The sequence below is a fragment of the Ferrovibrio sp. GW821-FHT12D07 genome, assembly GCF_058807275.1.
Map to the genome: position 1 here is coordinate 331,669 of NZ_JBXAQN010000001.1, position 108,015 is coordinate 439,683.

Annotated in this window: 117 protein-coding genes and 2 tRNA genes (1 of these 119 only partly in view); 64 read left to right on the forward strand and 55 right to left on the reverse strand. The window is 64.4% G+C overall.

The genetic code is table 11. The features are described from left to right. Positions 1-180 precede the first annotated feature (180 nt). Entirely contained in the window at positions 181-849 is a 669-nt protein-coding gene (locus tag AC1RRE_RS01655) for a glutathione S-transferase family protein (RefSeq protein ID WP_492979311.1), read from the reverse strand. 37 nt (positions 850-886) lie between these two features. Then, positions 887-1,279 carry a DUF6197 family protein gene (locus AC1RRE_RS01660; protein WP_492979312.1) on the reverse strand — a complete coding sequence of 131 codons (393 nt, stop codon included), beginning with the start codon at positions 1,277-1,279 and terminating at the stop codon, positions 887-889. Positions 1,280-1,378: 99 nt separating this feature from the next. Here AC1RRE_RS01660 and AC1RRE_RS01665 point away from each other — a divergent pair, with 99 nt between their 5' ends. After that, the gene (locus AC1RRE_RS01665) at positions 1,379-1,591 is read left to right on the forward strand and encodes a helix-turn-helix domain-containing protein (protein ID WP_492979313.1); all 213 of its coding nucleotides are present in this window, start codon (positions 1,379-1,381) and stop codon (positions 1,589-1,591) included. Positions 1,592-1,599: 8 nt separating this feature from the next. Here the strand turns inward: AC1RRE_RS01665 and AC1RRE_RS01670 are convergent, their stop codons facing one another. After that, a complete protein-coding gene (locus AC1RRE_RS01670) occupies positions 1,600-1,926 on the reverse strand; it encodes a YnfA family protein (protein ID WP_492979314.1) in 327 nt (108 codons plus the stop codon). Then, positions 1,923-2,372, reverse strand: a complete 450-nt coding sequence (locus tag AC1RRE_RS01675) for a MerR family transcriptional regulator (RefSeq protein WP_492979315.1) — start codon at positions 2,370-2,372, stop codon at positions 1,923-1,925. The genes AC1RRE_RS01670 and AC1RRE_RS01675 overlap by 4 nt, the downstream gene beginning before the upstream one ends. A 105-nt stretch (positions 2,373-2,477) precedes the next feature. Between AC1RRE_RS01675 and AC1RRE_RS01680 the strand changes: the two genes are divergently transcribed. After that, positions 2,478-2,756, forward strand: a complete 279-nt coding sequence (locus AC1RRE_RS01680; protein ID WP_492979316.1) for a hypothetical protein — start codon at positions 2,478-2,480, stop codon at positions 2,754-2,756. A 54-nt stretch (positions 2,757-2,810) separates the two neighbouring features. On the opposite strand, the gene AC1RRE_RS01685 is transcribed toward AC1RRE_RS01680, so the two are convergent. Next, entirely contained in the window at positions 2,811-3,362 is a 552-nt protein-coding gene (locus AC1RRE_RS01685) for a GNAT family N-acetyltransferase (RefSeq protein WP_492979317.1), read from the reverse strand. Beyond that, positions 3,359-3,550, reverse strand: a complete 192-nt coding sequence (locus AC1RRE_RS01690; protein ID WP_492979318.1) for a hypothetical protein — start codon at positions 3,548-3,550, stop codon at positions 3,359-3,361. Before AC1RRE_RS01690 ends, AC1RRE_RS01685 begins: the two co-directional genes overlap by 4 nt. A gap of 74 nt (positions 3,551-3,624) precedes the next feature. Here AC1RRE_RS01690 and AC1RRE_RS01695 point away from each other — a divergent pair, with 74 nt between their 5' ends. From AC1RRE_RS01695 to AC1RRE_RS01720, 6 genes are all read left to right on the forward strand, one after another. Continuing rightward, positions 3,625-4,554, forward strand: coding sequence for a LysR family transcriptional regulator (locus AC1RRE_RS01695; RefSeq protein ID WP_492979319.1), 930 nt, complete (start codon positions 3,625-3,627; stop codon positions 4,552-4,554). After that, positions 4,551-4,910 carry a winged helix-turn-helix domain-containing protein gene (locus tag AC1RRE_RS01700; protein WP_492979320.1) on the forward strand — a complete coding sequence of 120 codons (360 nt, stop codon included), beginning with the start codon at positions 4,551-4,553 and terminating at the stop codon, positions 4,908-4,910. Before AC1RRE_RS01695 ends, AC1RRE_RS01700 begins: the two co-directional genes overlap by 4 nt. A 149-nt stretch (positions 4,911-5,059) precedes the next feature. After that, a complete protein-coding gene (gene modA, locus AC1RRE_RS01705; RefSeq protein ID WP_492979321.1) occupies positions 5,060-5,833 on the forward strand; it encodes a molybdate ABC transporter substrate-binding protein in 774 nt (257 codons plus the stop codon). 60 nt (positions 5,834-5,893) lie between these two features. Then, entirely contained in the window at positions 5,894-6,586 is a 693-nt protein-coding gene (gene modB / locus AC1RRE_RS01710) for a molybdate ABC transporter permease subunit (protein WP_492979322.1), read from the forward strand. Further along, entirely contained in the window at positions 6,583-7,704 is a 1,122-nt protein-coding gene (modC, locus tag AC1RRE_RS01715) for a molybdenum ABC transporter ATP-binding protein (protein WP_492979323.1), read from the forward strand. Before modB ends, modC begins: the two co-directional genes overlap by 4 nt. 82 nt (positions 7,705-7,786) lie before the next feature. Further along, positions 7,787-10,585, forward strand: a complete 2,799-nt coding sequence (locus AC1RRE_RS01720) for a helicase-related protein (protein WP_492979324.1) — start codon at positions 7,787-7,789, stop codon at positions 10,583-10,585. Between the two features lie 77 nt (positions 10,586-10,662). Here the strand turns inward: AC1RRE_RS01720 and AC1RRE_RS01725 are convergent, their stop codons facing one another. Further along, a complete protein-coding gene (locus tag AC1RRE_RS01725; protein ID WP_492979325.1) occupies positions 10,663-11,157 on the reverse strand; it encodes a hypothetical protein in 495 nt (164 codons plus the stop codon). 294 nt (positions 11,158-11,451) lie between these two features. Between AC1RRE_RS01725 and AC1RRE_RS01730 the strand changes: the two genes are divergently transcribed. Both AC1RRE_RS01730 and AC1RRE_RS01735 read left to right on the forward strand, forming a co-directional pair. Then, a tRNA-Arg gene (locus tag AC1RRE_RS01730) sits at positions 11,452-11,528 on the forward strand. A gap of 290 nt (positions 11,529-11,818) precedes the next feature. Beyond that, on the forward strand, positions 11,819-12,058 hold the full coding sequence (locus AC1RRE_RS01735; protein ID WP_492979327.1) for a hypothetical protein: 240 nt from the start codon (positions 11,819-11,821) through the stop codon (positions 12,056-12,058). Between the two features lie 61 nt (positions 12,059-12,119). Here AC1RRE_RS01735 and AC1RRE_RS01740 read toward each other — a convergent pair whose 3' ends face one another. Both AC1RRE_RS01740 and AC1RRE_RS01745 read right to left on the reverse strand, forming a co-directional pair. Then, the gene (locus tag AC1RRE_RS01740; RefSeq protein ID WP_492979328.1) at positions 12,120-14,009 is read right to left on the reverse strand and encodes a bifunctional sugar phosphate isomerase/epimerase/4-hydroxyphenylpyruvate dioxygenase family protein; all 1,890 of its coding nucleotides are present in this window, start codon (positions 14,007-14,009) and stop codon (positions 12,120-12,122) included. A 126-nt stretch (positions 14,010-14,135) separates the two neighbouring features. Continuing rightward, positions 14,136-14,846 (reverse strand): TetR family transcriptional regulator, encoded by a 711-nt coding sequence (locus AC1RRE_RS01745; protein WP_492979329.1) that lies wholly within the window; start codon positions 14,844-14,846, stop codon positions 14,136-14,138. Between the two features lie 206 nt (positions 14,847-15,052). Here AC1RRE_RS01745 and AC1RRE_RS01750 point away from each other — a divergent pair, with 206 nt between their 5' ends. The 6 genes from AC1RRE_RS01750 to AC1RRE_RS01775 all read left to right on the forward strand — a co-directional run bounded on the left by AC1RRE_RS01750 (position 15,053) and on the right by AC1RRE_RS01775 (position 20,072). Continuing rightward, positions 15,053-15,976 carry a shikimate dehydrogenase gene (locus tag AC1RRE_RS01750; protein ID WP_492979330.1) on the forward strand — a complete coding sequence of 308 codons (924 nt, stop codon included), beginning with the start codon at positions 15,053-15,055 and terminating at the stop codon, positions 15,974-15,976. A 64-nt stretch (positions 15,977-16,040) separates the two neighbouring features. Continuing rightward, positions 16,041-17,042: a TRAP transporter substrate-binding protein DctP gene (gene dctP / locus AC1RRE_RS01755; RefSeq protein WP_492979331.1), complete on the forward strand. Its 1,002-nt coding sequence runs from the start codon at positions 16,041-16,043 to the stop codon at positions 17,040-17,042. Positions 17,043-17,127: 85 nt separating this feature from the next. Continuing rightward, positions 17,128-17,646: a TRAP transporter small permease gene (locus AC1RRE_RS01760; protein ID WP_492979332.1), complete on the forward strand. Its 519-nt coding sequence runs from the start codon at positions 17,128-17,130 to the stop codon at positions 17,644-17,646. After that, positions 17,643-18,944: a TRAP transporter large permease gene (locus AC1RRE_RS01765; RefSeq protein ID WP_492979333.1), complete on the forward strand. Its 1,302-nt coding sequence runs from the start codon at positions 17,643-17,645 to the stop codon at positions 18,942-18,944. Before AC1RRE_RS01760 ends, AC1RRE_RS01765 begins: the two co-directional genes overlap by 4 nt. Positions 18,945-18,958: 14 nt before the next feature. Then, on the forward strand, positions 18,959-19,435 hold the full coding sequence (gene aroQ, locus AC1RRE_RS01770; protein WP_492979334.1) for a type II 3-dehydroquinate dehydratase: 477 nt from the start codon (positions 18,959-18,961) through the stop codon (positions 19,433-19,435). A gap of 10 nt (positions 19,436-19,445) precedes the next feature. Then, positions 19,446-20,072 carry a hypothetical protein gene (locus AC1RRE_RS01775; RefSeq protein ID WP_492979335.1) on the forward strand — a complete coding sequence of 209 codons (627 nt, stop codon included), beginning with the start codon at positions 19,446-19,448 and terminating at the stop codon, positions 20,070-20,072. 55 nt (positions 20,073-20,127) lie between these two features. On the opposite strand, the gene AC1RRE_RS01780 is transcribed toward AC1RRE_RS01775, so the two are convergent. From AC1RRE_RS01780 to AC1RRE_RS01790, 3 genes are all read right to left on the reverse strand, one after another. After that, entirely contained in the window at positions 20,128-21,486 is a 1,359-nt protein-coding gene (locus AC1RRE_RS01780) for a vanadium-dependent haloperoxidase (protein WP_492979336.1), read from the reverse strand. 171 nt (positions 21,487-21,657) lie between these two features. Then, the gene (locus tag AC1RRE_RS01785) at positions 21,658-22,068 is read right to left on the reverse strand and encodes a VOC family protein (protein WP_492979337.1); all 411 of its coding nucleotides are present in this window, start codon (positions 22,066-22,068) and stop codon (positions 21,658-21,660) included. Between the two features lie 22 nt (positions 22,069-22,090). Then, positions 22,091-22,603: a MarR family winged helix-turn-helix transcriptional regulator gene (locus AC1RRE_RS01790; protein WP_492979338.1), complete on the reverse strand. Its 513-nt coding sequence runs from the start codon at positions 22,601-22,603 to the stop codon at positions 22,091-22,093. 67 nt (positions 22,604-22,670) lie between these two features. On the opposite strand from AC1RRE_RS01790, the gene AC1RRE_RS01795 reads away from it, so the two are divergent. The 6 genes from AC1RRE_RS01795 (at position 22,671) to AC1RRE_RS01820 (ending at position 28,159) form a co-directional block, all read left to right on the forward strand. Then, positions 22,671-23,033, forward strand: coding sequence for a DUF1428 domain-containing protein (locus tag AC1RRE_RS01795; protein WP_492979339.1), 363 nt, complete (start codon positions 22,671-22,673; stop codon positions 23,031-23,033). Positions 23,034-23,096: 63 nt separating this feature from the next. Continuing rightward, positions 23,097-24,353 carry an FAD-dependent oxidoreductase gene (locus AC1RRE_RS01800; protein ID WP_492979340.1) on the forward strand — a complete coding sequence of 419 codons (1,257 nt, stop codon included), beginning with the start codon at positions 23,097-23,099 and terminating at the stop codon, positions 24,351-24,353. Beyond that, a complete protein-coding gene (locus AC1RRE_RS01805) occupies positions 24,353-26,224 on the forward strand; it encodes an AsmA family protein (RefSeq protein ID WP_492979341.1) in 1,872 nt (623 codons plus the stop codon). The genes AC1RRE_RS01800 and AC1RRE_RS01805 overlap by 1 nt, the downstream gene beginning before the upstream one ends. A gap of 73 nt (positions 26,225-26,297) precedes the next feature. Further along, positions 26,298-26,729 (forward strand): low affinity iron permease family protein, encoded by a 432-nt coding sequence (locus tag AC1RRE_RS01810; protein ID WP_492979342.1) that lies wholly within the window; start codon positions 26,298-26,300, stop codon positions 26,727-26,729. Between the two features lie 3 nt (positions 26,730-26,732). Further along, entirely contained in the window at positions 26,733-27,881 is a 1,149-nt protein-coding gene (locus AC1RRE_RS01815) for a DNA topoisomerase IB (protein ID WP_492979343.1), read from the forward strand. A 53-nt stretch (positions 27,882-27,934) separates the two neighbouring features. Beyond that, complete coding sequence (locus AC1RRE_RS01820; protein ID WP_492979344.1) at positions 27,935-28,159, forward strand: hypothetical protein; 225 nt, start codon at positions 27,935-27,937, stop codon at positions 28,157-28,159. 100 nt (positions 28,160-28,259) lie between these two features. Here AC1RRE_RS01820 and AC1RRE_RS01825 read toward each other — a convergent pair whose 3' ends face one another. Next, positions 28,260-29,285: an LLM class flavin-dependent oxidoreductase gene (locus AC1RRE_RS01825; RefSeq protein WP_492979345.1), complete on the reverse strand. Its 1,026-nt coding sequence runs from the start codon at positions 29,283-29,285 to the stop codon at positions 28,260-28,262. 50 nt (positions 29,286-29,335) lie between these two features. Then, entirely contained in the window at positions 29,336-29,491 is a 156-nt protein-coding gene (locus AC1RRE_RS01830; protein WP_492979346.1) for a hypothetical protein, read from the reverse strand. 125 nt (positions 29,492-29,616) lie between these two features. Here AC1RRE_RS01830 and AC1RRE_RS01835 point away from each other — a divergent pair, with 125 nt between their 5' ends. Then, positions 29,617-30,270, forward strand: coding sequence for a ferritin-like domain-containing protein (locus tag AC1RRE_RS01835; RefSeq protein WP_492979347.1), 654 nt, complete (start codon positions 29,617-29,619; stop codon positions 30,268-30,270). A 361-nt stretch (positions 30,271-30,631) separates the two neighbouring features. Here AC1RRE_RS01835 and AC1RRE_RS01840 read toward each other — a convergent pair whose 3' ends face one another. After that, on the reverse strand, positions 30,632-30,811 hold the full coding sequence (locus AC1RRE_RS01840; protein ID WP_492972325.1) for a DUF1328 family protein: 180 nt from the start codon (positions 30,809-30,811) through the stop codon (positions 30,632-30,634). Positions 30,812-31,007: 196 nt separating this feature from the next. After that, the gene (locus AC1RRE_RS01845; protein WP_492979348.1) at positions 31,008-31,979 is read right to left on the reverse strand and encodes a Gfo/Idh/MocA family protein; all 972 of its coding nucleotides are present in this window, start codon (positions 31,977-31,979) and stop codon (positions 31,008-31,010) included. A gap of 322 nt (positions 31,980-32,301) precedes the next feature. Between AC1RRE_RS01845 and AC1RRE_RS01850 the strand changes: the two genes are divergently transcribed. The 3 genes from AC1RRE_RS01850 to AC1RRE_RS01860 all read left to right on the forward strand — a co-directional run bounded on the left by AC1RRE_RS01850 (position 32,302) and on the right by AC1RRE_RS01860 (position 35,399). Then, the gene (locus AC1RRE_RS01850) at positions 32,302-34,395 is read left to right on the forward strand and encodes a methyl-accepting chemotaxis protein (protein ID WP_492979349.1); all 2,094 of its coding nucleotides are present in this window, start codon (positions 32,302-32,304) and stop codon (positions 34,393-34,395) included. 1 nt (position 34,396) lies between these two features. Then, positions 34,397-34,861 (forward strand): chemotaxis protein CheW, encoded by a 465-nt coding sequence (locus tag AC1RRE_RS01855; protein ID WP_492979350.1) that lies wholly within the window; start codon positions 34,397-34,399, stop codon positions 34,859-34,861. Between the two features lie 124 nt (positions 34,862-34,985). After that, on the forward strand, positions 34,986-35,399 hold the full coding sequence (locus AC1RRE_RS01860) for an MAPEG family protein (protein WP_492979351.1): 414 nt from the start codon (positions 34,986-34,988) through the stop codon (positions 35,397-35,399). A 32-nt stretch (positions 35,400-35,431) separates the two neighbouring features. Here AC1RRE_RS01860 and AC1RRE_RS01865 read toward each other — a convergent pair whose 3' ends face one another. The 3 genes from AC1RRE_RS01865 to AC1RRE_RS01875 form a co-directional block, all read right to left on the reverse strand. After that, positions 35,432-36,691, reverse strand: a complete 1,260-nt coding sequence (locus tag AC1RRE_RS01865) for a glycoside hydrolase family 2 TIM barrel-domain containing protein (protein ID WP_492979352.1) — start codon at positions 36,689-36,691, stop codon at positions 35,432-35,434. Positions 36,692-36,780: 89 nt separating this feature from the next. Further along, on the reverse strand, positions 36,781-38,382 hold the full coding sequence (locus AC1RRE_RS01870; protein ID WP_492979353.1) for an MDR family MFS transporter: 1,602 nt from the start codon (positions 38,380-38,382) through the stop codon (positions 36,781-36,783). A 109-nt stretch (positions 38,383-38,491) separates the two neighbouring features. Further along, positions 38,492-39,259 (reverse strand): class I SAM-dependent methyltransferase, encoded by a 768-nt coding sequence (locus tag AC1RRE_RS01875; protein WP_492979354.1) that lies wholly within the window; start codon positions 39,257-39,259, stop codon positions 38,492-38,494. Positions 39,260-39,480: 221 nt separating this feature from the next. On the opposite strand from AC1RRE_RS01875, the gene AC1RRE_RS01880 reads away from it, so the two are divergent. Together AC1RRE_RS01880 and AC1RRE_RS01885 are read left to right on the forward strand one after the other, a co-directional pair. After that, positions 39,481-40,095: a TIGR00645 family protein gene (locus AC1RRE_RS01880; RefSeq protein WP_492979355.1), complete on the forward strand. Its 615-nt coding sequence runs from the start codon at positions 39,481-39,483 to the stop codon at positions 40,093-40,095. Between the two features lie 25 nt (positions 40,096-40,120). Next, a complete protein-coding gene (locus AC1RRE_RS01885) occupies positions 40,121-41,188 on the forward strand; it encodes a hypothetical protein (protein WP_492979356.1) in 1,068 nt (355 codons plus the stop codon). Here the strand turns inward: AC1RRE_RS01885 and AC1RRE_RS01890 are convergent. Beyond that, entirely contained in the window at positions 41,178-41,492 is a 315-nt protein-coding gene (locus AC1RRE_RS01890; RefSeq protein ID WP_492979357.1) for a hypothetical protein, read from the reverse strand. The genes AC1RRE_RS01885 and AC1RRE_RS01890 overlap by 11 nt on opposite strands. 266 nt (positions 41,493-41,758) lie before the next feature. Here AC1RRE_RS01890 and AC1RRE_RS01895 point away from each other — a divergent pair, with 266 nt between their 5' ends. Then, the gene (locus AC1RRE_RS01895) at positions 41,759-42,406 is read left to right on the forward strand and encodes an outer membrane protein (protein ID WP_492979358.1); all 648 of its coding nucleotides are present in this window, start codon (positions 41,759-41,761) and stop codon (positions 42,404-42,406) included. Between the two features lie 2 nt (positions 42,407-42,408). Here the strand turns inward: AC1RRE_RS01895 and cueR are convergent, their stop codons facing one another. Together cueR and AC1RRE_RS01905 are read right to left on the reverse strand one after the other, a co-directional pair. Beyond that, positions 42,409-42,846: a Cu(I)-responsive transcriptional regulator gene (gene cueR / locus AC1RRE_RS01900; protein ID WP_492979359.1), complete on the reverse strand. Its 438-nt coding sequence runs from the start codon at positions 42,844-42,846 to the stop codon at positions 42,409-42,411. Continuing rightward, a complete protein-coding gene (locus AC1RRE_RS01905; protein ID WP_492979360.1) occupies positions 42,843-45,107 on the reverse strand; it encodes a heavy metal translocating P-type ATPase in 2,265 nt (754 codons plus the stop codon). Before AC1RRE_RS01905 ends, cueR begins: the two co-directional genes overlap by 4 nt. A gap of 195 nt (positions 45,108-45,302) precedes the next feature. On the opposite strand from AC1RRE_RS01905, the gene AC1RRE_RS01910 reads away from it, so the two are divergent. From AC1RRE_RS01910 to AC1RRE_RS01930, 5 genes are all read left to right on the forward strand, one after another. Beyond that, positions 45,303-45,881, forward strand: a complete 579-nt coding sequence (locus tag AC1RRE_RS01910; protein ID WP_492979361.1) for a PAS domain-containing protein — start codon at positions 45,303-45,305, stop codon at positions 45,879-45,881. Further along, positions 45,878-46,507, forward strand: a complete 630-nt coding sequence (locus AC1RRE_RS01915) for a PAS domain-containing protein (RefSeq protein WP_492979362.1) — start codon at positions 45,878-45,880, stop codon at positions 46,505-46,507. Before AC1RRE_RS01910 ends, AC1RRE_RS01915 begins: the two co-directional genes overlap by 4 nt. A 214-nt stretch (positions 46,508-46,721) precedes the next feature. Then, positions 46,722-47,405: a response regulator transcription factor gene (locus AC1RRE_RS01920; protein WP_492981322.1), complete on the forward strand. Its 684-nt coding sequence runs from the start codon at positions 46,722-46,724 to the stop codon at positions 47,403-47,405. 401 nt (positions 47,406-47,806) lie between these two features. After that, complete coding sequence (gtdA, locus tag AC1RRE_RS01925) at positions 47,807-48,877, forward strand: gentisate 1,2-dioxygenase (protein ID WP_492979363.1); 1,071 nt, start codon at positions 47,807-47,809, stop codon at positions 48,875-48,877. A gap of 10 nt (positions 48,878-48,887) precedes the next feature. After that, on the forward strand, positions 48,888-49,535 hold the full coding sequence (locus AC1RRE_RS01930; protein ID WP_492979364.1) for a hypothetical protein: 648 nt from the start codon (positions 48,888-48,890) through the stop codon (positions 49,533-49,535). A gap of 18 nt (positions 49,536-49,553) precedes the next feature. On the opposite strand, the gene AC1RRE_RS01935 is transcribed toward AC1RRE_RS01930, so the two are convergent. Then, a complete protein-coding gene (locus AC1RRE_RS01935; RefSeq protein ID WP_492979365.1) occupies positions 49,554-49,835 on the reverse strand; it encodes a hypothetical protein in 282 nt (93 codons plus the stop codon). Positions 49,836-50,000: 165 nt separating this feature from the next. On the opposite strand from AC1RRE_RS01935, the gene AC1RRE_RS01940 reads away from it, so the two are divergent. Then, complete coding sequence (locus tag AC1RRE_RS01940; RefSeq protein WP_492979366.1) at positions 50,001-50,378, forward strand: nuclear transport factor 2 family protein; 378 nt, start codon at positions 50,001-50,003, stop codon at positions 50,376-50,378. Between the two features lies 1 nt (position 50,379). Here AC1RRE_RS01940 and AC1RRE_RS01945 read toward each other — a convergent pair whose 3' ends face one another. Beyond that, on the reverse strand, positions 50,380-50,880 hold the full coding sequence (locus AC1RRE_RS01945) for a GFA family protein (RefSeq protein ID WP_492979368.1): 501 nt from the start codon (positions 50,878-50,880) through the stop codon (positions 50,380-50,382). A 169-nt stretch (positions 50,881-51,049) separates the two neighbouring features. On the opposite strand from AC1RRE_RS01945, the gene AC1RRE_RS01950 reads away from it, so the two are divergent. The 5 genes from AC1RRE_RS01950 to AC1RRE_RS01970 all read left to right on the forward strand — a co-directional run bounded on the left by AC1RRE_RS01950 (position 51,050) and on the right by AC1RRE_RS01970 (position 55,076). Next, the gene (locus tag AC1RRE_RS01950) at positions 51,050-52,276 is read left to right on the forward strand and encodes a multidrug effflux MFS transporter (RefSeq protein WP_492979369.1); all 1,227 of its coding nucleotides are present in this window, start codon (positions 51,050-51,052) and stop codon (positions 52,274-52,276) included. A gap of 32 nt (positions 52,277-52,308) precedes the next feature. Continuing rightward, positions 52,309-53,133: an exodeoxyribonuclease III gene (xth, locus tag AC1RRE_RS01955; protein ID WP_492979370.1), complete on the forward strand. Its 825-nt coding sequence runs from the start codon at positions 52,309-52,311 to the stop codon at positions 53,131-53,133. 191 nt (positions 53,134-53,324) lie between these two features. Continuing rightward, entirely contained in the window at positions 53,325-53,864 is a 540-nt protein-coding gene (locus AC1RRE_RS01960; RefSeq protein ID WP_492979371.1) for a sigma-70 family RNA polymerase sigma factor, read from the forward strand. A gap of 91 nt (positions 53,865-53,955) precedes the next feature. Beyond that, positions 53,956-54,552, forward strand: coding sequence for a PA14 domain-containing protein (locus AC1RRE_RS01965; RefSeq protein ID WP_492979372.1), 597 nt, complete (start codon positions 53,956-53,958; stop codon positions 54,550-54,552). A 155-nt stretch (positions 54,553-54,707) separates the two neighbouring features. After that, positions 54,708-55,076 (forward strand): con-10 family general stress protein, encoded by a 369-nt coding sequence (locus tag AC1RRE_RS01970; RefSeq protein ID WP_492979373.1) that lies wholly within the window; start codon positions 54,708-54,710, stop codon positions 55,074-55,076. Positions 55,077-55,119: 43 nt separating this feature from the next. Here the strand turns inward: AC1RRE_RS01970 and AC1RRE_RS01975 are convergent, their stop codons facing one another. From AC1RRE_RS01975 to msrB, 7 genes are all read right to left on the reverse strand, one after another. After that, positions 55,120-55,857, reverse strand: coding sequence for a proteasome-type protease (locus AC1RRE_RS01975; protein WP_492979374.1), 738 nt, complete (start codon positions 55,855-55,857; stop codon positions 55,120-55,122). Between the two features lie 89 nt (positions 55,858-55,946). Further along, on the reverse strand, positions 55,947-56,132 hold the full coding sequence (locus tag AC1RRE_RS01980; RefSeq protein WP_492979375.1) for a hypothetical protein: 186 nt from the start codon (positions 56,130-56,132) through the stop codon (positions 55,947-55,949). A 41-nt stretch (positions 56,133-56,173) separates the two neighbouring features. Next, positions 56,174-57,121, reverse strand: a complete 948-nt coding sequence (locus AC1RRE_RS01985; RefSeq protein WP_492979376.1) for an alpha-E domain-containing protein — start codon at positions 57,119-57,121, stop codon at positions 56,174-56,176. A gap of 1 nt (position 57,122) precedes the next feature. After that, a complete protein-coding gene (locus AC1RRE_RS01990) occupies positions 57,123-58,616 on the reverse strand; it encodes a circularly permuted type 2 ATP-grasp protein (RefSeq protein WP_492979377.1) in 1,494 nt (497 codons plus the stop codon). A gap of 361 nt (positions 58,617-58,977) precedes the next feature. Beyond that, complete coding sequence (locus tag AC1RRE_RS01995; protein ID WP_492979378.1) at positions 58,978-61,005, reverse strand: calcium-binding protein; 2,028 nt, start codon at positions 61,003-61,005, stop codon at positions 58,978-58,980. Between the two features lie 464 nt (positions 61,006-61,469). Continuing rightward, entirely contained in the window at positions 61,470-62,738 is a 1,269-nt protein-coding gene (locus AC1RRE_RS02000; RefSeq protein WP_492981323.1) for an ammonium transporter, read from the reverse strand. 652 nt (positions 62,739-63,390) lie between these two features. Then, on the reverse strand, positions 63,391-63,786 hold the full coding sequence (gene msrB, locus AC1RRE_RS02005) for a peptide-methionine (R)-S-oxide reductase MsrB (protein WP_492979379.1): 396 nt from the start codon (positions 63,784-63,786) through the stop codon (positions 63,391-63,393). A gap of 114 nt (positions 63,787-63,900) precedes the next feature. On the opposite strand from msrB, the gene AC1RRE_RS02010 reads away from it, so the two are divergent. Then, the gene (locus AC1RRE_RS02010; protein ID WP_492979380.1) at positions 63,901-64,854 is read left to right on the forward strand and encodes a hypothetical protein; all 954 of its coding nucleotides are present in this window, start codon (positions 63,901-63,903) and stop codon (positions 64,852-64,854) included. Between the two features lie 6 nt (positions 64,855-64,860). On the opposite strand, the gene AC1RRE_RS02015 is transcribed toward AC1RRE_RS02010, so the two are convergent. The 6 genes from AC1RRE_RS02015 to AC1RRE_RS02040 all read right to left on the reverse strand — a co-directional run bounded on the left by AC1RRE_RS02015 (position 64,861) and on the right by AC1RRE_RS02040 (position 70,344). Further along, positions 64,861-65,796, reverse strand: a complete 936-nt coding sequence (locus AC1RRE_RS02015; protein WP_492979381.1) for a ParB/RepB/Spo0J family partition protein — start codon at positions 65,794-65,796, stop codon at positions 64,861-64,863. A 39-nt stretch (positions 65,797-65,835) separates the two neighbouring features. Continuing rightward, positions 65,836-66,663 (reverse strand): ParA family protein, encoded by an 828-nt coding sequence (locus AC1RRE_RS02020; RefSeq protein WP_492979382.1) that lies wholly within the window; start codon positions 66,661-66,663, stop codon positions 65,836-65,838. Continuing rightward, positions 66,660-67,292: a 16S rRNA (guanine(527)-N(7))-methyltransferase RsmG gene (gene rsmG / locus AC1RRE_RS02025; RefSeq protein WP_492979383.1), complete on the reverse strand. Its 633-nt coding sequence runs from the start codon at positions 67,290-67,292 to the stop codon at positions 66,660-66,662. Before rsmG ends, AC1RRE_RS02020 begins: the two co-directional genes overlap by 4 nt. Before the next feature lie 51 nt (positions 67,293-67,343). Beyond that, a complete protein-coding gene (locus AC1RRE_RS02030) occupies positions 67,344-67,787 on the reverse strand; it encodes a VOC family protein (protein WP_492979384.1) in 444 nt (147 codons plus the stop codon). 112 nt (positions 67,788-67,899) lie between these two features. Then, positions 67,900-69,786: a tRNA uridine-5-carboxymethylaminomethyl(34) synthesis enzyme MnmG gene (gene mnmG, locus AC1RRE_RS02035; RefSeq protein WP_492979385.1), complete on the reverse strand. Its 1,887-nt coding sequence runs from the start codon at positions 69,784-69,786 to the stop codon at positions 67,900-67,902. Between the two features lie 141 nt (positions 69,787-69,927). Further along, a complete protein-coding gene (locus AC1RRE_RS02040; protein ID WP_492979386.1) occupies positions 69,928-70,344 on the reverse strand; it encodes a DUF4149 domain-containing protein in 417 nt (138 codons plus the stop codon). 118 nt (positions 70,345-70,462) lie between these two features. On the opposite strand from AC1RRE_RS02040, the gene AC1RRE_RS02045 reads away from it, so the two are divergent. The 3 genes from AC1RRE_RS02045 to AC1RRE_RS02055 all read left to right on the forward strand — a co-directional run bounded on the left by AC1RRE_RS02045 (position 70,463) and on the right by AC1RRE_RS02055 (position 72,209). Further along, positions 70,463-71,248, forward strand: a complete 786-nt coding sequence (locus AC1RRE_RS02045) for an MOSC domain-containing protein (RefSeq protein WP_492979387.1) — start codon at positions 70,463-70,465, stop codon at positions 71,246-71,248. Between the two features lie 129 nt (positions 71,249-71,377). Continuing rightward, positions 71,378-71,626: a hypothetical protein gene (locus AC1RRE_RS02050; protein WP_492979388.1), complete on the forward strand. Its 249-nt coding sequence runs from the start codon at positions 71,378-71,380 to the stop codon at positions 71,624-71,626. Between the two features lie 157 nt (positions 71,627-71,783). Continuing rightward, the gene (locus AC1RRE_RS02055; protein WP_492979389.1) at positions 71,784-72,209 is read left to right on the forward strand and encodes a PepSY domain-containing protein; all 426 of its coding nucleotides are present in this window, start codon (positions 71,784-71,786) and stop codon (positions 72,207-72,209) included. Between the two features lie 6 nt (positions 72,210-72,215). On the opposite strand, the gene AC1RRE_RS02060 is transcribed toward AC1RRE_RS02055, so the two are convergent. Then, positions 72,216-72,806: a GNAT family N-acetyltransferase gene (locus AC1RRE_RS02060; protein ID WP_492979390.1), complete on the reverse strand. Its 591-nt coding sequence runs from the start codon at positions 72,804-72,806 to the stop codon at positions 72,216-72,218. 63 nt (positions 72,807-72,869) lie between these two features. Here AC1RRE_RS02060 and AC1RRE_RS02065 point away from each other — a divergent pair, with 63 nt between their 5' ends. Continuing rightward, positions 72,870-73,724, forward strand: coding sequence for a hypothetical protein (locus tag AC1RRE_RS02065; protein ID WP_492979391.1), 855 nt, complete (start codon positions 72,870-72,872; stop codon positions 73,722-73,724). On the opposite strand, the gene mnmE is transcribed toward AC1RRE_RS02065, so the two are convergent. From mnmE to AC1RRE_RS02080, 3 genes are read right to left on the reverse strand one after another with little or no spacing between them, the layout of a single operon-like run. Then, entirely contained in the window at positions 73,725-75,068 is a 1,344-nt protein-coding gene (mnmE, locus tag AC1RRE_RS02070; RefSeq protein WP_492979392.1) for a tRNA uridine-5-carboxymethylaminomethyl(34) synthesis GTPase MnmE, read from the reverse strand. 19 nt (positions 75,069-75,087) lie between these two features. Beyond that, entirely contained in the window at positions 75,088-75,465 is a 378-nt protein-coding gene (locus AC1RRE_RS02075; protein ID WP_492979393.1) for a (2Fe-2S) ferredoxin domain-containing protein, read from the reverse strand. A 6-nt stretch (positions 75,466-75,471) separates the two neighbouring features. After that, on the reverse strand, positions 75,472-75,735 hold the full coding sequence (locus tag AC1RRE_RS02080; RefSeq protein ID WP_492979394.1) for a DUF6489 family protein: 264 nt from the start codon (positions 75,733-75,735) through the stop codon (positions 75,472-75,474). A gap of 60 nt (positions 75,736-75,795) precedes the next feature. Between AC1RRE_RS02080 and AC1RRE_RS02085 the strand changes: the two genes are divergently transcribed. After that, complete coding sequence (locus AC1RRE_RS02085; RefSeq protein ID WP_492979395.1) at positions 75,796-77,871, forward strand: thioredoxin domain-containing protein; 2,076 nt, start codon at positions 75,796-75,798, stop codon at positions 77,869-77,871. A 63-nt stretch (positions 77,872-77,934) separates the two neighbouring features. Here AC1RRE_RS02085 and AC1RRE_RS02090 read toward each other — a convergent pair whose 3' ends face one another. After that, positions 77,935-79,206, reverse strand: coding sequence for an MFS transporter (locus AC1RRE_RS02090; protein ID WP_492979396.1), 1,272 nt, complete (start codon positions 79,204-79,206; stop codon positions 77,935-77,937). 82 nt (positions 79,207-79,288) lie between these two features. On the opposite strand from AC1RRE_RS02090, the gene AC1RRE_RS02095 reads away from it, so the two are divergent. After that, on the forward strand, positions 79,289-79,942 hold the full coding sequence (locus tag AC1RRE_RS02095) for a TetR/AcrR family transcriptional regulator (RefSeq protein ID WP_492979397.1): 654 nt from the start codon (positions 79,289-79,291) through the stop codon (positions 79,940-79,942). Here AC1RRE_RS02095 and AC1RRE_RS02100 read toward each other — a convergent pair. Then, positions 79,939-80,364, reverse strand: a complete 426-nt coding sequence (locus tag AC1RRE_RS02100) for a cupin domain-containing protein (RefSeq protein WP_492979398.1) — start codon at positions 80,362-80,364, stop codon at positions 79,939-79,941. The two genes, AC1RRE_RS02095 and AC1RRE_RS02100, sit on opposite strands and share 4 nt — an antisense overlap. 298 nt (positions 80,365-80,662) lie before the next feature. On the opposite strand from AC1RRE_RS02100, the gene egtB reads away from it, so the two are divergent. From egtB to AC1RRE_RS02115, 3 genes are all read left to right on the forward strand, one after another. Next, positions 80,663-82,102 carry an ergothioneine biosynthesis protein EgtB gene (egtB, locus tag AC1RRE_RS02105; RefSeq protein ID WP_492979399.1) on the forward strand — a complete coding sequence of 480 codons (1,440 nt, stop codon included), beginning with the start codon at positions 80,663-80,665 and terminating at the stop codon, positions 82,100-82,102. Next, positions 82,099-83,139 (forward strand): L-histidine N(alpha)-methyltransferase, encoded by a 1,041-nt coding sequence (egtD, locus tag AC1RRE_RS02110; RefSeq protein ID WP_492979400.1) that lies wholly within the window; start codon positions 82,099-82,101, stop codon positions 83,137-83,139. The genes egtB and egtD overlap by 4 nt, the downstream gene beginning before the upstream one ends. A 79-nt stretch (positions 83,140-83,218) precedes the next feature. Next, a complete protein-coding gene (locus AC1RRE_RS02115) occupies positions 83,219-83,788 on the forward strand; it encodes a PAS domain-containing protein (RefSeq protein WP_492979401.1) in 570 nt (189 codons plus the stop codon). Between the two features lie 84 nt (positions 83,789-83,872). Here the strand turns inward: AC1RRE_RS02115 and AC1RRE_RS02120 are convergent, their stop codons facing one another. Both AC1RRE_RS02120 and AC1RRE_RS02125 read right to left on the reverse strand, forming a co-directional pair. Then, positions 83,873-84,184 (reverse strand): DUF3861 domain-containing protein, encoded by a 312-nt coding sequence (locus AC1RRE_RS02120; RefSeq protein ID WP_492979402.1) that lies wholly within the window; start codon positions 84,182-84,184, stop codon positions 83,873-83,875. 62 nt (positions 84,185-84,246) lie between these two features. Continuing rightward, complete coding sequence (locus AC1RRE_RS02125; protein ID WP_492979403.1) at positions 84,247-84,918, reverse strand: PadR family transcriptional regulator; 672 nt, start codon at positions 84,916-84,918, stop codon at positions 84,247-84,249. Between the two features lie 198 nt (positions 84,919-85,116). Between AC1RRE_RS02125 and AC1RRE_RS02130 the strand changes: the two genes are divergently transcribed. Continuing rightward, entirely contained in the window at positions 85,117-85,764 is a 648-nt protein-coding gene (locus AC1RRE_RS02130) for a hypothetical protein (RefSeq protein ID WP_492979404.1), read from the forward strand. Positions 85,765-85,787: 23 nt separating this feature from the next. Here the strand turns inward: AC1RRE_RS02130 and AC1RRE_RS02135 are convergent. Then, positions 85,788-85,874: transfer RNA gene (locus AC1RRE_RS02135), tRNA-Leu, on the reverse strand. 120 nt (positions 85,875-85,994) lie between these two features. On the opposite strand from AC1RRE_RS02135, the gene AC1RRE_RS02140 reads away from it, so the two are divergent. Beyond that, positions 85,995-87,056 (forward strand): DUF2332 domain-containing protein, encoded by a 1,062-nt coding sequence (locus tag AC1RRE_RS02140; RefSeq protein ID WP_492979405.1) that lies wholly within the window; start codon positions 85,995-85,997, stop codon positions 87,054-87,056. 95 nt (positions 87,057-87,151) lie between these two features. Then, positions 87,152-88,369 carry an adenylate/guanylate cyclase domain-containing protein gene (locus tag AC1RRE_RS02145; RefSeq protein ID WP_492979406.1) on the forward strand — a complete coding sequence of 406 codons (1,218 nt, stop codon included), beginning with the start codon at positions 87,152-87,154 and terminating at the stop codon, positions 88,367-88,369. Here the strand turns inward: AC1RRE_RS02145 and AC1RRE_RS02150 are convergent. The 6 genes from AC1RRE_RS02150 to hemE all read right to left on the reverse strand — a co-directional run bounded on the left by AC1RRE_RS02150 (position 88,366) and on the right by hemE (position 96,691). Then, the gene (locus AC1RRE_RS02150) at positions 88,366-89,166 is read right to left on the reverse strand and encodes a type 1 glutamine amidotransferase domain-containing protein (protein WP_492979407.1); all 801 of its coding nucleotides are present in this window, start codon (positions 89,164-89,166) and stop codon (positions 88,366-88,368) included. The genes AC1RRE_RS02145 and AC1RRE_RS02150 overlap by 4 nt on opposite strands. Positions 89,167-89,343: 177 nt before the next feature. Further along, positions 89,344-92,517 carry an efflux RND transporter permease subunit gene (locus tag AC1RRE_RS02155; RefSeq protein ID WP_492979408.1) on the reverse strand — a complete coding sequence of 1,058 codons (3,174 nt, stop codon included), beginning with the start codon at positions 92,515-92,517 and terminating at the stop codon, positions 89,344-89,346. Positions 92,518-92,560: 43 nt separating this feature from the next. Further along, positions 92,561-93,754 (reverse strand): efflux RND transporter periplasmic adaptor subunit, encoded by a 1,194-nt coding sequence (locus AC1RRE_RS02160; RefSeq protein WP_492979409.1) that lies wholly within the window; start codon positions 93,752-93,754, stop codon positions 92,561-92,563. Positions 93,755-94,066: 312 nt separating this feature from the next. Beyond that, positions 94,067-94,492, reverse strand: a complete 426-nt coding sequence (hemJ, locus tag AC1RRE_RS02165) for a protoporphyrinogen oxidase HemJ (RefSeq protein WP_492979410.1) — start codon at positions 94,490-94,492, stop codon at positions 94,067-94,069. A 13-nt stretch (positions 94,493-94,505) separates the two neighbouring features. After that, the gene (gene hemH, locus AC1RRE_RS02170) at positions 94,506-95,534 is read right to left on the reverse strand and encodes a ferrochelatase (protein WP_492979411.1); all 1,029 of its coding nucleotides are present in this window, start codon (positions 95,532-95,534) and stop codon (positions 94,506-94,508) included. 71 nt (positions 95,535-95,605) lie between these two features. Beyond that, on the reverse strand, positions 95,606-96,691 hold the full coding sequence (gene hemE / locus AC1RRE_RS02175) for a uroporphyrinogen decarboxylase (RefSeq protein ID WP_492979412.1): 1,086 nt from the start codon (positions 96,689-96,691) through the stop codon (positions 95,606-95,608). Between the two features lie 396 nt (positions 96,692-97,087). Here hemE and AC1RRE_RS02180 point away from each other — a divergent pair, with 396 nt between their 5' ends. The 8 genes from AC1RRE_RS02180 to AC1RRE_RS02215 all read left to right on the forward strand — a co-directional run bounded on the left by AC1RRE_RS02180 (position 97,088) and on the right by AC1RRE_RS02215 (position 103,606). Continuing rightward, entirely contained in the window at positions 97,088-97,954 is an 867-nt protein-coding gene (locus tag AC1RRE_RS02180) for a pyruvate, water dikinase regulatory protein (protein ID WP_492979413.1), read from the forward strand. Further along, the gene (locus AC1RRE_RS02185) at positions 97,951-98,544 is read left to right on the forward strand and encodes a Maf family protein (RefSeq protein WP_492979414.1); all 594 of its coding nucleotides are present in this window, start codon (positions 97,951-97,953) and stop codon (positions 98,542-98,544) included. The genes AC1RRE_RS02180 and AC1RRE_RS02185 overlap by 4 nt, the downstream gene beginning before the upstream one ends. A 10-nt stretch (positions 98,545-98,554) precedes the next feature. Continuing rightward, positions 98,555-99,400, forward strand: coding sequence for a shikimate dehydrogenase (locus AC1RRE_RS02190; RefSeq protein WP_492979415.1), 846 nt, complete (start codon positions 98,555-98,557; stop codon positions 99,398-99,400). A gap of 59 nt (positions 99,401-99,459) precedes the next feature. Beyond that, positions 99,460-99,693 (forward strand): type II toxin-antitoxin system Phd/YefM family antitoxin, encoded by a 234-nt coding sequence (locus tag AC1RRE_RS02195; protein ID WP_492979416.1) that lies wholly within the window; start codon positions 99,460-99,462, stop codon positions 99,691-99,693. Beyond that, positions 99,690-100,070 carry a type II toxin-antitoxin system VapC family toxin gene (locus tag AC1RRE_RS02200; protein ID WP_492979417.1) on the forward strand — a complete coding sequence of 127 codons (381 nt, stop codon included), beginning with the start codon at positions 99,690-99,692 and terminating at the stop codon, positions 100,068-100,070. The genes AC1RRE_RS02195 and AC1RRE_RS02200 overlap by 4 nt, the downstream gene beginning before the upstream one ends. Before the next feature lie 13 nt (positions 100,071-100,083). Beyond that, complete coding sequence (gene coaE / locus AC1RRE_RS02205) at positions 100,084-100,686, forward strand: dephospho-CoA kinase (RefSeq protein WP_492979418.1); 603 nt, start codon at positions 100,084-100,086, stop codon at positions 100,684-100,686. 14 nt (positions 100,687-100,700) lie between these two features. Beyond that, positions 100,701-101,393: a DNA polymerase III subunit epsilon gene (gene dnaQ / locus AC1RRE_RS02210; protein WP_492979419.1), complete on the forward strand. Its 693-nt coding sequence runs from the start codon at positions 100,701-100,703 to the stop codon at positions 101,391-101,393. A gap of 101 nt (positions 101,394-101,494) precedes the next feature. Then, complete coding sequence (locus tag AC1RRE_RS02215; protein WP_492979420.1) at positions 101,495-103,606, forward strand: hybrid sensor histidine kinase/response regulator; 2,112 nt, start codon at positions 101,495-101,497, stop codon at positions 103,604-103,606. 20 nt (positions 103,607-103,626) lie between these two features. Here the strand turns inward: AC1RRE_RS02215 and AC1RRE_RS02220 are convergent, their stop codons facing one another. Together AC1RRE_RS02220 and secB are read right to left on the reverse strand one after the other, a co-directional pair. Further along, positions 103,627-104,166, reverse strand: coding sequence for a PAS domain-containing protein (locus AC1RRE_RS02220; protein WP_492979421.1), 540 nt, complete (start codon positions 104,164-104,166; stop codon positions 103,627-103,629). 128 nt (positions 104,167-104,294) lie between these two features. After that, a complete protein-coding gene (secB, locus tag AC1RRE_RS02225) occupies positions 104,295-104,777 on the reverse strand; it encodes a protein-export chaperone SecB (RefSeq protein ID WP_492979422.1) in 483 nt (160 codons plus the stop codon). A 260-nt stretch (positions 104,778-105,037) separates the two neighbouring features. Between secB and AC1RRE_RS02230 the strand changes: the two genes are divergently transcribed. Then, positions 105,038-105,727, forward strand: coding sequence for a Tim44/TimA family putative adaptor protein (locus AC1RRE_RS02230; RefSeq protein ID WP_492979423.1), 690 nt, complete (start codon positions 105,038-105,040; stop codon positions 105,725-105,727). A gap of 4 nt (positions 105,728-105,731) precedes the next feature. Then, the gene (gene mltA / locus AC1RRE_RS02235; protein WP_492979424.1) at positions 105,732-106,937 is read left to right on the forward strand and encodes a murein transglycosylase A; all 1,206 of its coding nucleotides are present in this window, start codon (positions 105,732-105,734) and stop codon (positions 106,935-106,937) included. A gap of 6 nt (positions 106,938-106,943) precedes the next feature. Here the strand turns inward: mltA and AC1RRE_RS02240 are convergent, their stop codons facing one another. Next, positions 106,944-107,405: a PAS domain-containing protein gene (locus AC1RRE_RS02240; RefSeq protein ID WP_492979425.1), complete on the reverse strand. Its 462-nt coding sequence runs from the start codon at positions 107,403-107,405 to the stop codon at positions 106,944-106,946. 261 nt (positions 107,406-107,666) lie between these two features. Between AC1RRE_RS02240 and AC1RRE_RS02245 the strand changes: the two genes are divergently transcribed. Next, on the forward strand, positions 107,667-108,015 hold the 5' portion of the coding sequence (locus tag AC1RRE_RS02245; RefSeq protein WP_492979426.1) for a GNAT family N-acetyltransferase. The gene runs 200 nt beyond the window's last position; only the first 349 of its 549 coding nucleotides appear in the window; its start codon is at positions 107,667-107,669; the stop codon falls past the right edge of the window.

Below are 108,015 nucleotides of genomic sequence, written 5' to 3' on the forward strand. Positions count from 1 at the left end.
GTGCGAACATTCAGGAAACAAATATAACATGCCCGCTATATACAGGCAAGTAACGATATAAAAATACCAAATATAGAAAAAACGCGATAGAGAATAACACGAGAACAAATACTTACTGTTCTCCCTAGCAGTTTACCGGAGAAGATCCGTCTACTGTCAGTAGAGACCATCTTATCACTTTCACCCCAGCACCGGCTTCATCTCCGGATCGCCCTTCTGCATCGCGCGCTGATACGCCTCGCGCGCGCCAATGCGCCGCAGATAGGCCAGGATGTTCGGATAGGGCGACAGGTCGCAGGGCTGGAACAGCCGCATGGTGGTGAGCGCGAACACCGTCATGATATCGGCCGCCGTGAAATCCCGGCCCGCCAGATACGGCACGGATTTGAGCCGCGCATCGATGGTGGAGAGGATCAGCGCCATGCGCTGGGTGCCGACCACCACGGTCGGGTGATCCGGGGCGGCCTCGAGCCGCCGCATCACCATCATGCGCATATTGGCCGGCTGCAGCGTGCCGTTGGCGAAATGGAACCAGTACAGATAATCCGTGAAGCCCGGCGCATCCGGCGCGGGCTTCAGCGCGGTCCTGCCATCCGCGCCGGTGCCGTAGCGCGCGAGAATGTAGTCGATGATCGCGCCGGACTCGCCCAGCACCAGATCGCCGCCGGTCGGGCTGCTGTCGGTGATCACCGGCGCGGTGCCCATCGGATTCAGCGCCTTGTATTCGGCCGGCCCGAGATTGTTGGAAAGCCGCTGATAGCGCTTGAGCGCATAGGGAATGCCAAGCTCCTCGCAGAGCCAGACGATGCGCTCGGACTGCGAGCGGACGAGATGATGCACGGTGAGCATGATGGTTTCCGTTGCAGTGTGCGGAGGACGAGAGTCTTTATTTCTTGGTCAGCTTCTTCAGGACGGCGGCGATGAAGGCCACCTTCTCGGCCGCGCCCAGCTTGATGCCGCGATCCCGGATCGCGTCCTCGATGGCCTGCGCGACGGCATTCTGCGCATCGGCGCCAAACGCACTGTCGCCATAGGAGGCCGGGCTTTCGCTGAAGCCATCCTGCTTGGCGCCCTTGCCGCTGATCAGCCAGCGCAGGCTGTAGCCGGTCGCCTTGGCGATGGCGGCGAGCGCATCGGCCGAGGGCGACTTGGTGCTGCCGGTGATGATCTTGTTGAGGCCCTGCTGCGACAGCGCGCCCCGGGTGCGGCGGGCCAGTTCGGCCTGAGACCATCCGGTCTCATCGAGGATCAGCGCCAGTCTCTCTGTAACGGTTCGCATACGGCCGTTTAGAGCATGCCGATCTACTCCTATGGGAGTTGATGCAACTCCATCTGGAGTATAGGCTGACCGCCATGGCTCAACTCGTGAGGGCGAGGCATGGAAGCAAAGCGGCTGGTCGGCATCAACGTAAAGCGGCTGCGGCTGGAGGAGCAGCTGTCGCTCAGGGCGCTGGCGCACCGGGCCGGCGTATCGGCCGCATGGCTGCTGGCGCTGGAAGCGGGCGGCAAGAATCCCACGCTGCACCATCTGGATGGTCTGGCGCGCGCACTGGATGTGCCGCTCACCGCGCTGTTCAGGTCCTGTCAGTAAGCGGCGCGTTACACGCTTCTCGGTCCGAACAGAATAATCCCGGTGCCGACCAGGCATACCATCGCGCCGATCACATCCCAGCGATCAGGCGCATGGCCTTCGGCCAGCCAGAGCCAGAGCAGCGAGGCCGCGATGTAGATGCCGCCATAGGCCGCATAGGCGCGGCCGGCGGCCTCGACCTCCACCAGCGTGAGCAGATACGCGAACAGCGCGAGCGCCGCGATGCCGGGCAGTAGCCACCAGGCGGATTTATCCAGACGCAGCCAGGCCCAGAAAGCGAAGCAGCCGGCGATCTCGGCAAAAGCCGCCGCGCCATAGACGAGCCAGGTTTTCATGAACAGCAGGTACCAGAAGAAGACGCGCTGCTGAGATCGTCGATGATCGTGCAGTCGCCCGCCGGGCCGCCGACGCAGGCAGCATCGCAACGGCCGACCAGCGCGCGCAGACTCTTTTCCAGTTCACGCAGCTCGCGCAGCTTGTCGCGCACTGCATCGAGATTGGCCTGCGCTAGATCGCGCGCCGCCACGCAATCCTGCTCCAGCGCCGGCGCCTCGGTCAGCGCGACCAGGGCGCGCACCTGTTCGATCGGAAAACCGAAATCGCGGCAGCGGCGGATGAAGGTGAGGCGCTTGCGGTCGTCATCGCCATAGGTGCGATGGCCGCCCATGCGGCGCGCGGCGCGCGGCAGCAGGCCGATCTGCTCGTAATAACGGATGGTGGGGACGCTGCTATCGGTCAGAGCCGCCAGCCGGCCAATGGTAAGCTCTTGATCTGACAGCATTTCAATGCCTCATGATATTGCTTGAACCTCAAGTTACTTGAGGTCGTACAGTCCTGCAAGAGGGGCGGCACTCCTGCTGCCTGAACAGATCGCGAGGACATCATCATGAAGAAATCTCTCCTGGCCCTGCTGGGCGTCGGCGCGGCCTGCGCGGCCTGCTGCGCCATTCCCTTGGCCGTGCCCCTGCTCGCCGGCCTCGGACTGGCCGGCTTCGGCATCGCTGGCTTTAGCACCGATGTCTTCACCTGGGGCACCGGATTGCTGATGCCAAGTCTTCTGATCATTGGGCCGATGCTGACCATGGCCGGCATGTACTGGCTGCGCCGGCGCAACAGGATGGCGACATCTGTTTGCGCAACGGACAAGAGCTGCGGCTGCAGCTGATCCTGCGGTCTGGATGCAGCGCAGCTTATGTCTTTGGCGGCTCTGTCGCCCGGGTTATGTCTTTGGCGGCTCCGCCGCCCCGGGTCCCAGGCTGCGCTGCATCAGCACGGTGTCGCGCCAGCCGTCATGCTTGAAGCCGACATCCTGGAACACGCCGACCGTGCGAAAGCCGCAGGCAGCATGCAGGCCGATCGAACCGGCATTGGCGCTGTTGCCGATGATGGCGATCATCTGGCGAAAGCCCGCGGCCGCGCAGCGCGCGATCACCATATTCAGCAGCCGCTTGCCGATGCCGCGCCGCTGCGTGCCGTCGGCCATGTAGACCGAATCTTCTACCGTGAAGCGATAGGCGCGGCGCGGGCGATACTGCGTGGCATAGGCATAGCCAAGCACGCGCTGCTGCTCATCGACGGCGACGATATAGGGCAGGCCATGACCCCGCACGGTGTCGCGGCGCTTCAGCATCTCCTCTGTCGAGGGCGGTTCCTCCTCGAAGCTGGCCAGGCCATGCAGCACATGATGCGCATAGATGCGCTGCACCTGCGTCATGTCATCCGGGGTGGCGTCGCGCAGCGTGATGGTCGAATCCGGGGCAAGGGCGTTCATGGAATCCAGGGCGTGAGGGCATAGCCCGGCCCTGCATGCGGCCGGGTGAGGTTGAGGTCGCGCAGCTGCCAGTCGTCGAGCCGCTCCGGCAGGCTGCTCCTGCTGCCGGCGCACCGCGCCAGCAGCGGCCATATCCACGCAAGCGGCGGCAGCAGGACGGACGGATGAACCAGGGCAAGCAGCGTCATGGGGCAATGATGCGGCATGTCCGGCCATAAATTAAATTTTGCCTTTTTATGCGACCCATGAGAAAAACTAAGGGATGCGCGGCTTCAATCTCGACCACCTGCAGACCTTTGCCGATGTGGTGCGGCTCGGCAGCTTCTCGGCCGCCGCCGCCCGGCTCAATCTCACGCAGCCGGCCATCAGCCTGCAGGTGCGGCAGCTGGAGCAGAAACTCGGCGTGCGGCTGGTCGAGCGCGTCGGCCGCAAGGTGACCGCCACGGCGGCCGGGCGCGAGCTGCTCAGCCATGCCGGCCATATTGATGCCGCCGTGAACACCGCGCTGGAAAACGTGGCGCAGCTGGCCAAGAGCGTCAGCGGCCGGGTGCGCATCGGCATCGGTGCCACCGCCTGCATCCATATCCTGCCGCCGGTCTTAAGCGACCTGCGCCGGCGCTTCCCCGACCTGGAGCTGGTGGTGAATACCGGCAACGCGCCCGACATCCTGCGCGCCATCGAGGATAACAGCCTCGATCTCGGGCTGGTGACCCTGCCGCCGCGCAAATCGGATGGCGGCGCGCGTTCCTTAAGCCGCAGCCTGGAGGTGACGGCGCTGCTGGATGACGACTTCGTCGCCATTGGAACAAAGACGCATGACCTGCCGCTGACGGTGACACCGGCGAGTTTGAGCGCGCTGCCGCTGGTGATCCCCGAACCCGGCGGCCATACGCGCAGCCTGATCGAAAGCTGGTTTGCCGGCGGCGATGCGGTGCTCAAACCGGTGATGGAGCTCGACAGCGTCGAGGCGATCAAGCAGCTGGTGGCAGCCGGGCTCGGCTGTTCGGTGCTGCCCGGCATGGCGCTCAGTTCGCCGGACAGCCGGCGCGATCTGGTGGTGCGGCCACTGAAGCCGAAACTGACGCGGCAACTGGCGCTGGCGCTGCGCCGCGACAAGCCGCTCAGTCGCGGCTTGCGTGAGACGGTCGCCGCCCTGCAGCGCATGGCCAAGGACAGGAAGAAAAAAGCATGAGCAAGAAACCCGCTGTTGTTGCCGCCACCCGCCTGCGCGTGGTGCTGTCGCCCGGCGTCTTTCTCGGGCCCGGCAAGGGCGACCTGCTGGAAAGCATCGCCGAGACTGGCTCGATCAGTGCGGCCGGTCGGCGCATGGGCATGAGCTACAAGCGCGCCTGGCAGCTGGTCGAGACCTTGAACGGGTATTTCAAAACACCGCTGGTGACGGCGGCGACCGGCGGCAGGACCGGCGGCGGCGCGCAGCTCACCAAGCTGGGCCAGGAGGTGCTGACGCGCTACCGCCGCATGGAAGCCGCCACCGCGAAAGCCTGCGCTGCCGATATCAAGGCCTTGCAGAAGCAGCGGGCGAAGTAAGAAAATAACACGTGGATGCTCGGGCCAAGCCCGAGCATGACAATAAATTGTGCGTCATGGCCGCGCTTGAACCGGCCATCCACGTCTTCCTGCGATTGCGCCCGCACCGCGTTCCCCGTTATAGTCTTACGGACATAACGGAGACACCCATGCGCCATCTGTCCGCCTTTGCCCTCGCCGCCCTCCTTGCCATCGCGCCCGCCGCTGCGAAAGCGCAGGACCTGCTGGTCTTCGCCGCCGCCTCGCTGAAGACCGCGCTGGACGAGATCAACACCGGTTTCACCGCCGCCACCGCCAAGACCTCCTATGCCGCCTCCTCGGCACTGGCCAAACAGGTCGAGGCCGGCGCGCCGGCCGATATCTTCCTCTCGGCCGATCTCGACTGGATGGATTACCTCGAGCAGAAAAAGCTGGTGAAGCCCGGCACACGCAGCAGCCTCCTGGGCAACCGCATCGTGCTGGTCGCGCCTGCCGATTCCAAGGCGAGCCTGAAGATTGCGCCGAATTTCGATCTGGCCGCCCTGCTGGGCAAGGATGGCAAGCTGGCCATGGCCGATGTGAATGCCGTGCCGGCCGGCAAATACGGCAAGGCCGCCCTGGAGGCGCTGAATGTCTGGCCCGCTGTGCAGAGTCGCGTGGCGCAGGCCGATAATGTGCGCGCGGCGGTGGCGCTGGTGGCGCGCGGCGAAGCGCCGGCCGGCATCGTCTATGCCACCGACGCGGCGGCCGAAAAGGGCGTGCGCGTGCTGGATGCCTTCCCGGCCAGCAGCCATCCGCCGATCGTCTATCCGGCTGCGGCCCTGGCTGAATCGAAAAACCCGCAGGCCACCGCCTATCTGGCCTACCTGCGCAGCCCGGCCGCAAAAGCCGTGTTCGAGAAGAACGGCTTCACCGTGCTGGCGCCGGATGCGAAGGTGAATTGAGGCACCCCCAAATCGTCACCCTTGGGACAAGCCCAAGGGTGACGCTCTATAGTTGATCTGATGCTTTCTCTCACCCCTGAAGAACTCACCGCGATCGCGCTCAGCCTGAAGGTGGCCTTTGCGGCCACCCTGGGCAGCCTGCCGTTTGGTGTTTTCATTGCATGGGTATTGGCGCGCAAGAGCTTTCCCGGCAAGGCGCTGCTGGATGCCGTGGTGCATCTGCCGCTGATCCTGCCGCCTGTCGTCACCGGCTACCTGCTGCTGCTGCTGTTCGGGCGGCGCGGCGTGTTCGGCGCGTTTCTCTCCGATGTGTTCGGCATCGTGCTGGCCTTCCGCTGGACCGGTGCGGCGCTGGCCTGCGCGGTGATGGGCTTTCCGCTGCTGGTGCGCGCCATCCGCCTGTCGATGGAAGCCGTCGACCCGAAGCTTGAAGCGGCCGCCAGCACGCTCGGCGCGCCGGGCTGGCTGGTCTTTCTCACTGTCACGCTGCCGCTCAGCTTGCCTGGCATTCTTGCCGGCATCGTGCTGAGCTTCGCGCGTGCCTTTGGCGAATTCGGCGCGACGATTACATTCGTGTCCAACATCCCGGGCGAGACGCAGACGCTGCCGACCGCCATCTACACCTTCACACAGGTGCCCGGTGGCGATGCGCAGGCCCTGCGGCTGACCGTGATCTCGATCCTGATCGCGGCGGTGGCGCTGATCGCATCCGAACTGCTGGCGCGCCGCATGGCGAAGCGCGTGCTGCAATGAGTCTCAGCGTCGATATCCGTCATATCCAGGGCGACTTCGAGCTGCAGGCGCAGTTCGCCTGCGACCACGGCCTGACTGCGCTGTTCGGCCGCTCGGGCGCGGGCAAGACCACGCTGGTCAACCTGATCGCGGGACTGCAGAAACCCAGCGCCGGCGGGCGGATCAGCATCAACGGCCGCGTACTGGTCGATACCGCAAACGGCATCTTCCTCGCCCCGCACCAGCGCCGCATCGGCTATGTCTTCCAGGAGGGCCGGCTGTTTCCGCATCTGACGGTGCGGCAGAACCTGCTCTATGGCCGCTGGCTCGCCAATATCTTTAATGGCGGACGCGATGATTCCATCGACATGGACCACATTGTCGACCTGCTGGGCATCGCCGCCCTGCTGCCGCGGCGGCCGGGCACGCTGTCGGGCGGCGAGAAACAGCGCGTCGCCATCGGCCGCGCGCTGCTGAGCCGTCCCGATCTGCTGCTGATGGATGAACCGCTGGCCGCGCTCGATGCCGCGCGCAAGGACGAGATCATGCCCTATCTCGAACGCCTGCGGGACGAGCTGAAGCTGCCCATCGTCTACGTCAGCCATGCGATCCCGGAAGTGACGCGGCTGGCTGATACCGTGGTGCTGCTGTCGGATGGCCGCGTGCGCGCCGTGGGCAGCATGATGGACCTCAGCAGCCGGCTCGACCTCTTCCCGCTCACCGGGCGCTACGAGGCCGGCGCGGTGCTGGAGGTGCGCGTACTGCGCCATGACGAAGCCTATGGCCTGACCGTGCTGCAGGCCCGCGCCGGCACGCTGTATGTGCCGCGCAGCGATCGTATGCCGGGCGATGGCGTGCGGCTGCGCATCCGCGCCCGCGACGTGACGCTGGCCCTCACCCCGCCGGGCGATACCAGCGCACTCAACATCCTGGCCGGCACCGTCACCGAGGTGCAGCAGGGCCAGGGCCCGCAGGTGGAGGTGAAGCTGGACTGCAGCGGCGACATGCTGCTGGCGCGCGTCACCCGGCTGTCGGCCGAACGGCTGGGGCTGCGGCCCGGTCTGGCGGTGCATGCCATGATCAAGACCGTGGCCCTGGACGGACCCGGTCGTCGGGAAACGGCGCGCCGGGAACGCTGATCCGGGAGCGTTGAGGCGGGGGCCTTGCGGGTCTACAGTCGCGGGTCCGTTAAAACCGTCGCCCAGTAACCGAGCAAAAGCTGTGACCGAGATCAAAACCGCCGAAAAGGGCCGCATTCTCTGCGTGCTGGGTCCGACCAATACTGGCAAGACGCATCTGGCCGTCGAGCGCCTGCTCAGCCACCGCACCGGCATCATCGGTTTGCCGCTGCGGCTTCTGGCGCGTGAAATTTATGACCGGGCCGTCAAGATCAAGGGCGACCGTCATGTCGCCCTGGTGACGGGCGAGGAAAAGATCATTCCGCGCGGCGCTACCTGGTTCGTCTGCACCGTGGAAGCGATGCCGATGGACCGCACCTATGATTTCCTCGCGGTCGACGAAATCCAGCTTTGCCAGGATGCCGATCGCGGCCATGTCTTCACCGAACGCCTGCTGCATGCGCGTGGCACGGAAGAGACGATGTTCCTGGGGAGCGACACCATGCGCGGCCTGATCCGCCGCCTGGTGCCCAATGCGGAATTCGTGGCGCGGCCGCGCCTGTCGCAGCTCACCTATGCCGGCGCGAAGAAGCTGTCGCGCCTGCCCAAGCGCTCCGCCATCGTCGCCTTCTCGGCCGCCGACGTCTACGCCATCGCCGAACAGGTGAAGCGCCAGCGCGGCGGCGCCGCCGTCGTTCTGGGCGCGCTGAGCCCGCGGGCACGCAACGCCCAGGTCGAGCTGTTCCAGAATCGCGATGTCGACGTGATGGTGGCGACCGATGCCATCGGCATGGGGCTGAATCTTGATATCGAACACATGGCCTTTGCCGAACTGACCAAGTTCGACGGCGTCGGCATGCGCCCGCTGACGCCGGCCGAGATCGGTCAGATCGCCGGCCGCGCCGGCCGTCACCTGCGCAACGGCACCTTTGGCACCACTGCCAACTGCGCGCCGCTGGAGCCCGACCTGATCGAGCGCATCGAGAACCACCGGTTTGAAGCCGTGACGCAGGCGCGCTGGCGCAACCCGGAGCTGGATTTCCGCAGCATCGACGCGCTGGCCCGCAGCCTGGATGTGGCGCCGCCGCGCGAAGGCCTGACGCGCGGCCGCGATGCCGACGACCTGCTGAGCCTGCAGGCGCTGCGCGCCGACGCAACTGTTATCGAACGCGCCAATGCCAAGGAGCGCGTCGAGCTGCTGTGGCAGGTCTGCGCCATTCCCGATTTCACCAAGGACCTGTCGGACCGCCACGCCACGCTGCTGACGCAGCTTTACGTGCATCTGGTCGATGGCAAGGGCAAGCTGCCGGCCGACTGGGTGGCCGGGCAGTTGCGCAACATCGACCGCACCGAGGGCGATATCGATACGCTGTCTCAGAGGCTCGCTCATATCAGAACATGGACGACGGTGACGCATCGCGCCGGCTGGATGGATAATCCGCAGGACTGGCAGGCCAAAACACGCGCCATCGAGGATCGCCTTTCGGATGCGCTGCATGAGCGCCTGACCGAACGCTTCGTCGACCGCCGCACCAGCGTGCTGACGCGCGGCCTGGCTGAAGATATTTCCCTGCTGGACGTGAAGCTGGGCGAGGATGATGCGCTGACCGTGGATGGCGAGAATATCGGCCATCTGCGCGGCCTGCGCTTCCGTCCTGTCGGCCATGACAGCGTGGAGCAGCGGCGCATCCTGCGCTCGGCGGCCCTGCGCGTGCTCGGCCCCGCCCTGCAGGATCGCGCCCAGGCGATGCTCGGCCTGGAAGATGGCAGCTTCGCGCTGTCGCCCGAAGGCGGCGTCATGCTGGTTTCGGCCGAGAAGGAGAGCGTGACACTCGCCACGCTGACCAAGGGCGCCGAGATGCTGGAGCCGCGGCTCAACCTGCTGGCCGATGACCAGCTCTCGCCCGAGATGCGCAAGGCCGTAGAAGAAAAACTGCATGGCTGGCTGCAACGCCATCTGCGTCTGCATCTGGGCGATCTCTATCGTCTGCGCGACGCCGATCTCAAAGGCTCGGCGCGCGGCATCGCCTTCCAGCTGGCCATGGACCTTGGCGCACTGAAGCGCGACGATGTTTCGGACATGGTCCGCAACATGGGCCAGGCCGAGCGGCATCCGCTGCGCAAGATGGGCGTCAGCTTCGGCGAGACACATATCCTGGTGCCGAAGCTGCTGAAGCCCAAGCCAACGCAACTGAAGACGCTGCTCTGGGCCGTCTATAACGGCAAGGAACCGGAAGCACCGCCGACACCCGGCCTGACCTCGCTCCCCGTTCTGGAATGGCGCGATGACCGCTGGTGGCTGGCGGCCGGTTTCCTGCGTGCCGGCAAGCAGGCCTTCCGCCTGGATGTCGTGCAGCGCATCGGCGAAGGCGCACGCCAGGCCGAACAGGCCGCGCGCCAGCAGAGCAAGTCGGACAGGAAAGGCCCACCGAAGCCGGAGGCAGCGGAAACCGTCGAGATTTCAGAGGCGGTGGAAGCGGCGGATGTGCCGGCTGAACAGCTCGGCGAGCATATCGAGCAGCCGGTGGAGATCGTGGCCGAAGCACCCGCGCCCGTCCTGCAGGCCGATGCCGCCAAGGAAAATGTGAAACCGAAGAAGCCTCTGGGCCCGTTCGGCAGCTTCCAGGCCGATACCGCCTGGATGAACCTGGCCGGCTGTGGCGCCGACGAGCTGCAGCGCCTGCTCTGGGCACTGGGCTACAAGTCGATCAGTGCACGTGATCCGGAGACGAAGGCCGACGTGACGCTGTACCTGCGCTCGCACAAAGCGATTGTCGAGAAGCGCAAGCGCGAGACCGAAAAGCGCCGCGAGGACGAGGCGAAGATGGCCGACAGTCCGTTTGCAGCGCTGTTGCAGCTGAAGCAGCAGCAACAAAAGCAGGGCGGCGGCGGCCGTCGATAAAATGCCGGACGCCGCCGGCACCGCGGTCTCGGCTGCGGCCTGAACGACGGCTGGGATGACTCTGGCGGGTCACAGGCTCAGAGTTTGAGCTGGGCGCGCTTTTCGCACTGGCCCAGCGCGCGCAGCATCATACCGATGGCGGCATCGAGTTCGCTCATGGCGACCGCGTCGATCACCCAGTCGCGCTGCTGTTCGACCAGATCGGCCTGCACGGCCTGCAGTTCGAGAATGAGCAGTGCAGTGAATTCCAGACGTTCGGAAATCGGCATGCTCTCCAGCGGGCAGCGATGGCCCATGGAGAATGGCCCCAGCACGTCGCGCACATGGGCACCGATGCCGCGTGATTCACTGATGCGCTGGACGTCTGATGGCAGCATGGGCGCGATGCCATGCAGGTTGGCCTGGGCGGCGGTGAGGCAGAGCAGGCCGTGATAGGCGTTTTCGATCGCCGCGATCCAGTCTTCCAGAACGCCGGCGCCGGCGCCCATCGCGGGGGTCAGCGTGGCGGCACCGAGAAAGCTGACACCATCGCGCAGGTTCTTGCGGGAGAGTTCGGTGAAGGACGGCGACATGCGGCACACTCCTGTTTGCCGGCTGATCTGCACTGAGGCCCTTGCCTGGGGAGGCTTGCCTGGGAGGAAACCGGCGAGATCAATCTGCCACCGCTGCCGCCCCGATACGCAGTTACTTTTCAGATATGAATCCGATCCGTCCGGACTGTCACAGAACTGCATGGAATGCGGCCTTACATACCCTTACAGAACCGAAAATGAAGGAATTTCCGTGGGATGGATTCGGCTTCCGATGCGACGGCGGGCCGCGGCGGGTTGCAGCGGACGGAGCGCCGGACTATTTTCGCGCCACGCGTCTCCGTAGCTCAGCTGGATAGAGCGGCTGCGTCCTAAGCAGCGGGTCGGGAGTTCGAATCTCTCCGGGGACGCCAACTTTTCCTGCGGTCACATATGCCGTCACCGGTTCCGCGTATGATGCGCGGTGCAAAGCCGTTGGTGACGCGACAAGATTCGACTCTTGCCCGCCACATTCGCATCACCTATAATTTATTCAGCTTCGCATGATGCCTCATTCGTTGAGTCGTCAGTCCTGATCATTGGGACCCCGTCTCCTACATCGTAGGAGTTAACCGGCGCAGCCTCCAAGTAGAGGGGGCGCGTCATATGCGATGGCTCTCTCTCCTTGGTCACGTTGGTCGTACCAAACTCAAGGAGAATAACGATGCCTGAACTTACGTCTTACAACACTGCAGAAATTGCGCTCGCGAAGCGTATTTTCGCACGGGAACAGGCACGCGGAACGCTGAAACCGCCGCGTGGCCTGATCGCAGTCGCATTGAGTAATGGCTACTGCTACTCCGTCGCACAGGCTGTTACCTATCGTGATTACCTGCGCGAGGCCCGTCAGCGGCTCGCACGCCGGCGTGGCCTCAGTGCCCGTCGCACCCGGCGCCGCAAGTAAACAGAAGACCTGAATGATGGTGGGTGGCCGGGAATTTTCCGGCCACCCATTTCATGGCCGTCTAAATCTCCACCTGCGCCTTCGGCCTGATGTCGCGTTTCTGCGCGGCGATGCGGAAGGGTGCGTTGGGCGCGCCATAGCCGGCATAGCGGCGGCGCTGCACGATCTCGAAGAAAAAGCCCTCGCCGTAATTCGGGCTGTAGATCTGGAAATACTCGCCCTCGGCGTCGCGGTCGTAGAGGATGTTGTCCTCGCGCAGGCGATCCAGCAAATCAGGATCGAGGCCGAAGCGCGCCTCGATGTCGTCGTAATAGTTGGGCGAGATGGCGAGTGGCCGGAAGCCGTTCCGCTTCATCGCCGCGACGGTCCTGAAGATATCCGCGCTGGAAAAGGCGAGATGCTGCACGGCCGAGCCGAAGCTTTCGGCGATGAAATGGCCCGCCAGCGTGCGCCGGTTCTCGGCGCCGTTGAGCGTGATGCGTAGAGACCCGGTCTCGTTCTCGATCACCTGACTGCGCACCAGGCCGGCCGGATCGACAATATCCACCATCGGTGTTTTCCGGGCGGCGAAGATCGAGGTGTAGAAGAGAATCCAGGTCAGCATCTCTTCGTAATTCATGGTCTGCGCCACGTGATCGATCGCGACGAGACCGGCATCCTGCACGGTGTCGTCGTCCCCGACCGGCTCGAAATCGATCTCCCACAGCCGCGCCAGATCGCTTTTGGCGTCGATGAAATGCATGACGCCGCCGCCGACGCCGCGGATGGCGGGGATGCTGAGCTCGCCAGGCCCCACGGCCTGTTCGAACAATTCAGCGCCGAGCGCCCGGGCGCGCGTCACCGTCGCAGCGGCGTCCTCGACGCGCAGGCCGATGTCGCAGACCGTGGTGCCGTGCATCAGATAGGCCGCATGGGCAAAGCCCTCGCGTTCGGTGTTGATCAGCAGGTTTATCTGGCCTTGCCGCCAGAGCGTGACATCCTTTGTCTTGTGCCTTGCCGCCTTGCGAAAGCCGAACATGCGGAACAGGCCGGCCAGCTCGGCCGCCTCATGCTCGTCGGCGGCGAATTCCAGGAATTCGACGCCGTCGCTGGCGATGCGGTCCGGGATGTCGGGCACCATGATCTTCGTGCCCGGCTCCTCGCGACGCACGTGATCCATCAGGTTGACCAGCGAGCGCTTGCCATCGATGGCGATGGCCTTGGGTGAGCCGCCGCGGAACTGGTCGTTGAAGATTTCCAGCGACAGCACGTCGTCATAGCCTGTGGCCGCCACCGCGCGCATGAAATCCACCACGGGCAGATCGCCCTGGCCCGGCATGTTGCGGTAATGCCGGCTCCAGTGCAGCAGCTCCATCTCGATCAGCGGCGCATCGGCCAACTGCACGATGAAAATCTTGTCCCTGGGGATGGCGCGGATCGAGGCCACGTCGATCTTGCGCGCCAGCGTGTGGAAGCTGTCGAGGATGAGGCCGATATTGGGGTGATCGGCGCGGCGCACGATTTCCCAGGCATCGCGATGGTCGTTGATATGGCGGCCCCAGGCGAGCGCCTCGTAGCCGACGCGCAGGCCGCGCTTCGCCGCCCGCTCGCCCAGTTCGCGGAAGTCGTCGGCGGCGCGGTCGATGCCGCCCAGCGATACCGGCGAGACATTCGAGCAGACCAGCATCAGGTCGGTGCCCAGCTCCTGCATGATGTCGAACTTGCGCTCGGCGCGATCAAAGGTGCGGCTGCGCTGCGGCTCGGGCATGCCCTCGAAATCGCGAAACGGCTGGAACAGCGTGATCTGCAGGCCGGCATCCCGCACGATGCGGCCAACTTCGCGCGGGCTGCCGTCGAAGGCGAGGAAGTCATTCTCGAAAATCTCGACGCCGTCGAAGCCGGCGGCCGCGATGGCCTGCAGCTTTTCGACGAGCGTGCCGCTGATCGTCACCGTCGCGATCGAGGTCTTCATGCCATCGCCTCCCGGGCCGGTCTTTTATGTCCTAACCAGTTCGTACATTGTAGGGCGGCAGGCGAGACCGGTCAAATTGCCGGCTTTCAGGCCGGCAAAGCTGCGGTTTTACTCAGGCCGGACAGATCAGGCGGGAGATTTCAGGACGTTGCGCAGCACCATGTCGACCACGCGGGCGCGTAGCGCGGCGAGCGCCTTTTTCGATGCCAGGTCGACGCGGAAAATCTGCGAGAAGGTCGCCCGGTTCGAGACATTGAAGAAGCAGAGCGCACTGATCTGCCAGTGCAGTTCGATAGCGGTGAGCCCCTTGCGGAAGATGCCGTCCTGCAGGCCGCGCTGGTAGATGCGCTCAAGCTCGCCGATGGCGGAGACGTTCAGCTCCTGGATCGTCTTCGAGCGGCCGAGATAGTCGCCGTGATGGATGTTCTCGATCATCACCAGGCGGATGAAGGCCTCGTGCGAATTGTGGTGATCGAAGGTGAATTCGACCAGCTTGCGCAGCGCATCGGCCGGGCGCAGATGTTCCAGATCGAGCTGCGCTTCCGTGGTGCGGACGCGGCGATAGGCGTCTTCCAGCACCGCCAGATACAGGCCGTCCTTGTCGCCGAAATAGTAATAGATCATCCGCTTGCTGGAGCCGGTCTTGGCGGCGATCTCGTCCACGCGCGCACCCGACAGGCCATTCTGCGCGAATTCGCGGGTGGCGACCTCGATGATGTCCTGCTTGGTCGCGTCCGGGCTGCGCGCCTTCGATCCCGCTTTCCTGCGGGGGGACTTGGCGCTGGCGGATGTCGCGCGCCTGGATTTCGGCACGGCGGATTTGGTGGGTGCTGTCATCGCGTCGGGGCTTCTCGCAGGCGCTCCAGGTCATGACCGGGCTGGTGACCGTTGCAGCATACTGCCTCCGGATCGCCCCGTTGCAAATACCTAAGGTGGCAGAAACAAACAGATTTTTCCGCACCGCGGCCAGCCTGCCTGTCGGCCGCGTTTGACTATACTAACTGTTTCGTACATTGTGCAGTCTAGGGATTTCGGGAGGAACCGTGCAGATCAAGCACGACACATGCGAGGCGCTGCTGCGGGCAGTCGTCGCGGCGCATCCGGCGACGGACCATGCTGCCGGCGCGGCGAAGCCGGTGCTGGTCGGCCTGCTGGGCCGTGGCATCCAGCAATCCCGCACCCCCATGATGCATGAGCGCGAGGCCGCCCGTCTGGGCCTGCGCTGTTCCTATGTGCTGGTCGATTTCGACCGCTTGGGCCTGCCCGACAGCGCCCTGCCGGGCATGCTGGCCGCCGGCGCGGCGCTGGGGTTCCAGGGCTTCAATGTCACGCATCCCTTCAAGCAGCAGATCATGCCCTGCCTGACCGCGCTGTCGCCCGAGGCCGCCGCCATCGGCGCGGTGAATACCGTGGTTTACGGCAAGGGCGGCACCACCGGCGACAACACCGACTGCTGGGGCTTTGCCGAAAGCTTCCGCGCCGGACTGGCTGGTGTGCCGCTGCGCCAGGTGGTGCAGTTCGGCGCCGGCGGCGCCGGTGCGGCCGTCGCCTATGCCCTGATGGAGCTGGGGACGGAGAGTCTCGACATCGTGGACAGCAATCCCGCCCGGGCGCAGGCCCTGGCCCTGCGGATGCGCGTCGACTGGGGCGACCGCGTGCGGGCGACCGAGGCCGTCGCAGAGGCGCTCGGCCAAGCCGACGGACTGGTGAACGCCACGCCGGTCGGCATGACGAAATATCCCGGCATGCCCTTCGCGGCCGCGCAGCTGCGCGCCCAGCACTGGGTCGCCGAGATCATCTATTTCCCGGAAGAGACCGAGCTGCTGCGCGCGGCGCGGCGCTTGAGCTGCCGCACGCTGGCCGGCACCGGCATGGCGATCGGCCAGGCGGTACGCGCCTTTGAACTGTTCACCGGACAAAAGTCCGACATGGCATCCATGGCCACGCATTTCGAAGCGGCCGCATAAGGAGCGAAACCAGTAGCGTACCCATCGAGCGTCTTGCTGTAAAAACACCCATCGGGAGGAAACAATGACAGCATCTACCACACGTCGCCGGTTTCTCGCCGGCACCGGCCTTGCCGCTACGGCGCTGGGGCTTCCAGCCCTGACGACCTCCGCGATGGCGCAGGCCAAGCCGAAACTGCGTTTCTCGGCCGTCTTCTCGGAGCAGGATATCCGCGCCGAGATGATGAAGAAGTTCGCCGACGGCACCGCGAACGACTTCACGTTCGAAGGCTATTACGGCGGCAACCTGTTCAAGCAGGGCACCGAGCTGGTGGCGATCCAGCGCGGCAACCTGGAAATGGGCAATATCGCGCCGCAGGATATCTCGAAGCAGATTCCGGCCTGGTCGATCCTGACCGCCGCCTATCTGTTCCGCGACGCCGATCACCTGACCAAGTTCTTCGCCAGCCCGGCCGGCGCCGAGATGAAGAAGCTGGCCGATGACCAGCTCGGCGTGCATATCCTGGGCCCAACCTATTTCGGCGCGCGCCAGATCGGCCTGAAGCCGAACAAGAAGATCAACACCCCGGCCGACATGGCCGGCATCAAGCTGCGCATGCCGCCGGGCGAGACCTGGCAGTTCCTGGGCGAATCAATCGGCGCCAATCCGACCGCGATGGCTTATGCCGAAGTGTACACAGGCCTGCAGACGGGTGCGATCGACGGCCAGGACAACCCGCTGCCCAACGTCGAGAACATGAAGTTCTACGAAGTGATGTCGCAGATCGTGCTGACCTCGCATCTGGTCGGCTTCGACCTGCTCACCGTGTCGAGCAAGACCTGGAAGGGCATGTCGGCCGAGCAGCAGAAGCGCTTCCAGGCGGCTGCCGATTCCGCCATCGACTTCTCGACCAAGAAGCACCAGGCGCGCGAAAAGGAACTGCTCGAGCTGTTCAAGAGCAAGGGCCTGGCCATCTACGAGCCGGACCAGGCCGCCTTCCGCAAGCATGCGCAGGCCAAGTATCTGGCCAGCGACCTGGCCAAGGACTGGCCGAAGGGCATGGTCGAGAAGATCAACGCGCTTTAATGACCTGCGGCGGGAGCCTTTTCCGGCTCCCGCCGTACCTTTTCTTTCAGTGCAGACGTTTCTTTCAGTGCAGACAGGGGAATCCGTGCAGCAGGCACTCAACCACTGGGCCGGATGGCTCTACCGCCGCGGTGAAAATGTGCTGGCCGCTATGCTGGGCGCCATGTTCGCCGTCTTCATCCTGCAGATTATCTTCCGCTACCTGCTAAACCTGCCGATCGGCTGGACCAACGAGGTCAGCACCGTGCTCTGGGTCTGGCTGGTGCTGTGGGGCGCCGCCTTCGTGATCCGCGAGGAAGAGGAAATCCGTTTCGACCTGATCTATGGCGCAGTGGGGCCGAAGGTGCGGCGCTACATGATGCTGGTCGCCACCGTCTCGACCGTGATCCTCTATGGCGTCTCCTTCCCGGCCACCATCGACTACGTCACCTTCATGAAGGTGGAAAAGGCCGCCTACCTGAAGATCCGCATGGACTGGCTGTATTCCATCTACATCGTTTTCGTCGCGGCCGTCCTGGTCCGCTATCTCTGGCTGTCCTGGCAGGCCCTGCGCGGCAAAACTGCCGAAGATATCGATCCGACAAAGGCGGCGTCCGGCGTATGAACCTCGCAAGCCCGTTTTCCATCGCCATCGTCGCCATGACGGCGCTGGCTTTCCTCGGCCTGCCCATCGGCCATGCCATGATCATCGGTTCGGTGCTGTATCTGTGGATTGCCGGCCTCGACATGGGCACCGCCGCCGAGCAGCTGCTGAACGGCATGTACACCAACTACGTCATCCTCGCCGTACCGCTGTTCATCCTAGCGGCCGAGCTGATGAATATCGGCTCGATGACCGAACGCCTGCTGAATTTCTGCAATGCCATCGTCGGCCGCTTCCGCGGCGGTCTGGCGCAGGTGAACGTGGTGCAGAGCATCATCTTCGCCGGCATGTCCGGTTCGGCCATCGCCGATGCCGCCGGCACCGGCAAGATGATGCAGACCATGATGACGGCAGACGGCAAATACCGCGCCAGCTATGCCGCCGCGCTCACCGCCGTCACCGCGGTGATCGGGCCGATCATTCCGCCGTCGATCCCGATGATCCTGTTCGCGCTGGTCTCGGATGCCTCCATCGGCTACTTGTTCCTCGGCGGCGTGATCCCCGGCCTGCTGATGGCCGGTGCGCAGATGCTGATCGTCGCCTGGGGCGCGCGGCGCGAGAATTTCCCGGTCGAAAAACCGACGCCATTGCGCGACCTGCCGCGCATCACCTGGCAGGCCTTCCCCAGCCTGATGATGCCGGTGGTGCTGCTGGGCGGCATCTATAGCGGCATCACCACGCCGACAGAGGCCGCCGCCGTGGCCGCCGCCTATGCGCTGATCATTTCCGTGGTGCTGTATCGCAGCGTCAGCTTCCGCGACTTCTACAGATCCATTCTGGCCAGCGCCCGCACCTCGGCCTCGATCGGCATGCTGATCGCCGGCGCGCTGGTCTTCAACTATGTCGTGACGGTGGAGAATATCCCCGAGGGCATCAAGGTGCTGCTGGCGGGCTGGCAATTGTCGCCCATCGGCTTCCTGGTCCTGGTCAACATCCTGCTGCTGCTGCTGGGTTGCCTGCTGGAAGGCACCACGATCCTGCTGGTGATCGTGCCGGTGCTGATCCCGGCGGCCCAGGCGCTGGGCATCGACATGGTGCATTTCGGCGTCATGGTGGTGGTCAACATCATGCTCGGCCTGATCACGCCGCCCTATGGCCTGCTGCTGTTCGTGATGACGCGCATCGCCGAGGTGCCGATCCGCGACATCGTGAAGGATACGCTGCCCTTCCTCTGGGCGATGATCGTCTCGCTGGCGCTGATCACCTTCTTCCCGGAGCTGGTGCTGTGGCTGCCGAAGCAGCTAGGCTATCAGGGCTGACGAAAGGACATCGCATGGCAAAGGCCAGGCTCCTCATCCTCAACGGACCCAATCTCAACCTGCTGGGCATCCGCGAACCGCATATCTACGGTTCGACCACGCTGGACGAGGTCCGGCAGGGCTGCGAAGCCTTTGCCGCCGCCAACAAGGCGGCTGTGGACTTCCGCCAGTCCAACCATGAGGGCGTGCTGGTCGATGCCATCCAGGAGGCCCGCACAAAAGCCGATGCGATCATCATCAATCCGGCGGGCTATTCCTTCACCTCGGTCGCCATCTTCGATGCGCTGAAGACTTTCGAGGGACCGATCATCGAGGTGCATATCTCGAATATCCACGCGCGCGACGAACTGCACCGGCATTCAAAACTGTCAGCCGCCGTGAAGGGCGTGATCTGCGGCCTTGGCCCCTATGGCTATATCCTGGCCATGCAGGCCGCGCTGCAGAATCTGGGCAAGCTGCCGGGCGGCGTCCGCCGCGTCGGCAACGGCTAGGCGACACGCCATGCAGGGTGACGGTTTCCTGGCGATCTGGAGCGATGTCGCAGTTGCCCAGGAAACCGATTACCTGCACTGGCTCACGCGCGAGCATACGGCCGAACGGCTGGGTGTCGATGGCTTCATCGCCGTGCGCGTGTTCCGGGCGATTATCGAGGGCGTGAACCGCTTCCTGATCATCTACGAGCTGGACAGTCCGGACGCCCTGTCGGGTCAGTCCTATCTTGATCGCCTGAATGCGCCGACGCCGTGGTCGCAGCGCATCATGCCGATCCTGCAGAATTTCGTGCGTGGCGGCGGACGGCGCGTGAAGTCCATGGGCACCGGCTGCGGCGGCTATATGGCTGCGCTGCCATCCGATGACAAACGTCTGGATGCGGACACCCTGCTGTCCAGCCTGATGGCGCAGGATCGCATCGCCGCCGTCCATCTGCTGGAAACCGATCAGGCGAAAACCGCGATCAAGACCCATGAGAAAAGCCTGCGGCCGCAGGACCAGTCCTTCACCAGCCTTGTGCTGGTCGAAGGTCTGGATCAGGCGGCGATCCGTCAGGCGCTGGCCGCCCTGCCAGATCACACTGCCGGCACCCTGCCGCTCTATGCCCTGATGTTCACACTGGCGCGGCGCGGCTGATCCAAAAAGAAAAGCCACCGGCAGGTTTGCCGGTGGCTTTGTCACATGGACCGGCTTACTTGGCGAAAGCCCGCGTCAGAGCCCGTTCGCCCACCTTGCGGCCGATCTCCTGGCCGCCCTCGATATCGAAGCGGTAGTGGATGCCGGCCCAGATCCGAGCCTCGGCTGCTTCCGTGCCGATGGCGAGCAGACGCTCGGCATCCTGCGGAAAAGCCTTGGCCAGCACCACGGCCGCTGCCGTGGAGAAGCAGGCATGCGCCGAAGGGAAGGAAGGATGATTGGGCGCCGTCACCACTGTCTTCAGGTCGGTATCCATCTGCGAGGGACGCGGATACCAGTAGACATACTTCGCATCCCAGCAGCTGATGCCGGCATCGATCATGGCGACATTCATCGCCGTGAGGATGCGAGCGGTGACGGCGGATGACGTGCCGTATTCCATCGCCTTGGTGCGCGCGATCTCATTCCACAACGAATGCGCCCGGGCGCCGCCGAACACTTCCCAGTAGGTGGCGCGATGATTGCTCTTGGGCGTGCGCGCGAAGGTCTTCAGCTCGTTGAGGTCGGTCTTGAAGCGATCCGAGCCGATCGCCGGCGGCGCCGCCGGACGGAACTCGCTGGGATGCGCCATCACCCAGGTCTGCCAGCCGGCAGCCGCAGGCGCGACCGGCGGGCTGGCCGTCTTCCACAGGCCCGGGCCATCCGGAATCGTGCCGTCCCATTTCGCATCCGACTTGTCGCTCTTGCCACGGGCGATCGCCAGCGCGGCAACCTGCTTGCCGATGGCGCGACCGGCGGCCGCTTCATAGGGATAATCGACGCCCGCCGCGAGGCGCACATTGATCGCCGCCTCTGCGCGCGCCGCAAGCGCCGCAGCGCGGGCCGGGAAGAGATAGGCAAGCACATCGGCCGCAGCGGCGGCGACGGCGGCATGCTCGGACGGCACCAGCGAAGCCGGCGACTGCGCCTTGATGGCCGCATCGACCGTCTGGGAGCGGGACTGATAGCCGCTCTGGCGATGGCTCTGGCTGACAGCGATGGCGTCGTCCAGCGCCGCATGGAACAGGGCCAGATGCCGGACCGCCATCGGCAGGGTCACGAAGCCATCCTGGATTTCGTCGATGACGATTTCATTCCAGCGATAGACCGGGCCGCCGACCGACCACCAGCGATATTGCGCGACATCATTCTGCGAGCGCTTGGCGACGATGCCCTTCAGGGCATCGACCTCGCCCTGCAGGCTCTTCGGCGCGGCATCGACGGCGATATCCTTGTGTGATTTGACCAGCCAGCCTTCAGCGCGCGGCGCCGATACGCCGACCTGCGCCAGGGCGCCGACAGGCGGCAACGTCACGATGGCGGTAGCCATGGCGCAGGCCAGGGCAACGGGAATCATACGGAATGGTTTGATCATCGGGGCTTCCTTTGCTGTAACAGGAAGTCACCCTTCGACCGATCGTCACGTGAATTCCAGTTCATTTTGTGAACTGTTGACGATACAGGATTGACCACGGCGCGCCCGCGCGGGCTTTTGATCAATAATCCGAAGTTCTTGTCCTAAAAACCGCGCTCCGGAGACGCTCCGTCACATCTTCGGAACGGTATTGACCATCCAGGGAATGCCGAACTTGTCGGTCAGCATGCCGAAGCGCGGCGACCAGAAAGTCTCCTGCAGCGCCATGGTGACGCTGCCGCCGGCAACCAGCGCATTGAACAGGCGCTCAGCCTCATCCGGCGTATCGACGGCGATGGCGACCGACATGCCCTTGGTCGGTTCATACATGCCCGGCGGCGCATCGCTGGCCATCAGGATGATGTTGCCGACCTGCATGCTGATATGGATGATCTTGTCCTTGAACTCCGGCGCCATGCCTTCGCAGCCCGGCGACGCACCGAAGGTCATCTTCTCGCCGATCCTGGCGTTGAAGCAGGTCTCGTAAAAGCGGAACGCTTCTTCGCAGCGGCCGTCAAACATCAGGTAAGGGCTGAACTGCATGGGGCGGCTCCTTTCGGACAGGTTATGAAAGCGCGCGCAGATCGGCGCGCAGATCGTCAAGCCCAGTCGCCGTAACCAGGCGGTCGAGCGCCCGGTGCGTGCGCTTCCAGATCGGCAGCGCCACCATCAGCAGTCTGTGACCGGCCGTGGTCAGCGACAGCCGGCGGCTGCGCCGGTCGGCCGCATCCACATCCACCATCAGCAGGCCGCGCCGTTCCAGCGGCTTGATATTCGCCGTCAACGTCGTGCGGTCCATCGCCAGAAAAGATGAAACCTCTGCCATCGTCGCGGGTTCAGGCCGGTTAAGCGACATCAGCAACGAGAACTGCCCATGGGTGAGATCGAGCGGCCGCAGCGCCTCGTCGAACCGGCGTGCCAGGCGGCGCGCGGCGCGCTGCACATGCAGGCAGAGGCAGCTGTCGCGCACCATGGCGGTGGCCTCAAGCGGCAGACCGAATTTCGGCGGCAGCGCGCCGGTGTCATGAAACCGGCCGGTGTGACCGGATACACGTTTGGGGGCGGGGCCTTTTGACATGCCGGTATTATGTTGATATCAACCTATTCGTCAAGACGGATGGAAACAGCGAGAGGGAGCTGAGCGCATGACTTACGTGGATGGTTTCGTGCTGACGGTGCCGAAGAAGAAACTGCCGGCCTACAAGAAGATGGCCACGGCTGCCAGCAAGATCTGGCGCGAGCATGGCGCGGTCGAGTATCGCGAATGCGTGCAGGAAGATGCGAAGGTCATGATGGGCGTGCCGTTCCCCAAGCTGGCCAAGGCCAAGGCCGGCGAGGTCGTGATTTTTGCCTATATCACCTACAAGTCGCGCAAGCAGCGCGACGCGGTGAATGCCAAGGTGATGAAGGACCCGCGTACCCACGCGCTGTGCCCGGACCCGAAGAAGGCACCCTTCGACGTCAAGCGCATGGCCTATGGCGGCTTTGAGTCCATCGTGAGCGCATAAGACAGGCCTGAAAAGGCGGGCAACTGCCATATTTCCACCGCAGTTGCCCGCTTCACTGCCGGCATGCTGGCCGCCGATCCTGAGTCCGTCACCGCCACACCGTCCAGCCGCACCACCTGCGTGATCGCCGGCGGCGGGCCGGCCGGGATGATGCTGGGGCTGCTGCTGGCCCGTGCCGGCATCGCCGTCACCGTGCTGGAAAAGCACAAGGACTTCTTCCGCGATTTCCGCGGCGACACCATCCACACCTCGACGCTGGAAGTGCTGCGCGAGCTTGGTCTGCTCGAAGCCTTCCTGAGAGTGCCGCACCAGAAGGCCTACACCTTGAGCGGCCGCTTCGGGCAGGACAGCCTCACGCTGGCCGAGTTCAAGTATCTGCCCACGCCGTGCAAATACGTCGCCTTCATGCCGCAGTGGGATTTCCTCGACTTCCTGAAACGGCAGGCGAGCCGCTATCCCGCCTTCACCCTGCGCATGGAAGCCAAGGCCAATGCGCTGCTGCGCCAGCATGGCCGCGTCAGCGGCGTGCGCGTGAAGACAGTGCAAGGCTATGAAGAGATTCACGCCGACCTGGTCGTGGCCTGCGACGGCCGCGGGTCCGAATTGCGGCACCAGAGTGGCCTGCCGGTGATCGACCTGGGCTCGCCCATCGACGCCCTGTGGTTCCGGCTGGCGCGCGGGCCTGACGATCCGCATGAACTGGTCGGCCGCATCGACCGCGGCCAGCTGCTGGCCATGATCGACCGCGGCGACTACTGGCAATGCGCCTATGTGATTCCGAAGGATGGCCTTGCGGGCCTGAAGACGCGCGGGCTTGCGGCCTTGCGCGCCGATCTCGCGCATCTGGTCCCCTTTGCCGCCGCACGGCTGGAGGAAGCGCTGAAAAGCTGGGACGACCTGAAACTGCTGTCGGTGCAGGTCAACCGCCTGCATCGCTGGCATGCGCCGGGCCTGCTGTGCATCGGCGATGCCGCCCATGCGATGTCGCCGGTCGGCGGCGTCGGCATCAACCTCGCCATCCAGGATGCGGTGGCGGCCGCCAACCTGCTGCATGCGGCCCTGAAGGAGGGCGCTGTCTCCGATCGCCTTCTTGAACAGGTGCAGGCGCGACGGGAAAAGCCGACCAAGATGATCCAAGGCTTCCAGGTCCGCACACAGACCTTCCTGTTCGAACGCGTGCTGTCGCAGAGCGGCCCCTTGCGTGCGCCATGGTTCCTCAAGATGATCACCCGGCTGCCGCTGCTGCGCGGCCTGCTGCCCCGGCTGATCGCTCTTGGTCCCCGCCGGGAACATGTGGAAAGTCCCAACGTTCACCAGTGATGCGTTTTTGGCTGAAAATTGCCCTCGTCGGCTTTGCCCTCGCGGTGCTGCTGCTGTTTCTGGCCGCCGCCATCGTGGGCCTGTGGCCGCGCGCCGCCGCTGAGGCGCTGGCCAGCCGGCTGCTGCAGCGGCCGGTGACCGTCAACACGCTGGAGATCGGCTGGGGCGATCCACTGCGCGTGACGCTGCGCGACCTCACGCTTGGCAATGCGCCGGGCCTGGAGGCCAGCCATATGATCACCATCACCAGCCTGGATGCCGAGGTCGACCGCAAGGCGCTGTTCGAGGGCCGCGTGGTCTATCGCCGCCTGCGCGTCGAAAAGCCCGTGGTGATTCTGGAGCGCGATGCCAAGGGTCATGGCAACTGGAGTTTCGGCAGTGGCAGCAGCGGCAGCCATCCGAATGGCGGCCTTGCCCTGATCCCGAAGAACCGCACGCAATTCCCCAGCCTGCTCGACATGACCGTAACCCAGGGCATGGTGCGGTATCGCGCCTCGTCGGGCCAGTGGATCTCGATCCCGCTGGACGACCTGCGCATCCAGGCGCAGGACGAAAACGCGCCGGTGACGCTGACGCTGGATGGCGGCTACAACGACACCGATGCGCAGCTCAGTGCCACCACGGCCTCGTTCAACACGCTGCGCGACAAGGATACGCCCTTCGATACCGGCTTCAACATCGTCACGCCATCGGCGCGCATCGACTTCAAGGGCGTGATGACCGAGCCGCTGGATTTCGAAGGCGTGCAGGGCCGGCTGTCGCTGGATGCGCCGCAGATGGATGCCCTGCTCAGCATCTTCAAAAGCGCCATCGGACTGGACCGCGTGCCGCTGCGCATGGCCGGCGCCTTCACCCGCAACGGCGACCTGTGGCATCTCGATGGACTCAACGGCGATCTGGCCGGCAATCCCTTCGAGGGCAGCCTCGCCCTGCAGGAAGGCCCGCGCGGCCGCAGCGACCAGATTCGCGTGGTGCTGGATTTCGCAACCCTCGATCTGGCGCCGCTGTTTCCCGCCGGCGACAAGGCGGCGGCCACGAAGCAGCCCGGCTGGCGCGGCGTGAAGCTGCAGCCGCCGACGGCACGCGATACAGCGGAGGTCGACCTGCAGGTGACTGCACAGCGCTTCCGGTATGCGCCCTGGCAAGCGGAAGAACTGACCCTGGCGGCGCTGCTGGTGCCCGGCGATATCCGCATCGAGCGGCTGGCGGCGAAACTCGCCGATGGCGATCTCGAACTGCGCGGCACGATGACGGCAGCAAAAGACTCTGGCGAGAAAGACGCCGGCAAGCTGGCGATGACGGTGAAGATCGACCACGCCAATGCCGACCGCCTGCTGCCGATGCTGGGCCTGCCGGCCGGACAGCTGGCCGGCGCGCTCGACCTGCGCAGCACACTGACCATGCAGGGCGCGACGCTCGGCCAGGCGTTGCGCACGGCGCAGGGCCAGAGCGTGATCGCCATGCAAGAAGGCCGTATCGCGCGTGGTCTGGTCGAACTGGCCTCGGCCGACCTGCGCACGCTGTTCCGCCAGAAGGATGAAGCCAGCCGCCTGGTCTGCCTGCTGGCGGTGAGCGACGTGAAGGACGGCAAGGGCCGCCTGTCTCCTCTTGTTTTACGCAGTGCCGGCGGCACGGTGCGCGGCGCCGGCGGCTTCAACCTGATCGATCCCAGCATCGACCTGCTGATCCAGTCCGATCCGAAAACCACAGGGTCTTTCGCACTCGACATCCCGATCCGCCTGCACGGGCCGCTGAACGGCGACGACCTGAGCGCCACGCCCCTGCGCACCGCGCGCCTTCCGGAATTGCCGGTTCCTGCCTTGCAGGGCGAAGCCGCGAAGCTGGCGCAAAGCAATCCCTGCTGGAAATAAGGCGAAAATCGGCCATCCGGAACCGGGCCGCGACGGCAGCGTTTCCTGACCCTCTGGTGTCCGGAGGTTTGTCATGGCCGCAAAGCCGCAGAATACCTCGCCCGCGAAAGGCGGCGCCGGCCTGTGGTTCACCCGCTTCGCCAGCCGCGCCGCGCATGTCGCCGGCACGCCCTGGGTTTTCGCCATCGCGGTGCTGAGCATCGTGGTCTGGGCTGCGCTCGGGCCTGTCGCCGGCTTCTCCGAGGTCTGGCAGCTCACCGTCAACACCGGCACGACGATCATCACCTTCCTGATGGTCTTCCTGATCCAGAACACCCAGAACCGCGACTCCGTCGCCATGCAGGTCAAGCTGGACGAGCTGATCCGCGCCAACGCAAAAGCCCATAATTCCCTGCTCGATCTGGAAGAGCTGACCGAAGACGAGCTGGAGAAATTCCGCGCCACCTACGAAAAGCTGGCCGAGCGCGCGCGCAGGACCCGGCCGATCAGCGACAGGAAGGGCTGACCCATGCTGTCGCCGCTCACGCCCCAGGATGCCGCCGCCGAAGCAGGCTTGCGCTATGTCAGCGACGCGATGCCCGGTATCGCGCGTCGCCGCAGCGGCAAGGGCTTTGCCTATCGCACGGCGGACGGCGAAGCCCTGCGTTGCGCCCTGACCCTGCAGCGGATTCGCGCGCTGGTCATTCCGCCGGCCTGGACGCAGGTGTGGATCTGCCCGCGCGACACCGGGCATATCCAGGCCACGGGGCGCGATGCGCGCGGCCGCAAGCAGTATATCTACCATCCCGATTTCCGCAGTTTGCGCGAGACCGGCAAATACGAGGCCCTGCCGGCTTTCGCGAAACTGCTGCCCGGCATCCGGGCGCGGGTGGCGCAGGACATGGCGCTGCCCGGCCTGCCGCGCGACAAGGTGCTGGCCACCATCGTGCATCTGCTGGAAACCACGCTGATTCGCATCGGCAATGCCGATTATGCCGCCCAGAACGGCAGCCATGGACTGACCACACTGGGCCGCCGCCATGTGAAGATCGAACGCGGCGTGCTGCGCTTCCGCTTCATGGGCAAGAGCGGCAAGAGCTGGGACCTGCAGCTGCATGACCGACGCGTGCTGAAGATCATCCGTGCCTGTCAGGAGCTGCCGGGGCAGGAGCTGTTTCTCTATCGCGACGATGACGGCGGCGTGGCCAGCGTCAGCTCCGCCGATGTGAATGACTATCTGCGCCAGATCAGCCAGGGCAGCGAGATCACCGCCAAGGACTTTCGCACCTGGGCCGGCACCGTGCTGGCGGCGCTGACCCTGCAGGCTTTCCCCGCACCGTCGAGCCAGCGCGTCGCCAACCGCAACCTGCGCGCGGCGCTCACGCAGGTCAGTCACAAACTCGGCAACACGGTGGCGATCTGCCGCAAATGCTACATCCATCCCATCGTGATCGAACGCTACCTCAGCGGTCGTCATCGCATGGCGATTCCCGCCGTCACGCCAGCCGATACCGCCGGTCTGCGACCGGAAGAATGGGCAGTGCTGCGTCACATTTCCGGTAAACCGCGCAAAACCGCAAACCGCGTCAAAAATAATCGCAGCGGAACTCCACCGCGATCACAGCGTTTATCCAACGGACGAGTATATCCTTCAGCACCCCAGACTTCCGCGTCATAGACCGAAGACCTGAATTGTTACTCAGGCCGACGGACAAAAAGGAGTGCCTCCCCATGCAAACGCAGATTCAGGTTCTTGACTGGACCGTCGATGCCGCCGCCAAGATCGTCGAAAACGACGATTACATCGTGTCGATGTATGACAATGCCGAAGGCGACTACGACGTCGCCTATATCCGCGCCAAGCGCCTGCAGTCCGACACGGTCGAGCGCGCGACCCGCGCCACCGCCATGCGCGAAGCGCGCGTGGCCTTTACGCTGGCCATGCGCGGGCGCTGAACAGTTTCTCCATGGAAGACCACAACGGCCACCGAAAGGTGGCCGTTTCTTTTTCGCGAAAGCCTGGGGCCACCGAAAGGTGGCCGTTTCTTTTTTGGGCTCAGGCCGCAGCGGCCTTTTCAGCCAGGCCGAATTCCTGCGCCAGCAGTTCGTAAGAGCGACGCTTCACATCCTGGCTGTGGGTCCAGGTCAGGATCACCACTTCGTCGAGCTGCATCTGCGCCGCATACAGGCGCAGCTTCTGCGCCACCTGCTTGGCCGAACCGGCGAAGCTGCGCTGCCACAGCGCCTCGACTTCGGTTTCCTCGGCCGGTGTGAAGGCCGGCACGTCATCGGGCGCCAGCAAGGGGCCCAGTTTTCCCTGATTGCGATCGAGCCGCCAGCGCGCCCGGGTGCGGAACAGATGGCGCGCCTCGTCTTCGGTATCGGCGGCCAGCGCCCAGATGCAGAGATTGGCGCGCGGCGTATCACCGAAAGCCGAAGCTTTGAAATTGCGGCGATAGAGCTCCAGCGCCTGGTCGGCGCCGCGCCCGTCGGTGATGAAATGCGCAAACGAGTATGGCAGGCCGAAATGGGCCGCCAGCTGCGCGCCGTAATCGGACGAGCCCAGCATCCACATCGCCGGCGCCGAGCCTTGCGTCATCGGATGGGCCGCCACACTGCGGAAGCTGTGGCCCTCGGGCAGCTCCAGCCCGTGCATCCAGTGCAGCAGGTCCCGCACCTGCGCCGGGAAGCCGTCGCCGCCATCGCTGTGCGGATTGAGCGCATAGGCGGTGCGGCCGTCCGAGCCCGGCGCGCGGCCGACACCCAGATCGATGCGGTTTGGCGCCAACGCATCCAGGATGCGGAACTGCTCGGCCACATGCAGCGCGGAATAATGCGGTAGCATCACGCCGGCCGAGCCAAGGCGGATGCGCTCGGTGCGCATGGCCAAAGCCGCCAGCAGCACCTCGGGGGCAGTGCCGACGATGCTGGCGTGATTATGGTGTTCGGAGACCCAGAAGCGGCTGTAGCCCAGCACCTCGCAATGCTGCGCCAGCGCGATGGTATCGCGGATGGCGGCATCTTCGGTCTTGCCGACGGAAACGGTGGATTGGTCCAGAACGGACAGGCTGAGATCGGGCATGCACGGCATCTAGCGCAGCCATGCGCGGCCGGCAACCGCCAAAAACCAGGCTAAAGGCTGAACAGCGCCACCAGAATGCCGCCGATGACGAAGGCCATGCCGACATAGACCCAGATGCCGGCGGTCTGGCGCTGCTCATGCGCGGTCTCGGGCGGCAGCACGTCGCCCTCGATCACCTGCTTGTCCCGTGCCTCGGTGAGGTTCATGTCACTGTCCTCCCTGCAGTTGCAGGGAATCAAACCCTGCCCGGCGCTTGCGGTTCCGGGGAACAGTCCGTCTGCGCCGGGGTTTACCTTGATCTACCCACCAATGGAACGGAAAGGAGGCCTTGATGGCAGAGGTACGGTCCATTGAATCCCGCCATGAGGCGCGCGGCGGCACGATTGGCCCGCTGACGCCGGCCGACAAACGGGTGGTCGAGCTGATCGCCCTGCTGAGCCAGCGCTGTCATGATTCCCATGAAGGCTACCGCAAGGCGGCCGAACAGACCCATGACGACGATCTGGCCTATGAGTTCGAGCAGATGGCCGAGGAACGGCGCGCCATGGCGACCGATATCGACAATGCGCTGCGTGGCCTGGGCAGGGAGCCCCCGGAAGGCAGTTCCTCGCTGGGCGCGCTGCACCGGCTGTTCGTCGGTGCGAAGTCCATTCTGTCGCGCAACGACCGCAAGGCGATCCTGGAGGAAGTGGCGCGCGGCGAGAGCGCATTCGAGGAAACCTATGACGAGGTGCTGGTTATGGACTTGCCCTATGATCTGCGTCGCATGCTGCAGGGCCAGCATCGCTCGGCCAAACGCGCCCGCGACTATTATGCCAGCCTCGCCAGCAGCACGCCGGACGAGTTGCGGCACGGCATCGCCACCACGGTGAACGGCGTCATTGCCGCGGCGAAGCAGCGCCCGATGCTGGTGACCGGCGTGGCGGTTGTGGCCGGCGCGCTGTTTGCGGCCGCCATCGCCGGCAGACGCTACAAGCGCTGGTAAAGATGCGCATGCAGCAGGTTCCGGTCGATCCGCCGATGGAGCCCGGCATCCCGCCGCCCTTGAAGGAACCGCCGCCCAGTCCAGATTTACCTGGGCAGGAACCGGAAGAGCCATCGGAGAAATTTCCGCCGCTCAATCCACCCATCCCTGAAAAGCTCTAGAGAAGCGCCCGCCGTAAAACGCGGGCGCTTTTTTGCCCGTCTCTGGCGCAGGCAAAAAAATAGCGGATACCGAAGCATCCGCCGAGTTGGGGGGAAGGACCTACAGAGGAAGAAAGAACGCGTACTGTAGAAAGTCTGCCGGCCCCGGATGAGGGGGGATTCACCCGAGACCGGCGATGTGGCTTAAGCGGGGGGACGCACTAAGCCAGCGGGGGACGGCGCCCAGTGATGAGATGCGCGATCAGGCTGACCACGAAGACCACCAGGAAGATGAAGAACAGAATCTGCGCGATGCTGGCCGAAGCGGCGGCAATGCCGCCGAAGCCGAACAGGCCGGCGACCAGCGCGAGAATGAAGAAAATCAGGGCCCAATAGAGCATGGTCTTACTCCTCTTTTGCGCCCTCCGCAGATCGTCCTGAAGCAGGGCAGACCTCGTGGCGGGCAGTCGCAAAAGAAACGGAGGCTCCAGGCTTTGGTTTCACCCGGACACGGGAGAAAACCGGGAGAAAGCTGTGACCAGCCAGTCACAGCGCCGGCAAGGGATCCCAGCTATATTCGGCGATTTACCGGCGTTTTCAGCCCAGCAACAGGGTTTCCACCACGCGCTGCACCTCGGCCGCCTCATTCAAGGAGGCCAGATCCTGCGGCTCGCCACGGGTCAGCGCCGCCACCTTGTCGAGCTGCCGCTTCAGCACCAGCGGCCGCATCTTTTCATTGGGCAGGGCATCCGGCGCCTCGCGCCAGCTGCCGTCACTGTCGAGCTTTTCCGCCACCGACCAGTCGCGCAGACGAATGCGGCCCTTTGGCCCGATGATGGTGAAGAGATTGTGGTCGGGCTTGTCTGTCTTGCCGACGCTGCCATCCAGCGTCACCGGCACCGTGCCGGCCAGCATGGCGCCGGCGATGGCGCGTTCCGACTTGCCGGCGTCCGGATAGGCGACGCTGTGCGACTTCAACTGCAGCGGCCCGAACAGGCGGCGTGCCAGGAACAGGAAATGCGACCCGACCTCGCGCGCGAAACCGCCCTGGGCGCGTGCATCCAGCCAGTTCACCGCATCGACCTGCCAGGGCCGCGGCCAGGCGGCGAAGCCGATCTCGATCTCGATGCGCTCGACCGGACCAGTGACACCATCTTTCATCCAGGCGCGCAGCTGGTCGACCGCGAAGGAAGACGCGAAGGGGAAATTGACGCCGCCACGCGCCGCAGTCTTCTCGGCCTCTTTCACAAAGGCGTCGGCGTCGGCGATATCGACGGCCAGCGGCTTCTCGCAGAAGACCGCCTTGCCAGCGGCGAAGGCAGTGCGCGCATAGCCCAGATGCGAAGCTGGCGGCGAGGCGATGTACAGGCAGTCGCAGGCAGCAATTGTGTTTGCGGCCGAGGACAGCCGCGATATCTGGGGCAGATCGGCGGCCAGGCGCTGCATCGCGGCCTCGGACGGATCCCAGACGCCGGCAACGGTGAGCACAGCGGGATCGTGATGGATGGCCGCGCGCAACAGCCGCTCGCCCATGATGCCGTAACCGATGATGCCCAGACGAACTGACATGATTAAGCCCCTGAATGAAAACGCGGCGCATTATAGGCATCCGGTCATGCGCCGCCAGAAGCACCATATGGTCCGGTTTATCCATGCAGCGGTTGCATAGCCGGAGAGCAATATTCGCAAGTGCATATCACGAGGTCTTGAGCCATAAGGGCTACGCCGCGTGACACCCCCCGTCATGCGGCACTTTTCCGCGGGAAGGAAAAGTCTCAGGTCTGTGCCGCGCAGATGCATTGATACCGGCGTCGCGCAAAAGGCACGCACCTCCTGACAATCTGGCAATCGCAATCCGCCCGGCTGTGCTGGCGCGGCACAGGAGACGTTCATGCGCTTGGTCCCGCGGCTGAAAATCGGCCCCCGTATCTATCTCGTCATCGCCATCATGGCGGCCCTCACCATCGGCATCGGCTGGATGGGCGTGTTCTCGATGGACCGCTACGAAACCCAGAGCAACCAGATGTCGTCCCTGGCCGAGCGCGCGCTGATCAGCGAACGCATCCTGGGCCGCATCATCGCCACCCGCGCCATCACGCTGGACATTTACATGGCCACCAGCGGCACCGAGCTGACCAAGCATATCGAGGCGATGGACGCCGAGATCACCGAGATGGAAAAGACCCTGACCTACTGGGAAGGGCTGCTGCCGGATGAAACCAAGAAGACCTTCAACGAGAACATCAAGGATCCGCTGAAGATGTATTTCGCCAACCGCCGCACCCTGGCGCTGGTGGCGATGGAAGGCGGCTCGGAAGCCGCCAAGTCGATCGGCCGCCAGCCGGAAGTGCTCAAGCAGCGCGACGCCGTGATCGCCACCCTGCGCGGCGCTGCCGAGCGCAACGCCAAGGCGGTCGACACCATGAACGACCAGCTCACCGACTTCTACCAGGTGCAGCGGCCGACGATGATCATCTCCACTGCTGCCGGCCTGCTCGCCGCCATCGTGCTGGCGGCGCTGATCGTCATCCTCACCATCACCCGGCCGATCACCCGCATCACCGGCACCATGCGCAAGCTGGCCGATGGCGATCTCGCCGTTGAAGTGAATGGCGCTGCACGCCATGACGAGATCGGCGCCATGGCCAAGACCGTGCAGGTCTTCAAGGACAACATGGTTGCCCGTGCCGAAGCCGAGGCCCAGATCGAGGCCGACCGCCAGAAGCAGACGGCAGAACGCGAGGCCCGCGAGGCCCGCGAGCGCGCCGCCATCGCCGAGATCTCCGATCTTTGCGACAAGATCGCCACCGGCGATCTCGAGACCCGCCTCAATGAGACGGACAAGGACGGCTTCCTGCTCACCATGAGCCAGAAGCTGAACGGCCTGGCCGGCATGCTGCAGTCGATGACCGGCGAACTGGCCACCATCACCACGGCGCTGGCCGATGGCGATGTGACCAAGAATGTCGAAGGCAACTATGCCGGCGTGTTCGGCACGCTGAAAGACAGCGTCAACCGCATGGCCGTGACGCTGAAGGATTTCGCCAGCCGTCTGCGCGGTGCGTCTTCCGCCGTGCGCGATGCCTCGGGTGAAATCTCTGCGGGCAGCCAGGATCTGGCCCAGCGCACGGAAAGCCAGGCGGCTTCCATCGAGGAGACCGCTGCCTCGATGCATGAAATTACGGCAACCGTGAAGCAGAACGCCGACAACGCCCAGGCCGCCAACCAGCTCGCCTCGGTGGCGCGCGGCACGGCCGAGAAGGGCGGCAGCGTGGTGCGCGATGCCGTCACCGCCATGAACGGCATCGAAGCCAGTGCGCAGAAGATCAGCGACATCGTCGGCCTGATCGACGAGATCGCCTTCCAGACCAACCTGCTGGCGCTCAACGCCAGCGTGGAAGCGGCACGCGCCGGTGAAGCCGGCAAGGGCTTTGCCGTCGTCGCCCAAGAAGTGCGGTCGCTCGCGCAGCGTTCGGCCTCGGCGTCGAAGGACATCAAGAGCCTGATCCAGGAGTCGAATGCGCAGGTGCGCAGCGGCGCGGCGCTCGTGCAGCAGACCGGCAGTTCGCTGGACGAGATCGTCAACGCCGTGAAGAAGGTGGCCGATATCGTCGCCGAGATCGCGGCGGCGAGCCGCGAGCAGGCCACCGGCCTCGACCAGATCAACACCGCCGTCGCCAGCATGGACGAGACCACCCAGCGCAACGGCGCGCTGGTGGAGGAAACCTCGGCTGCCGCGCAGGCGCTGTCGGGTCAGGCGCAGGAACTGGCGCAGCTGGTCGGCTTCTTCCGGACCGGAAATGACAAGGCCGGCCATGAAGCCAACGATGCCAAGCCCGCGCCGGTCGCAACGGTCAAGCCGGCGCAAAAGCCGGCCGCGCCGAAAGCCGCAGTGAAAGCGGCGCCTGCACCGAAGGCGAAGCTGCATGCCGTCGCCGGCAACACCGCCCTGAAGACGGACGACGACACCTGGGAGGAATTCTGAGATGAGCGACCGCAAGGACTTTCTGACCTTCGCCATCTCCGGCCAGGATTACGGCGTTGATATCCTGAGCGTGCGCGAGATTCGCGGCTGGACGCGGGAAACCCCGCTGCCCAACGCCCCGTCAAGCGTTCGCGGCATCATCAACCTGCGCGGCCAGGTCATCCCGATCTTCGACCTGCGCATCCGCCTGAATGCCGATGCCACCGCGCCGACCGCGAAGAATGTGGTGATCGTGGTGGAGGCCGCCGCCGGCTTCTACGGCCTGCTGGTTGATGCGGTCTCTGACATCGTCACGCTGGAAGACAGCGAGCTGCAGCCGGTGCCCGCCACCGCGCTGGATATCTCGCAGAGCTTCCTGACCGCGCTGGCTGCGCGCGAGGAGCGCATGGTGTCGCTGATCGATCTCGACCGTCTGGTCGAGATCGGCCAGGTCGCCGACATGCCGCTGCTGGAAAACGCCGCCTGAGACAGCCGTCGTCGCCCGGAAGACAAGGATGGCTTGATCGTTCTGCCGAATCTTTTTCCCTAAACGCCGTGAGGCTGGATGCGGCATGTGCCCGCATCCAGAATGGCTGTATAGGGAGCTCGACATGCCGATCCTGATTCAAACCCTTCTCGCCTTCGCCGCATGGACCCTCGTGGTCCTGCTGATCGGGGTTGGCGCGCGCCGATGGACCCTGATCCTCAGCGGGCGCGCCCCGATCAATTCCTTCACACCCGATGTGCCGCAGGGCACGCCCGGCTATCGCCGCGCCATGCGCGCGCATGTCAATTGCGTGGAAAACCTTCCGGTGTTCGGCGCGGTGGTGCTGAGCGCGATGGCGCTCGGTCTTCAGTCGCCGACCCTGGACAAGCTGGCGATCGCCTTCATGGCGTTCCGCGTGCTGCAGTCGCTGGTGCATATGCTGCTGGAAGAAACGCAACTCGCCGTCAGCCTGCGCTTCGGCTTCTTCCTGGCGCAGATCATCTGTGTCTTCACGATGATCGGCGTGATGCTGACCTGATACGGCCCGCTTTTACGTGATGCGGCCTGGTCTTACTTGATTCGGAATGGCAGATTCGCCGTGCCGGCCGCGCCCTTGCCGTCGCGCACGGTGACGAACAGGCGGTAGTTGCCCGGCTGCAGCCCCGCGATCACCGCGCCTCTCGGGCCCGGCTCGCGCACCGCCTGCGGGAAGACCGGCGGCACCTGTTCGGCATCGCCTGCGGTTTTCAGATCGGTGCTTTCCGCCATCACCTGCCAGACCACGCCATACTGGTCGCCGTCCGGATCCTCGACCGCGAGTTCGGCGCGGCCGACCTGATCCTTGTTCCATTCATCGCCCTGCGGGAAACGGAACATCGCGATGCGCGGCGCGCGGTTGCCCTGCGGCGTGTTGCCGCCCCAGGCCGCCGCCATTGCTTCTGCAACACGCCCATACTCACCGCCCTGCAACAGCAGGCTGTGCCAGGTCGGCGTCACTTCCTGCTTCTGGCCCCAGTAGAACACGATCTGGCCCTGCACCTGCGGCTGCAGCGCCGTGAACCAGCGCGACATCATTGCCGCCTTCTCGTCGCTGCTCGGCTCGATCGCCGCGCCCCAGGCGGTGCGCCGGGCCTGCCACTGACCCAGCGGGCCCATTTCGGTGACGATCAGCGGACCGCGCCAGCCTTGCGCATGCACGCGCGACGGCAGTGACGGCAGCGCCTCGCCATAGGAGTTCACGCCCAGCACCTGGATGCTGGGGGCATGCTTGCGCAGCTTGACGATCTTGTCGGTGCCGGTCTCGGCCAGGATCGCCATGGTCGGATGATTGGGATCGAGACGGCGCACCACGCGCGCGGCTTCCTCGATGGCGGGCCAGACGTCGCTGTCGTCCTTCAGATCGGACTCGATCTCGTTGCCGATGCCCCACATCAGCAGGGCGGGATGATTCTTGTGGCGATTGACGAACTCGGTGAGCTTCTGCAGCTGCGGCCCGACCTGCGAGAGATCGCGATAGCTGAAGCCGCGGCGCGGATGCTCCATCCAGAAGCCGGCGATCACCATCAGGCCGGCCTTCTGCGCCTCGTCCAGCACGAAGCCGGTCTCGTCGCCATAGGTGCGCACCGTGGTGGCGCCCAGCTGCTTGAGCAGGCCGAAACGGCTCTGGCCGGCAGCCCCCACGGCCACGAAGGGCTTACCGTCGACCAGGATGGCGTTACGGTCGACCACCACATTGGCGGCGCGCGCCCCGGAAATGACAGCCGGAGCGGCCATGCCCAGCAGGGCGGCGGCGGTCAGGCAGAGAAGAGAGAGCGGGCGGGAAAACAGCATGGCGGAGACTCATGCCCAGATGCGCCGCCGCATGCAAGCACCTTTGGGGTGCTATCCGGCAAAACCGCGATTTCCCGGATCAGTCTTGGTCAGTCCGCCGGCACACCGACGCTGTTGCTGGCGGCGGCGACGGGATCGGCTTTGGCGCCATCGGCCGGACCGGAGCGCAACGGGGTTTCGCGCAGGCGGAAGATCACCGCCAGGGCAACGGCCGCCACCGCCGCGCCGATCAGGAACACCGTCTGGAAGGCGCCGGCCAGGGCGGTCGCCACGCCCTCGCGCAGGGGTAGCGGCGTGGCCGCCAGTGCACTCGTGCCGGCGCGCAGCAGGCGCACGGCCGGCGCCGCGCCCAGCAGTTCATGACCCGGCAGTTCGCCGATGAGCTGGTTCATGCGGCCGATCAGCACCGCGCCAAACAGGGCCACGCCGAACGAGCCGCCCATCGAGCGGAAGAAGGACACCGAAGCCGTGCCGACGCCAAGGTCACGATGTTCGACCGTGTTCTGCACCGCCATCAGCATGATCGGCATGAACAGGCCGACGCCGTAGCCAGACATCGCCATGAAGATGGCGGTGAGCCAGAGCGGCGTCGCGGCCGTGACGGTGGAGAGCAGCAGCATCGCCGTCAGCACGAAGCCCAGACCGATCAGCGGAAAGCGCTTGTAGCGGCCGGTGCGGCTGGCGATCTGGCCCGCCGTGATGGCGCCGGCGACAGACGTGCAGGTGAGCGGGATCAGCATCAGGCCGGCATCGCCCGCCGTCATCTGGTAGACCATCTGCAGCAGCAGCGGCATGTAGACCAGGCTGCCGATCATCACCATGGCCAGCAGCGTGCTGGCACCCATAGCGATGACATAGTCGGCATTGCGGAACAGGCGCGGCGGCAGGATCGGCTCGGGCGCGTGATGCTCCTGCCAGACGCTGGCCGCAAACAGCAGCAGCGCCGCGACGCCGAGGCCGGCAATCACCGGCGAACCCCACGCGACCTCGTTGCCGCCCATGGTGGTGATCAGCAGGATGCAGCAGACCGCCGAGACGATCAGCACCGCGCCGGCATAGTCGATCTTGTGACGCAGGCGTTTGACCGGCAGGCGCTTCAACGTCTTCTGCGCCATCAGCAGCGCACCCAGACCGAAGGGCAGGTTGATCCAGAAAATCCAGGCCCAGCCCCAGTGTTCGGTGAACAGGCCGCCCAGCACCGGGCCGGCGACGCTGGCCACTGCAAACACGCTGGCGATGTAGCCCTGATAGCGGCCGCGTTCGCGCGGGCTGACCACATCGGCGATGGTGGCATGCGCCATCGCCAGCAGGCCGCCGCCGCCCAGGCCTTGCAGCGCACGATAGAGCACCAGCTCCTTCATCGTCGTCGCCAGGCCGCAGAGCAGCGAGGTGATCAGGAAGATGGTGATGGCCACCTGCAGCATGCGTTTGCGGCCATAGAGATCGGACAGCTTGCCATAGATCGGCGTCGCCGCCGTGGAGGTGAGCAGATAGGCCGAGACCACCCAGCTCAGATGCTCGGCATCGCGCAGGTCGGCGGCGATGCCAGGCAGTGCGGTGGCGACAATGGTCTGCTCCAGCGCCGCCAGGAACATGCCGAGCATCAGCCCGAACAGGATGACGATCTTTTCCTGGTGGCTGAAATAGACGGGACCCGCATGCGGATCGGTGGATGGCGTCTGGCTGGTCATGATCGACGTGAGGCTGCGCGGCGCATGAAAAGCTGCGCCGCAAGGAAAAGCCGTATACGCCCTATCTAGACCTGCCGTGACCGACTGGCAAGCCCAGCGATGCTATGACCTAGTCTTTCACTACATAGGTGACGTTCGGATAGTAATCGACCGTCCTGATCGATGTGACCGGCATGTTGCTTTTGCGTAAAACTTCAAACAGGGCCTGCTGTGCACCATTCGTCGAATGGTTCAGCCCATGCACCGCGATGATACCACCGGGCACCAGTCGGGGCAGGAAAGCATTCAGGGCGTGCAGCGTCGGCTCGTAGAGATTGACCGACAGATGAATGATGCGGAACAGGCATTCAGGGTTGTCCTGAACGTAAGCAGCTGCCGTGACGGCCAGGTCACCCTTGATCAGTTCCCATTTGGAAAGATGACCAAGCGGCCGGTCCTTGTCGAACAGGGTCAGGCTTTTCTGCAGGTCTTCGTAACTGTCGGCTTCGTAGCCGTACTTCTTCAGGTCAACGCCGCTGTCGGTGTCATTCTTGTCCAGCGCCGTGTTGCCTTCGAATGTATCGAAGCCGAGAACCCGGCATTGATAGTTATAGGGCTCGAAGGTGGCGCAGAGATTGAGGTAGGTCAGGAAGCCCTGACCCCAGTAGACGCCGCAATCGGCTATCGACCCCACCAGCCCCCGCGTTTCATCGAAGAGCTGCTTGTAGGCGAAAAGCTTGGCGAAGTCCTGCCGGCGCACAAAGCGCATGAAGGAATGGATTTTCGAAAAACTGTCGCCGGCACTGGTGGCGAAATATTCCGCCCGCAGCTGCTCGACAGCCTTTTGCTGTTCCGAGGCCAACGGCGAGAAAGCGACATCCTGCGATTTCAAAAACATTCCGGTCCTGTCTGGTCGGCTGAGTCGATCAGCTGGTGAATGTCTCCCCCTACAGTACTGTTGGTGATTAGAGTTATACCATTAGTGTATTATTTCACGGGATCGTGATATCTCTGCGTACACGTTTCCGTATCCTGCGCGTCAGCACATCCCTGATGCGTTCGGCTCTGGCCCGGCATATCGGTCTCAGGTGGCGTGCAGCGATTTTTCGAGGGAGTCTTATGCGGCAGAATCTGGAACATTTCGTCGAGCGCATGCTGTTTGCCAGCCGCTGGATCATGGCGCCCTTCTATATGGGCCTGGCCGTTGCGCTGCTGCTGCTGCTGATCAAGTTCTTGCAGGAGCTGTTCCACACCATCCCGGTCGTCTTCTCTATGACCGAATCCCAGCTCGTACTGTCGATCCTGTCGCTGATCGACCTGTCGCTGGCCGGCAACCTGCTGCTGCTGGTGATCTTCTCCGGTTACGAGAATTTCGTCTCCAAGATTGACACCGGCGACAACAAGGACCGTCCGAGCTGGATGGGCAAGATCGATTACTCGGGCATGAAGCTGAAGCTGGTGGCCAGCATCGTCGCCATCTCGGCGATCCAGCTGCTGCGCGCCTTCATGAATATCGAGGAACGCAACAATATCGAACTGGCCTGGCTGGTCGGCATTCATCTCACCTTCGTCATCTCCGGCGTGCTGCTGGCCTGGATGGACCGCCTGACCGAGCATGCCGAGGGTCATGGCAAGGATCCGCATATTCCCGATGACGAAACCGTCTCGGACGGCACCATCGACAATGGCGCGTCCAAGACCAAGCCGGCCGCAAAGAAAAAGACCGATCACTGACCGCGGCATGACGGGAATGCGGGCGATGCGGCAGGCGGTTTTCGCGCTGCTGCCCATCCTGCTGCTGGCGGCTTGTGCGGGCGATCCCTATCGCGACTACGATCCTTTCCCCGAAGCGATCCGGTCCCTGCATCCCGCGCCGTCCTTCGCCGGCGTGCCGCATACCGACCGCAGCGGCGCGCTGCTCGACCGCTTCGAGGCCGGACGCTCTTTCTTCCCGCTGGCGCTGAGCGGCGCGCTGGTCGATTACAATCTCGGCCTCAACCGCGGCTTCCATACCGCCTTCATCGCCGACTTCAACGCCGTCGTCGCCGATCCGGAACAGCCGTTGCTCGCCACGCTGGCAGCGGCCGAAGGATCGCGGGTGCAACTGTTGCAGCCGCAGAAAGACGTGATCCATGCCGCCCTGCTGGATGCGTCATCGGCCGCCGTCGTCCCCATGCCGCGCGATCCCGCGCTGTCTGACCGCTTCGCCGCCATGGTGCGGCAGAGCCGCACGCGCCCGGTCTGGGCCCTGCTGCCCGCCTATGCCAAACCGCAGGAGCGCCTGCTGGAACCGCAGGAAGCGCGCGTGCTGGCCTGGACCGCCATTGTCGCGGGCGCCAGCGGCCTGGTCTGGCAGGGCGAGGATAATTACGCCGCGCGCAATGCCGGCGCGCTGGGCATCACCGCGCAGCCGCGGCTGGATTACGGCATTCGCACCGGCAGCATCGCGCCGCTGGTGGTGACAGCGGAAGCGGCATCATCGGCGCGCCGCCTGTGGGATGCCGTCGCGCAGATGAACCGGCGCTTCGCCCGTCTCGCGCCGACCCTGCTGCAGCCCGACGCCACCGGCTACAGCGTCGGCATCCGCAGCGACACAAAACGCGACGCCGCGCCCCTGTTGCGCACGCTGCTGAAAAGCCATGACGGCGGCTATCTGCTGATCGTGGTCAATCCCGCGCCGCGCGGCGAAGCCTATCGCGTCGCGCTGCCCTTCACCAAGGTCGCGCGGATGGATGATGATGCGCCGGTGGAGCAGGATGCGGCGCGCGGCCTGTTCCGCGACCGCATCGAGCCTTACGGCGTGCAGCTGTACCGGATCATGCCGTAGCGGGAAGGATTGCGGCACAGAGCGCCGGCACCGCCGCCTTGTCCTTCGCGTTCACCACATAGCTTTCGGTACGGCGGGTTTCGCCCGTCACCGTGACCGCCACGCCGCGCTTGGGGCAGATGCCGAGGCAGCGCACGCGGGCGACGCGCACATCTTTCTTGAAGTCGCGCGCCTTTATCTCGTCCTTCAGCGCCTGCGTCAGCTCGACGCCCTTGCCGCCATCGCATTCCGAGCAGACCAGCACCAGCGCCGTCGCCCATGGCGCGTCGACGGATTCGAGAACCGGCTTTTCTGTATGGGACATGACACACGTTTTGAGATAAGACTGCAGGCACGGAGATAGGGCGACGTGCAGCGAAGCGCAAGCTTGGCCTGAGCACAAGAGAGATAAAACGTCCCGGCAGCCCCTCCGGTTCCCGACTGTTGCACAACTACAACGCCGCCGATCCTTTCAGCGCGATGACGGTGCATATCCTTGCGCGGCGCGTTCGGCTCCCCACATCAGCGGCAACTGCCAACGCAACAAGGCAGAGCCCAAGCCCTCGCCACTTGTGTAAAGGATTGCATCGCATGTCACGCATCGCCACCCGCATCACATCTGCCGCTTTTGCGGCTGCTCTTCTCGCCGCCACGGCTGTCGTTCCAGCCATGGCCCAGGACAACACCACGCTGCGCAGCGGCAGCTATGGCGGCGTCAGCGGCGGCGCCCTGATCCCGCAGGATCGCGATGGCGGCAACAGCCTCGAACTGCAGAGCAACCCGGGCTACGGCCTGTTCGGCCAGTACGGCTACCGCTTCCCCAACCAGCTGCGTCTGGAGGCCGAACTCGGCTACGGCAATTACGAGTTCGACAAGCTGCGGCGCGGTGCCAGCCGTAGTGCGCTGGGCGATGACGTCGACCAGTATTCGGCGACCGGCGCCGCCTATTACGACTTCAACACCCGCTCGCCGATGACCCCCTATCTGGGCGCTGGCGCCGGTGTGATGCACCAGCGGCTCGACCGCAACGCCGCCACCGCCGGCGGCGTGACGCTGGCCGGCAACGACGGCAACAGCACCGATCTCACCGCCTTTGGTGAAGCCGGCCTGGCCTACCAGATTTCCAAGAGTCTGGAGATCGTGCCGAGCTATCGCTACCAGTGGATCAATGACGGCGAGCAGGGCCTGGATGACACCACCCAGCATGTGGCCCGCATCGGCCTGCGCAGCTGGTTCTGATTCTAGGGCTTACAATGCGGCGGCGGGGCTTCGGTCCCGCCGCCTTTTTCATGTCCGCCTTCAAGGTCATCGAGGATGGGGCAGTCAGGCCGGTCATCGCCATGGCAGGCGTCGGCCAGATGGCGCAGGCTGCGCTTCATCGCCTGCAGTTCTGAAATCTTGCGCGTCAGGTCGTCAATATGGCGCAGCGCGATGTCCTTCACCGCCGCCGAAGGCCGCTCGCCATCCTGCCACAGGCCCAGCAGCATGCGGATATCCTCCAGCGCGAAGCCGAGATCGCGGGACCGGCGGATGAAGCGCAGCAGGTGCACATCGCGCGTTTCATAGACGCGATAGCCGCCGCCGGTGCGGCCGGCCTCGGGCATCAGGCCGATGCTCTCGTAATAGCGGATCATCTTGGCGGTGACGCCCGATGCGGCGCTGGCCTGACCGATATTCATGACGACGCCTCCGCTGCGGGCTTCCAGCGCCTGAGCATCAGGGCGTTGGCCAGCACGCTGACACTGGACAGCGCCATGGCCGCGCCGGCCAGCATCGGATTGAGCATCCCGAAAGCGGCCAGCGGAATGCCGACCAGGTTATAGGCGAAGGCCCAGCCGAGATTCTGGCGGATGCGTGCATCGGTCGCGCGCGCAATCGCGATCGCATCGGCAACCAGTGCCGGATTGCCGCGCATCAGGGTGATGCCGGCCGCCTGCATCGCCACATCGGTGCCGCCCACCCCGTGTTCATCGGGACCGATGGCGATGCCGATATGGGCGGTGGTCAGCGCCGGGGCATCGTTGATGCCGTCGCCGACCATGGCGACTCTCTCGCCCTGTTTCTGCAGGGCGGCGATACGGGCCGCCTTCTCCTGTGGCAACAGCCGTGCTTCCACCGTCTCGATGCCGAGCTGCGCGGCCACGGCGCGCGCCGCACCCGCATTGTCGCCCGACAGCAGCAGCGTGCGGATGCCCATGGCGTGCAGCCGCGCAATGGCAGCCGGCGCCGCGTCTTTCAGCGTATCGCCAAAGGCGATCAGGCCGAGCGCACGGCGTTCGGGCAGGCTGGCGAGCCAGGAGACCGTATAGCCTTGTGTGGCCAATGCATCGGCCCTGTCATGCAGGGCCGCCGTATCGATGCCCTGCATCAGCATCAGCGCCTCGCGGCCCAGCAGCATCGGCCGGCCTTCGATCAGACCGCTGACGCCATAGCCCGGCAGATCGCGGAACTCCTCCACCGGGAGCAGGGCCTTCATGCCAGCATGGCGGCGCAAAGCCTGCGCCAGCGGATGCTGCGACCCTGCCTGCAGGCTGGCCGCCAGATGCAGCAGCGCTTCCGCATCGCTGTCTACAGCAACAACATCCGTCACCGCCGGGCGGCCTTTGGTCAGCGTGCCGGTCTTGTCGAAAGCCACCAGCGTGATGTCGCGCGCGGCTTCCAGCGCCTCGGCATCACGCACCAGGATGCCGTACTTCGCCGCCAGCCCGGTGCCGACCATCAATGCGGCCGGCGTGGCCAGACCGAGCGCGCAGGGACAGGCGATCACCAGCACGGCAACGGCCTGCAGCAGCGCACGTTCGGCATCGCCGCCACTTAAAGAGAGCGTCAGGGTGAAGGTGATCAGCGCGAGGAACAGCACGGCCGGCACGAAGATGGCACTGATCTGGTCGACGCGCTTCTGCACCGGCGCCTTCGACCCCTGTGCGGTTTCGATCAGGCGCACGATGCGACCGAGCATGGTTTCCTGTCCGGTTGCCGCCACGCGCACCACCAGCAGGCCGTCGCGGTTGATGGTGCCGGCATGCACGGCGGCGCCCGCGATCTTTTCCACCGGCAGGCTTTCACCGGTCAGCATCGATTCATCGACGCTGCCGCGTCCTTCCAGCACATCACCATCGGCGGCAAAGGCCTCGCCGGCGCGCACCAGAATCACGTCATCGCGGCGCAGCAGCGCAGCGTCGATCTCTTCCTCGGTGCCATCGACCAGGCGACGCCGCGCCGTCACCGGATGCAGCCGCATCAACGCCCGCAGCGCCGACACCGTCTGGCGCTTGGCGCGCAGCTCCAGCCACTTGCCCAGACGCACAAAGGCGATGATGGCGACGCTGGCCTCGAAATAGAGATGCGGCATCACATCATGGGCGATATGCGGCGCGGCGACATACCAGTTCCACACGCTCAGGCCCCAGGCCGCCGTGGTGCCCAGCGCCACCAGCAGATCCATGTTGCCGCTGCGCGCGCGCAGCGCCGCAAACGCGCCGCGATAGAACCGCCAGCCGAGCAGGACCTGCACCGGCGTGGCGATGGCAAACTGCAGCCATGGCGGCAGCATGCGGTTATGGATGCCCAGCACTTCGGCCAGCATGCCGCCGAGCAGCGGCAGCGCGAGCAGCAGCGCCAGCAGGGCGAGCTGTGCTTCGCGCGTCAGCGCTGCTTCCGCGTTGCCGTCATCCTGAGCGGTCATCGCCGTGAGCGGCCGCGCGTCATAGCCGGCCCTGCGCACCGCCTCGATCAGCGCCGGTACTGTGGCCGAGCCCAGGATGCGCGCGCTTTCGCCGGCGAGGTTGACGCTGGCCGCGGTCACGCCCGGCACATTGGCCAGCGCCGTCTCGACCCGGCCGGCGCAGGAAGCGCAGGTCATGCCGGAAATCGCCAGGGACAGGCTGGACGAGGCGGGCGCGGCCGACGGGGCCAGGATGGGCGGGGAAACGGCGGTCATCGGGAAGCCTTCAGGCAGTGCGGACTGCTGATCTAGATAAGGCTTCCCATCATGGGAAGGTCAAGCGGAGGGTTTAGCGCAGCGCCGGCAGCTACCGGGACGGGATTCTGATCAATTCTGTTTTTCCCCAAGTTTTCAGCACATTACCGATTCATAACGGCGTCAGTGCCCGTGGTTTTTGGTAGGGTCTGGAGCATGGATTTCGTGGCCAGCCTCCCCAACCCGCTGACCGAGCCCAGCCGCCGTTTCTTCGCAGAATGGCATCGCTGGCGCGGCGGTGGCCTCGTGCCGCAACGCAGCGTCATGGATACCGGCCGGCTCGGCGACCTGCTGACGCGCTGCCTGCTGCTGGAAATCCGCAGCCCCGATGACATGCCGATCCATTTCGCCGGCACCACCATCGGCGACCTGCTGGGCACCGACCTGGCCGGCCGCAACTATCTCGATCTCACCACGACCGATAACCGCCGCCAGCGCGCCGCGCTGCTGCTGGCCGAAGTGACGCAGCCCTGCGCCGCCGTCATCTACTACTGGCTGGAGACCAGCGCCGGCGGCATGCTGCCAGTCGAACTGGTCTCTGCGCCGCTGTGCATGCCGGGCAGCACCACGCCATCGCTGGTGCTCGCCTGCGCCACGCCGCTGATGCCGGCCGAGGGCGAATGGCAGATGGCGCCACGCTCCTATGCCGAAGGCGAAGGCCTGCAGTTCATCGATATCGGCGCCGGCCTGCCGGCCGACGCTTCGATTCACGCCAATGGAGGCGCAGAATCATGAGTCCGCAAAACACCGCGGATATCGCGGCCCTGCGCATCTTGCTCAACAAGCGACTGGATGGCGCAGTGCCGCTGCCCGCACCCGAACACGTGCAGGGAAACGCGCTTTCACCGGAGAGCCTGCATCTCATGGCCGCGTGGAAAAGCTGGCGCGGCGACCGTCTGCTGCCGCGACGCTGCGACATGAATCTGGTATCGATCGCGCGCCTGATGCCGGCGCTGTCGCTGCTTGATGTGGTCAATCCGCAACGCGCCGTCTTCCGTCTGGCCGGCAGCGACATCGAACGCCTGGTGGGCCAACGCCTGACCGGCCGCAATTTCATTGCCCTGGCCGAACCCGAACTGCAGGCCTCGCGCGGCGCGATGTTCTGGACTGCGGTGACCCAGCCCTGCGGCATTGCCGGCATTCATGCCATCGTCCAGAGCGACGGCAGCCAGCATCGCATCCAGCAGTTCGCCCTGCCGATCCTGCCCGATGACGAGGGTGCGCCGGTACAGCTGCTGGCGGTCACCAGCCGCCTGCCCGATCTGGCCCGGGGCGCGACCAGCACCGACCCGCTGCGCCAGCGCGGCGACTTGCGGCAGTTTGTCGATATCGGCGCCGGCCTGCCGATCATACAGGCGTAAGCCTGACGGCATAAATCGCGGACAACCGCAAAAATCCATTCTGCCTTCCGCAATTTCTGCCTGTTTCGCCCCGGTTGTTTACCGCTGGGCGAAGAGATTATTTTTCGGTAACCTATTCCTTATGGGTTAGGACCGCCGGATAAACCGGTGTGCAGACAAGAGGGAGGCGACTCTGGGATCCCCGCGCAAGCCAGAACGGCACAGCATTCTACTGATCGAGGATTCAACGCCTGTGCGCGCCGCGCTACGCGCCGCCCTGGAAGCGGCCAGCTACGACGTCCTGGAAACCGTCAACGGCGAGGACGGCCTGGGCAAGACGGCTGAGGCCGACCTGCTGCTGCTCGATCTCGGCCTGCCAGGCATCAGCGGCTTCGAGGTGCTGGAGCGCCTGCGCCAGACATCGCCCATGCCGGTGATCATTCTGTCGGGCCAGGAAGAAGTGGACGCCAAGATTCGCGCCCTCGACCTTGGCGCCGACGATTACGTCACCAAGCCCTTCGATGCCGGCGAACTGCTGGCGCGCGTGCGCGCCGCGCTGCGCCGCGGCCAGGAAACCGGCACCGTGAACGGCGGCGCCAAGATCGTCACCGTCGGACCTTTCCTGATCGATCCGCTGACCGGCGATACCCGGCGCGACGACCGGCCAGTGCGCCTGTCGCCGATGGAAGCACGCTTCGTGAAGATGCTGGCGCAGAAAAGCGGCCAGCCGGTCGGCACCAAGCAGCTCACCATCACGCTCTGGGGCAACGACAATGCCGAGATGCGACAGGCGCTGCGCGTGCTGGCACGCAAGGTGCGCTGCAAACTGGAGAAGGATCCGGACGAGCCGCGCTTCCTGCTCACCGAGCCGCGCCTGGGCTACCGCCTGATCGATCCGGAAATGCCCGCCACGCATTGATTCTTCACTGCATCAACCGTGTGGCTGCCATGCGATGTCTGCATGGCGGAAAACGGAAGATGTGGAATATCAGGCGATTGTGCAACATGCCTGCAACCGCAGCCATGCAGGGCGGCCACATTCACGAAAATGCGATCCCGAAAATTCCGCATCCCCCTTTGAAATTCGCGCGAGATATCCCATATCGAAAGCATGACAACGGCGCCTTGCCGTTGCCGGCATCGAAGATCCCCCCCTTTGATGCCTCTATGGCGCAGTAGTTCATATGCGCGAAACGCCCGGCTCGCCCCCCGACCGGGCGTTTTCTTTTGTCCGCTTTTCAGCATCAGACCGGTTCGCGAATAATCAGTCGTCTGATAGTGTATGCGTCATCCGCCCTGGAGAGGCGGGACGAGGACACCATGACCCAGCATCCCACCATCGACCCTGCTGTGATGCAGCAGCGCAAGGCCTATTACGACAAGATCGGCGGCCGCAAGCTGGCGCCGCTGTGGGAAGTGCTGCATGGCCTGGTGATCCCGCAGCCCAAGAGCGCCTGCCAGCCGGCGCTGTGGCATTACGACGATATCCGCGACGACGTGATGGAAGCCGGCCGCCTGATCACGGCCAAGGAAGCCGAGCGCCGCGTGCTGATCCTGGAAAACCCGGGCATGCCGGGCCAGTCGCGCATCACCACCTCGCTCTATGCCGGCCTGCAGCTGATTCTTCCCGGCGAGGTCGCGCCGTCGCATCGCCATACCCAGTCGGCGCTGCGCTTCATCGTCGAAGGCGATGGCGCCTATACCGCCGTGGATGGCGAGAAGACCATCATGCGTGAAGGCGACTTCGTCATCACGCCGAGCTGGACCTGGCACGATCACGGCAATGACAGCGACAGGCCGATGGTGTGGATGGACGGCCTCGACATTCCGCTGGTGCAGGCGCTCGATTGTTCCTTCTCGGAAAAATATCCCGAAGACAGCCAGCCGCTGTCGCGCCCGACGGGCGACAGCCTCGCGCGCTACGGCTCCGGGCTGCTGCCGGTCGATCATGAAGTGCGCGTGCCGACCTCGCCGGTCTTCAACTATCCTTACGCACGCACGCGCGAGGCGCTGGAGACCATGCGCCGCACCAATGAATGGGACCCGTGCCACGGCCTCAAAGTGCAGTATGTGAATCCGGCAACCGGCGACAGCGCCATGCCGACAATTGGCACCTTCATGCAGCTGCTGCCCAAGGGCTTTGCCAGCGAGCGCTATCGCTCGTCGGACGCCACCGTGTTCAGCGTGGTGGAAGGCGAAGGCCATACGCTCGTGGGCGAGGGTGCCGATCAGCAGACATTTGAATGGCGCAAGCGCGACACCTTCGTGATCCCGAGCTGGGTGCCGCATCGCCATCACGCGCCGGGCAGCGATGCCGTGCTGTTCAGCTTCTCCGACCGTCCGGTGCAGAAGAAGCTGGGCCTGTGGCGCGAAAGCCGCGGCAACCGGTAGGGCGCGCGCGATGACCAAGATTCACAAACTGGTAGAAGTGGCCAACGACGACGAGGAAGACGAAGACGACTTCGTCACCCTTGGCGCGCAGGATTTCCGCGAGGGCGACGATCTGGATGGCCTGCGCGCGGTGGCGCGGCTGGCGCGCCTGGTCGGCAGCCTCACCTGGTTCAGCGCCGTCGGCCGGCCGCTGACGACGCAGGAACTGCAGATCGCCGAAAACTATGTCGCGGGTGTGGGCTTCGACGGGACGCAGATCGCCGGCGTCGAGAACTGGCTGGCGGCCTCGGATGCGGCGCAGGCGCCCGACTGGGACGATGACTGGTGGCAGGCCGAGGAACAGATGCGTCGCGCGCTCTATGAAGAGGCACTACAGTTCAACGACGAACACGATCTGGAAGTGGCGCTGGAGCATGTCTCGACGCGCGCCGGCGAAGTGGCGCATGAGCGCGCCATGAAGGCGGCGGCCCGCCATGGCGTGAGCGATCCGGAATTGCTGAAAGTGGCGGCGGGGGCGGCGACCCAGGCGGCCTATCAAGCCGCCCTGGTGCTGGCGGCCAATGCCGAGGCCGACCACCCGTTCGCGATGAAGTTCAAGCTGTTCGAGATGGGCCGTCTGCCACTCGGCGTGGTCGGCAATACGTTGAACCTGTTCTGAAGCGTCAATCCTTCAGGATCAGTCCTTCAGGCGGGCGGCGCTGCGCTCTTCGCCCTTGATCTCGCGGCTGCGGCCGTAGAGGAAAATCCCGACCACCAGGCCGCCGAGCACCAGGCTCAAGCTCACGCCCCAGAACAGCGGCCAGCTTGCCGACGGATCGAAATCGCCCGACATGCCATGCCAGAAGCGCAGCGCCATATACACGGCGCCGCCCAGGGCGCCGACCAGCGCCAGGGTGATGGCGACGGCGAAGATCTTGTCGCTGCGGCTGTGCATGGGGGCAACGGGCTGGGTCTGCATGGTCTGTCCTGACGGCGCTATGTCCTTACGGAACGTCCATATAGTGCGCCATAACCTTTTCATATCCGATGTGACGAATGGCCGCGCCTCGCTACCAAAGGGCAGCACAGGGCTGCGGCATTCTGTCATAGTCTGTTGTCAGAACACTGTAGGGAGAGAGAAACGATGCCGAGCCGTGAAACGGTCGACGCTTTCGTGGCACTGGTGGAATCCAACCAGCATGACCTGGCGATCGAGCGCTATTACGCCGACGACGCCACCATGCAGGAAAACCTCAACACGCCGCCGCGCCAGGGCCGCGACACGCTGGTCGCCCATGAGCGTGCGGTGCTGGATCGTGCCAAGACCGTGCAGACCGAATGCGTGCGCCCGGTGCTGATCGAGGGCGACACCGTGGTGATCCACTGGATCTTCCATTTCGAGTTCAAGGACGGCAGCAAGCGCCGCATCGAGGAACTGGCGCACCAGACCTGGAAAGGCGACAAGGTCTGGCGCGAGCGCTTCTACTACGATCCCATCCAGATGAAGACCAACCTGGCCTGAGCTACTTCACCCAGACCTTGTGCTTCCTGTGCCAGTCGGCGAGCGACAGCTTGGGGTAGAGGTCGTAGCGCTCGTCGCTGCGGCCGACCTGCGGCTTCACCCAGTCGGCCTTGTAGCGCAGCATCAGATGCACCTTTGATTTGGGCTTCGGCAGCGGCGTGTCGATAGCCGAGGCGAAAGGATGGATCAGCGCGGGCCAGCGCGGATCGTAGAGCCACAGCGCGGTGGCGCAGTGTTTACAGAAATTGCGCTCGCCCGTGCTGACCTCGCAATTGTCGCCGTCGTCATCGCAGATCTCGGCGCGATAGACGCCGATGCTGCGTTTTCCCTTGGTGATGGTCAGGCTTTTGGCATTGCCGCCCAGGTTGATGGCGAAGCCGCCACCGCCGGCGGTCTTGCGGCAGATTGTGCAATAGCAAAGCTGGTAGGGCACCGGGGTGTGGCTGTCGAGGTTGAAGACCACCGCACCGCAGCGGCATGATCCGTCCAGATGCATCGGCATGGCAGTCTCTCCCGGAATACCTGACAGGGTCTGACATAACGCCTGATGCATAAATGTGACACCGATTGCATCGTGACAAATCACGGGTGGCCAAGCCGCTGCCGCGGCGGTATATGGCACAGTTCAAAATCGTAAAAACAAAACTCCCAGACAGATCAGAGCGTATTTCATGAACCAGCTTGCCCCCCAGACCCATGCGGCCCCGGCCTTCCTGCGCAACGCGCTGATCCTCGGCCTGCTGACCGCCATCGGACCGTTCGCCATCGACATGTATCTGCCGGCGCTGCCCTCGATCGGCGCCACGCTGAATGCCAATCCCGATGCGGTGCTGATGAGCCTGACGGCCTTCTTCATCACTTTCGCCTGCGGCCAGCTGGTCTTCGGCCCGATCTCGGACATGACCGGCCGCCGGCCGCCACTGTATTTCGGCGTGGTGCTGTTCATCATCGCCAGCGTGGGCTGCGCATTGGCCGACACAGTCGAGACGCTGATCGCCTTCCGCCTGCTGCAGGGCCTGGGCGGTGCGGCCGGCATCGTGATCCCGCGCGCCATCGTGCGCGACCTGCACAGCGGCGTGGAAGAGGCCAAGCTGCTCGGCCTGCTGATGCTGGTGTTCAGCGTGTCGCCGCTGCTGGCGCCGTTCTTCGGCAGCCTGATCATCGAGGCGACCGGCTGGCGCACCGTCTTCTGGTTTGTCGCCGGCATCGCCGTGCTGGCCGGCATCCTGGGCCTGATCATGGTGCCCGAGACGCGTTCAGCCCAGCAACGCGCCGAAAGCAGCATCGGCGGCATGCTGAAGACGGCCGGCCAGCTGCTGACCGATCGCACCTTCATGGGCCTGACGATGGCCGGCAGCTTCGCCATCTCGGCCTTCTTCATCTTCCTGGGCAACGCGCCCTTCGTTATGATCGGCGAATACGGCCTGTCGCCCAGCGGCTTCAGCATCACGTTTTCGCTGAACGCTGCGGCCTTCTTCTTCGCCGCGCAGTTCTGCGGCTGGCTCGGCGCGCGCTATGGCCTCGCCCGGCTGATCATGCCCTCGATCATCGGCTTCACACTGGCGATGGGCACGGCCTATGGCCTGAAGCTCGCCGGCTTCAACAGCCTGATCCTGATGATGGCAATGCTGTTTCTGGGTTATGGCTGCCTCGGCATCATGCTGCCCACGGCCTCGGTGCTGGCGCTGGAATCCTATGGCGAGGCGGCCGGCATGGCCTCGTCGCTGATGGCAACCCTGCAGCTGGCCATCGGCGCGGTGGCCATCGGCGTCAGCGGCAAGATCGTCGGCGGCACCAGCCTTGGCATGACCGCGGGCATCGCCGCCTGCGCCGTGGCCACACTGGTCGTCGCCCTGCTTACCTTGCGCGGCAAGGCCGAACAGGCACCGGCCGCCTAGTCTGCCGCACCGCTTTGCGCTAGAACATCGTCATGCCGAAGAAACCCGCCACGACCGCCATCAAGCTCGCCACCTGGAACATCAACTCGGTGCGGGCGCGCCTCGACCTGATGGGCGCTTTCCTCAAGCAGCACGATCCCGACATCCTGTGCCTGCAGGAAACCAAGGTGCGGGATGACGAGTTTCCGCATGAGCTGTTCGAGCAGCGCGGCTATGCCCATCGCCTGATCCATGGCCAGCCCGGCTATAACGGCGTGGCGATCTTCGCCAAGGCCGCGATCAAGCTGAAGGAAAAGCTGAACCTCGCCGGCCGCGACGACCGCCGCCATATCGCCGCCGAACTTGGCGACGGCACCATCCTGCATAACTATTACGTGCCCGCCGGCGGCGACATTCCCGATCCGGTCGCCAACGACAAGTTCGCGCACAAGCTGGAGGTTCTGGCTGGCATGACCAAGTGGTCGGCTGCGCTCAAGAAAAAGGGCGGCAAGGAAATCCTGGTCGGCGACCTGAATATCGCGCCGCTGGAACATGACGTCTGGTCGCACAAACAGCTGCTGAAGATCGTCAGCCATACGCCGATCGAGACCGAAGGCATGCTGAAGATGCAGGCAGCACGCGGCTGGGTCGATGCCGTGCGCCACTTCGTGCCCGATGACCAGAAGCTGTATTCCTGGTGGAGCTATCGCTCCGCCAACTGGGAGGCCGCCGACAAGGGCCGGCGCCTCGATCATGTCTGGATCAGCCCCAATCTGCAGCCGCAGCTCAAGGCCGCGCAGGTGATCAAGGCGATGCGCGGGATGGAAAAGGCCTCCGATCACGCGCCGATCATCATCACACTCGATCTCTCCAAGTAAAAACCCTGGAATTCTCCCAACCAGCGATTGAAGCTGGAGCGGAACCGATTGGAAGCGCAGCAGTTTTGTTAAGCGCTTCCGGTCTGGCCTCATGTCGACTGCAGGCCGGACCCGCTCATGCTGAACCCAGGCCGCCGTGCTGTCACGATCGGTGACCTGCCGTCCATGTGCTTTCGTACCGGGGTAGGCCGATGTCCGATGTCGATGTTAAAGAACGCGCCGAGACCACCACCCAGAAAAACAAGTCGAACGAGCGTGGGTTTCGCAGCGCCTTCCTGCGCGAGATTCCATTGCTGCAGCGGCGCGCCCGTGTGCTGAGCCGCAACCGCAGCCTGGCCGAGGACCTGACGCAGGAGACGCTGACCAAGGCCTGGGCGCGGCGCGACAGTTTCGAGCCCGGCACCAACCTGCGCGCCTGGCTGCATGTCATCCTGCGCAACGTCTATTTCAATCACCTGCGCAGCCGCAAACGCGAGGTGCGCGATTCCGAAGGCCTGATCGCCGAGCAGGTGCCGGTGCCGCCCGCGCAGCAGAGCAAGCTGGAGCTGAAGGAAGTGGCCGACCTGATGCAGGACCTGCCGCCGCGCCATCGCGAGGCGCTGATCATGGTGGCGGGCGAGGGCAAATCCTACAAACAGGTGGCGCGGCGCTGGCGCTGCAATATCGGCACGGTGAAAAGCCGCGTGGCGCGTGCACGCCAGTCCATGAGCGCGCTGCTGGAGCGCGGCTGAGGTCCCCATTCGCCAGTTCCCATCAGCCGAAGGTGACTTGTCGGGCCCATCCCCAGCTTGCTAGGCTTCAGGCCAGACAACGGGGGATATCATGCGCTTTTCCAAAATCCTTATGGGCCTGGCCCTCGCGCTCGGACTGGCCGCCTGCGGCACCGGCGGTTACCAGCCGCCCTCCACGCCGCCCAAGCTGGTATCGCCGCAACCGGCCGCCACCCAGCTCAGTCCCGGCCTCAAGCCGCTGTATTTCACCGGTGAGCTCGAGCATGTCGACAACATGCCGCGCACCGCCGCCGAACTGGCGCGCGGTCGCGCCGGCCAGCCGGTGCTGCAGCTTGATCTGGACTCCGGCAGCGGCGCGATGTGGGACTCCCAGCGCAACGAACTGCACTACATCCATATGAGCGGCCTGATCCAGCTGGAAGCCGGCATCTATCGCTTCGCCGCCTATTCCAATGACGGCCTGCGCATCACCATCGACCAGACCCGTGTGGTCGACGACCCCTATATCCACGCCACCCACCTGTCGCCGACCACCGAGGTCACCATCGCGGAGAGCGGCTGGTATCCGATCACGGTGCAGTTCTTCCAGAAGCGCGGTTCAGCCACGCTGCGCTTCCAGTGGCAGCCGCCAGGTGCAGGCGGGCTGATGCCGGTGCCAGCCGCAGCGCTGGCGCATCTGCGCAGCTGATCTAAACCGCGGTATTCCGCGACATTCAAACGGGGCCGCAGACGCAATTCTGCGGCCCCGCTTTTTTTGGAACAGGCTCGCCCTGCTTGTGTTGACCCGGTGACGCCGGCTCTGTCTGGCCGCGTCATCCTTCAGTCAGTACAGGGAGAGATGGCATGTCCGAGTTCAAATCCGGGTCCCGGGAGTTCGAGAACAAACCTCCGTTCGAAAACCGGGAGGACAGCAAACCGGAAGCCCCCCGCAAGGCGCCGCGCGGTTTCGCCGCCATGGACCCCGAGCGGCAGCGCGCCATCGCGTCGAAAGGCGGCCAGAGCGTGCCGGATTCCAAACGCAGTTTCTCGCAGAACCGCACATTGGCGGCGCAGGCCGGCCGCAAGGGCGGCCAGGAAAGCGGCGGCAATTTCCGCAACGATCCGGAACGTGCAGCGGCCGCCGGCCGCAAGGGCGGATCGGAAAGCGGCGGCAATTTCGCCAATGACCGGGCGCGCGCCGCAGAGGCTGGCCGCAAGGGCGGCCTCAATTAGAAAACTGGGGCCGGCCGCAAGGGCGGCCTGAACTAGCGGCTGCCTACAGCGACCAGTCCGGATCGGGGATGGTGAGGAAGACCTTGCGCAGGCCTTCGCCCCACAGGCCGCGGATGCTGGCGAAGTAGGCATCCTGGTCGGTGATGCGTTTGCGCAGGGCGAATTGCAGCGCGTCCTTGTGCAGCACCGCCAGATCAAGCGGCAGCCCCACCGAGATATTCGAGCGCAGGGTCGAGTCCATCGACACCAGCGCGCATTTCGCCGCCTGCAGCAACGGCGTGTCCGGCGTGATGACGCGGTCGAGGATCGGCTTGCCGTATTTGATCTCACCGATCTGCAGGAAGGGCGTGTCCTGCGTGGCGCGGATGAAGTTGCCGGCGTAGTAGAGCATGTACAGCTCATGCGGCTTCGCCCCGATCTGGCCGCCCAGCAGCATCGACAGGTTGGGCTCGACGCCCTGCTGCTTCAGGCCTTCGCCGTCGCGGCGCGCCACTTCACGGATGGCGGCGCCAACCATGCCGGCAGCCTCGAACATGCTGGCGGCCTGCATCAGGTTGCAGGGCTTGCCGTCTTCGTCCTCGAAGCCTTCCTTCAGCAAGGTGACGACCGACTGGCTGAGCGACAGGTTGCCTGCCGTCATCAGCGCGATGGCGCGGTCGCCCGGCTGTTCCCAGGTATACATCTTGCCGAAGGTGGAGATCGAATCCACGCCGGCATTGGTGCGGCTGTCGGACAGCATCACGATGCCGTCGTGCAGCAGAAGGCCGACGCAATAGGTCATTGTTGAAAACCCGTCCCCAGACTGAAATCCCGCCTGCATCAAAGCAAGGCGCGCGAGCCCGGGTCAAGGTATTCAGACGGTAATACGGCTCACCAGATGCCGAACCAGCTACCCCAGCCATGGATCACGCCGATGGGGAAGAAGATCGCGCCGGCGATCAGGAAGCCCCATTCATTCTGGGTGAAGCAGACATAGAGATGGGTCACCCAGCCGGCGAAGCTGAGGCCGAAGACGATGACGCCGGCAAGGGCGAAGCGGCGGATGAAGTCGAGCATGGCGGCAGTCTCCTGTCCCCATAAACGGCCCAGCCACGCTTTTAGTTCGGCTGCATGAAATCGCGGGCAATCGCCGCACCCAGTTCGATATTGGTATCGATCAGGTTGGTCAGGTATTCGTGCAGGCCGTCGGTGAAAATGGTCTCGATCGCGTCATAGCGCAGTTTGAGCAGCATGCTCTCGGCCAGTCGCACCGACGGATAGTCGCGGCGATAGCTTTCGCGCAGGTATTGCAGAATCTGCACGATCTCGGCGAAGCAGGCATGCAGGCTGCGCGGGAAATCCTCGCGCAGCACCAGCAGTTCGGCCACCTTCAGCGGCCGGATCGAGTCACGGTAGATCTGGCGGTAGATGCGGAAAGCCGAGACCGAGCGCAGCAGCGCGCCCCACTGGTAATAGTCGACCGCACCACCGATATCGCCGGGCGAGGGCAGCAGCACGTGATATTTCACATCCAGGATACGCGCGGTGGAATCCGCGCGTTCCAGCAGCGTCCCCAGCCGCATGAAGCGATAGGCATCGTCGCGCTGCATGGTGCCTTCGGCCACGCCGCGGAACAGCTGGCTGCGTTCGCGCACCCAGTCGAAGAAGGTCGAGAACCCATCGGCCTCCACCTTGGCCATGCTGAAGGTGCGCATTTCCAGCCAGGAGGCGTTGATGCTTTCCCAAGCTTCCGACGTGATCTGCGCCCGCATGGCGCGGGCATTCTCGCGGCCGGCCTTGAGGCAGGCATGGATGGACGACGGGTTGTCGGGCGCAAAGGCCAGGAAGTCGATCACCGCGCGCCGGGTCGCCGGGCCGCCATGCAGCGCGAACGACTTGTCGCAGCCGGCGATGATCAGGGCAGCTTCCCATTCGTCGTTGCGGACGCCGCCATGGGTCGACTGCATGCTCATGCGATGCGCCACGCCCAGGATACGGGCCATGGCTTCGGTGCGCTCGACATAGCGCGTCATCCAGTAAAGGTTATCGGCGGCGCGGCTGAGCATCTCAGTCCTCGCCTTCGGTGATGTCGGGCGCATCTTCCAGCACCCAGGTATCCTTGGTGCCGCCGCCCTGGCTGGAATTCACCACCAGCGAGCCTTCACGCAGCGCCACGCGGGTCAGGCCGCCAGGTACGACGCGCATGGTTTCACCGCTGAGCACAAACGGCCGCAAATCGACATGGCGCGGCGCGATGCCGCTTTCGACAAAGGTGGGGCAGGTGCTGAGCGCCAGTGTCGGCTGCGCGATATAGGCTTCCGGCTTGGCTACGATCTTGGCGCGGAAGGCCTCGATCTCGGCCTTCGACGACTTCGGGCCCACCAGCATGCCGTAGCCGCCCGAGCCATGCACTTCCTTCACCACCAGCTCGTCCAGATGCTCCAGCGTGTATTTCAGGTCATCGGGGCGGCGCAGCACATAGGTCGGCACATTGGCCAGCAGCGGCTCCTCGCCGAGATAGAAGCGCACCATGTCGGGCACGTAGGGATAGATCGACTTGTCGTCGGCGACGCCGGTGCCGACCGCGTTGGATAACGTCACGTTCCCGGCTTTGTAAGCTGCGAAGATGCCGGGCACGCCGATCATCGAATCCTTGCGGAAGACTTTCGGATCGAGGAAGTCGTCATCCAGCCGGCGATAGATCACGTCGACGCGCTTCAGGCCGCCGACGGTGCGCATGTAGACGATGTCGTCCTTGACGACGAGATCGCCGCCCTCGACCAGCTCGATGCCCATCTGCTCGGCCAGGAAGACATGCTCGAAATAAGCCGAGTTGTAGACGCCGGGCGTGAGCAGGGCGACCGTGGGCTCACCCTCGCAGGTCGGCGGCGCGCTTTCGCGCAGGGTCTGCAGCAGCGCATCGGGATAATGGCCGACCGGCGCCACGCGCACGGCGGCAAACAGGTCGGGGAAGAGGCGCATCATCGCCTCGCGGTTCTCCAGCATGTAGGAGACGCCCGACGGCGTGCGGCAGTTGTCTTCCAGCACGTAGAAATCATTCTCGCCGGTACGCACCACGTCGATGCCGGCGATATGGGTATAGGTCTGGCGCGCGATCTTCACGCCACGCATGTGATTCACGTAAGCGGCGTTCTTGAGGATCAGGTCCTCGGGGATCGTGCCGGCGCGCAGGATTTCGCGCTTGTGGTAGATATCGTCGAGGAAGGCGTTGAGCGCGCGCACGCGCTGCTTCAGGCCGCGGCGCAGCTTGCGCCATTCCTTGGCGGCGATGATGCGGGGCACGATGTCGAAGGGGATCAGGCGTTCGGTGTCGCCGCCCTCGCCATAGACAGCAAAGGTGATGCCGAGCCGGCGGAACAGCAGGTCGGCTTCCAGCCGGCGGCGGGCCAGCATGTCGCCGGGCGCGGCATCGAGCCAGCGCTTGTAATCCTGATAGGGAGGGCGGACCCCTTGGGACTGCGACTGGCTACGGGACTGGCCAGCCTGGGACTGGCTCTGGCCGGCTAGTGGGCCGGTATCCATCTCGTCAAAAGCGGTCAAGGGATCATGTTTCTCCGCGACGAGAGCAACGACCGGAAACCGGTTCTGTTCGATTTAATCGGAAAAAAACCGGGGAGAAAAGCGGCAGTCGCACTCAATTCCGGAAAATACGACGGCGCTTTCGATCCGCGCGGCGGATACCCCCGGACCATGCCCATTTCCCACGCAGGACAGGCTGAAAATCGGTCATCGCCGCTGAAAAATCATCGCCGCGTGTATCGGTGCGCCAGCGGGCTGCGCGGCGCGGGCATCCAGGACGCAGATGCTGTAAAAAGGCGGCCGCCGACCCTGCAGAGCAAGATCGGCGGCCTGGGGGTGTGGTCCGGTGCAAGGGACAACCCCACCCCGTTCGTATGCTTTTTTACGCCCAGGCCGCCGCGAGGGTCGGCTGCAGGCTTTCCAGCAGCGCGGGGCTGAGGGTGAATTCACCCGGAGCCGGCGGACTGTAGGAGGCCATCGCATCCACCAGCATCTGCACGCCGGAAGCCGACAGCACATGGCCGCTGCCGTCGCGCGTCTGGAATTCATCGATGCGGTTGGCCGGATCCATGGCGAACCAGTCGGCCAGGACCACCGAGCTGTTCGCTTCGCCGATCACATCGACAACGAGATTGTTGCCGTCCTGGCGGAACCAGAGCTGGTCGAAGGCGATATCCTGCTCGAAGGAGATGGCGTCCGTCGTCTCGGCGCCATCGAAGGCATCGGACTGGATCACGGTATCGACGCCATCGCCACGCGCGAAGAAGATCGTGTCGCTGCCGTTGCCGCCGCTGATCACATCGTTGCCTTCGCCGCCGACGATCAGATCGTTGCCCTCGCCGCCGTTCAGCGTGTCGTTGCCGGCCCAGCCCTGCAGGATGTCATTACCCTGGCCGCCATCCAGCAGATCGCCGCCGTCAACGCCCGGACCGCCGAAGCCGTTCAGGGTGTCGTTGCCGGCATCACCATACAGCTCGTCCGAACCGGCGCTGCCGGTGAGGAAGTCGTTGTACGATGAGCCGTTCACGGCCTCGATGGAGCTGTAGGAATCACCGGCGGCATCGCCGCCCATGCCCTGGTTGAGCTCCAGGTTGACGGTCACGCCCGTGCTGGACGAGCCGTAATAGACCGTGTCATAGCCATCGCCGCCGTTGAGCACATCGGCACCTTCGCCGCCGTTCAGGATGTCATCCCCGGTGCCGCCGACCAGCGTGTCGTTGCCGGCCCAGCCTTGCAGAACGTCGTTGCCTTCGCCGCCATCCAGCAGATCGCCGCCGTCAACGCCCGGACCGCCAAAGCCGTTCAGAGTGTCGTTGCCCGCGCCGCCGAAGAGCTGGTCAGCACCGGACGTGCCGGTGATGAAGTCGCGGAAGGAGGTGGCGACCACCTTCTCGACGCCGTTCAGCACGCCCCAGTTCGACATGTTGAGCGAGATGCCAGCCGTGGCCTGGCTGTAGATCACGGTATCGAAGCCTTCGCCGCCGTCGACGCTGGTGCTCTGCGACGCATAGAAGGTGTCGTTGCCATTCATGCCCTGGAAGCTGGCGCCCGCACCAAGGCCGGCAACGAAGACGTCGGCATAGGACGAGCCGATCACCTTCTCGATGCCGATCAGCGTATCGCCCTCGGCTTCGCCGCCGCTGCCCTTGCCGGTCGCCAGGTTGACCGTCACGCCGCTGATGCCGTTGTAGACCACGGTGTCATAGCCGGCGCCGCCGTTCAGCATGTCGGCGCCCGAACCACCGGTCATGGTGTCGTCGCCGATGCCGCCTTCCATGAAGTCGTTGCCGGTGCCGCCATCCAGCATGTCATTGCCAGTACCGCCGTAGAGCAGGTCATCGCCGCCATTGCCATACAGCCAGTCATTGCCGCTGCCGCCGGTGAGGCGGTTGGTAACCCCGTTGCCCTGCAGCGTGTCGTTGAAATTCGAGCCGGTGAGGAATTCGATGCTGGTGAGCGTATCGCCCTGCGCGTCGCCGCCTGCGCCAGTGCCCGACATCAGGCTGACGCTCACGGCCGAGGCGGAGTTGACGTACATCACCTCGTCATTGCCTTCGCCGCCGTCCATGACATCGTTGCCCTGGCCGCCGATGAAGGTGTCATTGTCGGCTTCGCCATACATCGTGTCGTTGCCGGTGCCGCCATCCAGGACGTCATTGCCCTGGCCGCCGGTCAGCGTGTCGTCGCCGGCATCGCCGCGCAGGATGTCGTAACCGTTGCCGCCGTCGATGATGTCGTTGCCGTCGCCACCGTTCAGGGTGTCGTTGCCCGACAGGCCGTAGATGGTGTCATCGCCATCGGTGCCGGTGATGATGTCGTGGTCATGCGTGCCGGTGATGACCTCGCCAGCGAGCAAGCCGTTGCGACGGGTGGACCGCGTTACCGAAGACGTCGTGGTGTTATTGGCCATGAGCCGTTTTCCCCTATGTGACACGCACGCGCGGATGCGCATGCGGAGCCGACGCCGCAGGAAAGGCCAATGGCAAAGTCAGGATTGGAAATGTGCAAAGCGGTGCGCAATGCGATGGATATCGCATACATCAAGGCTTCTCCTTACCCGACGCCCAGCCATTCTGCTGTGACGTAAGCACTGTTCTTGCACCGGGTACGTGTATGCCAAACTCCTCCTGCCGCCGCAATACCATTCACGTGGTATTACGCGGCGCGGACTGAAAGAGCTGGGGAAAACCGCAGATGAAAAAAACGTGATCGCAAAAACGTATGCGATCGGACCGCGCGACTAATCCTGAAGAATTATCGGCGGTGCAAAAAGAATACTGCCCATAAAAAAACGGCCGCGCGAGGCGGCCGTCCGGAAAAGAAAACCCGGGCCGGCGGGTGGGAAGGCCGGCCCGGGTCTCTTCGCGTTGCCTGTTACTGCACCGTCTCGCCGTGCAGGTTCAGGTCGAGACCATCGCGCTCGGTGGCCTCGTCGACGCGCAGACCGATGGTCCAGTCGATGATCTTCAGGATGATCAGCGTCACGATCGCGGTGAACACGATGGTGATGAGCACACCGTAGATCTGGGTCAGGACCTGGCCGCCATTGCCGTCGAGCAGGCCGAGCGGGGCATCCTTGCCGGCGATCGCCGCCTTGGCGAACACACCGGTCAGAACCGCACCGACGATGCCGCCAACGCCATGGACGCCGAAGGCATCCAGGCTGTCGTCATAGCCCAGCGCATTCTTCACCGTGGTGGCGGCGACGAAGCAGACGATACCGGCAACGATGCCGATGATCAGCGCGCCCATCGGATCGACGAAGCCGGCAGCCGGCGTGATGGCGACCAGACCGGCGACCGCACCGGAGACAATGCCGAGCACGCTCGGCTTGCCGCGGGCGAGCCACTCCGAGAACATCCAGGCGAGCGCAGCGGCCGCCGTGGCGATCTGGGTGACGGCCATGGCCATGCCGGCGTTGACGTTGGCGCCCGCAGCCGAACCGGCGTTGAAGCCGAACCAGCCGACCCACAGCAGACCGGCGCCGATGATCGACAGCGTCAGGTTATGCGGGGCATGGCTGACCTTGCCGTAGCCCTGGCGCTTGCCGAGCACGAGGCAGGCCACCAGGCCGGCGACGCCAGCGTTGATGTGCACCACGGTGCCACCGGCGAAGTCGAGCACGCCCATCTCGCCCATCAGACCGCCGCCCCAGACCATGTGGGCAACCGGCGCATAGACGAAGATCAGCCACAGGCCGATGAACCACAGCATCGCCGAGAACTTCATGCGATCGGCGAACGCGCCGGTGATCAGCGCCGGCGTGATGATGGCGAAGGTCAGCTGGAAGGTCATGAAGACCGTTTCCGGGATGGTCTTGGCCAGATCGTTCACGCTGTCGATGGCGAGGCCCGACAGGAACAGGTTCCCGAAGCCGCCGATGATGGCGTTGCCTTCCGAGAAGGCGAGGCTGTAGCCGACGATCATCCAGAGCACGGTGACCAGGCAGGTGATGGCGAAGCTCTGCATCATGATGCTGAGCACATTCTGCTTGCGCACCATGCCGCCGTAGAAGAGGGCGAGGCCCGGGATGGTCATCATCAGGACCAGCGCGGTCGAGGTGAGCATCCAGGCGGTATCGCCGCTATCGAGCTTGGGTGCCGCAGCGGCTGCGTCCTGGGCGAAGCCAACAGACGGCAGCATGGCGAACAGCGCGGCCAGCAGAAGGCCGAAAAGCATATAGGCGGACCAGCCGACCTGTCGGTCGGTCGTCGCCGTGTTAATCGAGACGGTGGGGAGTTGCATGACGGTTTAATCCTCCTGTCGGTGAAGGTCACCCCAGTTTCCGGTCCGGTCCGGGGATGATCCCCGCGACCGGCAGACCGCCCGGTTCCCCCCAATGAGAATCCCGGACAAGGCCCACCCCTGGCGCATACCTCTGGCCGAAAGAGTTACAAGAAGCGTGCCAGTGGGTTGCACTGCGTCAAATATGGCGGAATTGGGGAATCCGCTGTCCAGGCTGGCTATTCTAAGGCCTGCGGGGCGGGGACGTGACTAAATTTTATGCCGTTGTGCAGGTTTTGGTGCTTTTTTAAGCGCCGCATACTGCCTGTTTCGACAGCCGCCGCCAAAATGACCGGACACCGTCATCACGCTTCGTTTTGGTTCGTTTCGCTTCGTTTGCGTTCGTTTGCGTTCGTTTGGCTTCGTTTGGCTTCGTTCGCGTTCGTTTGGCTTCGCTGGCATTCCCGTCATCCCGGGCGAAGATCCGGGATGATAAATTAGAACATATAGGGTACATTAAAGCCGCATCACAGGCAAGGCAGATACGACCTCCGATCAGTGCCGGTCCGGGTCAGTCCTTGGGTTTGAAGTCGAGCGACACGCCGTTGATGCAGTAGCGCAGGCCGGTCGGCGCCGGGCCGTCCTCGAAGACATGGCCGAGATGGCCCTGGCAGCTTTTGCAATGGACCTCGATGCGCCGCATGCCATGGCTGGTGTCGATGCTGGCGGCGACATTCTCCTGCACCGGTGCATAGAAACTGGGCCAGCCGCTGCCGCTGTCGTATTTGGTGTCTGACTTGAACAGCAGCGCGCCGCAGCCGGCGCAGTGATATTCGCCCGGACGCTTTTCGTGATTGAGCGGCGAGGTGCCCGCACGTTCGGTGCCATGGCCGCGCAGCACGCGCTCGGCTTCCTTGGAGAGCGGCTTCAGGGAGCCGCAGCTTGGGGCGGCTTTGGTGTCGGTCATGGGATGTCCTCGCAGGCTGTCCCGACAATGTAGTGCCAACCACCTGATTTGCGAGCATTGCTTGCGCTTTTCACGGCCGGTTTGTCATAGTCGTGAACAGCGATGGGGGGTGGGGTGATCAAGCGTTTTACAATTGCAGTCCTGGCATTGGCCGGGCTGACCAGCTGTGTGCCGAAGGACCAGGTCATCATTACGCCCGGCACCAGCGAATGGGCGCCACCCGTGCAGATGCCGGCCAAGCCAGCGGACACCGCCCGCATCGTGATTTTCCGGCACGGATCGTCGCGCGGCGGCCTGCTGCCCGCCTCACAGCCAAAGCCGGCGATACTGCTCGACAGCGTTGTGCTGGGCGAGGCCAGCAACGACACGCTTTATATCCGCGACGTTGCGCCGGGCGAGCATGAAGTCACCATGATTATCCCGACCAGCGCCGGCGGCGCTGATCCGAAGGTCGAGGTTGCCACCATGCGCGCCACGGTGAATGCCGGCGGCGAGTGGTTTCTCCAAGCCGACATGACTTACTACAACTGCAGCGGCGTCCGCCCGATCAATCCGGGAAATTACGGTGCGAACATCGTGACAGCCGGCAGCCTCGTGATCAGCTTCGCCAGCCTCGCGGCAGCCATGGCAACGACGACCTGCCAGACCAATCTTCAACTGCGGCCAAAATGGCCGAAATTCGGCCATGAGGAAATCTACCCACTGCTGGCAAAGACCGGCGCGCCGCCGCTCCAGGTCGTGGAGACACCCGACCGGCAACTACCTAATTCAGACTTGCCCTGGCAACTGGTGGAGCGACTGGTGCGTAACCACGTCAACGATAATGCGGCGCTCTACAAGCCGTATCTCGACAAGGCCGGACGCGGCAACCTGCTGCTGCGCGAGGTCACGCTGGTCAGCGAAAGCCGTGGCCCGACTCCCGGTGGTGCCAGCGTCACGGTGACGGTCGAGTATCTGCATGTCGACGAGGAAACCATCGCCGGTCTCTATGTGAAGCGCATGCTGCGTTATGGCCTGCACCGCGATGACGGCGTGCTGAAGATCGCCAGCTGGGCCGATGTGAAGTAGCCGGCTTTACCGCCGGCTCAGCTTCTTTGCTAGATCATCGAGCTGTTCGAGGCTCTGGTAATGCAGCACCAGCTTGCCGGCTTCCGGGTTGCCGGGTTCGCCCTCGATCTCGGCCTTAAGGCCGAGCGCCGCCGTGATGCCGCGCTCGAAGGCCAGCGTGTCGGCGTCCTTCTTGGCGACTTCAGCCGCCGGCTTCTTGGTGGCGGCATTGGTCGGACGGCCGCCCTTCTTGGCGGCGGCAGGCGTCCCCACCTCGCGGCCGACGGCGACCAGCTTTTCCACCTGGCGCACGGTCAGCTGGCCCTCGACGATGCGCTGGGCCAGGTCGAGTGCCAGCGCATGGCCGATCAGCGGCCGGGCCTGGCCGGCCGAGAGCTTGCCATCGATGATCATCTGCACCACGGCTTTGGGGAGCTGGCGGAGGCGCGTGATATTGGCGACATGGCTGCGGCTCTTGCCAATCACCTGGGCGATCTGGTCCTGGCTGTAGCCGAATTCGTCGGCCAGCTGCAGGAAGGCGCCCGCCTCTTCCATGGCGTTCAGGTCTTCGCGCTGCAGGTTTTCGATCAGGCCGATCTCGACCGCATCGCGATCCGAGATGTCCTTGATCACCACCGGCACGGCGTGGAGCTTGGCGATCTGCGAGGCGCGCCAGCGGCGCTCACCCGCGATGATCTCGTAACCCTGCCCGTCCTTGGCGCGGCGCACCAGCAGCGGCTGCAGGATGCCCTTGGCCTTGATCGACTGCGCCAGCTCGTCCAGCGCTTCCTTGGGGAAGGACTTGCGCGGCTGATACGGGTTGGGCTTGAGCTGCTCAATCGGCACTTCGCGCACGCCGCCGGCCGGGCCACGCGCGGCAGCCGCCTCGGAGCCGGGTGCCGGCTCGCCCATCAGGGCCGCAAGGCCGCGGCCCAGGCCGCGTCGTTTCGGATCGTCGATCATCGGTTACGCTTTCACTCTAAAAATCATTCCGCCCATACTCTATTCGGCAGCGTCGCGCAGCGCCTGCTCGCGTTTGATCACCTCACGCGCCAGCGCCATGTAGGCGGTGCTGCCGGGTGCGCGATGATCGTAGATCAGCGCCGGCACGCCATGGCTGGGCGCTTCGGAGATCCGCACATTGCGCGGGATCACGGTGTCGTAAACCTTGTCGCCCAGGAAGCCGCGCACGTCGGCCGCCACCTGATCCGAGAGATTGTTGCGCTTGTCGAACATGGTCAGCACCACGCCCTGCACATCCAGCGTCGGATTGAGCGTCGTGCGCACGCGCTCGACCGTACGCAGCAACTGGCTCAGACCTTCGAGCGCGAAGAACTCGCATTGCAGCGGCACCAGCACGGCATCCGCGCCGACCATGGCGTTGACGGTCAGCAGCGTCAGCGACGGCGGGCAGTCGATCAGCACGTGATCGAAATCACCCAGCCGGCCCTCGATCGCATTCTTCAGGCGATGGGTGCGATGCTCGAGATCCATCATCTCCAGCTCGGCGCCGGCCAGCTCCACATTCGCCGGCACGATGAAAAGATTCGGCACCTTGGTGGGGCGGATGGTTTCTTCCAGCTCGGCCGCGCCCATCAGCAATTCGTAAGTGCCGAAGTCGCGCTCGTCATGGGTAAGGCCCAAGCCGGTGGAGGCGTTGCCCTGCGGGTCAGAGTCGATCAGCAGCACGCGCTCGCCGACGGCGGCCAGCGCCGTGGTGAGATTGATCGCGGTCGTGGTCTTGCCCACGCCGCCCTTCTGGTTGGCGATGGCCAACACACGGGCCTGCCGGGTCCCCGTACCTTCATGTTCTTGATTCGTACTGGTCACGCCGGTTCCGGGTCTGTAAAGCGGATGATCCGTGCCTCGGCCTCGGTGCGGCTGGGCAGCAGATCGGGAGAGCGGAGTGTCCAATATCGCCGGGCCTCGGTCAATTCATCCCCGGCCTGCCGCCCCTTCAGGAACAGGTAGGTTGTCCCCGCGCCGCCGAGCGGTTGGGCCAGGTCGATCAGGTCTTTCAGCGGCGCCAGTGCGCGCGCCGAGATGACCTGCGGTGCGCCGCCCATCGCGGCATGGAGCGCGGATGCGTCGACGGCTTCGATGCGTTTCACGTGCACGGTGGCGGCCACGCCCATCGCATGCGCGGTGTCGCGCAGGAAGGCTGACTTGCGTTGGTCGCTTTCCACCAGATGCATGTGCGCATCGGAAAGTGCAGCAATGACGAGGCCCGGGAAGCCGCCGCCCGATCCGAGATCGAGCCAGCGTGTGGTGTTCGGCGGCGCGTGGGCCAGCAGCTGCGCGGAATCAAGGAAGTGCCGCTGCCACAGTTCGGGCAGGGTTTTCGGCGCCACGAGATTGATCGCCTTCTGCCACTTCTCCAGCCGCTCGGCGTAAGTCAGCAGGCGCGCCAGAGCGGCGGCGCTGCAGTTTGTCTGCTGTTGGAAGTCTGCGGGCGTCATGGCGGGCGTTATGACGGATGCCGCGCGGCCTGTCACCGTTTCCCGTGAAACTCAGCCTTCCCAGGGATCATACGTGCCGAAGGACCAGATATGGCCCTCGGGGTCGCGGCAGGAATAGCCGCGGCCGCCGTAGCTCTCGTCCTTGATGTCGATCAGGATCACGGCGCCGGCCGCCTTGGCGCGGGCGTAATGCAGGTCGGCATCGGGCACCACGACGTAAATTGTGGCGGTTTCCCGCCCTCCAACCTCGTCGGGCTGCACCATATGCCTGGAAAACGGGGTATCGGTGATCGAGCTCAGCATCAGGATGTCGTCGCCATAGCAGAGCTGGGCATGGGCAATCCGGCCCTGTCCGTCCTCATGGATGGCATGTTTCTCGAAACCGAAGGTCTGGCACAGCCAGTCGATCATGGCTGGCGCATCGCGATAGCGTAGAACCGGTACGATCATACCGGGATGCTGGGCGGGTGGCCCACTGACAGGCAGTCCGGACATGCAGCTTCCTCCTGTTCGCCGCAAGTCTAGCCTGCGTTGGGAAAGAACGCATGAAAAAGGGGGATGTTTCACGTGAAACATCCCCCTTGACCGTTAAGTCATTGAATTATCATTACTCGGCGGCTTCAATCCCGCCTTTTGAGCTTGGCCGACGCGCCTTTTTCACATGACCCAGCAGGGCCGAGAGTGCCGCCGGCGTCACGCCTGAGATGCGGGCCGCCTGGCCCAGGGTACCGGGGCGGTGCTGCTTCAGCTTGGCGCGGACCTCATTGGAAAGCCCGCCCACGGCGTCGTAATCCAGCGTCTCGGGCAGGATCAGGCTTTCGTCCTTCCGGAAGGCGACGATATCGGCCTCCTGGCGCTCCATATAGCCGGCATAGCGCCCGTCGATCTCGAGCTGCTCGACGATCTCCGGCTCCAGACCGGCCAGTTCGGGCCAGACGGCCGTCAGGCGCTCGATGGTCATGTCCGGGTAGCCCAGCAGCGTGGCGGCCGAGCGCGACTGACCATCCTGGTTGATGCTGAGGCCCCGTTTGGCCAGTTCCGGCGGCGTCATTTTCAGGCCCTGGACCAGCTGGCGCGCCGAAAAAAGGCGGTTTTCCTTGGTTTTCCAGACTTTTTCACGGGAAACATCGACGCAGCCCAGCGCGATCCCGAGCGGCGTCAGGCGCTGGTCGGCATTGTCGGCGCGCAGGCTCAGGCGGTATTCCGCCCGGCTGGTGAACATGCGGTAGGGCTCGGCTGTGCCGAGATTGACCAGGTCATCGATCATCACGCCGATATAGGCATCGGCCCGGTTTAACGTGAAACCCTCAGAGCCCCCTGCTGCCAAGGCCGCATTCAGGCCGGCAATCAGGCCTTGCGCTGCCGCTTCCTCGTATCCGGTGGTGCCGTTGATCTGGCCGGCCAGATACAGGCCCTTCTGGCGCTTGGTCTCCAGCGTGGGCTTCAGCTCGCGCGGATCGACGTAATCATACTCGATGGCATAGCCCGGACGCAGCATCACCGCGTTTTCCAGGCCCGGAATGCATGTCAGCAGCCCCAGCTGCACGTCTTTGGGCAGCGAGGTCGAGATTCCGTTCGGATAGACGGTGTCGTCATCCAGCCCTTCGGGCTCCAGGAAGATCTGATGGCGGTCGCGATCGCCAAAGCGCACCACCTTGTCCTCGATGGACGGGCAATAGCGCGGACCGGTGCCTTCGATCTGGCCGCTATACATCGGCGCGCGATGCAGGTTGGCGCGGATGAGATCGTGGCCGGCTTTCGATGTGTAGGTGACGCCGCATTCGATCTGCGGCGTGGTGATCTCACGCGTCATGAAGCTGAAAGGCACCGGCGGATCGTCGCCCTTCTGCATCTCCAGCGACGACCAGTCGATGGTCTTGCCATCGAGACGCGGCGGCGTACCGGTCTTCAGGCGACCTAACGAAAACCCGCATGTTTCAAGGGTTTTCGAGAGGCCGAGCGATGGCGCTTCACCGACGCGGCCGGCGGGAATCTTCTCTTCGCCGATATGAATGAGGCCGCGCAAAAACGTGCCGGTGGTGAGGATCACTTTCGGTGCGGCGAAGAAGGTACCGTCGCCGCAAACCACACCGCGCACTTCGCCGGCCTCGATGCGGATGTCTTCAGCGGCGGCGGCATGGATGGTGAGGTTCTTCTGCTCGAACAGGATCGCCTGCATCGCCTGGCGATAGAGCTTGCGATCAGCCTGTGTGCGCGGGCCGCGCACAGCCGGGCCTTTTGATCGATTGAGCAGACGGAACTGGATGCCGGCGGCATCGGCGACGCGGCCCATCACGCCATCCAGCGCATCGATCTCGCGCACCAGATGGCCTTTCGCCAGACCACCGATGGCGGGGTTGCACGACATCTCGCCGATGGTCTCAAGCTTGTGCGTCAGCAGCAGGGTGCGCGCACCCATGCGCGCCGAAGCAGCCGCGGCTTCACAGCCGGCATGGCCGCCGCCGATCACGATGACATCGAACTTGTCCTGCATGGGCGCGGGTTCTAAGGCCTCAGTCCGGGGGCGTCAAAGGGATTCGTCCACAGGCGGGGGTTTCACGTGAAACCCCCATGTCAAGAGATATGTTCGTTCTTTGTTCGTTACACTATGGGGTAGCGGTCCGCTTCTGCGCCATCAGAGAACGAAAGTGAACAATACGCAGGTCGCCACGACCAGCTGCAGCAGATTGATGACCACGCTGACGCGATGCAGTGCCTTGAAGCGGCGCGCCGCCGTCTCGTCACCGGCTTCTTTCGCTGCGCGCAACGCATCGAGGCGCGGAATCATCACCTGCCGCGTCAGTACGGCGAAGGCCGCGATGATCGCCATGGCTGCTGCTGCAATCGGCCGCTCGACCAGCGCGAAAGACAGCGCGCCCACAGCGCCGCAGAGCATGATGACCAGGTAGTAGACCGGGAACAGCGCGCGGATGAACAGCGAAGCCACTGCGGCTTCCAGCTTGATGAAAGTAAGCGGCGCGACCACGAAGGAGAAGAAGGCCATCGCGCCGGTCAGCAGCGCGGTGGCGTAGAGCGCAATGGCGGAAAGCATCTGCATATCTTTCTATGTGACTGCAGGCAGTCTTGCAGGAGGATCTAGTTCTATAAAGGAACAATGTCGATGCAATTCCGCCGTTGACGGGATTCCGGCCATTGGCCATAGAGAGAGCATGACACGCGATGCCATGGCTTCCCTTCTTGCGATCCGCCGCTTCCCCGTCAAGGGGCTCTCTCCTCAGGTGATGGACGACGCGCGGCTCACGCCCGACCAGCCGATTGCCGGCGACCGCCGCTTCGCGCTGGCCCATGGCGCATCGGCCTTCGACATGATGGCGCCGGCCTTCCAGAAGAAGGCGCATTTCCTCACCTGGATTCGCAATCCGCCGCTCGCCGCACTCGACTGCAGCTTCGATGGCACCGGCAGCAAGATCACCATCGCCAAGGATGGCAAGACGCTGCTGCAGGAGGCCGACCTCACCTCGCCGGTGAGCGCCATCGAGGTCGAGAAGATCATGCTCGCGCATCTGGGCGACGAGGCCACGCGCGGCAGCGTGCGGGTGGCGGAAGCGCCCGGCGCCTGGTTCGCCGACGTGCCCGATCCCTACATCTCGATCCAGAATACCGCGACGCTGCTGGAGCTCGGGCGCAAGCTCGGCGGCACCGCGCCGCTGGATCAGCGCCGCCTGCGCGGCAACCTGCTGGTGACCGGCTTCGGCGCCTGGGATGAAATGAAATGGGTCGGCTCGAAGATCCAGATCGGCGACGCCGTGCTGCAGGTCGAGGCGGTGATCGGCCGCTGCGCCGCCACGCATGTGAACCCGGACACCGGCGTATCCGACACCGATGTGGTCGGGATGCTGAACCGCGACTACGGCCATAACAAATGCGGCGTCTATGCCCGCGTCATCGAGGGCGGCACCATCCGCCCCGGCGACAGCGTCGGCAGGATTTTCTAGACCCCGGATAACCGGGCGCGCGTTTACGCAGGTTTTATGCGGGTTTTTGCCGCCTCCTGCGACGACGTGCCGCTGGACAGCCTCCATGAACAGGCGCAGGCTCGCGCAGCTTTCCGGAGGACTGCCGTCATGATCACCCGTCGCACCATGCTGCTCGCCTCTGTCGGTGTTGCCGCTGCCACCGGTGCCGGCGTGGCGCTGGCGCCCCAGGCCGCACTTGCCTGCGAAGCCGTGCATGCCGCCGCCACCGCCAAATACACCCGCCTCTCACGCACCGTGGCCATGGCCGGCCAAAATGTGCTCAGCAGCCTGGTCGACATGACCTGCCCCTGCTGCGGCGATCCGCTGGTGCTGTTCAACGGCAAAGTCGCGCTCTGAGGCGGACCGGGCGACTTTCGCGCCTGCGAGAACCCCCTCATCGCGGAATCGCCCTCCAGTTGCCCTTGTGACGCCACATTCCGGGTATGGGTTGGACCCCTAGGAACCAGACCCCTTAAGGGGCGGCATGCCTTGGGATCGACCCGGAGTGACCGCCATGAACAATCTTGCAGCCCTGATGCTGTTCGGTGCCCTGGGCACCACCGCCGTCCCCGCCCGCGCGCTGGAGCCCGTGGCCCAGCCGCCCGGCGGCAATGCGCCCATCACTTACACGCAAAGTCAGAATCTCGGCACGCCGGGTACGACTGCGCGAAGCCAGAGCAATGTGGAAGGCGAGCCGGCCGTTCAGGTCGAGCCGCCGGGTGGACCGCCCGCCGGCGCGCTGTCGCTGTCGCAGATCATCAGCCAGATCGAGAGCCGGCCCGACTGCGCCTACATAAAAGATATCGACTGGGAGGATGGCCGCTACCAGGTGGTCTATCGCACCCGCGACGGCCGCGACCGCGACCTGAAGATCGACCCGCGCACCGGCCGCCCGCAGGAAGGCAGCCTGCCGCTGCCGCAGTGGTTTACCAAGGGTTAGGTTGATCTAGGCCTGCTGCGTTTCTTCCGGCGGCAGGTGGGAATCCTTCACCGGCCATTCGGCGCGCAGCAGCGCGAACAGATCGCTGTCGCGCCACTTCCCGCGCACCAGGAAATTCTGCCGCAGCCGGCCTTCATGCCGGAAGCCCAGTTTCTTCAGCACCGCATGGCTGCGGTCGTTGTCGATATCGGCCAGCGCCGTCATGCGATGCAGGCCCAGTTCGGCAAAGCCAAACCGCAGCGCCGCCTGCATGGCCTCGGACGCATAGCCCTTGCCGCGGATGCTGCCATCGAAGGAAAAGCCGATATTGCCCTGGCGGTGTTCGCCGGCGGCGATGCTTAAGCGAACCATGCCGATGGCGCGCTTCATCTGCTTCTCTTCCACCGCGAACAGCCAGTCGCGCCCGGACGGATTCTGCGCCTCCAGCAGACGCGCGGCGATGAAGCGCGAGACCAGCTCGGCATCCAGCGCCGGCCCGGGCAGGAATTTCCAGAACTCCTCCTTCACGGCGAAGACGGCAAAGGCCGCCTCGTCCTCAGGCTTGAAGGCGCGCAGAATCAGGCGCTGAGTGCGGAAACTAGGGAAAGCATCAGACATTGTGAGCAAAATTTGCTATACTTTCCCTAATAAAACAAAAACACAGATGTTTTATAGGGGTCTATGTTGATAAACGAAGAACATGCCCATCAAAGAACCACCCCAGTTCTGACGGTAACGTTAACAAAAAAAGAAATCGTTGAATTATTCAATGTACTAAACAAAAAGGTAGCCGAAGCAGGGGAATTGCAAATACATGGGTGGCAGAAACCAACCCACATTTCAGACGAGCAATTTGAAGCTGATAAAAAATCGGCGAAGCAACAATTTGAAATTCAATACACTATAAATTTAGCGAATGGAGAAAAGATTTTTACAAGAGATATTAAGACTATCGATACCGTCTCGTCCCGTATCCAATCTATCTATGCGGACAGTGGAACAACTTTCAGAGTTAGGAACAATAATACTAATCCCATGAATTTCTTTTCTATTTATATTGATTTTAATCGACCTTTTGCTTTTGATTTTTCAATCTCGTCTTCAGGGGTAACCCCCAACGAAACCACATACACAGTCTCAGGACTCAACCACACTTGGATAAATGCGGTGCACCAAGTGATCTCAACTATGTTCCATGAAAATAAAAATGGGCGCTGGTGGCTTCATCGTAGCAACGTATATGACGTGTTGGTGGTCATACCCGGGGTGACATTCAGCTTTTATTTCTTAGATAAGATTTCCGAGAGAATACAAACCAAAATTGCAGAGCCATTTTTACGCTACGCTCTGTATGTATATTTGTTTTTCTTACTTCTGCATTTTATGCGCAGCTTGTTCCACTATGCTCGCTGGGCGTGGCCAAGGGTTGAACTGACTGACAACAAAGATCCCGCTGCAACACACCGAACTTTTTGGATAATGGGAGTATTGGCGAGCATCGTCGCATCGGCCGTATTTCTAATTATGTCCCCGTAATCACTTCCCGATACAAAAATCTCGGAAGATCACATCCAGCAGGTCTTCCACGTCGATGCGTCCGGTGATGCGCCCCAGCGCGCGCGCCGCCAGCCGTACATCCTCGGCCGCCAGTTCGGCGCTGGTGTTGTTGCGCTCACTGCCACGCAGGAACCTGTCTAACGCTGCAATACAATCCGTCAGCGCCTCGCGGTGGCGGGCGCGAGTGAGCGTCGCATTGCCGGTGAGGCCGATGCGCGCGGTCACTTCCGCTTCCAGCACATCCAGCAGCGCCTTCATGCCGGTATTGCCGCGCACCGAGATGGGCAGCACCGCGCGGCCGTTCACGTCCCAGCCGGCCGGCGTGCTGGCGACATCGGCCTTGTTGGCGACCACGATGGCGTCTGAATCGATCAGCGCCTCGGTCTCCTTCGGCACGGTCTTCGTCGTCGCATCCAGCACCACCAGCTTGAGGTCGGCGGACTCGGCGCGCTTCAGGGCGCGCGCCACGCCTTCATGCTCGATGCTGTCGGCCGTCTCGCGCAGGCCCGCCGTATCGGCCAGCACGACGGGATAGCCGCCGAGGTCGAGATGCACCTCGATCACGTCGCGCGTGGTGCCGGGGATATCGGAAACGATCGCTGCTTCGCGTTGCGCCAACGCATTCAACAGCGAGGACTTGCCCACATTGGGCGCGCCCAGGATCGCCACCATCAAACCATCCCGAAGACGCTCGCCGCGCTGGCGGTCGTTCAGATGCGCGGCGATCTCCTCGCGCAGACGCGCGATCTGCGGCATCACCTCGGCCGCCACGCCCTGCGGCAGGTCCTCGTCGGGGAAGTCTATGTCTGCTTCCAGATGTGCCAGCGCGCGCGTCAGCTGCTTGCGCCAGCCTTCATAAAGCTCGCCCAGGGCGCCCTGCATCTGGCGCAGCGCCTGCCGGCGCTGGGCCTCGGTCTCGGCGTTGATCAGGTCGCCAAGCCCTTCAGCCGAGGTCAGATCGAGCTTGCCATGCTCGAAGGCGCGGCGGCTGAACTCGCCCGGTTCGGCCAGGCGCAGGCCGGGCTGTTGCGCGAGCGCGGTGAAGATCGCGCTCAGGACCGCGCGGCCGCCATGCACCTGCAATTCGACGACATCCTCGCCGGTGAAGCTGTGCGGGCGCGGGAACCACAGCACCATGCCCTCATCGAGCAGCGCACCGTCGGCGTCTTTCAGTTTGCGTAAACTGGCGGCGCGCGGGCGCGGCAACTCGCCGCCGATGAGTGTTTCCAGCGTGGCGGCGGCCTGCGGACCGCTCAGGCGGATCACGGCGACGCCGGCCCGGCCGGGCGCGGATGACAGCGCGTAGATGGTGTTGTGGCTCACGGCTTGGCCTGCGCCGTCATTATTTCTTCTTGGCGGAATGATCCGGGCCGTCGGCGGGTGTCAGCATCAGGCGCTGCACCCGGCCGCCCTGTTTCACATGCACATCGAGAATCTCGTCGATATCGGCAAAGGTCTCGGCGCGATACCAGACGCCGTCGGGATAGATCACCAGCACGGGCCCGAGCTCGCAGCGCTCCAGGCAGCCGGCATTGTTGACCCGCACGCCCTCTTCCAGGCCCAGCCCCATCTCCTTGGCCCGGGTCTTCATGTAATTGCGCAGCTTCTCGGCGCCCTTGCGCGCACAGGAGCCGCGCGGATGGTTTTCCGGCCGCTCGTTGGTGCAGGCGAAAATATGGGCCTTGTAGAAATGGGCCGGATCGCCCGGAAGGGTGGTCATGACCGATTACTTCTTCTTGTCCCCGGCCGCACCGCCAGAAGGCATATTGGGGAACTGGCTGAAAAAGAACTTCTGCATCTGCTCGAAATTCTGCAGACCCATCGGGCCCCAGGTCTTGAGCAGAACCTCGGGGTCCATGGATTTCAGCGAATTCAGCATGCGCTCCTGCATCTGGGCCATCACGGCCTCCTGGATGGGCTGCACATCGGGCAGGCCGAGAAAGGCGCGGGCCTCTTCCGGCGTGCAATCCACATTGACAGTGACCTTCATCGCTGCACCATACTGCTATGAGGAAAATGCCTAAATTGAGAAGCAGGACAAATACCTAGCATGACCGACGACGCGTTGTCAGGGACGAGTAAGCCTAATATTGGCAGAAACAATCTGGATAAGGCCGCGTCGCCCTATCTGCAGCAGCATCGCGACAATCCGGTGCACTGGCAGGTCTGGGGGCCCGAGGCGCTGGCCGCCGCCCAGGCCGCCGACAAGCCGATCCTGCTCAGCGTCGGCTATGCCGCCTGCCACTGGTGCCATGTCATGGCCCATGAAAGCTTCGAGAACCCGCAGATTGCCGGCGTGATGAACGACCTGTTCGTCAATATCAAGGTCGACCGCGAGGAACGGCCCGATATCGACACGCTCTACATGAACGCCCTGCATGTGCTGGGCGAACAGGGCGGCTGGCCGCTCACCATGTTCCTGACGCCCAAGGGCGAGCCCTTCTGGGGCGGCACGTATTTCCCGCCCGAGCCGCGCTTCGGTCGCCCCGGCTTCGTCGAGGTGCTGAACAAGGTCTCCGAGGCCTATCACGAGAAGCGCGACGCCATCGCCCAGAACACCAAGATGCTGGTCGGCGCGCTGCGCAACATGGCCAAGCCGCAGAGCCGCGACCGCCTGCCGCTCAACAACGACGTGCTCGACCAGGTGGCCGGCCAGGTGCTGGGCCATGTCGACCCCGAGCAGGGCGGCATCGGCACCGCGCCGAAATTCCCGCAGACCGGCCTGTTCGACCTGCTGTGGCGCGGCTATCTGCGCACCGGCATCCCCGATTATTCCATCTCGGTGGTCAACACCATCACGCGCATGGCGCAGGGCGGCATCTACGATCATCTGGGCGGCGGCTTCGCGCGCTACTCGACCGATGCCGAATGGCTGGCGCCGCATTTCGAAAAAATGCTCTACGACAATGCGCAGCTTCTGTCTCACATGGCGATGGTGGAAGCCGAGACCGGCGATCCGATGCTGCGCCAGCGCATCGAGGAGACCATCGGCTGGGTGCTGCGCGAGATGATTGCAGAAGGCGGCGCATTCGCCGCCACGCAGGACGCGGATTCAGAAGGCGAGGAAGGCAAGTTCTATATCTGGCATATGGGCGAGATCGAGGATGCGCTCGGCGCCAATGCCGCCGCCTTCTGTGCGGCCTATGACGTCACCGAGGACGGCAACTGGGAACACAAGAACATCCTGCGCCGCTCGCTGGAGCCCGACCTGCTGGATGCCGCTTCGGAAAAGAAGCTGAAGGCGGCGCGCGAAAAGCTGTTTGCCATCCGCGAAAAACGCATCAAGCCGGGCTGGGACGACAAGGTGCTGGCGGACTGGAACGGCCTGATGATCGCGGCCCTGGCCGACCTGTCGCAGCAGTACAAACAGCCTGACTGGCTGCAGGCCGCCGAACGCGCCTTCGGCTTCATCGTCTCCACCATGTCGTTCGGCGAGCATCGTCTGGGCCATAGCTGGCGCAACGACATCCTGGTCGCGCCGGGCATGCTGGACGATTACGCCAACATGATGCGCGCGGCGCTGGCGCTGTATGAGGCCACCGGCAATCCCGATTACCTGGCGCGCGCCCGAGACTGGGCCGATGTGGTGGAAAGCGATTACAGTGACGCCGTCAACGGCGGCTATTTCCTCACCTCCAAAGACGCCGAGAACCTGATCGCGCGCACGCGGCATGCGGCCGACAATGCCACGCCGGCCGGCAACGGCACGCTGCTCGGCGTGTTCGCGCGGCTGTGGTACCTGACCGGCGAACTGGTCTGGCGCGAACGCGCGCAGCTGCTGATGGATGCGTTTTCACCGGAAGTGGGGCGCAACTTCTTCCCGATGGGCAGCTTCCTCAACAGCGCCGATTTCTTCGCCAATGCCGTGCAGGTGGCGGTGATCGGCCGGCGCGGCGATGCCGCCACCGAGGCGCTGCTGGCCGCCGCGTACACGGTCTCCGTGCCCAATCGCGTGCTGCTGGTCACGGCGCCGGATGCGACGCTGCCCGAGACCCATCCGGCCACGGGCAAGACGCAGATCGACGGCAAACCGACGGCCTATGTCTGCGTCGGCCCGACCTGCGGTCTGCCGGTGACGACGCCGGCCGAGCTGGTGTCGTCGCTCAAGGCGACCAGGGCTGTCTGAATAGGGGCGGTTTAAGAAAAATGGGGCCCGCGGGTCAAGCCCGCGGGTGACCCCTCTTTATGATCAGGCCGCCGCCAGCATCATCTCTTTCTTCTTGCCGCGGATCATCAGCGAGGCAAAGGCCGCGATCACGCCGGTCATGCCCGCGATGATGAAGGCCTGCAGATAGTCGCCCTGCTGCACGCGCATCCAGCCGGCGAAGAACGCGGCCGAGGCCGCACCAAGCTGGTGCCCCGCCGCGATCCAGCCGAACACCACCGGACCGTCGCGCTCGCCGAAGGCTTCCACCGCCAGCTTCACGGTCGGCGGCACGGTGGCGATCCAGTCCAGCCCGTAGAAGACGGCGAAGACCGACAGGCTGACCATCGAGAAATCGGTATAGGGCAGGTAGATCAACGACAGCCCGCGCAGGCCGTAATACATGAACAGCAGTTTACGCGGATCGTAGCGGTCGGTGAGCCAGCCCGAGGCCGTCGTGCCGAACAGGTCGAAGAATCCCATCAGCGCCAGCACGCCCGAGGCCGTGGTCAGTGCGATGCCCATGTCGCCGCAGAAGGACAGCATATGCGTGCCGACCAGGCCGTTGGTGGTGAAGCCGCAGATCCAGAAGGTGAGGAACAGGAACCAGAAGTCGCGCTTCTTTGACGCGCGGCCGAGCGCGCTGACGGCGAAGACCAGCGGGTTCTGCGCCGGGCCGGCAGCCGCCGGCGCCTCGGTGGCGCCATAGGGCAGCAGGCCCATATCACTCGGCCGCTCAGGGAGCAGCCACAGCACCAGCGGGATCAGCGCGGCGCAGGCGATCGACACTGTCCACACCACCGAGCTCCAGCCGCCGGCTTCGGCAATCGCCGACAGCACCGGGATGAAGATCAGCGTGCCGGTGGCGGTGCTGGCGGTGAGCAATCCCATGACCAGGCCGCGATTGCTGACGAACCAGCGGTTGGTGATGGTCGCGCCCATCACCAGCGCGACCGCGCCCGAGCCGACGCCCGACATCACGCCCCAGGTGGCGATCAGGTGCCAGGATTCGGTCATCAGCGTGGAGAGCGCGGTCGAGGCCGACATGATCGCCAGCGCGGTCAGCAGCGTGCGGCGGATGCCGAAGCTCTGCATGAGGGCGGCCGCAAAGGGCCCGATCAGGCCATAGAGGAAAATGCCGATGGCGGCGGCCAGCGAGGTGGTGTCGCGGCTCCAGCCAAACGACTTTTCCCAGGGCACCAGCAGTACGCTGGGGGTGGAGCGCAGGCCGGCCGCCACCAGCAGGCTGAGGAAAATGACGGCGACGACCACAAACGCATATTTCTGGCCAAGGAAGGAAGGGCGTGCTAGGCTCATGTGACTGACCGGTACGTGTTATGGGGCCCCTTTATGCGTACCGATCGGTAACATTGTCAAGTCACGAAACTGTACTGGCGCCATGACCCGGAAAAACCAGGACAAATCCGCACCCCCGACCCCCGACGCGCTGATGCCCTTCGGATCCACGCCGGCGCTGCCGGCCGCGCCCCGGGCTGCCGACAAGATTCGCCGCACGGCGCGTGAGCTGTTCTACCGCGACGGCATCCGCGCCATCGGCGTCGACGAGATCGTCACCAGGGCCGGCGTCACCAAACCCAGCCTGTATCGCAGCTTCCCGTCTAAGGATGAGCTGGCGGCGGCTTACTTGCGCGATTACGACGCGGAATTCTGGCAGCGCTTCGCCGATCATCTCGACAAGGCCGGCCGCGACAACCCGCGCGCTGGCCTGCTCAGCTATCTCGACAATCTCGGCCGGCGCGCCGCCAATCCCGACTATCGCGGCTGCGGGCTGTCCAACACCGCCGTCGAATATCCCGACAGCACCCATCCGGCCCGCAAGGTGTCGGAGGATCACAAGGCCGCGCTGCGCCGCAAGCTGGCCGAGCTCGCCGCCGACATGGGTGCCGACGATCCGAAACTGCTGGGCGACAGCCTGATGCTTCTGATCGAGGGCGGCTTCGTGACCGGGCAGATTTTCCGCACTGGCGGCGGACCCGCGCGCGCGCTGGTCGATGCCGCCGAACGGCTGATCGACAGCCATCTGAAGGGCTAGACGCGCTCGGGTGTCTCCACCGGCACGACATCGGCGCGTTTCACCGCGATCTTCTCGTTGTCGCTGCGCACCACCAGATATTCCACGATCTCCTGCGCTTCCAGGCTGCGCTCCTGATGCGGCACGCCGGGCATGAAATAGACGCAGTCGCCGGGCCCGATCTCGGCGGCGAATTCCAGCCGCGCACCCCAGCGGATCTCGCTGCGGCCCTTCACCACGTAGATCATCACTTCATGGCGGCCGTGGTCATGCGCGCCGGTGCTGGATTGCGGCAGCACATTGACGCTGCCGATCCAGGTCTTGTCCCCGCCGCCAATGCCGGCAAAGTCGAACACCGTCGTGCGGCCGCTGGCTTGCCGTTCCGCCGCCAGTGTGTCCGCCCGTCGTATGATCACGCCATCGCGCCAGCTGTCTCCCGTCATCCCGCGCTCCTTTTCCACAGAAGATAGCAGCACGCGGAATGCACAGAAATGTGTTCCCGATTACGCCCGGCGCAAAAATCGCGGGAATGCCGTAACATTCCGCGCAGGCCCGCCGAAATCATGACATGCCTTGTCACGCTGCCGCCCTAGTTTGCGGGCTAGGCTTTTTGCAGGACCGTCCGGAACGGCCCGGATCACCGATAAACGTTAACGCAGACCGGAACCCCCGGATGGGCCGCCCGTTAAGGGTCGCGCCCGCCGCGAAGACCGGATCGCAGCGAGGCCGGGGAGTGCACAGATGAGCCAGACCTTTGCCCTGGGCGACGGCGAGACCAGGGATGCCATGCCGCCGCAAGACGGAGCGCTGCAGGATGCCGGCAGCAGCATCTACGACATGGATGATGTGCCCGCGGCAGCGGAAGACGCGCCTGCATTCACGGAACTGCGCGCTGAAGACCTGCGCAATGCTGCCGCGCGCGATGACCTGCTGCGCGCCTATCACGCCGTACGCGAGCTGACGGAAAAGCTGGCTGAGCCGCTGTCGCCCGAAGACCAGTGCATCCAGTCGATGGATGATGCGAGCCCGACCAAATGGCATCGCGCCCATACCACCTGGTTCTTCGAGACGTTTCTGCTGCAGCCGCATCAGCCGGGCTACTGCGTCTTCGACGAACATTTCAACTACATGTTCAATTCCTATTACGAGGCCGTGGGCGAGCGTCATCCGCGGCCCGAGCGCGGCATCCTCAGCCGTCCGCCGATGGAAACCATCACGCAGTACCGCCGCTATGTCGATGGCGCGATGGTGGAGCTGGTCAGCCGCGCCGATGACGCGATGCTGATGCAGCTCACGCCGCTGGTGGCGCTGGGCCTGGCGCATGAACAGCAGCATCAGGAACTGCTGCTCACCGACATCAAGCATGCCTTCTCGCGGCAACCCTCCTTTGCGCCAGCCTATGTGCCGCCGCAGAGTCATGTGCGCGAACCCGCCGCACCGATGGATTTCGTCAGCTTCGCCGGCGGCATTTCCGAGATCGGCCACGACGGCCACGGCTTCGCCTTTGACAACGAAGGCCCGCGCCATCGCGTGCTGCTGCATCCCTATCGCATCGCCACGCGGCCGGTGACCTGCGGCGAATATCTGGAGTTCATGGCCGATGGCGGTTACAGCCGGCCGGAATTCTGGCTCTCGGACGGCTGGGCGATGGTGCAGACGGAAGGCTGGCAGGCGCCGGCCTACTGGCAGCAGGACGCGCGCCGCTTCGGCGAGGGCTGGCAGGTCTTCACGCTGCAGGGCCGCCGTGCGCTCGATCCGGCCGAACCGGTCTGCCATGTCTCCTTCTACGAAGCGGCCGCTTTCGCGGACTGGGCCGGCAAACGCCTACCCACCGAGGCCGAATGGGAGAATGCCGCCGTCTCCGCCCGCCGCCAGCATGCCGGCGGCATGCTGGATCGCAGCCATCCGCATCCGCGGCCCTGTCATGCGCCGTCTGGCGAACTCCAGATGTTCGGCGAGGTCTGGGAATGGACGCGCTCGGCCTACGAGCCCTATCCCGGCTTCCGGCCCGCCGCCGGCGCGGTCGGCGAATACAACGGCAAATTCATGATCGGGCAGCAGGTGCTGCGCGGCGGCTCCTGCGTGACGCCGCCGGGCCATGTGCGCGCCAGCTATCGCAACTTCTTCCCGCCAGCCGCGCGCTGGCAGTTTTCCGGTATCCGTCTCGCGGAGGATCTATGAACAAGATTGCCGTCCTGAATTTCGACCGCCCGCAGCGCGCGGGCTTCCGTCCCCAGGTCGTCAAGGCGCCGGGCCAGGATTCCGACTTCGCCCGCGATGTCCATGCCGGCCTGCGCGGCTGGCCGAAATCGATCCCGTCGAAATACTTCTACGACCAGATCGGCTCGGAGCTGTTCGAGCAGATTTGCACCCTGCCGGAATATTACCCGACGCGCACCGAGATGCAGATGCTGCGCGACAACGCATCCGAGATCGCCGCCATCATCGGGCCGGATGCAGAGCTGGTGGAATTCGGTGCTGGCGCACTCGATAAGGTGCGGCTGCTGCTCGATGCGCTGAAAAGCCCGCGCGCCTATCTGCCCATCGACATTTCCGGCGCGCATTTAAGCCGCGCCGCTGCAGCCCTTGCCCGCGACTATCCGGGTCTGGCGGTGCGTCCGGTGGTCGGCGATTTCACGCAGGCGCTGCCGCTGCCCAAGCGCGACCGCCTGTCGCGCAGCCGCGTCGGCTTCTTCCCCGGCTCCACCATCGGCAATTTCACGCCCGAAGACGCGCTGCGCTTCCTGCGCAATGCCGCACAGATGCTGGGCTGCGCGCGCGGCGAGGCGGCGGGCTCAGCGCAGCCTTGCGATGCCAGCCTGCTGATCGGCGTCGACCTGGTGAAAGACCCCGCCGTGCTGCACGCAGCCTATAACGACAAGGCCGGTGTGACGGCGGCCTTCAACCTCAATCTGCTGCGCCGCGCCAATACCGAATTGGGCGCCGATTTCGAACTCGACAGTTTCGACCATTACGCCTTCTACCAGCCGCATCTGCATCGCATCGAGATGCATCTGGTCAGCCGCAAGAGCCAGCGCGTGCATATCGGCGGCCAGCCCTATGACTTCACCGCCGGTGAATCGATCCACACCGAGAATTCCTACAAATATTCGGTGGCCAGTTTTCGTCAGCTGGCGGAAAAGGCCGGATTCCAGCCAGCCGCCGTGTGGACCGACGAGAACGAACTGTTCAGCCTGCACTGGCTGATGTTGCCATAAATCAACCTTTGGCCCACAGCGGGTAATCGGAAAGTAACGCGCCGCCCCCGGAGCATTTGGCTAGCTTGCATGCATGATCATGCAGCCGCTCCCCGCGCCCGCCTCTGTCCTGCCCGCCGTCTTCGGCGAGGGCTGGCATGTCGTGCGGGCCGCGGATCGCGGGCTGGGCTGGCATCCGCAGGTGCGCGAGATGCTAGTGCACTGGCTCAAGCTGTGCAGCGCCGATGGCCGCCTGCCGGGACGCAACATCATCGACCGCAGCCTGCTTGGCGAACTGCTGCCCTATACCTGGATGCTGGAGGTGCACCGCGCACCCTGGCGCTTCCGCTATCGCACGGTCGGGCCGGCTTTCGCCGACTATGTCGGCCACGACATCACCAACCAGTGGTACGACGAGGCGCGACCGAATGCCTGGTCCACCAGCCGCCTGCGCCTGATCACCACGGCGCGTGACGGCGTGCCGACCTGGCGCCGCGGCCCGATGCCGGAGGAAGACGATGTCTTCGAGGTGCGCGGCTGGAACGCCATCGAGAACCTGATGCTGCCGCTGTCGGATGACGGCATCGAGACCGATACGCTGCTGGGCATCAGCATGCCCTACAGCCCGATCGAACTGTGGAACAGCCCGCCAGCCATGGCGGCCGAATAACCAGATACCTTTGAGCCGTGGGGGGCGCTGTGGCGGCGCCGCGGTTCGCGAGCAATCGTGAGCGCGGCGCCCCCGGCTGCCGCTTTATGCCGGCAGTGCTGCCGCCGCCTTGTTGCGATCCTTCAGGCCGCCGATGAAGGCGCGGATCGCGGGCCGTACTTCGGCAAACAGCGGATCGTCGCGCCGCTTCAGCATCACTTCGGAAAACAGCTTCAGGCCGATGGCCAGCGCCGCCGCCTCGTCGGCCTCGTAATGCGCACTGGCGCGCAGGCGCTCGACGATGGCCAGGATCTCGTCATGGTTCACCGCCTCGAAGGTCAGCGGATCGCGCAGGTCCTGGCCCGGTTTCGGCGTGCCGACATGCTCGATGGTGACGCGATAGCGGTGGCCCTTCATGCTGTGTCCCTTCCAGGAACTGATGTCGCTGCTGCAGACGCTTCCCATTGCCCTGGCCCCCGTCACTTGCCGCGAATCTCGCCGGCGGCGCGCACCAGGATGTCGATGATGCGGCGCTGTTCCTCGGGCGAGGCATCGTCCTTTTCCATCAGCGCGGCTTTCAGGTTGTGACGCGCGGCCCGCATGGTGGAGGACGCATCCGGCGGCGCACTGCGGCTGCCGTAATGCGCATCGTCGTCTTCATTTGCCTCGCCACCGGTGAAGAACTGCTTGGCGCGCGCAATGCGCCGGCCGATCTTGGCCAGCTGCGCCATCATGGTGTCGGCATGCACGCGATGCTCGTTCAGATAATCGCGGCCGCCCTGCGTCAGGCTGTAGAGCTTCTTCGCGCCTTCCGCCGCCACGCTGGTATGGCCGATCTCTTCCAGATAGGTCAGCGCGGGATAGATCACGCCGGGGCTGGGCGCATAAAAGCCCGAGGTGTGTTCCTCCAGCGCCTTGATGATCTCGTAGCCGTGGCGCGGACGCTCTTCGAGCAGCACCAGGATCAGCAGCTGAAGATCGGCGGCCGAGACCACGCGGCTGGCGCGGAAGCCATGGCCGCCCAGGCTGTCGTCGCCGCTGCTGAACAGCGCGGCGGCCAACTTGCCGCCAAAATGGCGCCGCCCGCGATGCATGGCGCGATGCTCTCGGAAACCTTTGATAATACAGGGATTAAATAGATGTTCGCTCATGCGATACCTCACTTGATATATCGTACGATATAATTAGCGATATCGTTCGTCAAGGTGTTTTCCACAGAGGCATAGCCGTCGCCTGAATTTTTGCCGCCCGGCTTTCAAGCCCGCGTGAGGACAAGACAACGTGTGTTGCCGGTTTGCGGCTGCGGTCCACATCCTCGCGGTCAGTCCATCCTCCAACCCGGAAATCCCATGAAAACCCTCTTCGCCCAGCGTGCTTTCGCCTTGGCTGCCCTCGCGCTCGCCGGTCTATTCGCGGCCCAGGCATCCGCCCAGGAAATGTCGCGCCGCATCCGCGCCAAGATCGACATGGTAATGGACGGCCCGATGGACCAGCAGCGCCTGTCGCTGACCGCGCGCGACGGCGAGAAGATCACGCTCAACCTCGCGCCGAACGCCGCGGTGACGGCGCTCGCCGCCACGCCGATGGATATGATCAAGCCCGGCAGCTACATCGGCACGGCGGCGCTGCCGCAGCCCGATGGCAGCCTGGTGGCGCTGGAGGTGCACATCTTCATGGAGTCCATGCGCGGCATTGCCGAAGGCCATCGCGCCTGGGATACCGGCGGTCCCACCAGCACCATGACCAACGCCACCGTCAACCAGATGGTAGCCAGCCGTGCCGATGCGCGTGGCCGCATGCTGACGCTGGCCTATCCCGGCGGCGAGAAGCAGGTGCTGGTGCCCGACAGCGTGCCCGTCGTGGCCTTCGAGCCGGGCGACCGCAGCCTGATCAGGCCCGGCAATCATGTGCTGGTGACGGCGATGAAGGCCGCCGATGGTAGCTATCGCGCCGACCGCATCACCATCGGCCGCAACGGCCTCGTGCCGCCGATGTAGGAACGGCGATGTAAGAAGAAGGCTGGTGCCCGCTGCCGGACTCGAACCGGCACGGCCTTGCGGCCTCGGGATTTTAAGTCCCGTGCGTCTACCAATTCCGCCAAGCGGGCAGGCATCCCTGTCTACTTGGCGGGCCGCCGTCCGGTCAATTGCCCCCTCCCGATTGTTCCCGATTGTATCGGATCAATCCCGGACTGGACGCAGCAGCCATCGGCAAAACACAATGCGCCATGGCTGACAGCGCCCCCATCATCCGGAATTTCCGCGACCAGGCCGACTATTGCCGCGCCCTGGGCTCGCCTTTCACCGGCACGATCCTCGATGCCATCGCCGATCTGCTGCCGTCTGCTCCGGACTGGGCCGACGGCATCCTGTCCTGGCCCGGCGATCCCAGGGCCGATGCGCTGGCGTTGCGGGTGGCCGGCGCGCTGCACCGCGCCGTGCTGCAGGGCGATGCACCACTGATCGCGGCCTATGCTGCACGCCAGATCGAAGCGCCGGCACTGGAAACTGCCTTGCGCCGGCACACCGCGCTGCTCGCGCTCTATCTGCAAAGTCCGCCGCAGACCAACGACCCGCAGCGCTCGGCCGTGCTGCTCGGCGGCTTCCGCACATTGGCCGCGCTCTGCCCCGGGCTGCCGTTTCACTGCCGCGAGATCGGCGCCAGCGCCGGCCTCAACCTGAACTGGGATGCCTACGCCTACGATTTCGCATCCTGGCGTCATGGCGATGCAGGCATGGCGCCGCTGCATCTCGCCGCGCAATGGGACGGCCGCGAACCGCCCGCTGCCGCGATCACGGTGCAGAGCCGCGCCGGCTGCGATGTCGCGCCACTCGATGCTGCCGATGCCGACCATCGCCAGCGCCTGCTGTCCTATATCTGGGCTGACCAGCCGCAACGGGTGCAGCGCGTGACGGCGGCGCTCGATCACGCCACGCGCCAGACCGTGCAGGTGGAAAAGATCAACGCCGGGGATTTCCTCGCGCGCGAACTGTCGCGGCGCTCTGCAACCCATGCTTCCGGCGGCATCTTCGTGCTCTATCACTCCATCGTCTGGCAGTATATCGCGGCACCCGAGCAGGCGCGGATCACCGCGCTGATGCAGGCGGCGGGGAAAACCGCCACCGCCGCCGCACCGCTGGCCTGGCTGCGGCTGGAACCGGGCAGCACAAAAGACGGCGCCGACCTCACCCTGACGCTCTGGGATGGTGCCGAGATGGGTGGGCGCACCCAACATCTGGCGGTTGGCGACTTCCATGGCCGCTGGGTACGGTGGCTGGCGCAAGGCTGACCGATCGGGCTGATGACTCAAGCGCGACCCACCTGCGGCAAAAAAGCCTGCGCTTGCGACGTGTCTTTCGCCGAAAGCCGCCCTATCTTGCGCGCATGGATCCGCTCGCCTTCACCCGCATCGCCCGCTGCATCGCCGACGCCTCGCTGAACGGCCTGGATGAAGGCGAAATCCTCGGCCAGTTCTGCACCGGCCTCAACGAGGCCGGCATTCCGGTCAAGCGTGCCGTGCTCGGTGCCGATACCCTGCATCCCGTGCTGGCCGGCCGCATCTTCGCCTGGCATCAGGACCACGCCGATGTGACGCTGCATGAATTCGGCCGCTCGGTGACCGCGGAGGGCGAGCGCAAGTGGCGCGAAAGCCCCTTCTATCATCTGGAGGAAAGCGGCGATCCGCATGTGCGCGTGCGCATGCAGGGCCTGAACGGCACACACCAGTTTCCCATCGTCACCGAACTGGCCGGCGAGGGCTACACCGATTATCTCGTGACCATGACGCGCTTCGGCGAGAAGGCGATCATCGGCCAGCTCGACTCGATCTACGCCTCCTGGACCACCGCGCATGGCGAAGGCTATTCCGACAAGCAGATCGAGACGCTGAACGCGCTGATCCCGTTCGCTGCTGCCGCCGTGCGCTCAGCCAGCGTGCGCCGCATCGCGGAAACGCTGGCAGAAACCTATCTGGGCCGCGATGCCGCGCGCCGCGTGCTGTCGGGCACCATCGGCCGCGGCGATGCCGAGCGCATTTCAGCCGCGCTGTGGTTCAGCGACCTGCGCGGCTTCACCCGCCTGGTCGATACCGTCACGCCCGAACTGATCATGCCGCTGCTGAACGACTATGCCGGCGCGGCGGTGGCCGCCGTGCATGCCCATGGCGGCGAAGTGCTGAAATTCGTCGGTGACGGCGTGCTCGCCATCTTCCGCGACGACGGCAATCTGCAGAATGCCTGCCAGCAGGCGCTGGCCGCGCTCAAATCCTGCATGAAGGAGCTGCGGCAGGTGCGTAACCGCCGCGCCAATGCGGGATTGCCAGTCACGGACATGTCGGTCGCCCTTCATGTGGGCGAAGTCCTGTATGGCAATTTCGGCGGCGAGGATCGCCTTGACTTCACCGTGGTCGGCCCCGCCGTCAACGAGTTGTCGCGCATCTCCGGGCTGTCGCGTTCGGTCGACCAGCGCGCGATTCTTTCGGCCGCCTTCCGCAGTGTTGCCGGCGGCCTCAAGGATGAGTCCGTCTCGCTCGGGCGTTATGCCCTGCGCGGCGTCGAAAGCCCGTCCGAACTCTTTACCTTAGACCCGGCGCTGCTGCGTTAGGCAGCCATGACGTGACGCTCATGCAGCGTGCGCAGCATCAGTTGCGCCGTCTGCTCGCTGGACGCCGGATTCTGGCCGGTGATCAGGTTGCCATCGCGGATCGCATGCGGCTGGAACACATCCACTTCCACGAAATCCGCACCCAGTTCGACCAGGCGCTCCTGCAGCAGGAAAGGCATGGCGCTCGCCAGACCCACCTTCTGCTCTTCGGCATTGGTGAAGCCGGTGACCCTGCGGCCGCTCACCAGCCAGGTGCCGTCCTTGCGCTTCACATGCGTGAGGCCGGCCGGCCCGTGACAGACGGCGGCGATCGGCTTGCCGCGCGCATCCAGATCGGCAATGCGCTGCGCCAGCGCCGCGCTGTGCGGCAGGTCCCACATGGTGCCGTGGCCGCCGGGCAGGAAGATCGCGTCATAAAGCAGGCTGTCGAGCGCGGCGACCGAGGGCGTGTTCTGCAGTGCGTCCATCACCGGCTTGTCGGCCAGCAGGCGCTGCACGCTGTCAGGCTGCGGCTCGCTGCCGCTGATGCTGCGCGGATCGAACGGCACCGGCCCGCCCTTGATGGATGCCACTGTCACCTTGGCGCCGGCATCGCGGAACAGGTAATAGGGCGTCGCCAGTTCCTCGGCCCAGACGCCGGTGACGTCGCCGCTGTCCATCAGGCTGTGCGAGGTCGTCACGATCAGGATATGCGTGCTGGCCTGCGTGGGCGCGAGACGGGACGGGATTGCGCCGGTTTTCTGAGCGCCAGCTTTCTGAGCGCCAGTCTTCTGAACGGTGGTCTGATTCTGGGCCATCGGTGTTTCCCCTCAATCGGATTGTCGGAAGCCCGGCTGACATAAGCGCTGGGCGGCAGGTTTCAACGGGGCGCGGGCGCCTGCCATAAAACGATAATGGCCGGGGATTGCTCCCCGGCCATTGTGACTTTGGGTCACTTTGATGCTTCCGTTTTCCGCGAAAAATCCCGAAGGATTTTATTCGCCCGGCTGCTGCGCCGCAGCACCGGCCTTCGGTTTCTGCCGCCCGAGGATCAGGCTGCGCAGCACCACGTAGAAGACCGGGGTCAGGAACAGGCCGACGAAGGTGACGCCGATCATGCCGGAGAACACCGCGGTGCCGAGCGCGCGACGCATTTCCGCGCCGGCGCCCGAAGACGTGACCAGCGGCAGCACACCCAGGATGAAGGCGAATGCCGTCATCAGAATGGGGCGCAGGCGCAGGCGGCAGGCCTCGATCACCGCTTCCGACGGCGTCTTGCCTTCGGCTTCGAGCTGGCGCGCGAATTCCACGATCAGGATCGCGTTCTTCGCCGCCAGGCCGATCAGCACCACAAGGCCGATCTGCACCAGCACGTTGTTGTCGATGCCGGCGACCCAGACGCCGAACAGCGCGAACAGCACGCTCATCGGCACGATCAGCATGATGGCCAGCGGCAGGACCCAGCTTTCATACTGGGCGGCCAGCGCCAGGAAGACGAACACCACCGCCAGGATGAAGATGTAGGTGGCGGTGTTGCCGGTCGAGACTTCCTGCAGGGCCAGTTCGGTCCATTCGAAGCTCTGGCCCGGTTCCAGCACCTGGGCGGCGAGGCCCTCCATGATCTTCAGCGACTGGCCGGTCGACACGCCGGGCGGCGTGGCGCCCTGCAGCGGCACCGACACATAGGTGTTGTAGCGCTGCAGCAGGTCGGGACCCGAGGATTCCTTGATCTCGACCAGCGTGCCCATCGGCACGAGCTCGCCGGTGGCCGAGCGAACCTTCAGACGCGCGATATCCTCCTTGTTGAGGCGGAACTGCGCATCGGCCTGGGCGCGCACCTGGAAGATGCGGCCAAAGGCGTTGAAGTCGTTCACATAAGCCGAGCCCAGGTTGACCTGCAGGGCCTCGAAGAGGCTCGACATCGGCACGTTCAGCATCTGCGCCTTGGTGCGGTCGATGTTCAGGAACACCTGCGGCGAAGACGCCGAGAAGGTGGTGAACACGCCGGTCACGCCGGGCGTCTGCATGGCCATGCCCATGATCTGGTAGGCCTTGGCCAGGATCGGACGCACGTCGTCGCCGGTACGGTTCTGCAGCTGCATCTTGAAGCCGCCACCCGAGCCGATACCCGGCACCGCCGGCGGCGGCACCGCGATCACGAAGGCCTCCTCGATGCCCTGCAGGCGACCGATCATCTGGCCGATGATGGCGTCAGAGGTCAGACCCTGCGACAGGCGCTCGTGGAAGGGCGTGAACGTCGTGAACATCACCGACGAGTTGGCGTTGTTGGTGAAGGTCGCGCCGTTGAAGCCCGGAATGGCCACCACATGCGACAGGCCCGGCATGCCCTCGATCAGCTTGGTCGCCTTCTGCGTCACCGCGTCGGTGCGGCCAAGGGCCGCGCCATCGGGCAGCTGGATGACGACGATGGCGTAGCCGCGATCCAGCGGCGGGATGAAGCCCGGCGGCACGGTGCGGAACATGAAGAAGGTCGCCGCCACCAGCAGCAGGTAGCCGCCCAGCATCAGCGTGCGGCGGGTGACGATGGTGCCGACACTTTTTGCATAGGCATTGCTCGTCTTGTCGAAGCCGGTGTTGAACTTGTTGGCGGCCATCTGCACCCAGCGCACGGGCGCAAAGCGCGACTCGCCATGACCCGCCTCATGCTTGCGCAGCAGGATGGCGCCCAGGGCGGGCGACAGGGTCAGCGAGTTGAAGGCCGACAGGATCGTCGCGGTGGCGATGGTGAGCGCGAACTGCTTGTAGAACTGACCGGTGATGCCGGGGATGAAGGCGGTGGGAATGAACACCGCCGACAGCACCACGGCAATCGCGATCACCGCCGTGCCGACCTCGTCCATGGTCTCATGCGCCGCATCGCGGGGACTCATGCCGAGCGCAATATTACGCTCGATGTTTTCCACCACGACGATGGCGTCGTCGACCACGATGCCGATCGCCAGCACCAGGCCGAACAGGCTGAGCACGTTCAGCGTGAAGCCAAAGGCCAGCATGACGGCGAAGGTGCCGATCATCGAGACCGGGATGGCCAGGATCGGGATCAGCGAGGCGCGCCAGTTCTGCAGGAAGACCAGCACCACCAGCGCGACCAGGATGATCGCCTCGATCAGGGTCTTGTAGACCTCGTTGATCGATTCCGCGATGAACTCGGTCGGGTTGTAGATGATGGTGTATTCCAGACCCGGCGGGAAATCCTTCTTCAGCTCGTCCATGCGCTTGATGACGGCTTCCGAGGTTTCCAGCGCGTTGGTGCCCGGGCGCTGGAACACGCCGAGCGCGATGGCGGTCTGGCCATCGAGATAGGAACGGCTGTTGTAGTCCTTGGCGCCGAGTTCGACGCGGGCCACGTCTTCCAGCTTCACCAGGCGGCCATCGGGGGTGTTCTTGATGATCACGTTGCGGAACTGGCGCACATCCTCGAAGCGGCCCTGCGTCGTCACGATCGCCTGCAGCGCGTTATAGTCCGGCGCCGGCTGCTGGCCGAGGCCGCCGCCGGAAACCTGCACGTTCTGCGCCTGCAGCGCGCCGACCACATCCGAGCCCGACAGGCCATAGGCCGACATGCGGTTCGGATCGAGCCAGATGCGGATGGCGTATTCGCTGCCGCCGAAGATCTGGATGTTGCCCACGCCGTCCAGACGCAGCAGCTGGTCGCGGATGCGCAGCTGCATGTAGTTGGCGATGTAGAGCTGGTCGTAGGTCTTATCGGGCGACAGCAGATGCACGACCATGAGGAAGTCGCCGGCCTGCTTGCGCGTCGTGATGCCCTGGCGACGCACTTCTTCAGGCAGACGCGGCTCCGCGATGGTGACGCGGTTCTGCACCTGCACCTGGGCGGTATCGAGATCGGTGCCCGGCTTGAAGGTGACGGTCAGCGCCATCACGCCATCGGCGGTGGAATACGACGACATGTAGAGCAGGTTCTCGATGCCGTTGATTTCCTGCTCGATCGGCGTCGCCACCGTGCGGGCCAGCGTCTCGGCATCAGCGCCGGGATAGGCCGCCGTGACGTTGATCTGCGGCGGCGCGATCTCGGGATATTCCGAGACCGGGAGATTGAGGAAGGCGATCCCGCCGATGATCACCATCACGATGGAAACCACCGCGGCAAAGATCGGCCGATCGACGAAGAAATGTCCGAATTTCATGACTGCCTCGCGGCGAAAAGGAATTTACTGACGTGGCGCCTGATTACTTCTTGGCGGGCGGCTGCTGCGGAGCCTGCGGCTGCGGCAGCGCCATCAGGCCCTGCCAGACCGGCGGCAGCTCGACCGGCATCGGCGTCACCTTGCCGCCGCCCAGACGCACGCGCTGCAGGCCGTTGATCACCACGACGTCGTCCTTGGTCAGGCCTTCGCGCACGATGCGGTAGCTGTCGGTGCGCGAGCCGAGACGGACCGGACGCTGCTGCACCGCGCCGCCCTCACCCACCACATAGACATAGCGGCGGTCGAGATCGGTCAGGATCGCTTCGTCGGGGATCAGCAGGCCGGGATATTCCGGGCTGCCGGGCACGGCGATGCGGCCGAACAGGCCCGGCGTCAGGAACAGCTCCTTGTTGTCGAAGACCGCACGCAGACGCATGGTGCCGGTGGCGGTATCCAGGCGGTTGTCGGCGAAGTCCAGCGCGCCCTTGTGCGTGAAGACCTTTTCATCGGTCAGCTGCACCTGCACGGGCAGGCCCTTGCCATTGGTGGTGTTGCCGCTCTGCTTGGCGATGCGCTGGTAGCTGAGATACGAGCGCTCGTCGATGTCGAAATAGAAATACACCGGGTCGAGCTGCACGATCGTGGTCAGCAGCGTCTCGTTCTCGCGCACCAGGTTGCCCTCGGTGACCAGCTTGCGCGAGATGCGGCCGGCGATCGGTGCGCGCACTTCGGTGAAGCTGTAGTTCAGGCGCGCGGTTTCCACGGCGGCGCGGGCACCGGCGATGTTGGCCTGCGCGCTCAGGAAGGCCTGGCGGCGCTGGTCCAGCGTGGCGGCGGCGGCGGCGCCGGTCTGCGTCAGCTTCTGGTAACGCTCGAACTCCACCTTGGCCAGATCGAGTTCGGTCTGGCGGCTGTTCAGCGTCGCCTGCGCCTGGTTCAGCGTGGCCTGATAGGTGCGGCGGTCGATGGTGAACAGCAGGTCGCCCTGGCTGACCGTGGCGCCATCGGTGAAATGCACGCTTTCCAGATAGCCGTTCACCCGGGCGCGGATTTCGACCGAGCCGACCGCCTCGAAGCGACCGGTATATTCGTCCATCTCGACAATCGGCTTGGAGACCGGCTTGGCGACCGTCACCGGCGGCGGACCCATCTGGGCCAGCGCCGCAGTGGAGGAGAGCAGGCCGAAACCGACCAGGGCAGCGGCAAACAGACCGCCGTTACGGAAACCGAATGACATGGGAGACCCCGCCTTTTTTTGCATACGCGAAGAACACGCGATTTGACCGGTGCAAGGTGTATGGCGAGGAGGCCGATCCGGGAAGCGGACCGTAACACTCCTGTGATCGCCGCCACCAAAAGCTTGCGTAACGGCAGCTTAGCGCAACCGTGTGACCAATGCCGTGGCTCTGTGCACCTGTCAGCGCCGTGATTACGTCGCAGGTTAAGAGTGTGCGGAAATAGCACAAAATCGTCCGGCACACAACATGAACATTGTGTTTCAACCAGAACTTGCTGTGATTTCCGGTCCGGCGATCAGCCGGTCTGAAAGTCAGAACGGCTTCACGATCACCAGGATGACGATCCCGATCAGCAAAACGGTCGGAATCTCGTTCACGATCCGGTAGTAGCGCTGGCTGTGGCTGTTGCTGTCCTGCTCGAATTCGCGCTGGCGGCTGGTCAGCAGTCCGTGCACGCCCTGCATGCAGAGCACCAGGACGAACTTGCACCAGAACCACGGCTGATCCCAGTGATGGCCGAGCCAGACCATGATGCCCCCGAAGGTCCAGGTCGCCGCCATCGCCGGCGTGATGATGGCGTTCAGCAGGCGGCGCTCCATCACCTTGAAGGTTTCGGATTCCGACGACCCCACTTTGGCGGCGGCGTGATAGACGAACAACCGCGGCAGATAGAGCATGCCCGCCATCCAGGCGATGACGGAAATGACATGCAGCGCCTTGATCCAGTCGTAAAGCATCAGCGTCTTCCCATCATGCCTTGCAGATGCAGCGGCGCCAGGCATCGCCGCAGGGACGACCGCCGCTGCCGCTGCGCGGCTGTGCATCATACTGCGCCCGGCGCACCAGGCCAGCCAGTCCGGCGATGAAATCAGGCTGCACGCCCACCGTCGGCACGCGTGTGTAGTTCTTCGCGCCGTTATGCTGCGCCAACTCGGCATATTCGATATCGAGCTCAACCAGCGTTTCGGAATGCTCCGACACGAAAGCCACCGGCACCACGACAATCGAGCGCCCATCTTTCGCCGCTTGCGTGATCTCCGCATCGGTCGACGGTCCGATCCATTCCAGCGGTCCGACGCGGCTCTGATAACAGATGCGGCTTTCGAGATCGGGACGGTTCAGCAGACGCAGGATGGCGGCCACGCCCTTTTCCACCTGCATCTGATAGGGATCACCATCGGTCACGATCTTTTTCGGCAAGCCATGCGCCGAGAAAAGAATGCGCACCGGGCCTGCCGATTCCGCTTGTGGCAGGGCACTGCGCAGCAGCTCGGTCTGTGCGGCGATGAAGCCGCCCTCTTCCGGATAGCAGCCAATCACGGCGGTCGGCAGTGCAAGGCCGGCCTTCTTTGCGGCGCGATGCCAGTCCTGCAGCGAGGATTCCGTCGTGGTCGTCGAGAATTGCGGATAGAGCGGCAGCAGCACGATGCACTCAGCATTCCAGTCCTTCACGGCTTTCACCGTTTCATCGCTGAACGGATGCCAGTAGCGCATGCTGATGAAGACGCGATAGTCGTCGCTGCCCAGCGATACTTTCAAGGCCGCGGCCTGTGCCTCGGTCTGCGGCAGGATCGGCGAACGCCCGCCCATCTGCGCATAGATGCCGGCCGCCTTCGGGGCGCGCCGCGACGAGATCAGTTTCGCCAGCAGCCAGCGAAACGGATTGGGCAGCCGGATAATTGCCGGATCGTTGAACAGGTTGAACAGGAAGGGCTCGACGGCGCGCGGACTGTCGGGGCCTCCGAGATTGAACAGGATGACAGCGGTTTTCTGGGGCATGAAGAAAACCTAGTCCTACAATCTGTTTTGGACAGACCAGATTCCGACAGACCGGTCGATGAGAGAAAATGTCATGCGGCCGTCTCGCTGCCCTTCACCAGGCGCACCAGCTGCTCGACATGATGCACCGGCGTTTCCGGCACAATGCCATGACCGAGATTGAAGATATGGTTGCGGCCTTCAAACATGCGCAGCAGGCGCTGCACGCCTTCCGCCAGCGGTGTGCCGCCCACCACCAGCAGGCGCGGATCGAGATTACCCTGCACCGGATGCTTGCCCCACAGATGGTCCTTCGACCAGCCGAGCGGCATGGTGTAGTCCAGGCTGAGCGCATCGGCGCCGGTGGCGGCCGCATAGCCGTCGTACAGCGCGCCGGCGCCGCGCGGGAAGGCGATCACCGGAATATGGGGATGCTTGCTTTTCAGCGCGGCCGTGATCCGGCGCACCGGTTCAACGCAGAAGCGGCGGAATTCGTTTTCCGGCAGCACGCCGGCCCAGGTGTCGAACAGCTGCACGACCTCGGCGCCGGCCTGGATCTGGCGATCCAGATAGCTCACCGTTGCCTCGACCAGGATGTCCATCAGGGCCTGCAGGCCCTGCGGATTGCCAAAGGCCCAGGTCTTGGCGGCCGGATAATCCTTCGACCCCCGGCCTTCCAGCATATAGGTCGCAACCGTCCAGGGAGCTCCGGCAAAGCCTATCAGGGTGCAACTGGCGGGTAGCCCTGCCTTGATGCGCCCGACGGCCTCGTAGACCGGCTCCAGCGTCCTGTGAATGCCATTGGGGTTCAGATGGGCCAACTCGCCCGAGGTGCGGATCGCATCCAGCACCGGCCCTTCGTTTTCCTTGAAGGCCAGATGCTGGCCCAACGCCTGGCAGATCAGCAGGATATCGGCGAACAGGATCGCCGCATCGAAGTTGAAGCGCCGGATCGGCTGGAGCGTGACTTCGCAGGCCAGTTCAGGATTGTAGCAAAGATCGAGGAAACTGCCGGCCTGGGCGCGGATGGCGCGATATTCGGGCAGGTATCTGCCGGCCTGTCGCATCAGCCACAGCGGCGGACGCACGCTGGGCAACCCGGCAAGGGTACGGAGCAAGGGTTTGCTTGGCTGCTTGGCTGTCTGCCCCGAAAACGGAGCGCTGGGAACAAGGGTCATTCCTTATTCCTTTCCTATTTTATATTTAATTTAAAGAGGTAGTAGTTGAGTGTTGTGCGGTGAATCCTGGGGATCATCACGGATACAGATCCAGCCCCCGATTTCATCCCGGGCATGGCCAGCGGCGGATAAAATCGTTTCCTGTGAGGATAAGCGCGTCAAAACCGCGTCGACTCGCCGCGGTTCCCTGCTGAGGATTATGGGGATAACGGGGATGTCCGGCGCATTGCGGCGGCAATATGTCTCATCCCCGTTTTCCACAGGGGCTTCGGAAATTTGATCCTCCGGTGACAGGCTGGTTGCATGAAAAAGGCGTTCCGGGCATGAAAAGACGACACATGGGGATAAACCCCGCCTTATCCATATTATCCCCATAATTCCACAGCCGGATTCCCGATGCAGAAAACCACCCGGCCGCATATCCACCTGGTGTCCGACGCGACCGGCGAAACCCTGAAATCGGTCGCCAAGGCGGCGCTGGTGCAGTTCCAGAAATCCCAGGAAGAGGTGGAAACCCACACCTGGGCGCTGGTGCGCAAGCCGCTGCAGATGGAGCGTGTGGTCGAGGCCATCGCTGCCATGGGCGGGCTGGTGCTGTTCACTATCGTCGACCAGGAATTGCGGGAAATCCTGATCAAGGGTTGCGCCAAGGCCAAGCTGCCGATCGTGCCGGTGCTCGATCCGGTGATCATGGCCTTTGGCAAATACCTGGGCGAAAAGGCGGTGAACCTGCCCGGCCGCCAGCACGAACTGGATGCGGAATATTTCCATCGCATCGACGCCATGCATTTCACCATCGCCCATGACGACGGCCAGCATCTGGAAGACCTGGAGAAAGCCGACATCGTACTGGTGGGCGTGTCGCGCACCTCGAAGACGCCAACCTCAATCTATCTGGCCAACCGCGGGCTGAAGACCGCGAATGTGCCGATCGTGCCCGGCCTGATGATTCCGCCCGAAGTGGAGACACTGAAAAATCCGCTGGTCGTCGGGCTCACCACATCGCCCGACCGCCTGGTCTCGATCCGCAAGAACCGCCTGCTGTCGATGAACCAGCATACCGAGACGGCCTATGTGGATGACGAGCGCGTGAAGGAAGAACTGACCATCGCGCGCAAGCTCTGCGCCAAGCATAACTGGCCGATGATCGATGTGACGCGCCGCTCGATCGAAGAGACCGCGGCTTCGATCCTCAACCTGCATGCGCGCCGCCTCGAGCAGCGCAAGCAGCAGGATCTGGGGCTGGAGGAGCCGAAGTCGTGAGTCTTGTTCTTGCTTCCGCCAGCACGACGCGCGCCGCCATGCTGCGTGCGGCGGGCCTTGATTTCCGCGTCATTCCCGCCCGTGTCGATGAAGACGAACTCAAGCTTGGTCTGAAAGCCGAAGGGGCCAGCATTCGCGACGCCGCAACGGCGCTGGCCGAACTGAAGTCCCATCGCATCAGCCTGGCCGAGCCGCAGGATTTCATCATCGCCGCCGACAGCATGCTGGCTTGCGATGGCCGCTGGTACGACAAGCCGCAGACGGTGGCCGAGGCGCGGGATCATCTGCTGTCCTTGCGCGGCAAGACGCATGAGCTGGTCAGCGCCGTGGTGCTGGCGCGCGGCGGCAGCGTGATCTGGCGTCATGTCGATGCAGCGAAGCTGACCATGCGCGCCTTTTCCGACGGCTTCCTCGATGCCTATCTGGCGCAGGCTGGCGATGCGGTGCTGTCGAGTGTCGGCTGCTATCAGCTCGAAGGTCTGGGCGCGCAGCTCTTTGCCAAAATCCAGGGCGACCATTTCACCATTCTCGGTCTGCCGCTGCTGCCGCTGCTGGATATCCTGCGCGAGAATAAGGTGCTCCGCTCATGAGGTTGGGCGCATGAGCGAGACCGATGAGATTATTCCGCGCGCCGGTGTGATCGGCTGGCCGGTGGATCATTCGCGCTCGCCGAAGCTGCATGGCTTCTGGCTGCGCGCATACGGCATCAGCGGCCGCTACGATCGCCTGCCGGTGCCGCCGGAAGAACTCGGCGCGTTTCTCGAGGCGCTGCCCAAGGAACCGGGCTTTCGCGGCATCAACGTCACCCTGCCGCACAAGATCGCCGTGCTGCCGTATCTGGCGCAGGTCGACAGCACCGCCAGACGCATTGGCGCCGTGAACACCATCGTGGTGCAGCCTGACGGCAGCCTGCATGGCAGCAACACCGATGCTTTCGGCTTTCTGGAAAGCCTCAAGGCCGACGCGCCCGCAGGCTGGCGTCCCGAAACCGCTCCGGCCGTGCTGCTGGGGGCCGGCGGCGCGGCGCGGGCCATCCTGGTGGCGCTGCTGGATGCCGGCGCGCCGGCCGTGCGGATTCTGAACCGCAGCCGTGAACGGGCCGAGGCGCTGGCCGCCGAATTCGGGCCGAAAGTCGTCGTGACAGACTGGGATGATCGCGCCGCTGCCCTGGCCGGGGCCGGCCTGCTGGTCAACACGACCAGCCTGGGGATGAGCGGCCAGCCGGCGCTGGAGATCGCGCTGGACGACCTGCCGAAAGATGCGCTGGTCAACGACATCGTCTACAGCCCGCTGGAAACCGACCTGCTGGCCCGCGCCCGGGCCCGCGGAAATCCGGTGGTCGACGGGCTGGGGATGCTGCTGCATCAGGCCCGGCCGGGCTTTGAGGCCTGGTTCGGCGCGGCGCCGGCGGTGAGCCCCGGCCTGCGCGAGGCTGTCCTCGCCTGATCGGTTAGCTAGCTTAGCTAAGCTAGACAATATAGCTTAGCTAAGCTAAGTTTAAGTCTATGACGATTCAGGTTAATATTCACGAAGCCAAAACCAGCCTGTCCAAGCTGATCGAGGCGGTGAAGAACGGCGAGGACGTGGTGATCGCCCGCGCCGGCAAGCCCGAGGTGCGTCTGGTGCTGGCCGAGGCCGCCGTGCCGAAGCCGAAACGGCAGTTCGGCCAGCTCCAGGGCCAGATCACCTACGCCGCCGATTTTGAAACCGCGCCCCTGTTTCCCGACGGTGAACCGTGAGGCTGCTGCTCGACACTGCGATCTTCGTCTGGGCGCTGGACGACCTGCAGAAGCTGACGCCGGCGGCGCAGACCATGCTGCAGGACGGCGACAACGAGCTGTTCGTCAGCATGGTCAGCCTGTGGGAGATCGCCGCCCGGGTCGCGGCCGGCCATTTGACGGCTCCCGATCTGGACTGGGAAAGCTACCTGCCGCGCATGGGCGCCAGCCTGCTGCCGATCGAGCCGGCCCATGCGCGCGAAATCGCCCAGTTGCCCGCACCGCACAGCGACCCCTTCGACCGCATGCTGGTGGCGCAGGCCCGCGTCGAGAACCTGATCCTGGTCACCCGCGACAAGCATTTCGCCGACTACGACATCACGGTGATGCCCGCATGATGCCGGTGCCTTCATGATGATTGTCGCGCTCACCGGCTCCATCGGCATGGGCAAGTCCACCGTGGGCAAGATGTTTGCCGAACAAGGCGTGCCGCTGTTCGACGCCGATGCCGCCGTGCATGCGCTCTATGATCGCGGCGGCGCGGCGGTGGAAGCGATCCGCGCGGTCTTCCCCGACGCTGTGGCGAACGACACCGTCGACCGCGCCGTGCTGTCGCGGCTGGTGCTGAACGACGCCGCGAAAATCAAACAGCTAGAAGCCATCGTGCATCCGCTGGTGGGCCAGCTGCGCCAGCAGTTCCTGGATGAGGCGCAGGCGCGCGGCGAACCCTTCGTGCTGCTCGACATCCCGCTGCTGTTCGAGGGCCAGGGCCACAAACATGTCGATGCCATCGTGGTGGTCAGCGCGCCGGCGACCATGCAGCGCGAACGCGTGCTGACCCGGCCGGGCATGAGCGAGGAAAAATTCGCCGCCATCCTCGGCCGCCAGGTGCCGGATGCCGAAAAGCGCCGGCTCGCCCATCACATCATCGATACCGGCACCAGCTTGACCGATACCGAGGCGCAGGTGCGCGACCTCGTCGTGCTGCTGCGCAATCGCGCGCTGCAGCCCTGAAACGGAATGAATCCATGACCCGTGAAATCGTGCTCGATACTGAAACCACCGGCTTCAAGGCCACCGAGGGCGACCGCATCGTTGAAATCGGCTGCATCGAGCTAATCAACCACATTCCGACCGGCAATCACTTTCATGCCTATCTCAATCCGGAACGCGCGATGCCCGAGGATGCCTTCAAGGTGCACGGGCTGTCGGACGAATTCCTGAAGGACAAGCCGCTGTTTGCCGCGGTGGCGCGCGAGTTCTGCGACTTCATCGGCGAGGATCCGCTGGTGATCCACAATGCCTCTTTCGATATCGGCTTCCTGAATGCGGAACTGGCGCGCCTGCCCGACATGCCGCATATCGCCATGGAACGCGCCATCGACACGGTGCGGCTGGCGCGGGCGAAATTCCCCGGCGCCCAGGTCAACCTGGATGCGCTCTGCCGCCGCTTCAACATCGACCTCTCGGCCCGCACCAAGCACGGCGCGCTGCTCGATTCCGAACTGCTGGCGGAAGTCTATCTCGAACTGATCGGCGGCCGGCAGCAGGGCCTGGGACTGGCCGGCATCGAAACCGGCGGCCAGGCGATGACGACAACGCCGGTGCCGCGCGGACCCGCCCGTCCGGTCCGGCCCCATGCGCCCAGCGAGGCAGAACTCGCAGCCCATGCCGCCTTTGTGGGCAAGCTGAAGGATCCTTTGTGGCTGAAAGACGCATAGGACTTAATTTCCGATAACCTTATTGGAAACGCATTCAGTTTTCGCGGTTCCGGGCCATTAGGCTGCATCCGGTCGAAATCGCGAGAACCCCCCGGGCTCCCATGCGTCGCATGCTCACCTTCAGCGCCATCCTGTTCGGCGCCATTATCCTGCTGCTGGCGGGACTGAACTTCTATGTGCATGTGACGCTGCGCAATGCTGCCATCCACGACGAAATCGAGGATATGGAGCACCAGGCCGAGCTGCGGGCCCAGGAAATCGAAAACTCGATGCAGAGCATCCGCTTTGCGCTGGAGAAGGCGCAGCTGCTCTGGCAGATCGATGGCCACAACACGCTGCGTATGCATGAGCATCTGAAGGGGCTGGAACAGCAGCTCGCCTATGTGCGCGCCATTTCCATCATCGATGCCAATGGAACGCCGCTGCACAGTTCGCGCAGCTTCCCTGTATCCTCCGTCAATGTCGCGGACCGCGAGGCCGTTGCCTACTACCTGAACGGCGGCGCGGAAAAATTCCATATCAGCGCGCCGGGCAAGAATTCCCTCGATGGCGACTGGCAACTGCCGTTCAGCATTGCGCTGTATGACACGCTGGGCCGCTTCGCCGGCGTCATTGTTGCCATCATAGATCCGCATGCCTATTCCAAGGCCTTCCAGAGCGCAGTTGAGGCCGGCGATTACGTCACGCTGCTGGATTCAGATTTCAGGCTGATCGCCCGTTCGCCCTGGCTGGAAGAGGAAATGGGCAAGTCGCTGATCCGCAGCGAAGCCTATCAGGCGATGGCGGCCAGCAATGGCCCGGCCATCAGCGGCGTCTTCAAGAATCCCTTCTCCGGCGTTGCGCGCATTTCCGCCGTGCGACGGCTGCTCGACAACCGCCTGGTGATTTCCAGCTCACGCTGGCAGGATGTCGCCATTGCCAGCTGGCGGTCGCAGGCCATCATCGTTGGCCTGATCTCGGTGATCATCCTGCTGCTCGGGGCGGCGGCGATCATCGTACTGGCGCGCATGCTGGCTGAACGCGAACGCCGCGCCGAGGATATGGCCCGCGTGAACCACGAGCTGCAGGAGCAGACCGGCCGCGCCGAACGGCTGGCGACGGTGAAAAGCGAATTCCTCGCCACCATGAGCCATGAAATCCGCACGCCCATGAATGGCGTGCTGGGCATGGCGCAGGCGCTGGAAAGCCTGCCGCTGGAATCCACGGCCCGCGAATATGTTTCGATCATTCGCGAATCCGCCGAAGGCCTGCTGGGCATCATCAACGACATCCTGGATTTCTCGCGCCTCGAGGCCGGTCGCCTGAAGGTTTCACCCGGCACCGTGCGGCTGTTTGCGCTGATGGAGTCGATGACGGCGCTGTTCTCGCCGGCCTGCGCGCAGAAGAAGCTGAGTTTCCGCACCGAGATCGATCCGGCGGTCGCCCCCAGCATCGAAACCGATGCGATGCGCCTGCGCCAGATTCTGGTCAACCTGATCGGCAATGCTGTCAAGTTCACGACCCAGGGCAGCGTCGTGCTGCGGGCCAAGCCCGCCACGCTGCCCGATGGCCGGCCAGGCATCCGCTTCGAGGTTCAGGATACCGGCGCCGGCATCTCGGCGGCGGCGTTGGACCGCATCTTCGAACGCTTCGCCCAGGAAGACGCCTCCACTGCACGGCAGTATGGCGGCACCGGTCTTGGTTTGGCGATCTGCCGCCGGCTGTCGGCCCTGCTGGGCGGCGATATCGGCTGCGAAAGCAAAAAGGGTGCAGGCTCGCTCTTCTGGGTGCTGCTGCCGGTCGAGATGCTGGAGGAAGAGGACGTGCAGATCGGCAGTCCGATGCTGACGCTGAATACCGACAACCGGCCGCCGCGCGTGCTCTGCGTCGACGACAATCACGTCAACCGCCGCATCATTGAAACCCTGCTCAAGCCGTTCTGCGAGACGCTGGTAATGGCCAGCAGCGGCGCGGAAGCCATTGCGTTGGCACGCAGCCAGTCCTTCGATGCAGTCCTGCTGGATATCCATATGCCGGGCATGGATGGCGTCGAGGCCCAGCATCGTCTGCGGGCGCTGCCGGGCAAGCGTGGGCTCTTTATCGTGGCGCTGACCGCCGATGTGGTGCCGGAGGCCATCGCGCGCTACGAGATGGCCGGCTTCAATGCCGTGGTGGCCAAGCCGGTCGAGCTCGACAAGCTGCTGAAGACTCTTGGCCTGCAGCCGCCGGCCTGATGGTTCTGGCCTGAATTTTTTTAATATCCGTCCAGGTCGCTGAAGCTCAGCACCATGTCGACTCTGTTGCCGTCGCTCGACAGCGGCATCAGCACCGTGCTACTGGCCCGCACGGGAAACTGGCGCAGGGAACCGCCGTCGGGCCGCGCGCCGATGATCGGATTGTGGACATAGACGGTCGTCTTCTTCTCGACGACGATGCGGTAATTCAGCATCACATTATCGGCGGGCAGGCCCAGATGGGCGCCCATGTAATTGCCCTGCACCGGCAGGCCGGTGGGGTCGCGGCCGCGCAGCGCCACCTGGGCCGTGCCGACCAGCCGGTAGCGCAGCCATGGTTCTTCGGTCAGCACTTCGGTGAGAACGATGGCCGGCAGCAGTTCGGCCGGAATGTCGAGCGGATCGATATCCTGCCGCCCCGGCATCGGCCGGCCCCGGCGACAGCTGTCCCAGTAGTCCCAGATGCGGCGGATCGTCGGCGAGCACTGATCGAGGAAATCCGTGCCGAACAGACGCGGATGTTTTGAATCGCGGATGACATCGTCAATCGACGCGGTCATCGGCCGTCACGCTCAAAGATGCCCGAATAGCATTTCATCGTATTCAGCTTGCCGTTGCGATACGGCAACGGCAAGGACGAAGTTCAGACATTTGCGTGAGGCTCACCCTCGCGGGTGAGGCATGCTTTTTAGGCAGTACCCTGCGGAGCCTGGGCCTGGGCTTCCTTGCCGCGCTGGTACTGCTGCATGAAGTCGATCGGGTCCAGCATCAGCGGCGGCATGCCGCCATCGCGGGTGGTGTCGGCCACGATACGGCGCGCGAAGGGGAAGATCAGGCGCGGCGCTTCGACCAGCAGCAGCGGCTCCATATGCTCGGCCGGGATATTCACCAGGGCGAACAGGCCGGCGTAATGCAGGTCGACGACGAAGGCGACTTCCTCGCCATGCTTGGCCTCGCAGAGGATGCGCAGCGTCACTTCGAACAGCGTATCGTTGACGCGCTCTGCCTGGGTGCCGACATTCACCGAAATCTGCGGCGCGGCCTGCATGCTGAAGGTGCGCGGTGCCATCGGATGCTCGAACGAGAGATCCTTGGTGTACTGCGCGCTCAGCGAAAACCGGGGCGCGTTGTCGGGATTGAAACCGGGCGGCGGATTGGCAGTGTCGGTCATGACCGGTCGTCTCTTTCGTCTCTGCGGATAGGATGTCGCGGGGCCGGCTGTCCCTAGCATGGTTTGCCTTGGCCGAACAAGGCGGCAACCCCCTGCCGGGGCGTGCCGACGGCCGAGCGGGGGCTCTTGCAATGCCACGATTTGTCCTTATTTCCCAACCATAAGCGAGACCGTCGGGCAGCCCGCATGCTGGACCGATGGCGGGGACAGGGGTAGATTCGCCCACGATAAAGACGGGCGGGGAAAAACAGGCAACGATAATGGGCGACGGCTTCCAGTTTCTCGACATCCTTCTGCTCGGCGCGATTGCCGGCTTCATCGCGTTGCGCCTGCGCGCCGTGCTGGGCCAGCGCACCGGCCATGAACAGAAGCGCCGCCCGCCCCAGACCGGCGAGAGCGAGGCCGAGAACAGGGCCGAGGGCGCGGACGACAAGGTGATCACCCTGCCGCGCCGCGATGCCCCGGCACCGGTCGCCGATCCCGAAGCCGACCGCAAGCTTGCCGCCATCCGCTCCGTCGATCCCGCTTTCGATGCAGCCGACTTCCTCAATGGCGCCAAGGGCGCCTATGAGATGGTGGTGACGGCCTTTGCTGCCGGCGACAAGGATGCACTGCGGCCGCTGCTGTCGCGCGAGGTGTTCAACGATTTCGCCTCCGCCATCGACGACCGCGCCAGCCGTGGCGAAACCATGCAGACAACCTTTGTCGGCCTGCGCGGCACCGAGATCGTCGATACCCAGGTCAACAACCGCATCGCCGAAGTGACGGTGAAGTTCCAGTCCGAATTGATCAGCGTCACCAAGGATGCCCAGGGCCATACCATCGGCGGCCATGGCAATGCCGTGGACGAGGTCACCGATATCTGGACCTTCGCCCGCGACATGCGCTCGCGCGATCCGAACTGGACGCTGATCGCGACTTCCGCGCCGTCTGAAACCGCAGCCCAGTAAAGCCGTGCTGCGGTCTTTCGCGCTTCTGGCCGTCGCTGCCCTTGCCGCCTGCGGACCGAAGGCGCCGCCTGAAGCGCAGAAGCCGCCGGCGCTGACTTTCCAGGCGGCCCGCTTTACCGATCTCCCCGGCTACAGCGCCGACCGCATATCCGAGGCCCTGCCCGCACTCACCCGCAGCTGCGCCCGCATGGTGCCGCGCGGCACGCGCGCGCTCGACAATTACGACCGCTACGGCACCGGCACCGACTGGCAGCCCTTCTGCTCGGCGCTCGGCGCTCTGCCGCAGGGCGATGATCCGGGCCTGCGCCGCCTGATCGAGGCCCAGCTGCAGCCGGTGGCGGTAATCGGCGACGGCAAGGCCGAAGGGCTGTTCACCGGCTATTACGAACCGCTGGTGCGCGGCAGCAGGCAGAAGCAGGGCGTCTATACCGTACCGTTGTATCGCCAGCCGCCCGATCTGGTGCAGGTGGATCTGGGCGAATTCCGCGACAGCCTGAAAGGCCAGCGCATCGCCGGCCGCGTGCGCGACGGCCGCCTGCGGCCTTATGAGGATCGCGGCGCTATCGATGCCGGTGCGCTGGCCAACAAGAATCTGGAAATGGTCTGGCTGGACGATGCAGCCGATGCTTTCTTCCTGCAGGTGCAGGGCTCGGGCCTGGTGCAGCTCGATACCGGTGCCAGGACGCGCGTCGGCTTCGCCGCGCAAAACGGCCACCCTTACGTGGCCATCGGCCGCGTGATGATCGATCGCGGCACGCTGCCGCGCGAGGATGTTTCGATGCAGGCGATCCGCGGCTGGCTGCGCGCCAATCCCGATGCCGCGCCGGAACTGCTGCGGCAGAATCCCTCTTATGTGTTCTTCCGCGAACTGCCGCCGCCGAAGGACGATCTCGATGGCCCGCCGGGTGCGCAGGGCGTGGCGCTGGTGCCGGGCCGCAGCCTGGCCGTCGACCGCAGCCATTATGCACTGGGCCTGCCGTTGTGGCTCGATGCGAAACAGCCCGCGGAAGCCGGCAATGGCGATACGCCGCTGCAGCGCCTGATGGTGGCGCAGGATACCGGGGGTGCGATCCGTGGTGCGGTGCGCGGCGATGTGTTCTGGGGCGCCGGTGCGCAGGCCGAAAGCGTGGCCGGCCGCATGAAGCATCCCGGCCGCTTCTGGTTGCTGCTGCCCAAAACCGTGGCGGCCAAATTGGCCGCTACATCCTAGTTCGGATTATCCGGTGAAATCGCCGGCGCCGAAGATGGTGTCGATATGCACGCCATCGGAGGCCAGCGGCGCATGCAGGCCTTCGTAATGTATCCATTCGCGGTTCAGCAGCCAGGTCACCTGGCCGCGATTCAGCACCGGTTCGCGCCGGCGCACCACGGCGCTGTACAGGCGGTTGAACTCGACAGCCGCCTCGGGCCGGAAAGCATCGTCGATTGTGCGGCCGATCAGGCCGGAGCCGTAGACGGCCACATGCTCCTCGCCCAGCAGGCGGATGCGGAAGGTCTGGTCCGGCAGCACGTCGATCAGGTAGACGAACGGCAGGAGCTCGCGCAGATCGAGGGGATCGATATCGGTCCGGCCCGGCAGACCGCCATCGGGATGACATTTCGAACGCCAGTAAGCCAGCAGTCTTTGCAGGACCGGCGATTTTGGAATCTGCGCACCGGCAGCACCGGTTCCGCGCAATTTGAACCCGGACCCTGGGTCTGAATAGTTCGACTCATCAGTCATGGCGTTAAGCCGTGGTATTATCTGATCAGGACGAAAGAGCAGCATGGTATCTCGCGGGCAGCGTTTCCATGCCCAAAACCTATCACGGCCCTCCGCCACCCCCGGCATTGAGAAGTGGTTATCTCCGGGCGGGACCAACCCTCAGGTTGCGGTGGGGTGCTTGGCGGCTCGCTGTCCGCATGCAACACTTCATAAACGAAGCCTAGCCATGCCGACATGACAGAAACGCTGATCATCCGCCTTTCCGAAGACCGCGACCTTGCCGCCATCGCCGGCATTTACGCGCATCACGTAAAGCATGGTTTCGGCAGCTTTGAGGAAGTGCCGCCCGATGTGGCCGAGATGGCGCGCCGGCGCAGCGACATCCTGACCAAGGATTTTCCCTATCTGGTGGCGGAGCTGGGCGGTCGCGTGCTCGGCTATGCCTATGCCAGCAACTACCGGCCGCGCATCGCCTACCGGTTTTCTGTCGAGGACTCGATCTATGTTTCACCAGATGCGCCGCGCAAGGGCGTCGGCCGCGCGCTGCTGGAAAACCTGATCGCGCGTTGCGCCGCACTGGGCT

Excerpts from the sequence above, each read along its gene's own strand:
- AC1RRE_RS01655 (WP_492979311.1), bottom strand. The coding sequence starts at position 849 with ATGCTCACCGTGCATCATCTCGTCCGCTCGCAGTCCGAGCGCATCGTC.
- AC1RRE_RS01660 (WP_492979312.1), bottom strand. The coding sequence starts at position 1,279 with ATGCGAACCGTTACAGAGAGACTGGCGCTGATCCTCGATGAGACCGGA.
- AC1RRE_RS01665 (WP_492979313.1), top strand. The coding sequence starts at position 1,379 with ATGGAAGCAAAGCGGCTGGTCGGCATCAACGTAAAGCGGCTGCGGCTG.
- AC1RRE_RS01670 (WP_492979314.1), bottom strand. The coding sequence starts at position 1,926 with ATGAAAACCTGGCTCGTCTATGGCGCGGCGGCTTTTGCCGAGATCGCC.
- AC1RRE_RS01675 (WP_492979315.1), bottom strand. The coding sequence starts at position 2,372 with ATGCTGTCAGATCAAGAGCTTACCATTGGCCGGCTGGCGGCTCTGACC.
- AC1RRE_RS01680 (WP_492979316.1), top strand. The coding sequence starts at position 2,478 with ATGAAGAAATCTCTCCTGGCCCTGCTGGGCGTCGGCGCGGCCTGCGCG.
- AC1RRE_RS01685 (WP_492979317.1), bottom strand. The coding sequence starts at position 3,362 with ATGAACGCCCTTGCCCCGGATTCGACCATCACGCTGCGCGACGCCACC.
- AC1RRE_RS01690 (WP_492979318.1), bottom strand. The coding sequence starts at position 3,550 with ATGACGCTGCTTGCCCTGGTTCATCCGTCCGTCCTGCTGCCGCCGCTT.
- AC1RRE_RS01695 (WP_492979319.1), top strand. The coding sequence starts at position 3,625 with ATGCGCGGCTTCAATCTCGACCACCTGCAGACCTTTGCCGATGTGGTG.
- AC1RRE_RS01700 (WP_492979320.1), top strand. The coding sequence starts at position 4,551 with ATGAGCAAGAAACCCGCTGTTGTTGCCGCCACCCGCCTGCGCGTGGTG.
- modA (WP_492979321.1), top strand. The coding sequence starts at position 5,060 with ATGCGCCATCTGTCCGCCTTTGCCCTCGCCGCCCTCCTTGCCATCGCG.
- modB (WP_492979322.1), top strand. The coding sequence starts at position 5,894 with ATGCTTTCTCTCACCCCTGAAGAACTCACCGCGATCGCGCTCAGCCTG.
- modC (WP_492979323.1), top strand. The coding sequence starts at position 6,583 with ATGAGTCTCAGCGTCGATATCCGTCATATCCAGGGCGACTTCGAGCTG.
- AC1RRE_RS01725 (WP_492979325.1), bottom strand. The coding sequence starts at position 11,157 with ATGTCGCCGTCCTTCACCGAACTCTCCCGCAAGAACCTGCGCGATGGT.
- AC1RRE_RS01735 (WP_492979327.1), top strand. The coding sequence starts at position 11,819 with ATGCCTGAACTTACGTCTTACAACACTGCAGAAATTGCGCTCGCGAAG.
- AC1RRE_RS01740 (WP_492979328.1), bottom strand. The coding sequence starts at position 14,009 with ATGAAGACCTCGATCGCGACGGTGACGATCAGCGGCACGCTCGTCGAA.
- AC1RRE_RS01745 (WP_492979329.1), bottom strand. The coding sequence starts at position 14,846 with ATGACAGCACCCACCAAATCCGCCGTGCCGAAATCCAGGCGCGCGACA.
- dctP (WP_492979331.1), top strand. The coding sequence starts at position 16,041 with ATGACAGCATCTACCACACGTCGCCGGTTTCTCGCCGGCACCGGCCTT.
- AC1RRE_RS01765 (WP_492979333.1), top strand. The coding sequence starts at position 17,643 with ATGAACCTCGCAAGCCCGTTTTCCATCGCCATCGTCGCCATGACGGCG.
- aroQ (WP_492979334.1), top strand. The coding sequence starts at position 18,959 with ATGGCAAAGGCCAGGCTCCTCATCCTCAACGGACCCAATCTCAACCTG.
- AC1RRE_RS01775 (WP_492979335.1), top strand. The coding sequence starts at position 19,446 with ATGCAGGGTGACGGTTTCCTGGCGATCTGGAGCGATGTCGCAGTTGCC.
- AC1RRE_RS01780 (WP_492979336.1), bottom strand. The coding sequence starts at position 21,486 with ATGATCAAACCATTCCGTATGATTCCCGTTGCCCTGGCCTGCGCCATG.
- AC1RRE_RS01785 (WP_492979337.1), bottom strand. The coding sequence starts at position 22,068 with ATGCAGTTCAGCCCTTACCTGATGTTTGACGGCCGCTGCGAAGAAGCG.
- AC1RRE_RS01790 (WP_492979338.1), bottom strand. The coding sequence starts at position 22,603 with ATGTCAAAAGGCCCCGCCCCCAAACGTGTATCCGGTCACACCGGCCGG.
- AC1RRE_RS01795 (WP_492979339.1), top strand. The coding sequence starts at position 22,671 with ATGACTTACGTGGATGGTTTCGTGCTGACGGTGCCGAAGAAGAAACTG.
- AC1RRE_RS01800 (WP_492979340.1), top strand. The coding sequence starts at position 23,097 with ATGCTGGCCGCCGATCCTGAGTCCGTCACCGCCACACCGTCCAGCCGC.
- AC1RRE_RS01805 (WP_492979341.1), top strand. The coding sequence starts at position 24,353 with ATGCGTTTTTGGCTGAAAATTGCCCTCGTCGGCTTTGCCCTCGCGGTG.
- AC1RRE_RS01810 (WP_492979342.1), top strand. The coding sequence starts at position 26,298 with ATGGCCGCAAAGCCGCAGAATACCTCGCCCGCGAAAGGCGGCGCCGGC.
- AC1RRE_RS01815 (WP_492979343.1), top strand. The coding sequence starts at position 26,733 with ATGCTGTCGCCGCTCACGCCCCAGGATGCCGCCGCCGAAGCAGGCTTG.
- AC1RRE_RS01820 (WP_492979344.1), top strand. The coding sequence starts at position 27,935 with ATGCAAACGCAGATTCAGGTTCTTGACTGGACCGTCGATGCCGCCGCC.
- AC1RRE_RS01825 (WP_492979345.1), bottom strand. The coding sequence starts at position 29,285 with ATGCCCGATCTCAGCCTGTCCGTTCTGGACCAATCCACCGTTTCCGTC.
- AC1RRE_RS01830 (WP_492979346.1), bottom strand. The coding sequence starts at position 29,491 with ATGAACCTCACCGAGGCACGGGACAAGCAGGTGATCGAGGGCGACGTG.
- AC1RRE_RS01835 (WP_492979347.1), top strand. The coding sequence starts at position 29,617 with ATGGCAGAGGTACGGTCCATTGAATCCCGCCATGAGGCGCGCGGCGGC.
- AC1RRE_RS01840 (WP_492972325.1), bottom strand. The coding sequence starts at position 30,811 with ATGCTCTATTGGGCCCTGATTTTCTTCATTCTCGCGCTGGTCGCCGGC.
- AC1RRE_RS01845 (WP_492979348.1), bottom strand. The coding sequence starts at position 31,979 with ATGTCAGTTCGTCTGGGCATCATCGGTTACGGCATCATGGGCGAGCGG.
- AC1RRE_RS01850 (WP_492979349.1), top strand. The coding sequence starts at position 32,302 with ATGCGCTTGGTCCCGCGGCTGAAAATCGGCCCCCGTATCTATCTCGTC.
- AC1RRE_RS01855 (WP_492979350.1), top strand. The coding sequence starts at position 34,397 with ATGAGCGACCGCAAGGACTTTCTGACCTTCGCCATCTCCGGCCAGGAT.
- AC1RRE_RS01860 (WP_492979351.1), top strand. The coding sequence starts at position 34,986 with ATGCCGATCCTGATTCAAACCCTTCTCGCCTTCGCCGCATGGACCCTC.
- AC1RRE_RS01865 (WP_492979352.1), bottom strand. The coding sequence starts at position 36,691 with ATGCTGTTTTCCCGCCCGCTCTCTCTTCTCTGCCTGACCGCCGCCGCC.
- AC1RRE_RS01870 (WP_492979353.1), bottom strand. The coding sequence starts at position 38,382 with ATGACCAGCCAGACGCCATCCACCGATCCGCATGCGGGTCCCGTCTAT.
- AC1RRE_RS01875 (WP_492979354.1), bottom strand. The coding sequence starts at position 39,259 with ATGTTTTTGAAATCGCAGGATGTCGCTTTCTCGCCGTTGGCCTCGGAA.
- AC1RRE_RS01880 (WP_492979355.1), top strand. The coding sequence starts at position 39,481 with ATGCGGCAGAATCTGGAACATTTCGTCGAGCGCATGCTGTTTGCCAGC.
- AC1RRE_RS01885 (WP_492979356.1), top strand. The coding sequence starts at position 40,121 with ATGCGGCAGGCGGTTTTCGCGCTGCTGCCCATCCTGCTGCTGGCGGCT.
- AC1RRE_RS01890 (WP_492979357.1), bottom strand. The coding sequence starts at position 41,492 with ATGTCCCATACAGAAAAGCCGGTTCTCGAATCCGTCGACGCGCCATGG.
- AC1RRE_RS01895 (WP_492979358.1), top strand. The coding sequence starts at position 41,759 with ATGTCACGCATCGCCACCCGCATCACATCTGCCGCTTTTGCGGCTGCT.
- cueR (WP_492979359.1), bottom strand. The coding sequence starts at position 42,846 with ATGAATATCGGTCAGGCCAGCGCCGCATCGGGCGTCACCGCCAAGATG.
- AC1RRE_RS01905 (WP_492979360.1), bottom strand. The coding sequence starts at position 45,107 with ATGACCGCCGTTTCCCCGCCCATCCTGGCCCCGTCGGCCGCGCCCGCC.
- AC1RRE_RS01910 (WP_492979361.1), top strand. The coding sequence starts at position 45,303 with ATGGATTTCGTGGCCAGCCTCCCCAACCCGCTGACCGAGCCCAGCCGC.
- AC1RRE_RS01915 (WP_492979362.1), top strand. The coding sequence starts at position 45,878 with ATGAGTCCGCAAAACACCGCGGATATCGCGGCCCTGCGCATCTTGCTC.
- gtdA (WP_492979363.1), top strand. The coding sequence starts at position 47,807 with ATGACCCAGCATCCCACCATCGACCCTGCTGTGATGCAGCAGCGCAAG.
- AC1RRE_RS01930 (WP_492979364.1), top strand. The coding sequence starts at position 48,888 with ATGACCAAGATTCACAAACTGGTAGAAGTGGCCAACGACGACGAGGAA.
- AC1RRE_RS01935 (WP_492979365.1), bottom strand. The coding sequence starts at position 49,835 with ATGCAGACCCAGCCCGTTGCCCCCATGCACAGCCGCAGCGACAAGATC.
- AC1RRE_RS01940 (WP_492979366.1), top strand. The coding sequence starts at position 50,001 with ATGCCGAGCCGTGAAACGGTCGACGCTTTCGTGGCACTGGTGGAATCC.
- AC1RRE_RS01945 (WP_492979368.1), bottom strand. The coding sequence starts at position 50,880 with ATGCCGATGCATCTGGACGGATCATGCCGCTGCGGTGCGGTGGTCTTC.
- AC1RRE_RS01950 (WP_492979369.1), top strand. The coding sequence starts at position 51,050 with ATGAACCAGCTTGCCCCCCAGACCCATGCGGCCCCGGCCTTCCTGCGC.
- xth (WP_492979370.1), top strand. The coding sequence starts at position 52,309 with ATGCCGAAGAAACCCGCCACGACCGCCATCAAGCTCGCCACCTGGAAC.
- AC1RRE_RS01960 (WP_492979371.1), top strand. The coding sequence starts at position 53,325 with ATGTCCGATGTCGATGTTAAAGAACGCGCCGAGACCACCACCCAGAAA.
- AC1RRE_RS01965 (WP_492979372.1), top strand. The coding sequence starts at position 53,956 with ATGCGCTTTTCCAAAATCCTTATGGGCCTGGCCCTCGCGCTCGGACTG.
- AC1RRE_RS01970 (WP_492979373.1), top strand. The coding sequence starts at position 54,708 with ATGTCCGAGTTCAAATCCGGGTCCCGGGAGTTCGAGAACAAACCTCCG.
- AC1RRE_RS01975 (WP_492979374.1), bottom strand. The coding sequence starts at position 55,857 with ATGACCTATTGCGTCGGCCTTCTGCTGCACGACGGCATCGTGATGCTG.
- AC1RRE_RS01980 (WP_492979375.1), bottom strand. The coding sequence starts at position 56,132 with ATGCTCGACTTCATCCGCCGCTTCGCCCTTGCCGGCGTCATCGTCTTC.
- AC1RRE_RS01985 (WP_492979376.1), bottom strand. The coding sequence starts at position 57,121 with ATGCTCAGCCGCGCCGCCGATAACCTTTACTGGATGACGCGCTATGTC.
- AC1RRE_RS01995 (WP_492979378.1), bottom strand. The coding sequence starts at position 61,005 with ATGGCCAATAACACCACGACGTCTTCGGTAACGCGGTCCACCCGTCGC.
- AC1RRE_RS02000 (WP_492981323.1), bottom strand. The coding sequence starts at position 62,738 with ATGCTGCCGTCTGTTGGCTTCGCCCAGGACGCAGCCGCTGCGGCACCC.
- msrB (WP_492979379.1), bottom strand. The coding sequence starts at position 63,786 with ATGACCGACACCAAAGCCGCCCCAAGCTGCGGCTCCCTGAAGCCGCTC.
- AC1RRE_RS02015 (WP_492979381.1), bottom strand. The coding sequence starts at position 65,796 with ATGATCGACGATCCGAAACGACGCGGCCTGGGCCGCGGCCTTGCGGCC.
- rsmG (WP_492979383.1), bottom strand. The coding sequence starts at position 67,292 with ATGACGCCCGCAGACTTCCAACAGCAGACAAACTGCAGCGCCGCCGCT.
- AC1RRE_RS02030 (WP_492979384.1), bottom strand. The coding sequence starts at position 67,787 with ATGTCCGGACTGCCTGTCAGTGGGCCACCCGCCCAGCATCCCGGTATG.
- mnmG (WP_492979385.1), bottom strand. The coding sequence starts at position 69,786 with ATGCAGGACAAGTTCGATGTCATCGTGATCGGCGGCGGCCATGCCGGC.
- AC1RRE_RS02040 (WP_492979386.1), bottom strand. The coding sequence starts at position 70,344 with ATGCTTTCCGCCATTGCGCTCTACGCCACCGCGCTGCTGACCGGCGCG.
- AC1RRE_RS02045 (WP_492979387.1), top strand. The coding sequence starts at position 70,463 with ATGACACGCGATGCCATGGCTTCCCTTCTTGCGATCCGCCGCTTCCCC.
- AC1RRE_RS02050 (WP_492979388.1), top strand. The coding sequence starts at position 71,378 with ATGATCACCCGTCGCACCATGCTGCTCGCCTCTGTCGGTGTTGCCGCT.
- AC1RRE_RS02055 (WP_492979389.1), top strand. The coding sequence starts at position 71,784 with ATGAACAATCTTGCAGCCCTGATGCTGTTCGGTGCCCTGGGCACCACC.
- AC1RRE_RS02060 (WP_492979390.1), bottom strand. The coding sequence starts at position 72,806 with ATGTCTGATGCTTTCCCTAGTTTCCGCACTCAGCGCCTGATTCTGCGC.
- AC1RRE_RS02065 (WP_492979391.1), top strand. The coding sequence starts at position 72,870 with ATGTTGATAAACGAAGAACATGCCCATCAAAGAACCACCCCAGTTCTG.
- AC1RRE_RS02075 (WP_492979393.1), bottom strand. The coding sequence starts at position 75,465 with ATGACCACCCTTCCGGGCGATCCGGCCCATTTCTACAAGGCCCATATT.
- AC1RRE_RS02080 (WP_492979394.1), bottom strand. The coding sequence starts at position 75,735 with ATGAAGGTCACTGTCAATGTGGATTGCACGCCGGAAGAGGCCCGCGCC.
- AC1RRE_RS02085 (WP_492979395.1), top strand. The coding sequence starts at position 75,796 with ATGACCGACGACGCGTTGTCAGGGACGAGTAAGCCTAATATTGGCAGA.
- AC1RRE_RS02090 (WP_492979396.1), bottom strand. The coding sequence starts at position 79,206 with ATGAGCCTAGCACGCCCTTCCTTCCTTGGCCAGAAATATGCGTTTGTG.
- AC1RRE_RS02095 (WP_492979397.1), top strand. The coding sequence starts at position 79,289 with ATGACCCGGAAAAACCAGGACAAATCCGCACCCCCGACCCCCGACGCG.
- AC1RRE_RS02100 (WP_492979398.1), bottom strand. The coding sequence starts at position 80,364 with ATGACGGGAGACAGCTGGCGCGATGGCGTGATCATACGACGGGCGGAC.
- egtB (WP_492979399.1), top strand. The coding sequence starts at position 80,663 with ATGAGCCAGACCTTTGCCCTGGGCGACGGCGAGACCAGGGATGCCATG.
- egtD (WP_492979400.1), top strand. The coding sequence starts at position 82,099 with ATGAACAAGATTGCCGTCCTGAATTTCGACCGCCCGCAGCGCGCGGGC.
- AC1RRE_RS02115 (WP_492979401.1), top strand. The coding sequence starts at position 83,219 with ATGCAGCCGCTCCCCGCGCCCGCCTCTGTCCTGCCCGCCGTCTTCGGC.
- AC1RRE_RS02120 (WP_492979402.1), bottom strand. The coding sequence starts at position 84,184 with ATGAAGGGCCACCGCTATCGCGTCACCATCGAGCATGTCGGCACGCCG.
- AC1RRE_RS02125 (WP_492979403.1), bottom strand. The coding sequence starts at position 84,918 with ATGAGCGAACATCTATTTAATCCCTGTATTATCAAAGGTTTCCGAGAG.
- AC1RRE_RS02130 (WP_492979404.1), top strand. The coding sequence starts at position 85,117 with ATGAAAACCCTCTTCGCCCAGCGTGCTTTCGCCTTGGCTGCCCTCGCG.
- AC1RRE_RS02140 (WP_492979405.1), top strand. The coding sequence starts at position 85,995 with ATGGCTGACAGCGCCCCCATCATCCGGAATTTCCGCGACCAGGCCGAC.
- AC1RRE_RS02145 (WP_492979406.1), top strand. The coding sequence starts at position 87,152 with ATGGATCCGCTCGCCTTCACCCGCATCGCCCGCTGCATCGCCGACGCC.
- AC1RRE_RS02150 (WP_492979407.1), bottom strand. The coding sequence starts at position 89,166 with ATGGCCCAGAATCAGACCACCGTTCAGAAGACTGGCGCTCAGAAAGCT.
- AC1RRE_RS02155 (WP_492979408.1), bottom strand. The coding sequence starts at position 92,517 with ATGAAATTCGGACATTTCTTCGTCGATCGGCCGATCTTTGCCGCGGTG.
- AC1RRE_RS02160 (WP_492979409.1), bottom strand. The coding sequence starts at position 93,754 with ATGTCATTCGGTTTCCGTAACGGCGGTCTGTTTGCCGCTGCCCTGGTC.
- hemJ (WP_492979410.1), bottom strand. The coding sequence starts at position 94,492 with ATGCTTTACGACTGGATCAAGGCGCTGCATGTCATTTCCGTCATCGCC.
- hemH (WP_492979411.1), bottom strand. The coding sequence starts at position 95,534 with ATGCCCCAGAAAACCGCTGTCATCCTGTTCAATCTCGGAGGCCCCGAC.
- hemE (WP_492979412.1), bottom strand. The coding sequence starts at position 96,691 with ATGACCCTTGTTCCCAGCGCTCCGTTTTCGGGGCAGACAGCCAAGCAG.
- AC1RRE_RS02180 (WP_492979413.1), top strand. The coding sequence starts at position 97,088 with ATGCAGAAAACCACCCGGCCGCATATCCACCTGGTGTCCGACGCGACC.
- AC1RRE_RS02190 (WP_492979415.1), top strand. The coding sequence starts at position 98,555 with ATGAGCGAGACCGATGAGATTATTCCGCGCGCCGGTGTGATCGGCTGG.
- AC1RRE_RS02195 (WP_492979416.1), top strand. The coding sequence starts at position 99,460 with ATGACGATTCAGGTTAATATTCACGAAGCCAAAACCAGCCTGTCCAAG.
- coaE (WP_492979418.1), top strand. The coding sequence starts at position 100,084 with ATGATGATTGTCGCGCTCACCGGCTCCATCGGCATGGGCAAGTCCACC.
- dnaQ (WP_492979419.1), top strand. The coding sequence starts at position 100,701 with ATGACCCGTGAAATCGTGCTCGATACTGAAACCACCGGCTTCAAGGCC.
- AC1RRE_RS02215 (WP_492979420.1), top strand. The coding sequence starts at position 101,495 with ATGCGTCGCATGCTCACCTTCAGCGCCATCCTGTTCGGCGCCATTATC.
- AC1RRE_RS02220 (WP_492979421.1), bottom strand. The coding sequence starts at position 104,166 with ATGACCGCGTCGATTGACGATGTCATCCGCGATTCAAAACATCCGCGT.
- secB (WP_492979422.1), bottom strand. The coding sequence starts at position 104,777 with ATGACCGACACTGCCAATCCGCCGCCCGGTTTCAATCCCGACAACGCG.
- AC1RRE_RS02230 (WP_492979423.1), top strand. The coding sequence starts at position 105,038 with ATGGGCGACGGCTTCCAGTTTCTCGACATCCTTCTGCTCGGCGCGATT.